Source organism: Streptomyces candidus, assembly GCF_014207445.1.
Lineage (GTDB): Bacteria > Actinomycetota > Actinomycetes > Streptomycetales > Streptomycetaceae > Streptomyces > Streptomyces candidus.
In genome coordinates, this window is record NZ_JACHEM010000002.1 from 173015 (window position 1) to 288357 (window position 115343).

Consider the following 115343-nt stretch of genomic DNA (forward strand, 5'->3'; position numbering starts at 1 on the left):
CGGTCGGATTCCGGCACCCCCAGCAGCTCGCAGACCACGGTGACCGGCAGGGGTACCGCGAGTTCCGCGACCAGGTCGACGTCCGCGCCCGGCCGCCACGCGGCCACGAGGTCCTCGACGACCCGGGTGATGTACGGGCGCAGAGCCCGGACGCGGCCGGTGGTGAACAGCGGCGTCGCCACCCGCCTGTGGCGGGAGTGCGCGGGAGGATCGCTGGCCAGCATGTTGCGGGAGATCGCCGGGTGCAGGTCGCGGTTCGAGGGACGATCAGCGAAGAAGCGGGCCGTGTCCTTGGAGAGGCGGGGATCGGTGAACGCCTCGCGGGCCTCCGGGTGGCCGGTGATCAGGTACGCCTGGTGGCCGCCCGAGCCGGTGGGGATCCGCCGGACCGGGCAGCTTTCGCGCAGCCGGTCGTAGGTGGGGTAGGGGTCGGCGAAGAAGCGCGGGTCGCGCAGTGGGTCCTGCTGGGGGGCGGTCACGGGGCCACTCCGGTGTTCGCGGGCGCCGACTGCCGTGCGTAGGCGTCCGCCACGAGCAGCAGCCACGCGGTCTCCGCCGGGAGGTCGCCCCTGCGGGAGGCGGTGCCGGTGGCGGGTGGGGCCTCGTCGCCTTCGGAGGCGGCTCCGGCGTGCTTCGCGGCGACGGACGCGGCGATGACCGCCGCCTCCACCTCGGCGTCGCCCTCGGGAGTACCGGCAGTGCCGCGGCGGGCGACCTCGGCGGCTGCGGCGTCGCGTACCGACGTGGGACGGTACCGGCGCAGGGCCAGCACGCAGTCGTTGATCTCTATGACCCGGCGGTGCAGGTGGAAGTCGAGGTCGCGGGCGTCGGCCCCGGTGTTCCCCGGGTCGAGCACGACCTCGGGGACCGCCGCGGTGACCTCCCGCCACAGGGGTTCCAGCGCGGTGAACGAGTCCCGTTCCCAGCGGCGTCGGCGCAGTTGGCTGAGCGGCCACAGCAGGGCGGGGAGGGTGAGCCCGACGGTGATGAGGAGGACGGCGACGGCGGGCGCGGTCACGCTGAACGCACAGCGGAAGGGGGTCAGCGGGGTCGAGCAGCGGGCACCGTCGGGCACGAGCCCCAGGCCGAGGCCGATGGAGACCAGGGCGAAGAGCTTGTACGCGGCGTAGACGAGAGCGAAGCCGCAGCCCACCGAGGTCGTGCGCAGGCCCCAGCGCTGACTGCGCCGGGTCGAGCGCTTGGACTGCGCCCAGGTCTGCAGCAGGAAGTCCTTGGCCGTGTAACCCAAGTAGGAGATGTAGATGAGCACGTAGCACGCGTACAACACCGGGTGCCGTCCGGTGAGTTGTTCGGCGACGAAGAAGGCCGTCATGCCGGCGACGGAGAGGACGAGGGCGAGGACGCGCAGGCGGATCTGCCGGCGGGCCCGTTCGCGGTCCAGATTGAGCTGGAAGAGGAAGGCGAGGACCGAGGTGGCCGCCGTCAGGGTGAAGGTGTTGCTGAGGAGCCGGGCGACGTGGGGGACCACGGATTCGACCGCGCGCTCGACGGCGGGGGCGTAGGAGGCGAAGGCGAGGGCGAACGAGGTCAGCAACGCCGCCATCGCCCAGGTACCCGTGGGGCGGTGTCCGCCGCGTCCGCGCACCCAGTAGGCGGCGAAGCACAGCAGTACGACGGCGGTGCCCGTGAAGAGAATATTGATCATTTCCGGTGGCGTTTCTTCCTGTGCGGCTCGGCGAACAGCGCGTCCCAGCTCTCGGAGCCGCTGGCGGGCCGGCTCGACGGGCCTTCGCGTCCCCGGTACATGAGTTGTCGGATCACGCTGGCCATCACCTCGGCCTCGCGTTCGTCCTCGCTGGTGTAGCTGGTCCGGCCGGACATGCGCTGCACGAGGGCGGGGTTGAACCCGATCGCGCGCAGGTTGTCCTGGTCCAGTTCCAGGCTGCCGGGGTGGTCGCAGATGATGTGGCTGATCTCGTGGGCGAGGATGTGGTTCTGGTGGAGGGGGGAGGTGGCTTCCTCGTAGAACAACAGGTCGGCGTCCGCGGTCTCCAGGCGGATGCCGCACGGGGCGTCCATGGCGCCCAAGGTGCTCAGGGGGCGCAGGATGATGGGGCGTCCGCGCTGCTCTGCCACGGCGTCGCGGAGGTCGCGGGTGCTGAAGCGGTGCGGAAGCCGGAGCGCCTCCACGCGTGCCTCGCACGCGGCGCGGAGCTGCTCAAAGTCCATGTCCTCACTCCGGTGCCGCCGGTCGCGGGTCGTCGGCCGTCGCGAGCCTCTCCCTGGAGGGCCCGGTGTGCGCGCCCATGCTGACATGTTCGCGACTCCGCGGTACGGGCGGGGGTGTTGCCGCGGAGGTGCCTCGCGGCCCGGGATGCCGGGCCTGTCCCGGACATGGCGGACGCCCCCTGTCGATGGCCGGCCACCGGGGTCGCCCGGGCGGGATCGCGCGTGCGCCGCCCGGTGTGCGGCTCAGTCGTCCAGGTTGAGGTCCTGCGCGGGGTCGTCCGTGCTGAGCCCTTCGAGTTTCCGGGCCTGCTCGATGACGGTGGACAGCATCTTCAAGCTGTCGACGCTCAGGCCGTTGGCGCGCAGGGCCACCTTGCGGACGTCCTGATCGCGCATGGCGGCGAGGAGGCCGATCTCCGCCTTGGTGCGTTCGGCCGCCGCGCTGTCGACGAAGTAGCCCGCCGGTACGCCGAAGAAGTCGGCCAGGGCCTTGATGGTGTGTCGCGTCGGGTTCCGCTTGGCGCCGGTGCGCAGTTGCTGAATGGCGCTCGCCGTCACCCCGCGCCCCTCACCGGTCGCGGCCTTGCGGATTCCCTCGGCGACCTCCGCGTAGGTGTAGGGCCCCCGGGACGGGGGGTGTACCTCGCGGAAGAGGTGGTCCAGGAGTTGGGCGAAGGTGAGCGACCGGTCATCCTCCACGTACACGACCTCCTTGACGTGATGTCGAGCCTTCGCCCACCACAGTGTTTTTCGAAGCCCCTCGGGCCGGGTCCCGGCGACACTTTGGTTGACGCCGGGCAGTCACTCTGGTGTACGTTACCAATGCTTCGTCGCCACTGCAGTGTCGAGGGGGTGGCGGCGTCGACCGGGTCGGGGTCGAGCTTCACGGGGGTGAGCTCGGCCAACGGCCCGGGAGCGTCGCGGCCGCGGCGGACGGGCTCGCGCCGGTCGGCGCGCGGGACGTCATCAGCATCTGACGCGCGCAGGGCAGCCCTTGCACCCCGTCCGCCCACCGAGCGTCCGGAGCGCCTCGTTGTGGGCGGGCCCGTGTGCGGTGGACGCCGCAAGGTACGCGTCATGAACACCGTGGCGAAACGAGCTCCGCGATCCCGGGCCGGGGCCAGGGGTCCTGCATGGCTCACACCCCCCGTGCAGACTTCAGCAGGCGGCGCGCGATCAGGCCGGCAGGTCCATCAGGAGCAGGGGGTCGGAGGTGGGTTGTGCGGACCCTGCTGCGGGTTCGAGGGTGAGGCCGATCGCGGTGGCGTCGGAGGGGTCGCCGTCGAGGAGAACTGTGCCGTCCGTGCGGATGAATCCGGCAGGGCGCATCGTGCCCTTGTGGTCCAGCCACAGTTGGTATGTCTTGCCCGGCGCAGGGTCGGGCAGGCCGGTGGCGGTAAAGACGGCCTTGTGCTGACGGTCGGACGTGACGACGCTGGTCAGGGCGCCGTTGGCGGTCCGCCCGTGCGCGGTGCGGGAGTCCGGAGCGGCCAGTACTGCGCCGACGGCGTCGAGTTGCTGCCGGACCTGTAGGGCCCGCTGCTGCGAGTCCGCGTTCTGCTGGTGCTGCCAGGCGGCGAGGCCGCCCAACGACGCGGCCGCGGCCAAACAGGCGGCGAGCGCGAGGGACCCTGTCCTGCGTCGCGGGCTTCCGGTGAGGCTCGTCGCCGGCGTGGGGACAGGCACGCGTGGGGGCAGTTGACGCACGCCGTCGATTGCGCTGATCGTCCGCTGCTTCACGGGGGGCGGAGGGTCCTGGGCCACAGCGCGGGCAAGCCGCGCGGCGGTCGCCCCGAACTCCGCCACTTCCGTCCGGCAGTCGTCACAGCGCCGGAGGTGGTCGCCGAAAGCGTCCCGCTCGGCAGGGTCAAGGGCGTTGAGGGCGTAGGCGGCCGCGAGGGCGTGGATGTCGGACTGGTGCTGTTTCACAAGGACACCCCCATGCAGCCGCGGAGCCGGATCAGCCCGTCGCGCATGCGTGTCTTGACGGTGGGAAGCGGAGTGCGCAGGGACTCCACGACCTCACGGTAGGTCAGCCCTTGGTAGTAGGCCAGGGTCACCGCTTGACGCTGTAGTTCGGTCAGACCACGCAGACAGCGGCGGACCTGCTCACTTTCCCACCGGGTCTGTACCTGTTCGGCGACCTCGTCGTACCCGGGGGACCGCTCGCGAGCGGCTTGGGCACGTTCGCGGTCGGCCGAGGCCTGGGCGGAGCGGACGCGGTCCACGGCACGCCGGTGGGCGATCGTGGCGGCCCAGGTGATGACGCTGCCTGCTTCGGGCCGGTAGCGGGCGGCCTGCCGCCAAAGACCGATCATCACTTCCTGCGTGACCTCCTCCGACTGTGCCCGGTTGCGGACGATCCTGGTCGTGATCCCGAACACCAGGGGTGCGAGCGTGCCGTAGAGGGTGGAGAAAGCCTGCTTGTCGCCGCGGGCGACCTGCTGGATGACCTCGGTGAGATCACTGCGCCCGGACCGGTCACGAGGGCCGAAGGGGGGCGCCTGGTTCACCGGCCGCCCTTCGGCTGTGGCGACCGGACGAAGTGACCGGCGGCCGGCCGGTGGGTGCGTGTTCATCGCATATGCGTCCTTGGTCGTAGAAGGGACCGGCTGTCACACCGGCAGCCTGGCCATAGAGCGCGGGGGTCTTTGCACAGTCTTCGTAGCGGACGGATGTGCGGATGGGCGGGTGTTTTGTCAGCAGGGGAACAGTCGGTTCACCGGTGCGGGTGAACGCGGTGGTCGCGGCCCAGCCAACGGTCGAAGGGCACCGAAGAAGCGGGTGAGAGCCGGGAGCGTTCACCGGCTCTCGACCGGCCGCATGGGACATCCGTGCGGCGGGCACGAACCCTTTCCTTGGGAGGCATTGCAATGGTTGGTATCTGCAAGAGTCTGGCGGTCGCGGTGGCGGCCGGTGCCGTGGTGCTCGGCGGAGCGTCGCTGGCCGCGGCCGACTCCGGGGCGCAGGGCGTCGCCGCCTACTCGCCGGGTGTCGGCTCCGGCAACCTGATCCAGGTGCCGATCCACGTCCCGGTCAACGCGTGCGGGAACACGGTCAGCGTCATCGGCCTGCTCAACCCGGCCTTCGGCAACACCTGCGGCAACGGCTGATCTCAACAGGCCGTCAGGTTCCGGTCCAGCGCCGCGTCCGGGGTGGGGGCGCGGACCGGTGACCAGCCCGCGGTCGCGGCCGGGAGACGTATCCGGCGCCTCGTGCAGCGGAACCGCGACTACGGGCTGGTCGGCTGCGGGCGTTGCCGGCCCGGTCGCCCGCAGCTCCGCCTCCGCTCGCTCCGGGTGCGCACGCCGATGGTCTGGCCAGCACAGGGACCCGCGGTCAGGGGGCGTCACTGAGGCCGACGACACCAACCCCCGTCAGGACCGGCGCGGACCGGTGACCGGAAGAGGGACACCCACGCGATGGCTCCGCGTGCTCAGCACGGCCGGTGTTCCTTCGCCGCCCCAGGGTGTGGCGCCCCCGACGAAGCCGCTGCGCAGGCAGGGTCGGCGCGTGGGAACTGAACCTCTCTGAACCGGCGTCGCGAATTCGTCGGGCAGATGACCAATCCGCCGGGCGAGTGCCACCGAATGGCCTGTGTGAGCACCTTCCGCAACACCCTCACCCGGTCCTCTCTCGGGGCACTGGCCGGCCTGCTGGCCGGGTTCACCGCGCTGGCCGTGGCCGAGCTGACCGCATCCCTCGTACGCCCCGAGGCGGGGCCCGTGACGGTGGTGGGCGGCGCGGTCATCGACCGGACTCCCGCGCCGGTCAAGGACTTCGCGATCCGGACGTTCGGCGAGAACGACAAGATCGTCCTGCAACTCGGCATCCTGGTCCTCCTCGGCCTGTTCGCGATCGCCCTGGGCATCCTGGCGCTGCGGCACCGGCGGGTGGGGGCGGCCGGAGTTCTGCTCTTCGGGATCGTCGGCTCGGCCGCCGCCCTCAGCAGGCCGGACACCGCGGGCGTCGGAGACGCCCTGCCGTCCATGGCCGGCGCGGTGGCGGGGGCGGTCGTGCTGTACCTCCTGGCGGGCAAAGCCGCTCCCGCGGGCTCCTCGCCCCGTGACGAGGGCGCCGGGGGCGGATGGAGCCGGCGGGGGTTCCTGACCACCGCGGCCGTGACCGCTGCCGCCGCCACCGGAGCGGGGGTACTGGGCCGGGTGCTGTCCCAGCAGCGTGGGCAGGGAGCGGTCACCTCCCGCAACGATCTCGTCCTGCCCCCGCCTGCGTCTCCGGCCCCTCCGGTACCGGCCGGAGCACAGCTCAAGGTCCCCGGGATCAGTGCCTTCACCACCCCGAACCGGAACTTCTACCGCGTCGACACCGCCCTCGTCGTGCCGAAGGTCGACGCGGACACGTGGCGGCTGAAGATCCATGGCAAGGGCGTCACGCGTTCCCGCACGTACACGCTCGACGACCTCCTCGCCCGACCGGCGATCGAACGGGACATCACGCTCACCTGCGTCTCGAACGAGGTCGGGGGGCCGTACGTCGGCAACGCCCGCTGGCTCGGTGTACGCCTGTCCGACCTGCTCGCGGAATGCGGCGTGCAGCCTCCCTCGCGGGGCGGCAAGGCCGATCAGCTGGTGGCCCGTTCGGTGGACGGCATGACGCTCGGCTCCCCGGTCGAGGACGTGATGGACGGGCGGGACGCGATGCTGGCCTTCGGCATGAACGGCGAGCCCCTGCCGTTCGACCACGGCTTCCCCGTCCGCATGCTCGTCCCCGGCCTCTACGGGTACGTCTCCGCCTGCAAGTGGATCGAGGACATCGAGCTCACCACCTTCGACACCTACGACCCCTACTGGGTGAAGCGGAAGTGGGCGCGCAAGGCCCCGATCAAGACCCAGGCGCGCATCGACACCCCCAAGCCCTTCGCCCGGCCCGCAGCCGGCAGCGTGACCGTCGCAGGCGTCGCCTGGGCCCAGCACCGCGGCATCACCCGTGTCCAGGTGCGAGTCGACGACGGCCCCTGGCAGGACGCCGACCTCGCCGTCCAGGACACCGTCGACACCTGGCGCCAGTGGTCCTACCGCTGGCAGGCCGCCCCCGGCGGGCACACCCTCACCGTCCGCGCCACCGACAGCACCGGCCAGGTCCAGACCGAACAGCGGGCGCGGACCGTTCCCGACGGGGCGAGCGGCTGGCACAGCGTCTTCGTCACCGTCACCTAGACCACCTGGACCACCTAGACCACCGGGCCCCCGGGCCCGTAAAGACCCCATCGCCATCCCGATACAGAGCAATCAACTCTTCATAGGAGCAACAGAGATGAACTCCCTGCGCATGCGCCGCGGCGCGATCGCCGTCGCCGCCGCCGTCGTCCTCCCCCTCTCGCTCGTGGCCTGCTCGGACTCCGGTGGCAGCACCGACGCCGCCGCGCCCAGCACGGCCCCCGCCGATCCGGCCACGGCGAGCGAGGCCCCCACCGAGGACGCGAAGCCGATGGACGGACCCTTCGGCCCGGCGTGTTCCGGCGTGCCCCAGGACGGCGCGGGTTCGTTCGACGGCATGGCCAAGGACCCGGTCGCCACCGCGGCCTCGAACAACCCGGCCCTGTCCACCCTGGTCACCGCGGTGAAGAAGGCCGGTCTGGTCGACACCCTCAACAACGCCGAGAACATCACGGTGTTCGCGCCGACCAACGACGCCTTCGCCAAGATTCCGAAGGCCGACCTGGACAAGGTCCTTGCCGACAAGGCCACGCTCACCAAGATCCTCACGTACCACGTCGTGGGCCAGAAGCTGGCCCCGAAGCAGTTGGAGAGCGGCTCCTTCGAGACCCTTCAGAAGGGCATGATCACCACCGTCGGCTCGGCCGAGGCCTACACCGTCAACGACACCTCCAAGGTCGTCTGCGGCAACGTCAAGACCGCCAACGCCAACGTCTACATCGTCGACACCGTCCTGATGCCCAAGTAGCCGACGAGGCGCAGCGGCGCCCTCCGGAGCATGCAGCGGCCGGTGGTCGGGCACCCCTCACTGCGAGGGATGCGCGACCACCGGCTTTGCTCACTTCTGGTTGACGGGCAGGGCGAGGTCGGTGACCTGGTGCTTCTTGGGGAAGGCGCCCTTGTGGGTGGCCCTGCCGGAGAGGAGGTCGACGCCGTACAGCCGGTAGCCGTTGCCCCCGTCGACGGCGGCGAAGCCGTGGTTCATGCCGGTGGACGGCCAGGTGTAGATGTCGAAGCCGGCGTCCGGGCCCGCGTTCGGACCGAGGTTTCCGACGGGGGCGAGGGTGCCCGCGTTGGCCGGGGACTGCAGGGAGATCCGGTCGGTCATGGTGTCGAGGTCGAACAGGGTCGTCGCTGTCGCGGAGTTCAGGTCGTTGTTGGTGTAGGCGGCGCCGGTCACCCCTCGCGCGGTGGACGGCGGGGTGGACGGATTGGTGAGCGTGCCGTCCACGGTCGTCGACAGGGGCGCGGAGGCGTCGTCGATGTTGTGCCGGAGGTTCTGCCCGGTACTGGAGATGACCCGGAGCCGGTTCGCGGCAGGGTTGAAGTCGACGCCGAAGGCGGTGCCGGTCAGCCGGACGCTCAGCTGGGACACCTTGTCGGCGCGTGCGTTCGTCGTGTTGAGCGTGTAGATGCCCCCCTTGTCGCCGACGCCGTACAGCTTCTCGTCCTGCACACGGAAGTCGATTCCGACGAGCCCGGTGTCGCCGATGAGGCCCGTCACCTTGCCCAGCGGCCAGGCCTTCGACGGCTTGTGCACGTCGAATTCGACCAGGCGTTGGCCGGCGGTCAGGCCGATCGCGGTCAGCCCCTTGTGGTCCGTGGCAGACACGGTCGGCGGCGCGGTACGGTCTGCGGCGATCGCGGGCACGGCGCACAGGGCGGCGAGTACGACAGCGGTGGCGGCAGCAGCGGTGCGGTGTCGCAAGTGCACTCCCAGAGGTGAGGCCCCGGCCCGGTCGGCCGAGGGCACATGGTGTATTCGCCACCGCAGGCGCTTTGGACGGGTCGAGAAGTCAGAGATGGCCAGTGACGACCAGGTTGGCGCGGTACCGCTGCTGGGAGTCGTCCCAGTCGGCGCAGGTGATCAGGGTCAACTGGGGTTGTGACGTGGGGGCGTAGACGCTCCGGGAGGGGAAGTCCCCTTTGGGGTGGACGGCCATGCGGGTCACTGTGAAGCCGACTCTGGTCCCGTCCTGGCGCGTCAGACTGATGCGATCGCCCTTGCGCAGGGCGCCCAGGCGGTAGAAGGCGGCGGGGCCGTTGGCCGAGTCGAGGTGCCCGACCACGAGCGTGTTGCCGTATTCCCCCGGTGTCGGGGAGCCGTTGTACCACCCGGCCCGGTCCGCGTCCTTCGGCATGGCGATGGCGCCGTCCGCGGTCGTGCCGACGGGCACGATCTTCGCGCTCAGGCCGACCTCGGGGATGTCGATGTGTTCGGGGCGGGATGCGGGCAGGGGTTGCGCACTTCCCTGCGGAGGCTCGCGGGAGGGATCGGACCGCCCTGCGAGGACGGACTCGGGCGGAGCGGGGGGTGCCGAGGGAGAGAGCGCGACCTCGGCCAGTAGGGCGAGCGCGGTCGTGGTGAAGGCGATGGCCGTCGCAGTGTGAACACTGCGACGGCCACGGGGGCGAAAGCCATTCATACGGGTCAGTTCTGGCGGATGCCGCGGCGACGCAGGTACATCACACCGCCGGCCGCGACCAGCAGACCGCCGGCGGCGGTGAGTGCCATGGTGTCACCGTCCTGGGTGCCGCCCATGCCTCCGGCGACCGCTCCGGCCGGCGCCGTCTTCAGCGGTCCGCACAGGGCCGGGTTGGTGGCCTCCGAGGGCAGCGTGGCGTCGAGGTCGCTGGGACCGAGGTTGTTGTCGTACTTGCCGTTGCCGTTGTAGTCGATGCCGTGGACGACGACGACGGCGTTGTCGGAGCGCAGACTCGTCGCGGTCTCCTCGTCGACCGTGAGGGTGCGGTGGTAGGTGTAGGAGGCGCCCTTGGGGAAGCGGTCGACCGCGAGGGCGGCGTGGGAGGCGCTGGTGTCGCCGGTGGTGGTGAGGGAGGCGCCGATCTTGCCGTAGAACGGCAGTCCGTCGGTCGTGTTCATGCTCAGCGAGCCATTGTGCTTCTTGGCCGCCGACGCGGGCGGGCACTGGCCCTTGGCGCCGATGTGGAAGTGCTGGGCGTGCGGCGCGTCGGCGAGCAGGCCCTGCGTCTTGATGGTGATGGTGGCCTCGTGCCCCTGCAGATGGACCGTGGCCGTGCCTGAGCCGGTCACCTTGTTGGTGGGGACGGGGGAGAGGGTCGCGTGGAGGCTGTTGCCCCCTGTCTCGTCGGCGGCGAGAGCCGCCGGGGCGAGGGCTGTGCCGCCGGCTATGACGGTGAGGACGGCGATCGCGGCGGGGGTGGCCTTCTGCACGGGTACTCCTCGAATGGGAACCGATGACAACTCTGTGTCGCTGTAGGAGCGCACAGAGTCATCTTTGGTCGCTTTCGTCCGTTTCGCCATCCCAGTCGGAGCTCTCGGGTGGGACCATCCCCGAGGCAGAGGCCGCCACGGCGTCACCGCTGCGGGGCGTCCCCCGGCACGACCTGCCGTCGGCGAAACCTGCGGAGGGAGCGGGCCGTGCTTTCGTCCCCGCCCGGCTACTCGCCGCCGACACCCTGCTTCTCCAGTTCCCTGCGCAGCGCCCGCACGGCGTAGAAGGCGCGGCTCTTGACGGTGCCGGGCGGGATGCCGAGGTGCTCGGCCGCCTGGGCGACGCTGCACTCCAGGTAGTACATGAGACGGATGACGGTTCTCTGCTGCTCGGTCAGCTCCCGCAGGGCCCTCAGCAGCGCGTGGGCGGTGAGCGCGGATTCCGTGGTGTCCCAGGAAGCGTCCAGGTCCTCGACCGGCATGAGTTCCAGCGGTCTGATCTGCCGGGTCCTGTGGTGGTCGATGACCAGGTTCCGGGCCACCGTGTACAGCCACGGCCGTATCTGTTCGCCGCGCGGGCGCAGGTACCGGGCGTTCTTCCAGGCGCGGGCTGCGGTCTCCTGGAGAATGTCCTCCGCCTTGTGCCAGTCGCCGTCCAGCAACCGTGTGGCGTACCGGAGGAGCAGAGGCCCGTACTGCTCGTAGATGTCCCGGATGAAGGCGTCGCCGTCGCTGTCCGGTGCGACGTGGCGGGCGTGCGCCCGGGTGGGAGCGAGGAGGGTGGTCCCCGCTGCGGTGATCGCGCTCATGGGTGGTGCCCGTTCCTGTTCAAGTGTCTGCGGCGCGCTCGCCCGCCTGCGCGGGGGAGCGGTCCCACACTCGAAGAAGGCCCTTGCCCGGACCTTGTCGCTTCCTTGTCGGGGCCGGAGGGCAGCTGTGGCGATCCACCCGGAGAAGAAACGTCCGTCGTCAGCGGCGCAGGGTGAACCCTCGCACCGTTCCGAGCGTTCAGCGGGAGAGGGACGCACCCGCGGAGGGGGAGGCGCACGGGTCGGCGACCGCGGCTTCCGGGGGAAGCGTGGGGATACCCTTGTCCGCCTGCCCCCGGCGAATGGGTGGAACGTGGCCGCACGCCGCCGCGGCCCGGCCGTGGCCTATGGGGCGGGATCAGCGGTCCGCGGCACCGGCAGCTCGTGGTTCCCGGCCGCCCTCTCGGGCACGGCGGGCGTGGGGTCCGTGTCCATGTCCAGGGCGGTCAGCCGGTCGCGGGCCTGCTGGGCGGTGTGGGGCATCGCCCGTGCCTCGGCGTTTTCGAGGGAGTGCAGCCAGTCCGCTCGGGCGCCTTCCCGGTCGCCCTGGGCCAGCCGGGTGTCGCCCAGCCGCATTGTCGTCCCGATGGCGTTCCGGTGGTCGCCCAGTTCCTCGAACGCCCGCGTCGCCCGCTGGTAGGTGGCCACCGATTCCTGGTAACGGCCGAGCATGCGGAGGGTGTGGCCCAGAATGTCCCAGGCCTGGGCCAGCTGCCACGGCGCGTTCAGGCGCTGGAACAGGTCGATGCCCTCCTCGCTGTACCGGAGGGCCTTGCCGAGGTTTCCCAGGTTGGCGTGGAACCAGGAGAGTTCGACGAGGCACTCGGCCAGCCACAGCTCCTCACCCATCTGCCGGGACAGTTCCAGTCCCCGCTCGGAGCCCGCCACGGCCTCCTGGATCCGGCCGAACAGGAACAGCGCACACGCCATGAGGTAGTGGGCCCTGGCCTGTTCACCGACCTCGTCGAGTTCTTCGAAGATCGTGACGGCGCGTCGCAGGTGGTCGAGGGCCTGCTCCCGGTGGTCGAGGTACCCGTGGATGCTGCCGAGGTGGCGCAGGCAACGGCCCTCTTCGAGGCGGTCGTCGCGGCGTCGGGCCACGTCAAGAGCGGGGGACAGTGCGGCGATGGCCTCGGGCCAGAACTCCTGGCGGTTGAGGTGTTCGCTGAGAGCCCAGGAGAGTCCGGTGGTGTGGTGGTCCAGCTGCCGGCCGACGGCGGTGTGGAGCAGGCCGGACAGTACCCCTTGTTCGGCGGTGAGCCAGTCGGTCGCCTGCTTGACGGTGGTGAGTTTTTCCGGGGTGACATCCGCGTGGGGTGCGCCGAGGTCGAGGTCGCGCGACCTGTCCTGTTTGAGCAGTTGGTTGGCCTCGTAGGCGGTGAACAGGTAGTGGTCCAGCACCCGGAGAGTTGCTCGATGGCGTTCCCCGGCGGTGTCGTGGGAGCCGTTGAGTTCGTCCGCGTAGCCGCGCAGCAGGTCGTGCAGGCTGTAGCGGCCGGGCGACGGTTGCTCCACGAGACAGGAACCGACCAGTTCGGCGAGGGCTCGGCGGGTAAGGGGGAGGGGCATGCCGACAAGACTGGCGGCGGCCGGGACGGTGATGTGCGGACCGGGATGCAGGGCCAGGAAACGGAAGAGCCGGGCGGCGGACTCCTCCAGGGCCCGGTACGACCAGGAGAAGACGGCGCGTACGTCGGTGGTGGTGTCGGAGCCGGTGAACGCGTCGAGACCGCCCTGGGCCTGTCGCAGGTCGTCGGCGATGGCGTGCAGGAGGAAGGACGGATCGAGCTCCGCGCGGGCGGCGACCACGGCCATGGCCAGGGGAAGCCGTCCGCACAGGCGGATGATGTCGGCCGTCGCGGTGGGTTCGGCGTCCAGCCGTTCCGCTCCCAGTCGTCGCTCCAGGGCCTGGCGGGCCTCCGTCTGCGAGGGCAGCGGGAGGGAGAGGGGCTTGGCGCCGTCGCTGGTGATCAGGCCGGGGAGACGGTTGCGGCTGGTGATCAGCGTGAGGCAGCCCGCTCCCCCGGGAAGCAGGGGGCGGACCTGCTGCTCGTCGCGGGCATTGTCCAGGACGAGGAGGATCCGCCGGTCGGCGAGCAGGCTGCGGAAGAGCGTGCTGCGGCCGTGAGTGTCTTCCGGGATGCGCTGCGCGGGCACGCCGAGGGCGGTGAGGAATCCGTGCAGGGCGTTGCCCGGCGGCACTGCGGGCGCGTGCGGGTGGACACCGCACAGGTTGACGAAGAGCTGTCCGTCGGGGAAGGAGGAGGTGATGCGGTGGGCGTGGTGGACGGCGAAGGTGGTCTTGCCGACGCCGGGAGTACCGCTGATGACGACGACGGGAGCCTCGGCCGGCGCGGGCCGGCCCGGTGCCCCGCTCACGGCCGACAGCCACGCGCTTTCGGCCGCCCGGCCCGCGAACACCGGGAGACCGCGGGGCAGTTGTGCGGGACGCGCCAGGGCAGGTGGCGGGGCTCCCTTCTGCTCCGTGGCAGCACCGGCAGTTGGACCGGACAGGCCGTCCGCGCCGGGGCCGACGGCTGGGGCTGCCTCGGCCTCGCCGGATGCTCCGGCCCCGGCGGTGGCGAACGGGCCGTGGCTGTGCGCGGTGTCGCCGCCGCCGGGGACGCTCGCCGCGCCGTACCCGTTCGGTGCGGAGGCCGGGTGAAGGGGCGGCAGGTCGTGATGGAGGATGCCGTGGTGCAGGGCGCGCAACGAGGGGCCCGGTTCGAGTCCGAGTTCGTCGGCGAGAAGCCGGCGCAGGTCGGCGTAGCGCTGCAGGGCTTCCGGGTACCGGCCGGCGAGGTACAGGGCGCGCAGCAGCAGCGCCCAACCGGTCTCCCGCAGGGGGTGCTCGGTGGTCATCTCCTGCGCCGCGTCCAGGGCGTCGGTGATCCGTCCTTGCAGGAGCAGGGCGGTGGTGCGGATCTCGCGGGTCGTCTGCCGCAGCTCTTCCAGGCGGGCCGTCTCGTGGGTGGCGAACAGGTGGTGCGCCGCATCGGCGAAGGCGCTGCCGCGCCACATCTCCAGGGCTCTGCGGGCCTCCTCCACCGCCTGTTCGGGCCGGCCTCGTTCCATGGACCGTTGTGCCTGGGCGAGGGCCCGCTCGAAACGTACGGTGTCACGGCTGCCGGGCGGCACCCGCAGGGCGTAGCCCAGGGGTTCTGTGACCAGCACCTCGAAGGTGCCTCGCCGGCGCAGGTGCTGGGGTTCCAGGACCGCGCGGACCTTGCTGATGTGGGCGTGCAGGGAGCCCAGCGCCCCGCGGGGGGCTCGTCCCGGCTGCTGCGGCCACAGTTCCTCGCACAGCGTTTGCGGAGAGACCGCCCTGCCGTCGGCGAGCAGGAGGCGGATCAGCAGCAGCCGTTGTCTGCGCCGGCCCGGATCGATGTCCGTGCCCGCCCGGCGTACCACCAGCGGCCCCAGCACTCCGAAATCGAGTCCCTGCCCCACAGCTGTCACCGCGCCCACCCGGAATCCGGCTCGGCGGTGCCGCCATCGGGGGCACACGCATGATCATGTCCTGCGGACATGTGTGCGGCCCGCTCCCGCGGTGACGAAAGCCGGCTGCCGGTCCACATGGCATCCGCTCGTTCCTCGTCGCGATGACCTCCCCGCCGGGTCGAGGGGCCGACGCGGGTGATCGGAGCGGTGAGCACCCCGTCGTCCGCCTCCCCAGTCCCGGACATGACATTAGCAGGACGCCACCTGGCGTGTCGGCGCCGTCGATCTTCGGACCTCACGCCGACGGACGCCGTTCACCTGGGGCGATGCGTGAACCGCAGCGGCGTTCACTCCGTTGGGTGAGCGAACGGTCGTCGTCCGGAGTGAGGGAAAGTCATGGTCAACGTCGAAGGAAAGAGCACCGCGCGGTTCGAACCGGTCCGCGCAGCGCTGGCGGCGCACCTCGCGTCGGGGGAGGAGTTGGGGGCGTCGGTCGCCGTCGATGTCGACGGGGTCATGGAGGTCGACCTGTGGGGCGGTCACGCCGACGAGGCGCGGACCGTTCCGTGGGAGCAGGACACATTGGTCAGCCTGTGGTCGACGACCAAGACCCTCACCAGTCTGGCGGCCCTCGTCCTCGTCGACCGGGGGGCACTGGACCTGGACCGTCCGGTCGCGTACTACTGGCCCGAGTTCGCCGCCCGGGGCAAGCAGGACATCGAGGTGAGGCACGTCCTGGCGCACACCTCGGGGCTGTCCGGCTGGCAGCAGCCCTTCACCATGGACGATCTGTACGACCGGCCGGCCGCGAGCGCCCGGCTGGCCGCGCAGGCACCCTGGTGGGAGCCGGGCACTGCCTCCGGCTATCACGTGCAGACGCAGGGACAGCTGGTGGGAGAACTCGTCCGGCGGGTCAGAGGCCGCACCCTGACCGAGTTCGTCGACACCGAGATCGCCAAGCCGTCACGGGCCGACGTCCAGATCGGTGCGCGACAGGCGGACTGGCCGCGCATCGCCCCGTTGGTGGCCCCGGCGCCGCTCGCCGGGATACCCGAGGGCCTCGATCCCGAGGGGCTCTTCGTCAAGACGCTGCTCGGAAGCCCCGCGCGGGACGAGCACGTCGACACCCCGCGGTGGCGTCGTGCGGAACTGGGAGCCGTCAACGGACACGGCAACGCTCGTGGACTGGCCCGTGCCCTCTCCGTGATCTCACGGCGCGGCGAGGTGAACGGCGTCCGCCTCCTCTCCGAGGAGACCGTGGACAAGGTCCTCGACGTGCAGGCCGACGGGGTCGACCTGTTCCTGGGCGTTCCTGTGCGCTGGGGCGTCGGCTTCGCGCTGGCCGATGCGAGGACGATGCCGCACATGCCGACCGGAAGGGTCTGCTTCTGGGTCGGCCGGGGCGGCTCGATCGTCATGATGGACCTCGACCGGCGCGTCACGTTCTCGTACACGATGAACCGGCTGGGCGACGGAATCCTCGGCTCCGAGCGCACCCACAGCTACCTCAAGCACGTCTACGAGGTACTGGACTCCACACGCTGAGGCCCGCCCGCTCCACCCCGGTGACCGGGACCCGGAGTTCCGTGGTTGTTGCGGCCCGCCCCGCGTGCCCCAACGGCCGCGTGCGGCACCCGCGAACAGGACCCGCGAACGGAGAGCCCGCGGTCGTGGTGAACCGAACCCGCCCTCCGCTCGTAGGACAGGACGCGGGACGTTCCGCCCCGGCAGCCGGGCCGGGTGGCGCGCCCCGGGGCCAGGAGCGCCGTCGCCACCCTCAGCCGCTGCGGCGCACCGCCCACCCAAAGCCCCGTCCGGGTGTCACTCACCCAACGGTCCGACAGGGACCGCCCCTCAAGCCGACCTATCAAGGCCGACCTCCAAGGAAAATGGACACACGCATGCGTATCCCCCGCCTGGCCCGTCCGAGCCGCAGATCCACCCTGCTGGCAGTCGCAGCGACCCTGGGGCTGTCCGCGACCGCCGTCGCCCTCCCCGCCGTAGCCGGTGCGGCGTCCCACCACCCGATACGTCCGACGATCGTGCTGGAGCACGGGGCGTTCGCCGACGCCGCGAGCTGGGACGGCGTGGTCAAGCGGCTCCAGCGCGCGGGCTACCGCGTGGTGTCCGCCGCCAACCCGCTGCGCGGTCCTGCGACCGACGCCGCCTACCTGCGCAGCGTCGTCGATCACATCGACGGGCCCGTGGTCCTGGTCGGCCACTCCTACGGCGGAACCGTCATCAGCCAGGCCGCCGCGGGCCTGGAGGGCAAGGTGAAGGCGCTGGTCTACATCGCCGCGTTCCTGCCCGAGACGGGCGAAAGCTCGCTCGGACTGACGAACAAGTTCCCCGGGAGCACCCTCGGCCAGGCGATCGAGTCCGTCAACTACACGCTGCCCGACGGCGGTCGGGGAGCAGACGTGTACATCAAGCCGGAGAAGTTCCGCGGCCAGTTCGCCGCCGACGTGCCGGCCGACAAGGCCGGACTGATGGCGGCGGGACAGCGTCCGATCGCCGCCGCCGCGCTGGAGGAGAAGTCCACGAAGGCCGCCTGGAAGACGATCCCCAGCTGGTCGCTGGTCACCACCGAGGACCTCAACATCCCGGTGGCCGCCCAGCGTTACATGTCGGCCCGGGCCGGGGCCCGCACCACGACCGTCGACGCCTCCCACGCGGTGACCGTGTCCCGCCCCGAGGTCGTCACCCGCGTCGTGGAGCAGGCGGCCCGCACCGTCCGCTGACCGACAGCACCGTTCCTGCGCGTCGTCGCACACCCCGACGCCCACGCCCCCGCGGGCACCGCACCACCCGGCACCTCCCTCATCGAAAGGCAGTGACCACCATGGCGTTCATCACCGTTGGCCAGGAGAACTCGACCAGCATCGAGCTGTACTACGAGGACCACGGCACCGGGCAGCCGGTCGTGCTCATCCACGGCTACCCGCTCGACGGCCACTCGTGGGAGAAGCAGTCCGCCGCGCTGCTGACGGCCGGCTACCGCGTGATCACGTACGACCGGCGCGGATTCGGCCGCTCCAGCAAGCCCACCACCGGGTACGACTACGACACGTTCGCCGCCGACCTGAACACGGTCCTGGAGACCCTCGACCTCAACGACGCGGTCCTGGTCGGCTTCTCCATGGGTACCGGCGAGGTCGGCCGCTACCTGGGTACGTACGGCTCCGCCCGGATCGCCAAGGCCGCGTTCCTCGCCTCCCTCGAACCCTTCCTCCTCAAGACCGACGACAACCCCGGCGGCGTGGACGGCGGCATCTTCAAGGACATCGAGGCGGCCGTCACCGCCGACCGGTACGCCTACTTCACCGCGTTCTACGAGAACTTCTACAACCTCGACGAGAACCTCGGCGCCCGCATCAGCGAAGAGGCCGTCCGCAACAGCTGGAACGTGGCCGCCGGGGCCTCCTCGTACGCCTCGCTGGCCTGCGTGGCGACCTGGTCCACCGACTTCCGTGCCGACCTCCCCAAGATCGACGTCCCGGCACTGATCCTGCACGGCACCGCCGACCGGATCCTGCCCATCGAGTCCACCGGCGAGCTCTTCCACCAGGCGCTCCCGGAGGCCGACTACGTGGTCATCGACGGCGCGCCCCACGGGCTGCTGTGGACCCACGCCGAGGAGGTCACCGAGGCACTGCTCGCCTTCCTCGCCAAGTGACCGACCACGCACGGCCGGCCGCTCCCGCGCCGGCGGCCGGCCCGCCGTACGGGGGGCCTGCTCGTCGGTTCCCGGACGGCTCGTCGGCAGGACGCTGAACCGGGTGCACCCCCGTCGTGACGGCGACGGGGGTGCACGCTCCTGCCGGGCCGTGTCGTGCCCCGGTTTCAGTTCCGGCGGCGCAGCCGTGCTGCCGCGACGATGCCCAGAACGACACCGACGGCCAGTACCAGCAGCCCCCGGAACCAGACGTCGCGTTCGATCTGGGTGGCCAGCAGGATGCAGGAGAGCGCGCCGAGGACCGGCAGGACCGTCGGCGCCCGGAAGTGGTCGTGCTCCACCTCGTCGCGGCGCAGCACCAGGAGCGACGTGTTGACGAGGAAGAAGACCACCAGCAGGAGCAGCACCAGGGTGGAGGCGAGGGTGGCCACGTCACCGGTCAGGGCGAGGAGCAGCGAGAGCGCGCCGGTCGCGGCGATCGCGGCCCACGGGGTGCGCCGGCCGGGCAGGACCTTCGTCAGGAAGCCCGGCAGCAGACCGTCCTGGGCCATGCCGTAGGCCAGTCGTGACGACATGATGCCGGTGAGCAGCGCGCCGTTGGCGACCGCCACCAGCGCCACCGCGCTGAAGAGTTCCGGGGGGACACCGCCGGCCGCCCGGACCACTTCCAGCAGCGGACCGCTGGATTCGACCAGCTTCGCGGTCGGTACGGCCGCCGCCGCGGCGGCGCCGACCAGTGCGTACACCGCGCCCGCGGTGATCAGGGCACCGAAGAGCGCCCGGGGATACGAACGCCGCGGGTCCTTGGTCTCCTCGGCGACGTTGACGGACGTCTCGAAACCGACGAACGAGTAGTACGCGAGCACGGCCCCGCTCAGCAGCGCGGCCAGCGGGCCCTTCTCGGCGGTCCCCAGGTCGGTCAGCCTGCCCATGTCCCCGTCGCCGCGCAGCACGATCCAGACGCCCAGGCCGATCACCAGCAGCAGCCCGCCGACCTCGATGACCGTGGCGACGACGTTGGCCCGCGTCGACTCACTGATGCCCCGCGCGTTCAGCAGCGCCAGCGCGGTCAGGAACACGATCGTCACCAGGACCAGGGGCAGGGTGAAGAACTCGGTCAGGTAGTCGCCGCCGAAACCGCGGGCGAGCGCCGCCACCGAGACGATGCCGGCGGCGAGCATGCAGTACCCCGCGAGAAAACCGGTGAACGGCCCGTACGCCCGGGTCGCGTAGTGGGAGGAACCTCCCGCGCGCGGGTACTTGGTGACCAGCTCGGCGTACGAGGCGGCGGTCAGCAGTGCCAGGCACAGGGCGGCGAGAAGCGGGGCCCACACCGCGCCCCCCGAGTCGGCCGCGACCTGGCCCACCAGGACGTAGACGCCGGCGCCGAGGACGTCGCCGAGGATGAAGAAGTAGAGCAGTGACGTGGTCAGGGTCTTCTTGAGCGGCGTTCCCGCGGCAGCCGCCGGAGAAGGGGAAGCCGTCGCGGAGCCCGACGTTTCGGGCTGGTCGGATGGATTTTTCACGTGGTGCCGTATACCCCGTGCGGCGTCCGGCAGACGGCAAGTCCCCCGGACGCCCGAGTGGGCAGGCGTCGCGGGGGCCCGTGGTCCGCTGGTCGGCGCCGGGGCGTCCTTCGGCCGGTGATCGCGTCGCGGCGCCGCGACGACACCTTTCCACCGGTACGGCACGATTGGTGCGACACCATGTTTCCCCGGCCGCACCGGCCGTCGGCACGCGGAGAGGACAGCACGTGGAACCCACGCCGCGAGAGCCCGCCCCGTACGAACCCGGGCAGCGGCCCCCGGGCCCGGCCGCTCCGCCCGAGCAGCCCGCGCTGTTCGGCTGGCCGGACGACGACCCCGTCCCCTCCGTGCCGCAGCCGTTCCGGGACAGCCCCCGGGCACGTCGGATGCTGGACGTCCAGGAGGTCTACGCGGAGCGCGCCGCACTCGACTCCCCGCGGGGCCGGCAGATCATGGCCCGGCTGCCGGGAGTGCGGGTGACCGAGGTGGAGAGCCACTGGCGCATCCCCTCCCTCCACGGCAACGACGGCAACGTCTCGCGGTGGGTGCGCGTGAAGACCGAGACCCTCGTCCTCGGGGTCAAGCACTCCCTCGTGACCCGCCCCAACGGCAGATCGGCCGACTGGATCGCCCCGGGCCCCTCCAACGGCTGTGCGATGGCCTGCGCGTACTGCTACGTCCCCCGCCGCAAGGGCTACGCCAACCCCATCACGCTGTTCACCAACATCGAAGCGATCGTGAGCCACGTCCGCCGCCACGTCCGGGCCCAGGGGCCCAAGACGACGCCCAACCAGTGCGATGCCCACTCCTGGGTCTACGACATCGGCGAGAACGGCGACTGTTCCGTCGACGCCCTGGTCTGCGACAACACGGCGGACCTCGTCGCCGCGTTCCGCGCTCTGCCGACGGCGAAGGCCTCCTTCGCGACCAAGTTCGTCAACCCCGACCTGCTCCGCCTCGACCCCCAGGGACGCACCCGCGTGCGGTTCTCCCTCATGCCTCCCGACGACGCCCGTCTGCTGGACATCCGCACCAGCCCCGTCGCCGAACGGATATCGGCGGCAGCCGACTTCCTCGACGCGGGTTACGAGGTCCACTTCAACCTCTCGCCCGTCGTGCTGCGCCCGGGATGGCAGCGGGACTGGGCGGAGCTTCTCGTGCACCTGGACGACGTCCTGCCCGAACGGGTGAAGGAGCAGGCGGCGGCGGAAATCATCATGCTCACCCACAACGAGGCCCTGCACGAGGTCAACCTGGGCTGGCACCCACGTGCCGAAGAGGTGCTGTGGCAGCCCGCGGCCCAGGAGACCAAACGCTCGCAGAACGGGGCTCTCAACGTGCGCTACACGCCGCAGGTCAAACAGCAGTCGCTGGCGAGGCTGCGGCAGCTGCTCACCGCGCACGCGCCGTGGCTGCGGATCAGGTACGCCTTCTGACACACGCCGGACAGCGCGCCCGCGTCACCCGGCACCACCGCTTCGGTGGCCCACGGCATCCGCCGCGGCCACAATGGCGGGGTACCCGCACGGGCGGCCGTACGGGTCCGGCCCGGCGACGGTCCCGTGCCGCGAACCGCAAGGGGAACGACATGCGGCTACGGACGAGCGACCTCACGGCCCCCGGCTACCGGCGGCGCCGCCACGGACACGGGTTCAGCTACCTCGGCCTCCGGGGCGAGCGCCTCACCGACGCCCGCGAGCTCCAGCGGGTGCGCGCCCTCGTGATCCCGCCCGCCTGGCGGGACGTCTGGATCTCCCCGCATCCCAACGGTCACATCCAGGCCGTGGGCACCGACGAGGCCGGCCGCCGCCAGTACCTCTACCACCCTCTCTTCCGTGAGCAGCAGGAAGCCGCCAAGCACGCACGGGTCCTGGAGCTGGGTGCCGTGCTGCCCGAAGTGAGGCGCGAGGTCGCCACGGGCCTCGGCGGCCCCGGCCTGAGCCGCGAGAGGGTGCTCTCGCTCGGTATCCGCCTCCTCGACGTCGGCTTCTTCCGCGTCGGGGACGAACGGTACGTGCGGTCCCACGACTCCTACGGCCTGACCACCGTGCGGCGCGACCAGATCACCGGCCGCCGCGGAGGCGTCGTCTTCACCTACGCGGCGAAGAGCGGCACCCGCTACTGCCGCGCCATCGACGACGCCGAGGCATGCGCCGCCCTGCGGGCCCTGCTGCGCCGTCGCGGCGGCGACGAACGGCTCTTCGCGTACTGGGAGTCGCGTCGCTGGCACCCGGTCAACGCCGGAGACCTGAACGAGCACCTCCGTGGCCTGGCGGGTCTGGACGTGACCTGCAAGGACTTCCGCACCTGGCACGCGACCGTGCTGGCCGCCGTGGCGCTCGCCGTCTCCGCCCCGGTGGCCGGCGCCTCCCAGGCCGCCAGGAAACGCGCCTGCGCGCGGGCGGTCCGCGAGGTCGCCGGCTACCTCGGCAACACCCCGGCCGTCTGCCGCTCCTCCTACATCAACCCGCGCCTGTTCGAACTCTTCGACGAGGGAAGGACCATCGCCCCGTCCCTCGCCTCCCTCGGCTCGGCCTCCCGGACGGGCACCCTCGCCACCCACGGCCCGGCGGAGGCTGCCGTCCTGCGCCTGCTGGGGTCATAACCTCCACAGAGGGGGCAACTGGCAGCTCCCGCCGCGATACAGGGACTCCTACGGTTTCGGTACCCCACACCGAGAACGAGGAGATTCCCCCCATGCTCCACCGACACGTCAGGGCGACCTGTGCCGCGTTCGTCGCGGTAGGCGCCCTCGTACTGGCCGGGTTCCCCGGCTCCGCCGCCGCCGAATCCGCCGCGCCCGCCGTCCCCTCCGCCGCCGAGACCCAAGCCGTCGACAACGCGTCACCCGAACTGCTGCGCGCCATGCAGCGCGACTTCGGCGTCACCCGGGGGCAGGCCCTCGCACGGCTGTCGAACGAGGCGAAGGCGGGCGCCGTCGCCGGTGCGTTGCGCAACGCACTCGGGAAGGACTTCGCCGGGGCGTGGGTGCACGGCAAGGACTCCGCGGCGCTGAGCGTGGCCACCGTGGACGCGGCCGATGTGGCGGCCATCGAGCGCAAGGGCGCCCGGGCCGTCGTCGTCCAGCACACGCTGCAGCAGCTGGACAGTGCTCTCGCCAAGCTCGACAGGGCGGCGGCCGGAGCCACGGGTGCGGCCGTGCCCGTCCGCTACGTGGACGTCAGGACGAACGCGGTGACGCTGGAGGCGGCCGGGACCGACGCGGCGGACAAGCTCGTCTCCGCCGCGGGAGTCGACTCCGCGCTCGTACGGACAGTTTCCTCGGCGGAGCAGCCGCGGCCGCTGTACGACATACGGGGCGGCGACGCGTACTACATGAACAACAGCGGACGCTGTTCGGTCGGATTCGCGATCACCAAGGGGACGCAGCAGGGCTTCGCCACCGCCGGGCACTGCGGGCGTCCCGGCACCACGACCACCGGCTACAACCGGGTGGCGCAGGGCTCCTTCCAGGCCTCCACGTTCCCCGGACGCGACATGGCCTGGGTGGCCACCAACTCCAACTGGACGGCCACGCCGTACGTGAAGAGCGGCAGCGGAAACGTTCAGGTGGCCGGGTCGACGCAGGCCGCCGTCGGAGCCTCGGTCTGCCGCTCCGGGTCCACCACCGGCTGGCACTGCGGCACCATCCAGCAGCACAACACCAGCGTGACCTACCCCGAGGGGACCATCTCCGGCGTGACACGCACGACGGTCTGCGCCGAACCGGGCGACTCCGGAGGCTCGTACATCTCCGGCAGCCAGGCACAGGGCGTCACCTCCGGCGGCTCCGGCAACTGCCGTACCGGCGGGACCACCTACTACCAGCCGATCAACCCGCTCCTCCAGAGCTACGGGCTGACGCTCAAGACCACGTCCGGTGACCCCGGCCCCGGACCGGGCGAGCCCGGCGGGACCTGGTCCGCGGGCACCGTCTACGCGGCCGGTGCCCAGGTCACGTACGGCGGCGCCACCTACCGCTGCCTCCAGGGACACCAGGCCCAGCCGGGCTGGGAGCCCTCGAACGCCCCCGCCCTGTGGCAGCGCGTGTGACCACCTCGCGCCCTGCCCCGTAGGAGCTGTCCACAGAGGCCGCACTACTGCGTCCGATGCGTCCGGTGCCGCCCCGCGCGGTGCCGGGCGCACTGCTGCCTGCAGAATGGAAGGCCTTCGCCCCGTGTCGCTGGTAGGCCGTACGGGTGAGGGACGTCAGAATTGCCGGATGCAGATACAGCACGTGGGTGGGGTGGTCCGGTGAGCAGGTATGACGTCACCGACGAGCAGTGGGAAGGGCTCGCCCAGGTCGTACCGCTGCGCAGCCGCAACGAATGGCCGTCCAGGGCCGATCACCGCACGATGCCGCAGGAGTACGAAGCGGCGGAGCAGCGGCGCATGGTGGTCCTGCGGGTGCAGGTCTTCTCGGACGCGAGAGAGGTCGCGGAGTACCTGATCGCGCAGATCCCGGTACTCCTGGACCTGACCAGCGCGGAAGGCGACGTCGCCAAGCGGATCCTGGACTTCAGCAGCGGGGTGGTCTTCGGACTCGGCAGCGGCATGCACCGGGTGGACCGCAACGTGTTCCTGCTGGCGCCGGTCGGCATGGAGGTCGAGGGGGCCGAGGCGGCGGTCGTCCCCCGATCGTAGGAAGCTTTGCAGGCGTAACGGTTCGTCTGCCGGACCAGTGCATAACGTCCGCAGCATGACTGCGACTTCCACCGCCCGCCCGGCAGCCCCCGTCCGCCCGCACCGCCCGGCGGCCACCGAACTGCGGCTCTCCGCCTTCGGCCCGCACCGCGGCGCGGCCTTTCCGCTCGGCCCGCTGACGTTCTTCGCGGGACCGAGCGGGAGCGGTAAATCGACGGTGCTGAGGGCGTACGAGGCACTGGCACGGCTGGCCTCCGGCGAGGAACTCGCGGAGGTCTTCGCGGATCCGGCGGCCTGCGTTCCGGAAGGGGCGGTCGCCGACGGGCAGGGGCGACGCGGGTTCCGCATCGGCTGCACGGTCGACGGACCGCTCGGCCCCGTACACCTCGATCTCGCCGTCCAGGCGGAGCCGGACCTGCGGATCGTCAGCGAACGGCTGACGTACGAGGGCCAGGAACTCCTGACCACCACGCTGCGCGATCCGCGGCAGCCCAAGGTCCAGGCCGCCTGGTACACCGCGGGCGCGGTACCGGTGACGCGTGCCCCGCTGCCGGACGACCGGCTGGCCACGGCTCTGCTGCCGCTGCGGGTGGCCGGCCGCACCGAGGGGGAACTCCTGGTGCTGGCCGCGGCGGAACAGGTGCTCGTCGCGCTGCGGTCGGTGTTCGTCTGCGATCCGCAGCCGCAGCGCATGCGGGCTCCCGCAGCGGCCCGGGAAGTGCTGTTGCGGCGTGGCTGCGACAACCTCGCCGCCGTGCTGCGGCGCACCGGAGGCGAATGCGCGAACCGCCACCATGCCCTGGTCAAGGCACTCGGGGCGGGATGCGCGGGCCCGGTCACGGACCTGACGGCGGAGGACCTTCCGGACGGTTCGGTACGGGCGCTGATCGGGCGTGGAACGAGGGGCGTGACACCGGTCGGACGGCTCGGCGAGGGCGAGTTGCGGTATCTGGCGCTCGCGCTGGTGCTGCTGACCGGGCCCCGGGTGGTGGACGTGGAGCAGGAGGTCGGGATGCCCGACGCGCACCGGGCGCTCACCGTGCTCGCCGACGGCTTCGACCGTGCGATGGACGCCCGGCAGGTGCGGGCGCTGACAGAACTGGCCGGGGAGGTGTGCCGTCGGGGGCACCTGAGACTCACCGGGACGGTCGCGGACGCTTCGCCGGTACGCGGGGGGAGTGGCGTGACGGTGGTAGACCTGGTGCCATGACGAACGATCCGGCGGCGACAGGTGTGACAGGCGTGGGCGGGGCGGCGGGCGAGGACGGCGCGCGAGACGCTCACGGGGGCGGCGTGCACGGGGACGGCGCGCGGGGTACGGGCGACGTGCACCGGGGTGGCGCGGGCGGCGTGCCCGGTGCGGGAGCCGGGGGACGCGGGGACCAGCGGGGCGCGGGTCCCGGTGTGGCGGCGCTCCAGCAGCGGTTGGCGGCCTTCGCCGCCGCGCGGAACTGGGAGCAGTACCACACGCCCAAGAACCTCGCGGCCGCGCTGAGCGTGGAGGCGTCCGAACTGGTCGAGATCTTCCAGTGGTTGACTCCGGAGCAGTCCGCCCGGGTGATGGAGGAACCGGACTCCGCGCACCGGGTCGCGGACGAGGTCGCCGACGTGCTCGCCTACCTGCTCCAGTTCTGCGAAGTGCTCGGAATCGACCCTCTGGCCGCCCTGTCCGCGAAGATCGAACGCAACGAACGGCGCTTCCCCGCCGAGGGAGTCTGACGCTCGGACCAACCCGGATGTCCCGCCCATCGTCACTCTTCGGAGTGATGGCAATATCCACAACGGCTTTGGTATGCACAGATTTCCGCATAGCACTGGCTTTTGCGACTCCCCGCCCTCACTCTGGGTAGTGAACAGGTAACGGGATACCGAGCGAGCGGGACGGCGACGGGGGTGGCTGGTGGACGCGAAGAGACTCATCAGGGCCTGCAGGCACGCGCTGCTGCACAGCGGAGCATCACTGCACGTGCTGGCGGAGGCGTGGCAGGCCCAGGCGCTGACCCAGGCCATCGGCGGAATGCTGGCGATGAAGGGCCCGCCGGAACTGCGCGGCGAGGCGCAAGGGCTCTGCGAGGCGGGGGGCCGGGGGTGCGGCCCGCTCGACTGGGCGGCGCTGTCCGCGGCCGGTCCCGAACTGCCGGGGTTCCTCGCGGGGCAGCCGCCCGACCTCATGCCGAGAGCGGCGCAGCTCACCGAGGTGGCGGACGCACGGGGCGCGCTGGTGGAACTGAGCGAACTTCTGGGAGAGGTGGGAATGGCCCTCGTCGCGGTGTCCTGCGCCACGGACGAGGACGGCTTCTACTGGCAGAGCATCGAGGCGATCGACGCCGCCGACGAGTCGAACGACCGGGTGCGCGGGCTGCTCCGCCGGCTCACGGTGTGGGAGCACAACAGATTGCAGGCTGTTGCCGACTCGGCGGCGGGGTCGTCATGACCCGGTTCCGGTCAGTGGGAGCGGTCGTGGTCACCGTCGTAGCGGTACTCCGGCCGACCGGGCCGGTAGCCCGCGCGCCACTCCTCCCGAGGCTCGCAGGCACCCGTGGCAGACGGGGGCGCAACGGCCTGCGAGCGGTCGCCGGTGGTCTGGAGATCGGCGTCGAGCTGCGAAAGATCGGCGGTCAGCGCCGCCATCAGTTCCTCCATCTGCTGCAACAGCCCCCTCGGGGCGACCTGCTGACCCGGCACGGACTGCGCTGCCGGATCCGCGCACGGAACGGTCTGTTCGGGAACGGCTTCCTGGGACATGACGGCCTCCTCGGCCCAGCCTCTCCCGGCGGGGGAGGTCGGTGTCGCTGTCAACGCCCCGGCAGCGGTCGTCGGTGCGCGGGCCGGGCAGTCCGGCTCCGCCCGAGCAAACGAGTGCTGGGGGCACCGGTCACTGACACGCCCGGGCGAGGACCCCCACGGCGCAGGAATTTCACTCGACAGGGCAGACGGAGACAGCCGAGCCCAACAGGGTTGACGACAGTTCGAACGTGCAGGATGGAGGCATGGATCTTCGAATCTTCACCGAGCCCCAGCAAGGGGCCGACTACGAGAAGCTGCTGACCGTCGCCAAGGCCACCGAGGACCTCGGGTTCGATGCCTTCTTCCGCTCGGACCACTATCTGAGCATGGGCTCCGCCGACGGGCTTCCAGGGCCGACCGACGCCTGGATCACCCTGGCCGGGCTCGCCAGGGAGACCAAGCGGATCCGGCTCGGGACCTTGATGACCGCGGGCACCTTCCGGCTTCCGGGAGTACTGGCCATCCAGGTCGCGCAGGTCGACCGGATGTCGGGTGGCCGGGTCGAACTCGGTCTGGGAGCCGGGTGGTTCGAGGAGGAGCACAAGGCGTACGGCATCCCCTTCCCCAAGGAGAAGTTCGCCAGGCTGGAGGAACAGCTGGCGATCGTCACCGGGTTGTGGGCAACCGAGGTCGGCGACACCTTCAGCTACGACGGCACCCACTACCAACTGACGGACTCGCCGGCGCTCCCCAAGCCCGCCCAGGCCAAGGTGCCGGTGCTGATCGGCGGACACGGCGCGGTCCGCACACCGAGGCTCGCGGCACAGTACGCCGACGAGTTCAACATCCCGTTCGCGTCGCTGGACGACACCGCGCGGCAGTTCGGCCGGGTCAGGGCGGCGGCGGAACAGGCCGGGCGGAAGCCGGGCGACCTGGTGTACTCCAACGCGCTGGTGGCGTGCGTGGGCAGGGACGACAGGGAGGTGGCGCGCCGGGCGGCGGCCATCGGACGCGAGGTGGACGAACTGAAGGCGAACGGGCTCGCGGGCTCCCCCGCCGAGGTGGTGGACCGGATCGGGAAGTTCGCCGAGATCGGCTCGACCCGGGTGTACCTCCAGATGCTGGACCTGGACGACCTCGACCACCTGGATCTGATCTCCTCGCAGGTGTTGTCCCAGCTCGGCCGGACCCGTTGACTCCCGCGTGGCCCAGCCCCCGGCCGAGCCACGCCGTACAGGAGAAGCCGTGAAGCCCACCCGCTCGCTCGCCGCCGCACTCGCCGAGGGGACCGTCGTCCTCGACGGCGGGTTGTCCAACCAACTCCGGTCGCAAGGGTGCGACTTGTCCGACGTGCTCTGGTCGGCGAGGCTGCTCGCCGAGGACGTGGGGCAGATCAGGGAGGCGCACGCGGCGTACGTGCGGGCGGGGGCCCAGGTGCTCATCACCTCCAGCTACCAGGCCACCTACGAGGGGTTCGCGCAGCGGGGCGTGGGACGCGACGAGGTGGGCGTGCTGCTTGCCCGCAGCGTGGAGCTGGCACGGGAGGCCGCCGGGCCGGCCGAGCGGAGCGTGTGGGTGGCGGCCTCGGTCGGGCCGTACGGGGCGATGCTCGCTGACGGCAGCGAGTACCGGGGGAGGTACGGGCTTTCGGTGCGGGAACTGGAGCGCTTCCACCGGCCGCGGATCGAGGCGCTGGCAGCGGCGGAGCCGGACGTGCTGGCGCTGGAGACTGTGTCCGACGTCGACGAGGCCGAGGCGCTGCTGCGCGCGGTCGGGGGAGCCGGGACGCCGGTCTGGCTGACGTACAGCATCGCCGGGGAGAGGACGCGGGCGGGGCAACCGCTGGCCGAGGCCTTCGCGGTCGCGGCGGGCAACGACCAGGTGCTCGCTGTGGGAGTGAACTGCTGCGAACCCGGGGACGTCGACCGGGCGGTGGCGATCGCCGCGGAGGCGACAGGGAAGCCGGTCGTGGCATACCCGAACAGCGGCGAGCGGTGGGATGCCGAAAAGCGCGACTGGACGGGGACCGGGACGTTCGACACGGGCCGGGTGCGGGGATGGCAGGAGGCCGGCGCACGTCTGGTCGGGGGCTGCTGCCGGGTCGGGCCGGACCGGATTGCCGCGCTGGCCGCGGACCTGGACGGCCGGGCGGGCGCCCAGGGCTGAGGCCCGAGCGCGCACGGGCCGGGGACAGGCGGGTGTCCCGCTCCGGAGCCGGGCTCGGCCCCCGGCCGGGTATGCACCTCGGTCACGTCCGGCAGACGCGTTGCAGCCGGGCTCGGCCCCCGGTCGGGTATGCACCTCGGTCACGTCCGGCAGACGCGGGCGCTCGTGCGGCGGGGCCAGGGAAAGGGGCGGGGCGTCGGCGACCTCGTGGACCGCGGCCCGGACAGCCCTGGCCGACCGAGGGCCTGGAAGGGGTGCGGCTCGCACCGTTCCAGGTGCTCGCGGCACAGGGGCGCTCGCTCGCCGCGGTCCCGCACGACCGGCAACTCGCCTGGGTGGACCGGCTGGTGGAGCACGACCCGACCAGCCTGCTGCAGACCACCCGCCGCCTGGCCGTCGACACGGGCGACGAGTCGTCCGTGCAGGCCGGCGTCGACTGGTGGCTGGAGATGACCGGGCGGGGCGGCGAGGGCATGGTCGTCAAGCTGGTGGACGCGCTGGTACGGGACGGCAGGGGGCGGCTCGTCCAGCCGGGTGTGAAGGTGCGCGGGCGGGAGTACCTGCGGATCGTCTACGGTCCCGAGTACACCCGGCCCGAGCAGTTGGAGCGGCTGCGGCAGCGCTTCCTCGGACACAAGAGGTCCCTCGCCCTGCGGGAGTACGCGCTGGGCCTCGAAGCGCTGGAACGGCTGGCTCGGGGCGAGCCGCTGTGGCGGGTGCACGAGGCGGTGTTCGCGGTGCTGGCACTGGAGTCGGAACCGGTGGACCCGCGGCTCTGAGGCACACCGGGGCGCCGGGGCCGCATGTGCAGGGCTGCGGCCCCGGCCGTGCCGCACACGGGCGTCGACCCCCTGGCACGGACGTCGAGTCCCTCTTGGCACGCGCGCGTCGTGCTGTGCGGGTACGGGCTGTGCCGGCACGCGCGCCCGGCCGACCCGGCGCGGACATCCAGGCGGGTGGGCGCCGGTGCTGGGGGGACGGGTCGGACACGGGCGTGGCAGCGGGGGCGGGGGTGCTGCCGGGTGTGCGGCCGGGGCCGGACCGGGAGTGGCCGCGACGTCCGTGTTCATCGGCAGGGCGCGAGCCGCCCGTCTCGGCCAGGATGGAGCCATGGGATTCCATGTCGACTCCGAGACCGGGCGGCTGCGCCGCGTCATCCTCCACCGTCCCGACCTGGAGCTGAAGCGGCTCACGCCCAGCAACAAGGACGCGCTCCTGTTCGACGACGTGCTCTGGGTGCGCCGCGCGCGCCAGGAGCACGACGGGTTCGCGGACGTCCTGCGCGACCGGGGCGTGGAGGTGCACCTCTTCGGCGACCTCCTCGCCGAGGCCCTCGAACTCCCGGACGCCAGACGCCTCGTACTGGACCGGGTCTTCGACGAGAAGGAGTACGGGCCGCTCGCCACCGACCACCTGCGCGCCGCCTTCGACGAACTTCCCGCCGCCGAACTCTGCGAGGCGCTCGTCGGCGGCATGACCAAGCGCGAGTACCTGGAACGGCACTCCGAGCCGATCTCGGTCCGCTTCCACGTCATGGAGCCCGACGACTTCCTCCTCGGACCGCTTCCCAACCACCTCTTCACCCGCGACACCTCGGCCTGGATCTACGACGGGGTGTCCATCAACGCGATGCGCTGGCCCGCCCGGCAGCGCGAGACCGTGCACTTCGAGGCGATCTACAAGCACCATCCGCTCTTCACCGGCCCCGAGGCCGGCTCCTTCCACACCTGGTCGGAGGGGCAGAGCGACTACCCGTCGACCATCGAGGGCGGTGACGTGCTGGTCATCGGCAACGGGGCCGTGCTGATCGGGATGAGTGAACGGACGACTCCGCAGGCGGTGGAGATGCTGGCCAGGGGGATGTTCGCGGCCGGTTCGGCGAAGACGATCGTCGCGCTGGACATGCCCAAGCGGCGGGCCTTCATGCACCTCGACACGGTGATGACCATGGTCGACGGCGACACCTTCACCCAGTACGCGGGCCTCGGCATGCTTCGCTCGTACACGATCGAACCCGGTGCCGGCGACAACGAACTCAAGGTCACCGACCACCCGCCGGAGCACATGCACCGCGCCATCGCCGCCGAGCTGGGCCTGGACTCCGTGCGCGTGCTGACCGCGACGCAGGATGTGCATGCGGCGGAGCGGGAGCAGTGGGACGACGGCTGCAACGTCCTCGCTGTCGAGCCGGGGGTGGTAGTGGCGTACGAACGCAACGCGACGACAAACACGCACCTGCGCAAACAGGGCATCGAAGTGATCGAGATCCGGGGCAGCGAACTGGGCAGGGGGCGTGGCGGGCCGCGCTGCATGAGCTGCCCGATCGAACGTGAGGCCGTATAGGTTCCCGTTGATCTGTATAGTGATGCGCCTCGTACTCCGTAGTCGTCACCTGGAGCCGTCACCATGACGTCGTCGTTTCTCGAAGGCCGCCACTTCCTCAAGGAGGCGGATCTCACCGCAGAGGAGTTCCGCGGACTGATCGACCTGGCCGCCGGGCTGAAGGCGGCCAAGAAGTCCGGCACCGAGGTCCAGCGGCTGCGCGGCAGAAACATCGCGCTGATCTTCGAGAAGACGTCCACCCGCACCCGCTGCGCCTTCGAGGTCGCCGCCGCCGATCAGGGCGCCTCGACGACGTACCTCGACCCGGCAGGTTCGCAGATCGGCCACAAGGAGTCCCCGAAGGACACCGCGCGGGTGCTCGGCCGGATGTTCGACGGCATCCAGTACCGGGGCGACGCGCAGGCGACGGTCGAGGAGCTGGCCCGGTACGCCGGAGTACCGGTCTTCAACGGGCTCACCGACGACTGGCACCCCACTCAGATGCTCGCCGACGTGCTGACGATGGTCGAGCATCGCCCGGGGCAGCCGCTGGGAACGACCGCCTTCGCCTACCTCGGCGACGCCCGCTTCAACATGGGCAACTCGTACCTCATGACGGGCGCCCTGCTCGGCATGGACGTGCGGATCGTCGCGCCCCGCGCCTACTGGCCCGCCAAGGAGATCGTCGCGCAGGCCCGTGCGCTGGCGGAGGGAAGCGGTGCGCGGATCACGCTCACCGAGGAGGTAGAGCAGGGCGTTCGGGGCGCGCATTTCGTCGCGACCGACGTGTGGGTGTCGATGGGGGAGCCCAAGGAGGTCTGGGCGGAGCGGATCGAGGCCCTCGCCCCGTACGCCGTGACGATGGACGTGCTGCGCGCCACCGGAAACCCGGACGTAAAGTTCCTGCACTGCCTGCCTGCCTTCCACGACCTCGGCACGAAAATCGGGCGCGAGATCCACGAGCAGTACGGGCTGTCCTCGCTGGAGGTCACCGACGAGGTCTTCGAGTCGGCGCACTCCGTCGTCTTCGACGAGGCGGAGAACCGGCTGCACACGATCAAGGCGGTTCTGGTGGCGACGATGGCCTCCGCGAAGGACCTCGAATAGCGATACGCCCGATTGGGTGAACATGCGGTGCGGTGCTTACGATGTCATCGCTTCATGGGGTTCGGGCACATGTGCTCGGACCCCATTCGCTTGCTCAGACCGTGCACCAGAGATGAGAACCGCCCCATGTCCCCCCTGCAACGCATCAAGTCGCCCGATCTCCTCGTCGCCGAGTCCGGCGCGGACCTCGAAGGCCACGGCCTGAAGCGGACCATGGGGCTCTTCCAGCTCGTCTGCTTCGGCGTCGGCGCGATCGTCGGCACCGGCATCTTCGTCGGACTCTCCGACAGCGTCGCCGAGGCCGGCCCCGCCGTCGTGATCTCCTTCGTCCTGGCGGCGATCACCTGCATCTTCACCGCGTTCTCCTTCGCGGAGCTGGGCGGCGCGATCCCCGTCTCGGGCAGTTCCTACTCCTTCGCGTACGCCACCCTCGGCGAACGCGTCGCGTTCCTCGTCGGCTGGTGCCTGCTCCTGGAGTACGGCGTGTCGGTGTCGGCCGTCGCCGTCGGCTGGGGCCAGTACCTCAACGAACTGCTGCACAGCCTGGTCGGCTGGCAACTGCCCGCCGCGCTCTCCAACCCGCCCGGCGACGGCGGAGTCGTCAATATCCCGGCCGTCGTCGTGATCGCCCTCGCCGCACTGCTCCTGGTGCGGGGCATCCGTGAGAGCGCCCGGGCCACCGCCGTGATGGCTGTGATCAAGATCGGCGTACTGCTGCTGTTCTGCGCGATCGCCTTCACCGCTTTCCGCTCCGACAACCTTTCGCCGTTCGCCGAGCACGGGATGGCGGGCGTGACCGCCGGAGCCTCGCTGGCGTTCTTCTCGTACATCGGCTTCGACGCGATCACGACGGCCGGTGAAGAGGTCAAGAACCCGCGCAAGAACATCCCCATCGCGATCATGATCTGCATCGGTGTGGTCACGCTGCTCTACTGCCTGGTCGCGGTGGCCGCCATCGGCGCGATGTCCGCAGACGACGTCGCGTCCAAGCCCGCCGCGCTCTCGCTGATCGTCAACCAGGTCACCGACTCCACCCTCGGCGGCGGAATCATCGCCTTCGGCGCGGTCGTCGCCATCGCGTCCGTGGTGCTCGCCGTGATGTACGGGCAGACCCGCATCCTCATGTCGATGTCCCGCGACGGCCTCGTCCCGCGCGTCTTCGAACGGGTCTCGCCCAAGACCTCGACGCCGGTCGCCAACACCTGGATCGTGGCGGGCGTCTTCGCTGTCCCGGCAGCCGTCGTGCCGCTGGACGTCGTCATGAACCTCACGACCATCGGCACCCTCGCCGTCATGGCCGTGGTGAACATCGCGGTGATCGCGCTGCGCCGGCGCAATCCGGACCTGCCGCGGTCCTTCCGGGTGCCGTTCTTCCCGGTGCTGCCGGTAGCGGGCGTGCTCTTCTGTCTGTACCTGATCTACGGGACCGGCTGGCTGACATGGCTCCAGTTCGGCGCGTTCCTGATCCTTGGAGCGTTGGTGTACACGCTCTACGGCCGCCGGAACTCGCGGCTGGGCAAGGCCGCGGACATCGCACCGGAGGTCACCGCGCGGCCGGAAGCCTGAACCAGACCGCCTTGCCCGAGTCGGTGCGGCGGTGCCCGCAGTCGGAGCTGAGCGTCCGTATCAGCAGCAGACCGCGGCCGTGCTCCTGCCACGGATCGGGGCACGCGTCGTCCGACGAGCGGTCCAGGTTCCCCGGCGGCTCGGGGTCGCCGTCGTGCACTTCCACCTGGCAGCCCGCCGGCAGCAGCTCCACCACCAGCTCGATGGGGGTGGAGCTGCTGGTGTGTTCCACGGCGTTCGCGACGAGTTCGGCGGTGAGCAGTTCGGCCGTGTCGCAGTCCGTCACCGGAGTTCCCAGATCCGCCAGCGCCGTACGCACCAGGGCGCGGGCCAGCGGCACCGCGGAGGCGGAGTGCGGCAGTTCGATGCGCCAGAAGGAAGGGCCGGAGGCAGAGAGCAAGGCGGGATCCGATCGAGGAGCGGGGTCTCCCTTCCACCGTACGAAGCGAACGGCCGTTCCCCTAGGGTCGCTCGCCGGAACCGTGCGGGACCTGCGCCACAGCGGCACCGGACCAACGGCGGGTGGACCCTACGATATCGCGCACTCGTGACGGGAGTCACGGGCCGGTGATAGCTTCGAGGGACCGCCACCAGCCAGCACCGGCAACCGGGAGGCCGCATCCCATGAGCCCGTTCCTCAGTTCCGCGCCGCGCACCGAGAAGTGGCAGCACCTGCGGCTGACCCTGGACGAAGGCGTCGCCACCGTCACCCTCGCCCGGCCCGAGAAGCTCAACGCCCTCACCTTCGGGGCGTACGCGGACCTGCGCGACCTCCTCGCCGAACTCGCCAGGGAACGCTCCGTGCGCGCCCTGGTGCTGGCCGGGGAGGGGCGTGGGTTCTGCTCGGGCGGCGACGTGGACGACATCATCGGCGCGACCCTCGGCATGGACACCGCCCAGCTCCTCGACTTCAACCGGATGACCGGCCAGGTCGTACGGGCACTGCGCGAGGCACCGTTTCCGGTGATCGCAGCCCTGCACGGTGTCGCCGCCGGAGCGGGCGCGGTCCTCGCGCTCGCCGCGGACTTCCGCATCGCGGACCCCTCGGTCAAGTTCTCCTTCCTCTTCACCAAGGTGGGCCTGTCGGGCGGCGACATGGGAGCGGCCTACCTGTTGCCCCGGGTCGTCGGGCTCGGCCACGCCACCCGGCTGCTGATGCTGGGCGAACCGGTCCGCGCCCCGGAGGCCGAACGGATCGGCCTGCTCAGCGAGCTGACCGCGGAGGGCGAGGCCGGCACCCGCGCCGCAGCCCTCGCGCGCCGTCTCGCCGACGGCCCCGCCCTGGCGCACGCCCAGACCAAGGCCCTCCTCACCGCCGAACTCGACATGCCGCTGGCCGCCTCCGTCGAACTCGACGCCGCCACCCAGGCCCTGCTCATGAACGGCGAGGACTACGCCGAGTTCCACGCCGCCTTCACCGAGAAGCGCCCCCCGAAGTGGCAGGGCCGCTAGCCATGACCACCAATCCCGCCGCCCCGGGGCCCCCCTCCCCCCGCCCCACCCCTCCCGCCCCCACCACGTCCGAACCCACCCCTCCCCGCCCCGCCCCCGCGCACCCCGGTCCGCAGGGCACCGGCCGCCCACTGCGCATCGCCGTGGTCGGCGGCGGCCCCGGCGGGCTGTACGCAGCCGCCCTGCTCAAGCGGCTCGACCCCACCCGCGAGGTCACCGTCTGGGAACGCGGCGCCCCCGACGACACCTTCGGCTTCGGGGTCGTCCTCTCCGACGAGACCCTCGGCGGCATCGAGCACGCCGACCCCGAGGTCTACCGGGCACTGACCGCCGAATTCGTGCGCTGGGACGACATCGACGTCGTCCACCGGGGCAGGCGCCTCACCTCCGGCGGCCACGGCTTCGCCGCCCTCGGCCGACGCAGGCTCCTGGAGATCCTGCACGCCCGCTGCCGCGAGCTGGGCGTTGTCCTGCGCATCCGTACCGAGGCCCCGCCCGCCTCCGACCTCGCCCGCTCTCACGACCTGGTGGTCGCCGCCGACGGTGTGCACAGCCTCACCCGCCAGGCGCACGCCGACGTCTTCCGCCCCCGCCTCACCTCCCACCGCTGCCGGTACATCTGGCTCGCCGCCGACTTCGCCTTCGACGCGTTCCGGTTCGAGATCGCCGAGACCGAACACGGCGCCATGCAACTGCACGGCTACCCCTACGCGAAGGACTCCTCGACGGTCATCGTGGAGATGCGAGAGGAGGTCTGGCGCGCGGCCGGACTCGATACCTGCGACGAGGCCGAGTCCGTCGCACGCTGCGCCAAGATCTTTTCCGAAGCCCTTGGCGGCCGCCCCCTGAGGGGCAACAACTCCTCCTGGACCGCCTTCCGCACCGTCGTCAAGGACCGCTGGTCCCACGGCAACACGGTCCTCCTCGGCGACGCCGCCCACACCGCGCACTTCTCCATCGGCTCCGGCACCAAGCTCGCCGTCGAGGACGCACTTGCCCTGGCCGCCTGCATCGAGGAACAACCCGATCTGCCGACCGCCCTCGCCGCCTACGAAGAAGAACGCCGCCCCGTCGTCGAGTCCACGCAGCGCGCCGCAGCCGCCAGCCTCCGCTGGTTCGAGGACCTGGCCACCTACCTGGACCAGCCGCCCCGCCAGTTCGCGTTCAACCTCCTCACCCGCAGCCGCCGCGTCACCCACGACAACCTCCTGTTGCGCGACAGCGCCTTCACCCAAGCCGTCGAGCGGGACTTCGGCTGCACTCCCGGCACGCCCCCGATGTTCACCCCCTTCCGGCTGCGCGGCCTCGAACTGCGCAACCGGGTCGTCGTGTCACCCATGGACATGTACTCCGCCGAGAACGGTGTCCCCGGCGACTTCCACCTCGTCCACCTCGGCGCCCGCGCACTCGGTGGAGCGGGCCTGGTCATGACCGAGATGGTCTGCGTCAGCCCCGAGGGCCGCATCACCCCCGGCTGCGCCGGCCTCTACGCCCCCGAACAGGCCGCCGCTTGGCGGCGCATCACCGAATTCGTCCACCGGCAGTCCCCGGGGACCGCCATCGGCGTGCAGTTGGGCCACTCCGGTCGCAAGGGCTCCACCAGGCTCATGTGGGACGGCATCGACCAGCCGCTCCCCACAGATGACGACAACTGGCCCCTCGTCGCCCCCTCCCCGCTGCCCTACCGGACGGGCGTCAACCAGGTACCCGCCCAGCTCGACCGCTCCGGCCTGATCGACGTCCGCGAACAGTTCGCCGCCTCCGCCTGGCGGGCCGCCCGCTGCGGCTTCGACCTCCTCGAACTGCACTGTGCCCACGGTTACTTGTTGTCCAGCTTCCTCTCCCCTCTCACCAACCGGCGCACCGATGCCTACGGCGGGAGCCTCGCCCGCCGCCTCCGCTTCCCACTGGAAGTCTTCGACGCCGTCCGCGGCATCTGGCCCGACGACAAGCCCATGACCGTCCGCATCTCCGCCACCGACTGGGCCGCGGGCGGCACCACGGAGGAGGAGGCGGTCGAGATCGCCCGCGCCTTCGTCGCTCACGGCGCCGACGCCATCGACGTCTCCACCGGCCAGGTCGTCCCCGACGAGGCCCCCGAGTTCGGCCGTTCCTACCAGACCCCCTTCGCCGACCGGATCCGCAACATCCTCGGCGTTCCGGTCATCGCCGTCGGAGCCATCTCCTCCTGGGACGACGTCAACTCCCTCCTCCTCGCCGGCCGCGCCGATCTCTGTGCACTCGCCCGCCCCCACCTCTACGACCCCCACTGGACCCTGCACGCCGCCGCCGAACAGGACTACTCCGGCCCCGGCGCCCCCTGGCCCCTCCCGTACCGGGCCGGCAGCCGCCGCCCCCCGACCGGTCGCACCGACGGCCCCAAGCCCCGACTCAGCCTGCGCAGTCCATGACGGGCCCGCCGCCCCGCCGCACTCCGGGCGCGCGCTTCCTGCCCCTTGAACGCTCCGGTCACCTCACCCCTTTCGTTCGATCACCACCCTGTCCGTCACCGGCCGGTAGCCGAGCCGCTGGTAGAGCCCGTTGCTGGTCGGGTTGGCCAGGTCGGTGAAGAGCAGCACCTCCGAGGCCCCGGCGGCCCGCGCGGACGAGCTCAGCGCCGCCGTCACCGCCGCTCCGAATCCCCGGCCGCGCCGCTCGGGCGGCGTGTAGACCGGGGCCAGGCGCACGGCGCCCTCGGCCGGGCGGCTCACCCCGGCCACGGACACCGGAGCGCCGTCGTGCTCCCAGACCATCAGCCCGCCGTACGACAACCGCTCGGCCACCGCAGCCTCCACCCCCGCCGCCGGCAGCCCGGTGTCCCGGCCGAAAGCACGGAACCAGTCGGCCAGCAGAGCCCGATCGGCGCCGGTCGCGGTGCGTGCCCGTCCCGAAGGAACGGGCGACGGAGGTATCAGCTCGCCCAGCCGGTAGAGGCGGTGCTCCCGCACGCTCCGGCATCCCGGCCACTGTCCGGCCAGTGCCGCCGCGAGGCGCCGCTCGGCGTCGACCGCCGACGCGCCGTGCTGCTCGCAGGCGCGGGCCAGCGGGTCCACCGCCTCCACCGGAACGGCACTCACCACCAGCGGATGCGGCGGCGTCCACAGTGCCGCCGCGTCCACCTCACCGCCCGCCCCGCGCCACCAGCCGAAGAGCGGCGCGGCCTCACCGAAGGCGGCCAAGCCGCGACGCTGCAACGCGGCCGCACAGGTCAGCAGCACGGTGTTCTCCACCGGCCGGGCGGCCACCGCGGCACCGGCAGCGCTCAGATACGCGTCGAGGTCCTCGCTGAATGTCCAGGTCATGCCCCATGATGCGCACCCGGCCGCAGACCGTGCGCCGCATTTTCCACAGCGCCGGGCCTACGGTCGTACAAGTGCGTCCGGGCGTACGAACGCCGCTCCCGCATCGCGCAGCCGGGCGTGCAACTCCGCGAAGACCTCGGCCGACCGGCCGCCCGGCCAGTCCTCGGGCAGGAGCGCGACCGGCAGACCGGGGTCCGCGTACGGCAGCCGCCGCCACGAGTCCAGGGCCAGGAGGTAGTCGCGGTAGGCACGCTCCGCGTCCCACGGCGGCTCGGCGCCGGGCCCGGTCGACGCCGGGGCGCCGTGCGGCCTGGACTGCCACTCCCGCAGCACCGGTTCGTGCCGCTCCAGGAACTCCTCGTGCAACCGGGCGATCGCCCCCAGGTCCCACCACCGCGCCACCGCCTCCCGCGTCGCCGCGAACCCCAGGTGCTCACCCCTGAACAGGTCCACGTACGCGTCGAGCTGCAGTCGCTGCAGAGTGTGCCGGGTCTCGTCGTAGAGGCCGCCGGGAGCGATCCACACCCCCGGCGCCGCCGTCCCGAAGCCGAGCCGGGCGAGCCGGGAGCGCAGCACGTGCCGTTTGGCGCGCTCGGCCTCCGGGACGGAGAACACCGCGAGCACCCAGCCGTCCGACGCGCGGGGTTCCGTACGGGAATAGATGCGTTGGTCGCCGTCGTCGAGGAGCTGGCGGGCGTCGCCGGACAGGGCGTATCCGGCCGCGCCCCCGGCCGTACGCCCCGGCACCAGCAGCCCGCGTCTCTTCAGACGGGAGACCGCCGAGCGGACGGACGGCGCGTCCACGCCGACGGCCGCGAGCAGCCGGATGAGCGAGGCGACGGGCACCGGCTCCTCACCGTCCGCACCGGTCTCGGCGCCCGCGCCGCGCCCGTAGGCGCCGTACAGCGTGATGATCAGGGAACGGGGAGTGTGCAGGTCAGCCACGTGATCACTGTACGTTCCCGGGGGCTGCGGGAGACCTCGGGCCGTCGGTTGCCGCCGCCTGCCGTGCACCCGGCCGCCGCAACCGGAACCGCTGCAGCTTTCCCGTGGGCGTGCGCGGCAGCGCGTCCAGGAACTCGATCTCACGCGGACACTTGTACGGGACCAGCTCCGCCTTCACGAAGTCTCGCAGCAGCGCCGCCGTTTCCTCGCTGCGCGGCACTCCCTCCCGTACCACCACGTAGGCGGCCACGACCTGTCCGCGCACGGCGTCCTCGCGGCCGACCACCGCGGCCTCCAGCACGTCGGGGTGGCGCAGCAGCGCGTCCTCCACCTCCGGGCCCGCGATGTTGTACCCGGCGGAGATGATCATGTCGTCCGCTCGTGCCACATAGCGGAAACAGCCGTCCGCGTCGCGCACGTAGGTGTCACCGGTGAGGTTCCAGCCGTCGCGCACGTACACCTGTTGCCGTTCGTCCGACAGGTACCGGCAGCCGACGGGTCCCCGTACGGCCAGCAGCCCCGGCACCCCGTCGGCGACTTCGTTGCCCGCCGCGTCCACCACGCGCGCCTGCCAGCCGGGAACCGGGCGGCCGGTGGTCCCGGGCCGGATCTCCTCGTCGGCGGCAGAGATGAAGATGTGCAGCAGCTCGGTCGCGCCGATACCGTTGATGATCCGCACGCCCGTGCGCTCGAACCAGTCCCGCCAGGTGGATTCCGGAAGGTTCTCGCCCGCCGAGACGCAGCGGCGCAGAGCGCTCAGGTCGTACGCGGAGGGGGAGGTGACCTCGTCCAGCATCAGCCGGTAGGCAGTCGGGGCGGTGAACAGCACCGACACCCGGTGCTCCGCCAGCGCCGGCAACAACTGCCGGGGGCCTGCCTGCTCCAGCAGCAGGGCGGACGCACCGACCCGCATCGGGAAGACCACCAGACCGCCGAGTCCGAAGGTGAAGCCGAGCGGCGGGCTGCCCGTGAACACGTCGTCGGGCTCCGGCTTCAGCACGTGCTGGGAGAAGGTGTCCGCGATGGCCAGCACGTCCCGGTGGAAGTGCATGCACCCCTTGGGGCGTCCGGTCGTCCCCGAGGTGAAGGCGATCAGCGCGACGTCGTCGGACGAGGTCCGGACCGCCTCGAACCGCGTCGGCTTGATCGCCGCCTGCCGCACCAGGTCGTCCGGCGCGTCCCCGCCGAACGAGGTGATGCGCAGTCCGGGCACCTCCGCCTTCACCAGGTCGTCCACGGTTCTCACGTCGCACAGCGCGTGGCCGACCTGCGCGATGTCGCAGATCGCGGCCAGTTCGGACGCCCGCTGCTGAGCCAGCACGGTCACGGCGACCGCGCCCGCCTTCAGCACGGCCAGCCAGCAGGCCACCAGCCAGGGCGTGGTGAGCCCCCGCAGCAGGACGCGGTTTCCGGCAACCACGCCCAGATCCTGTGTCAGGACGTACGCGATCTGGTCGGTGTGGTCGCGCAGTTCCCCGTACGACCACACCTCGCCGGAGAGCGTGCGCAGGGCGGGCCGGTCGGCGCGGAACTGCTCAAGGGTGCGGTCCAGGAGCTCGACGGCGCAGTTGAGGCCGGCGGGGTAGTGGAGTTCCGGCAGTTCGAAGAGGAGTTCGGGCCACTGCTCGGCGGGCGGCAGGTGGTCGCGCGGAAAGGTGTCGGCGTGGGCCGAGGGGTGCAGCTCCATGGCCATGGCGGGTTGGCCCCCTTGCAGCGAGCGGTCCGGGTTGCGGCTGACGGGTCCGGCGACGACCGACGGCCCGGTGGCGGCCGGCGGGCGGGGCGGGCGAGTGGTCCGGCAGAGCTGTGTTGTCGGCGCTGTAGTGCTGGCACCGACGAGCGTATCGTGATGGTGACGACAGTCAACGGTCCGCGATAACACGCGAGATGAGAGGGGCCGCAGATGCCCGAATTCGCGCTGGAGCCGGAGCAGGAAGAGTGGTGCGAGGAGTTGCGCGCGCTGGCTGCGGAGCGCCTGCGCCCCCTGGCGGAGAAGAGGGAGCCCGGCCTGCTCAACCGTCCACTCGTCACCGCACTGGGCGAACTCGGCCTGCTGGACCGCCTGTTCACCGCCGGAGCACTCGACCTGTGCCTGATGCGGGAGTCCCTCGCGCACGGCTGCACGGAGGCCGAGACGGCCCTGGCGCTCCAGGGGCTGGGCGCCTCGCCGGTGGCCCGCGCCGGCAGCGACGAGCAGCGCGCCCGCTGGCTGCCGGGGGTACGGGCCGGGCGTACCGTCGCCGCGTTCGCGCTGAGCGAGCCGGGGGCCGGGTCGGACGCGGCGTCGCTCGCACTCCGGGCGGAACCCGTGACCGGCACCGCCGGAGGCGGAGGATCCGCAGCGGGCGGGGGAGGCGGCTGGCGGCTCAGCGGTGAGAAGTGCTGGATCTCCAACGCGCCGTACGCCGACTTCTACACCGTCTTCGCCCGTACCACCCCGGGCGGCGGCGCGCGCGGCGTCACCGCGTTCCTCGTTCCCGCGGACCGCCCGGGACTGACCGGTGCCGCGCTCGACATGCTGTCCCCGCACCCCATCGGCAGCCTGGCCTTCGACGCCGTCCACGTCACCGAAGCCGATGTCATCGGCACACCGGACAGGGGCTTCCGCGTCGCCATGGACACCCTCAACCTCTTCCGGCCGAGCGTCGGCGCCTTCGCGGTCGGCATGGCACGGGCCGCACTCGACGCGACGCTCGCCCACACCGCCGGACGCACCGCGTTCGGCGGACCGTTGAAGGACCTCCAGTCCGTGGCACACCGGGTCGCCGAGATGGCCACCCGTACGGAAGCGGCGCGGCTGCTCGTCTACGCGGCGGCGGCCGCGTACGACAGGAACGAACCGCAGGTGCCGAAGAGTTCCGCCATGGCGAAGCTCTTCGCCACCGAGACCGCACAGTTCGTCGTGGACGCGGCCGTGCAACTGCACGGCGCCCGCGCCCTCCAGCGCGGCCACCTCCTCGAACACCTCTACCGGGAGGTGCGCGCCCCCCGCATCTACGAGGGCGCGACCGAGGTCCAGCGCACCATCATCGCGAAGGAGCTGTACGCCCGATGACCTCCCTCAAGCGCCACAACCCCGCCGAACTCGCCCCGCCCACCGGCTTCTCGCACGCCGTCAGCGTGGCGGCGAGCGGGTCCCGGCTGGTCTTCCTGGCTGGCCAGACCGCGCTCGACGGGGCGGGAAAGGTGGTCGGCGCGACGCTGCCGGAGCAGTTCGAGACGGCACTCGGCAATCTGCTGGGCGCGCTCGCCGCGGCCGGCGGCGCTCCCGGCGACCTGGCCCGGGTGACCGTCTACGCGACGGACGTCGCCGACTACCGCGAGCACGCGGCCGAACTGGGCCGCATCTGGCGTCGGTTGGCGGGCCGGGACTACCCGGCGATGGCGGTGGTGGGCGTGGTCCGGCTGTGGGACGAGCAGGCGCTCGTGGAACTCGACGGCATCGCCGTGCTGTGACGACGCCAAGACGACCGGATCGCCGTGCTGTGACGACGCCTGGTCTCGTGCCGACGGGGCGACTCGAGCACGTCGTCGCCGTCCCCGTAGACGGACGGCGATGCCCCTGCCGTGCCCGGAACGCACGTGCGGCGAGGGGAGTTGGGGGTCCCTTGGCAGGTGCGGTGTCGTGTGACATATTACTGCCGTGTTCACGAGGCGCACCTTCGATGTTGTCGTCGTCGGGGCCGGCGTGGTCGGCGCGGCCTGCGCCTTCTACACCTCCCGGTCCGGGCTCTGCGTCGCCGTGGTCGACCGGGGCCCGGTCGCGGGCGGCACCACCGGCGCCGGTGAGGGCAACCTGCTCGTCTCCGACAAGCAGCCGGGCCCCGAACTCGACCTCGCGCTGCTGTCCACGAGACTGTGGCGCGAACTCGCGGAGGAGTTCCCGGCCACCTTCGAGTACGAGGCGAAGGGCGGCCTCGTGGTCGCGGCGCAGCAGGACGGGCTCGCAGCGCTCCGTACCTTCGCCGCCACGCAGGCCGCGGCGGGCGTGCAGTGCGAGGACGTCCCGCACCTCGCCGACGTGGAACCGCACCTCGCCCCCGGGCTCGCGGGCGGGGTCCGCTACCCGCAGGACGCCCAGGTCCAGCCCGCCTTGGCCGCCGCCCACCTCCTGAGGGCATCCGGGGCCCGACTGCTGCTGGGCGAAGAGGTCATCGGCGTACTGCGCACCACGGACGGCGCGGTGCGCGGAGTGCGCACGCCGCGCGGCGACCTCCTGGCGCCCGCGGTCGTCAACGCCGCCGGTACGTGGGGCGGGCAGGTCGCCGAACTCGCCGGGACGTCGCTGCCCGTGCTGCCCCGGCGCGGATTCGTGCTCGTCACCGAGCCGCTGCCCCGGGTCGTACGGCACAAGGTGTACGCGGCGGACTATGTGGCCGACGTGGCGAGCGGGTCCGCGGCACTCCAGACGTCGGCGGTGGTCGAAGGGACGGCGGCCGGGCCGGTGCTGATCGGGGCGAGCCGGGAGCGGGTCGGGTTCGACAGGTCGCTCTCGACGGAAGTGCTGGGGAAGCTGGCGCGCCAGGCCCAGGAACTGTTCCCGGTGTTGCGGGGGGTGCGGGTGATGCGCACCTACCACGGGTTCCGGCCGTACCTGCCCGACCACCATCCGGCGATCGGCGCGGACGGGCGGGTACCGGGGCTGTGGCACGCGTGCGGGCACGAGGGGGCGGGCGTGGGGCTGGCTCCGGCGACGGGGGCGTTGATCGCCGACGGGCTGGCCGGGAGTGGCGGGAGACTCGATCGAAGGGCGGTGGACGTCCGGGCGTTCCGTCCCGGGAGGTTCGGATCAGGGCCGCCGCAACCAGGCCGGGCGGACGCCGGAGCGTGGCCGTCCGCACCCGGCCCGACCGACCGGCCCCCGGCATGAATCCACCGGGCGGGAAGCACTGCGGAGCCGCCGCACGAGCCCCCTGTTCGCTCGCCCCGCGCGAGCCCTCCGTGTCGGTTCTCCGCATGAGCCCGACGGATGAAGGAGTCCGACCGTGTTCCGTTCTCGTCGCAGTCCCCTCGGGCTCGCCCGCGCCACCCCCGGGGCCCCGTTCGACATCACCCTCGACGGGCGTCCGGTACCCGCGTTCGACGGGCAGAGCGTGGCCGCCGCGCTGTGGGCGGACGGGGTGCTCTCCTGGCGGACCACGCGCGGTTCCGGGAAGCCACGCGGGGCGTTCTGCGCCATCGGATCCTGCTACGACTGCCTCGCGACCATCAACTCCCGCCCCAACCAGCGCGCTTGTCTCGTTCCGGCCCGGCCGGGCGACGCCGTGACCACCCAGAAAGGACACGGACGTGCCGACCTCGCCGTCTGAGGAGCAGGGGCCGTACGACCTCGCCGTTGTCGGCGCGGGGCCCGCCGGGCTCGCCGCCGCCGTCACCGCCGCCCGGCTCGGGCTGCACGTCGCCCTCGTGGACGCGGCCTCCCGCGTCGGCGGCCAGTTCTACCGGCAGCCGGCGGCCGGGCTGCACGCCCGGCGGCCCGAGGCGCTGCACCACTCCTGGTCCGCCTTCGCCCGCCGTGCCGCGCAACTGGACGTGCACACGGCCGCCGGACGGATCCGGCATCTCGCCGAGCACCATGTCTGGGCCGTCACCGGCGAGGCGGGACAGTGGGCCGTGCACGCGGCGCGCGGGCCGGACGGGAGCGGCGAGACGGTCGTCGTCCGGGCCCGCAAGGTGCTGCTCGCCACCGGCGCCTATGAACGCCAACTCCCGTTCCCGGGCTGGACGCTGCCCGGGGTTGTCGGCGCCGACGGTGCGCAGGCGCTGCTCAAGGGCGCTCTGGTGCTGCCGGGCCGCCGGGTCGTCGTCGCGGGGAGCGGACCGCTGCTTCTCGCCGTCGCGGGCTCGCTCGCCGCCGCGGGCGCCACCGTGCCGGTCGTCGTCGAGGCGAGCGGCTACGGAGGGTACGCCCGGCGTCCGGGCGTGCTCGCCGCCAACCCGGGCAAGCTCGCGGAGGGCGCGGTGCATGCGGCAGCCCTCGTCCGGCACGGGATACGGGTACGCAACCGAAGTGCCGTGACCGACGTGCACGGCACCACGCGCGTCGAGGCGGTGACCGTCACGCGGCTTGACGAGGAGTGGCGGGCGGTGCCCGGGACCGGGGTGCGGATCCCGTGCGACGTACTGGCCGTCGGGCACGGGCTGCTCCCGCAGGTGGAGTTGGCGACCGGCGTGGGCTGCGCCACCCGCCGCACCCCGGACGGCGCGCACGCCCTGGTCGTCGACGCCAGGCAGCGCACCACCGTCCCCGGGCTCTGGTCCGCCGGGGAGACCGGGGGAGTGGGAGGCGCTGCACTCGCGTTTCTGGAGGGTGAGTTGGCGGCCCGCGACATTGGCCGAAGTGGCGAGGGGGCGGCTTCCCTGGCGCGCCGTCGTGACCGGCTCCGCCATTTCGGTGAAGCCATGGCCGCCGCTCACGCTCCCGGGCCGGCCTGGCCGGAGTGGTTGCGGGACGACACCGAAGTCTGCCGGTGCGAAGAGGTCACGGCGAGCCGGGTACGGGAGGCCGTGAACGACCTCGGGGCACGGGACGCCCGTACGGTGAAGCTCCTCACCCGCGCCGGCATGGGCTGGTGTCAGGGCCGGATGTGCGGTCCTGCGGTCGCCTGCCTGGCCGGTGCGACCGCGTCCCCCGACCGGCGTCCCCTCGCCTGCCCGGTCGCCCTTGGCGCTCTGGCGGAACTCTCCGACGGTTGAGGGGAGTTCGGCTGCCGTGCCCTTGCGGGATTCGTCCGCCCTTCAGTAAAATGTCACACACCACATGAGGGAGTGCGCACATGAACACGACACCTGGTGCCGACGACCGCCTCCGGCCCTGGCGCGGCCTCATGGTCGCCACCACCCTGCCCTTCCGTGCCGACCTCACCGTCGATCACGACGCGTACGCCGCCCAGGTCTCCCGCCTTCTCGCGGCGGGCTGCGACGGAGTCGTGCCCAACGGCTCCCTCGGTGAGTACCAGACGCTCACCGACGACGAGCGCGCCCAGGTCGTCCGTACCGCCGTCGACGTCGCGGGCGGTGACCGGGTGATGCCGGGAGTCGCCGCGTACGGCAGCGCCGAATCGCGACGCTGGGCCGAGCAGGCGGCCGACGCCGGTGCCGGGTCCGTCCTCCTCCTGCCGCCCAACGCCTTCAGAGCGGACGCCGGTGCGGTACGCGCGCACTACGCCGAGGTCGCCCGCGTCGGCGTCCCCGTCGTCGCGTACAACAACCCCTTCGACACCAAGGTCGACCTGACGCCCGAGCTTTTGGCCGCCCTCCATGCCGACGGCAGCATCGTGGCCGTGAAGGAGTTCAGCGGCGACGTCCGCCGCGCCTACGAGATCGCCGAACTCGCGCCCCATCTCGACCTGTTGACAGGCGCCGACGACGTCCTGCTCGAACTCGCCCTCGCCGGGGCGGTCGGCTGGATCGCCGGTTGCCCCAACGCGCTGCCCGCGTCCTCCGTCGCCCTCTACCGGGCCGCCGTCTCCGGTGACCTCGACACCGCGCTGCCCCTCTACCGTGCCCTGCACCCGCTCCTGCGCTGGGACTCCAAACCCGAGTTCGTGCAGGCGATCAAGCTCTCCATGGATCTCGTGGGGCAGCACGGCGGCCCCACCCGCCCCCCGCGTTTCCCGCTCCCCGCCGGGCAGGAGGCCGCGGTCCGCGCGGTCACCGAGAAGCTCCTCGCCGACGGTCACCGCTGACCGACCGCGCCAACCCGCGCCCCCGGAGGCCGACTTGCGCACCCGTCATGTCTTCCACGCCGTCGACTCCCACACCGAGGGCATGCCGACCCGTGTCATCACCGGTGGTGTCGGCCCCATACCCGGCGCCACCATGGCCGAGCGCCGACTCCACTTCGCCGAGCACCGCGACGCCGTCCGCACCCTCCTGATGTACGAGCCGCGCGGCCACGCCTCGATGAGCGGCGCGATACTCCAGCCGCCGACCCGCCCGGACGCCGACTACGGAGTCCTGTTCATCGAGGTGTCCGGCTCCCTCCCCATGTGCGGCCACGGCACCATCGGCGTCGCCACCGTCCTCGTCGAGACCGGCATGGTCGAGATCCACGAGCCCGTCACCACCGTCCGTCTCGACACCCCCGCGGGGCTCGTCTCCGTCGGCGTCCAGGTCACGGACGGGGCCGCCACCGCCGTCACCCTCACCAATGTCCCCGCCTTCAGCGTCGCCCTCGACCGCAAGATCGACGTCCCCGGACTGGGCACGCTCACCTACGACGTGGCCTACGGCGGCAACTTCTACGCCTTCGTACCCCTGGAGACCGTCGGCCCGGACGGCATCGCCTTCGACCGCACCCGCAAGGACGACATCCTCGCCGCGGGACTCGCCCTGATGGACGCCGTCAACGCCTCCGCCGGCCACCGCCCCGTACACCCCGAGGACGAACGCATCGGCGGCCTCAAGCACGTCTACTTCGCCGCCCCCGGCTCGGACGCCGTCCACTCCCGGCACGCGATGGCCATCCACCCCGGCTGGTTCGACCGCTCGCCGTGCGGCACCGGCACCTCGGCCCGCATGGCACAGCTGCACGCGCGCGGCGAACTGCCCCTGCACCGCGACTTCGTCAACGAGTCCTTCATCGGAACACAGTTCACCGGCCGCCTCGTCGACACCACAACCGTCGGCGAACTCCCCGCAGTCGTCCCCACCGTCACCGGCCGCGCCTGGATCACCGGCACCGCCCAGTACTTCCTCGACCCCACCGACCCCTTCCCCGGAGGATTCCTGCTGTGACCGGCACCCCGACGGCAGCCTCCCGGGTCGTCCCCCGCAGTCCCGACGAACCCGGCGACGTCGGCTGCGACGTCCCCGCCACCGGTGCCTGGGCGACGGCGGAGGCCGCCGACCGGGGCCACGACCCCCACGGGCGACCCCGGTGGCCGATCCGTCCCGGCCGACCACCGTACGCGGCCCGATGATCTCCGAGAACGCCCGCGAGAAGGTGCTGACCGCCGCGCGTGACCTCCCCCCCCGCTGGGCGGCAGGCGCGGGGCCGGGCCGGGCTCGTACGCCGAACCGGGCCCCGTCGAGCGGGTGCCGTCCGGGCACCCGCTCCTGCGCGAGGAGGTCTTCGTGACCGGCCGTGTCAACGCCCCCTCCACCGGCGCCGACTTCCACCTTCCGTTCGGCGGCACGAAGTCCTCGCGTCACGGCCCGCGCGAACAGGGCCGCGGCGCACTCGACTTCCGCACGTCCACCCGGACCTACGCACTCCACCGGGCGACCGTCAGCGCAACGTGACATTGTACGCTGGGCAGTCCGTAGCAACCCGGAGGGCCGCCATGGGCGAACTCACGCGACAACGTCACCTCGTCACCGCCCAGGAGCGGCTGCGCGACCAGGTCGCGAACGCTCTGCGCGCGGCACTCATCGCGGGCGAACTCCGACCGGGCTCGGTCTACTCGGCACCCGGTCTCGCGGCCGATTTCGGCGTCTCCGCGACGCCCGTGCGCGAGGCGATGCTCGACCTGGCCAGGGAGGGCCTGGTCGAGCCCGTGCGGAACAAAGGCTTCCGGATCACCGAGGTCAGCGAACGCGACCTCGACCAGTACGCGGAGATCCGCGCCCTCATCGAGGTGCCCGTCGTCGGCCGGGTGACCCGGTCCGCCACGCGCGAGCAGCTGGAGGCGCTGCGCCCGGACGCCGAACAGATCGTCGCTGCCGCGCGCGAGCACGACCTCATCGGCTACCTGGAGGCCGACCGCCGCTTTCACCTCACCCTGCTCGGCCTCGCCGGCAACGAACGGCTGGTGGAAACCGTCGGTGACCTGCGCAAACGCTCCCGCCTCTACGGCCTGACCCGGCTCGACGAGCGCAACGAGCTGCTGCCGTCCGCCGAGGAGCACATCGAGCTGCTCGACCTCATGCTGACCGGGGACGTGGCGGCGGCGGAGGCGTGCATGGCCCGCCATCTGGGGCACGTGCGGTCACTGTGGGCACAGGCCCGCGACGAGCCGGTGGAACCGAGCCGGCCGACCGCCCGGAAGCTGGGCGTCCGCTAGCGGGGGACGCACCGGCGCACCAGGATGGGGACGTCCGAGTCAGCACCCGGCAGTGCCGGGCAACGGAGGGCCATCCATGGAGTACACGCTCGAAGTCGTCATCGTCCCGGTGAGTGATCTGGACCGCGCGAAGGACTTCTACGCAGAGAAGTGCGGGTTCACGGCCGACGTCGACATGCAGATGGGGCAGTCGGCGCGGGTCGTCCAGCTCACCCCGCCCGGGTCGCGGTGCTCGATCGCGCTGACGCAGGGCATGGCACCGCCCGCCCAATGGGTCACTCCGACGGAGCCGGGAGCGCTGCAGGGGCTCCAGCTCTGCGTGGTCGACGTGGAGGCCGCGCGGGAGGAGCTGGCGGGGCGGGGTGTGGAGGTGAGCCCGGTGATGCATCTGGGGGAGAAGGGATGGACGGAGGGGAAGGGCGACACCTGGAACTCGTGGGCCTACTTCAAGGACCCGGACGGGAACGGCTGGGTGCTGCAGGAGGTCCCGGCCCCGCTCGCGGAGCGGTAACCACGGCGCCGGTGCCGCCGACGGCATTGCTTGGCTGCTGCGAACGACGCGGCTGACGCAGCACAGATATGGAGCAACTCCCCCTCATGTCAATGCAGTTATCGGGTACGCGTGAGACTTCTACCCGTCTGCGGAATGTGCGGAGAGTCCGATGCGCCAGGCCACCGAGTGGCTCGACCGTCACCTGTGGGTGTACGCCCTGCTGAGCTGGCTGTCCGCCACCGGGGTGCTGGTCCTGCTCAGTCCTGACCGGTCGCTCCTGAGCGCCGCGCTGCGGGCGGCCGGCATGACGGCGATCGCGATGGGCATCCTGACCTACCGCCGACGCAAGGACTGCGAGGCGATGGGTGCCGGGGAGGACCGGTTGGTCTCCCGGGACCGGCAGCTCCAGCGGGGCGAGGTGCCGAAGGACGAGGCCGGGCGCGAGGAGATGCGGCGGCTCGTGGCGAAGCGCCGGCACACCTCGCGGCACTTGAAGTGGCTGCTGCCCCTGTGGTGTCTGATGATGGGCGGCATCGCGCTGCTCATGCTGGTGGGACCGCTGGGCCCCCGGTATGTGTGGGCGGGCGCGGGCGTCGTCGTCTTCATCGCCTGGTTCGTCTGGGTCGCCCGGCGTACCCGGACCAGGCTGACCGCCATGGAGAGGGCGCTGGGCACAGCCTCGTCCGCCGAAGAACCCGAGCGTGCGGGGCGACGCTAGATGCCGGACGCCTCCTCCCGCGCCCCGAGCGCGTTGCGGCGCGCGACCGCGTGGCTGAACGACCGTCCGTGGCTGTACCTGGTGCCGGTCTGGATCGTCGTGCTGCTGGTGTACGGGTCGGTCGAGTGGGGGTCGCCCTGGGCGCGAAGCGCCCTCCTGGGTGGCCTGATCGGCCTGACGTCGGCGGGTGTGAGCAGCTGCCGGAGCCGTTCCGAAGCGAGGGCGAGCGGAGTCTCCCTGCCCGAACTTGCCGTCTTTGAGACGCAGTTGAGGCGCGGCGAAGTGCCCGACCGAGCACAGGACCGGGAGGCCATGCGTGCCCTGGTCACCAGGCGCCGCAGCCGTATGCGCAACCGGAAACGGGTGGTTGCGGTCTTCTTCGTTCTCCTGGCCGGTATCGGTGTCGCGTCCCTGTGGGGGATGGAGCTGCCGTACTCCGTGCTCGCCCTTCTGCTCTGGTGCGTGCTCGCCGTCCTTTTCGTCACGGAGAACCGGCGCCTGCGGGCCCGGCTGGACCGCATGCACCGGGCCCTGGCGGCCGACCCGCCCCGTGCGCCGCGCACCTAGCGCCGGCATCAAGATGCCGACGGCGCCCGCCCCGGGGCAGGCGAAGGCACGACGGCGCTGCGGCGGAACGAAGCACTACGAGTCCGCCCGTGGTGCCTTGACGCAGGTGGGATCCTGCCGCGGCAGTTCGCCGGTGGCCAGGTACCGGTTGACCTCGTCGTCCACGCACGTGCTGCCGTAACGCCCGTAGAGTCCGTGCCGGTTGGCGCCCTTCAGGGTGAGGAGTGCGGAGCCCGGCAGCTGGTCGTGCAGGGCGACGCTGCTCCGGTACGTGGTGCGCGGGTCGCCGGTGGCGGCCACGATCAGCGCCTTGGCGTCGCGCTGCACCCGGGTGGGCTCCTCACGCGGCCGGTCCCAGAAGGCGCACGGGCCGATGTTGTGGGTGAGTGGACCTAACAACGGGTGGGCCGCACGGCTGCGTTCGACGTCCCGCCAGTAGGTGCGGGGCGCGCGTGGGGCGGCCACGTCCCCGCAGAGGACGGCGTGCTGCACGCCCGAGGGCTCGCCCCCACCGTGCAGCACGTAGCGCAGAGCCGCGGCGAACTCCGGTGACAGCGCCACCGGTGCCGCTCCGGCGGCCGCCCCGGCCAGTACGGACATCTGCTCGCTGAAGGCGGCGCGCGCAGGGTCGGTGTCGTCCGCCGTGGCCGAGTAGAGGAGCGCGGGCACCTGGGTGTCGTCGAGCCGGAAGGCGTCGGCGCCGGTGCCGATCTGCAACGGTTCGCGCGCGGACGCCGCGACGACGCGCTCGACGGTGGCGAGCACCGCCGCCCGGCTACGCCCCAGGCCGTAGGTGTTGTGGCGTCCCGCCGCCCACCCGGCCCAGTCGGCGAGCGCCTTCTCGTTCTCGCGCTCGGAGCCCTTGAGCATCCGCGGTCCGTAGTCGGCCGGGGCGAACGCGCCGTCGAGCACCACCCGGTCGTAGCGGCCGGGGAACATTTGCGTGTAGACCGTGCCCAGGTAGGTGCCGTACGAGTAGCCCAGGTAGGAGATCTTCCGCTCGCCGAGCGCGCCGCGGATCACGTCCATGTCGCGGGCCGTGTTGCGAGTGGTGACGTGCGGAAGCACCGAGGCCGGCAGTGTTGTGCCGACGCGGGGGAGTACGGAGGTGCCCGCGGAACGGCACTTGGCCGCCAGGTTCTTCTGCAGAGCGACCTGGCGGTCGAAGCCGGCCCGGCCCGCACCGGCCGAGAACCAGGCCGTCCCGACGGGCCAGCCGCAGTCCAGCGGCGTACTGCGTCCGACGAAGCGCGGGTCGAAGCCGACGATGTCGTAGCGCGGACCGACGTCCTTCATCGCCTTGCGGATGACCGGCGGGGCCTGGAGAGCGGGCCCGCCGGGGCCGCCGATGTTGAGGAGGATCGCGCCGATGCGGTGTCGGGTGCCGGTGGCCTTGAGCCGGGAAACCGCCAGGGTGATCGTGCGTCCCCCGGGGTCGGCGTAGTCCAACGGCACGCTCAGGGCGGCGCATTGCAGTCCGGTGCCGTCCATGGCACGGCCCGCCGCGTCCTGGGTGCTCCGGGCGCAGCTGCCCCAGTCGGGGCGTTGCCGGTAGTAGCGGTCGAGCGATGACCAGGAGCCGTTTCCGGTGGGAGCATGGGACGCCTGACCTGTCGAAGCCCTGAATCCGGGGCCGGCAGCCGTCCCGGCGTCGGAGGCCAGGGAGGGGGACGTGCTCAGACAGGCGGCGAGGGCCAGCCCGGCGGCGGAGGCGCGGCGCGCGGCGGGGTGCAGAGGGGACATGGGTCTCCGTACGTCGTGGGTTGCCTCGACGTTAGGAATCCGACCCGGTGCGGCACATCGCCCCCGGGCACGAGGACCTGGGTCCCGTCCGCGCCCCGACCCGGGACCAGCGGCCCGGTGGGCCTCCTCCTGAGGGAGGAGGCCCACCGATACCCCTGCGTACCGGCTTTCGTCAGATGTCCCGGAAGATCTCGATCTGCGCGCCCACCGAGTTCAGCCGCTCCGCCAGGTCCTCGTAACCCCGGTTGATCACGTACACGTTGCGCAGTACGGACGTGCCCTCGGCGGCCATCATGGCGAGGAGGACGACCACGGCCGGGCGCAGGGCCGGGGGGCACATCATCTCGGCGGCGCGCCAGCGGGTCGGGCCCTCGACCAGTACCCGGTGCGGGTCCAGGAGCTGGAGGCGGCCGCCGAGGCGGTTGAGGTCGGTCAGGTAGATCGCGCGGTTGTCGTAGACCCAGTCGTGGATGAGGGTCTGGCCCTGTGCGGTCGCCGCGATGGCCGCGAAGAAGGGCACGTTGTCGATGTTGAGGCCGGGGAACGGCATGGGGTGGATCTTGTCGATGGGCGCTTCGAGCTTCGACGGGCGCACCGTCAGGTCCACCAGGCGCGTACGCCCGTTGTCGGCCTGGTACTCGGCCGAGCGGTCGTGGTCGAGGCCCATCTCCTCCAGCACCGCGAGTTCGATCTCCAGGAACTCGATCGGCACCCGGCGGATGGTCAGCTCGGACTCGGTGACGACGGCCGCGGCCAGCAGACTCATCGCCTCGACCGGGTCCTCGGAGGGGGAGTAGTCCACGTCCACGTCGATCTCCGGCACGCCGTGCACGGTAAGCGTCGTCGTGCCGACGCCCTCGACCTTGACGCCGAGCGCCTCCAGGAAGAAGCACAGGTCCTGGACCATGTAGTTGGAGGACGCGTTGCGGATGACGGTCGTGCCGTCGTGCCGGGCGGCGGCCAGCAGGGCGTTCTCGGTCACCGTGTCGCCGCGCTCGGTCAGGACGATCGGCCGGTCGGGGCCGGTCGACCTCTCGACCTCCGCGTGGTAAATGCCCTCGGTCGCGGTGATGTCCAGGCCGAAGCGGCGCAGCGCGATCATGTGCGGCTCGATCGTGCGCGTGCCGAGGTCGCAGCCGCCCGCGTACGGCAGTTTGAACCGGTCCATGCGGTGCAGCAGCGGGCCGAGGAACATGATGATGGAGCGGGTCCGGCGGGCCGCGTCGGCGTCCATCGCCGCCATGTCCAGTTCGGCGGGCGGGACGATCTCCAGGTCCTTGCCGTCGTTGACCCAGCGCGTGCGGACGCCGATCGAGCTGAGTACCTCCAGAAGGCGGTACACCTCCTCGATGCGTGCCACCTTGCGCAGCACCGTGCGGCCCTTGTTGAGGAGGGTCGCGCACAGCAGCGCCACGCACGCGTTCTTGCTGGTCTTGACGTCGATCGCGCCGGACAGGCGACGACCCCCCACCACGCGCAGATGCATCGGACCCGAGTACCCGAGCGACACGATCTCGCTGTCGAGGGCTTCACCGATTCGGGCGATCATCTCAAGGCTGATGTTCTGGTTGCCGCGCTCGATCCGGTTCACCGCGCTCTGGCTGGTGCCGAGTGCGTCCGCGAGCTGCGTCTGGGTCCAGCCACGGTGCTGACGCGCGTCACGGATGAGCTTGCCGATGCGTACGAGGTAGTCGTCTGCCATGGGGGGAAGGCTATCTCAGATATGAGATGACAACTCACTCGACTGGGCCAAGGGGGTGACGGGCCTGGCGATCCGTCAGCCGCGTTCAGCGCTCCGAGGGGGCGATGTTGCGGTTGTAACGGAAGAGGTTGTCGGGGTCCAGGTGCCGCTTGAGCTGCCGCAACCGCAAGTAATCGGAGGGAGAGAATCCGCCTCGGGTCTGCTCCTGCGAAGCCCGCTCCCCGTCCCCGAACTCGAAGAGCAGCGCGCTGCCCGTCGTCCACGGCGCGAGCGCCGCCCTCACCTCCCGCTGCACGTCACGGGAGAGGCCGAGGTCCGCCGCTCCGTCGATCGGTGTGAGGAGTTGTACGAGGTACTGCGCGTCCCGGTGTCCCACCGCGCCGCCGCCGCCTTCCGGCGTCCGCGCCAGCGCCCCGCCGAGGTGCCGCACTCCGAGTACGCACATGATCCCGGCGGACGGGCCCGTCGCCTTGAGCACCCCGTCGAGCGTGCTCCCGTCCGGGAGGGCGCGGAGCAGCACACCCGTACCCGCGTACGCGTGCGGGAAGGGCGGCTCACGGTAGATGTGGCCGCTCTCCGTGTACGGCATGTCGCGGAGGTCGTCCGCCAGCCGGGGCGCGACCGCCCGCAGCGGGGCGACGAGCCGCTCCCCCTCCTCGGCGGGCCCGTTGAACACGACGCGGACGTGCGCCACGTACCGTCCGCGCAGGTCGTCGGGGAGCATCGGCAGGTCGGGGTAGGGGACGAACCCGATCGACGAGGTCAGCGTCCCGGGCACGGTCGCCGTCCACTCCCCGTACACCCGCATCAGTTCGTGCGCGTGCTCCCCGTCGAAGAGCAGCCCGCCGCCGTAGACCCGTCGCACCGGGACCAGGCCCACCTCCATCGCGGTCACGACCCCGAAGTTGTGCCCGGCGCCGCGCAGCGCCCAGAACAGTTCCGGGTCGCTCGTCGCGTCGACCGTCCGCGCCTGTCCGTCGGCGGTGACCACTTCGACGGTACGGACGTGGTCCGACGCGTACCCGAACTCCCGCGCCAGCAGGCCGATTCCGCCGCCCAGCAGGTACGACACCGCGCCCACCCCGGGGAACGATCCGCTCAGCGGCGCCAGCCCGTGCCCGGCCGCCTCCTCGACGACCCGCTCCCACCGCGCGCCCGCCCCGATCCACGCCGTGCCCGCCTCGGCGTCGACGCGCACGCCGTCCAGCGCGCGGGTGGCGACCAGCACCCCGCCGTCCGCGGCGACCGACAGCCCGTGCCCGGTGGCCTGCACCGCGACGGGCAGCTTGCGCCCCGCCGCGTACGCCACGGCGATCCGTACGTCCTCGGCGCTCCCCGCGACGACGACCACGTCGGGCCGGTGGGTGTACGCCGTCTGGAATCCGGCGAGTTCCGCCTCGTACCCCTCGTCACCGGGAAAGTGCACCGACCCCTCGACGCGGGGGAAGTCCCCGAACTCTTCCGTATGCACCACTGCCATGCTCCTCACCTCGCCACCGCCCGTGCGGTGTCGTCCTGTGCGGAACAGCCTCTCCGGCAAACAGGCCACCCTTTGGCCTGTTTGCCGGAGAGGTCGGGAGGTGCGGAGAAGGCGCGTCAGGCGATCCCGACCCGGGCCAGCGACCCCGTCTCCATCGCCACCCACAACGCCCCGTCGGCGCCCAGCGCGATGGCGTGCGGCTCGGAGGCGGGGGAGGGGACGGCGTACTCGTCGATCCGGCTGCCGTCGGCGGTGATGCGGCCGACCCGGTTGGCGCCCCACATGGTGAACCACAGCGCGCCGTCGCCGCCGGTCACCAGGGCGTGCGGGCGCGAGGTCCGGTCGGGCAGTGGAAACTCGCGGATCCTGCCGGCGGCGTCGATCCGGCCGATCTGTCCCGCCCCGATCTCGACGAACCACATGGCCCCGTCGGGTCCCGCCGTGATGCCGACCGGGCCGGCCTCGGGGGTGGGCAGCGGGTGGATCTCGATGCCGCTTCCGTCGGTACGGATCGAGCCGACCGCGTTGGCCAGGTTCAGCGTGAACCACATCCGCTCCCCGTCCGGACCCGCGGCGATGGCGGACGGATAACCCCCGGCGACGGTTCGGGGCAGCACGAACTCGCTCACCTCGCCGTCGGTGGTGATCCGGCCGATCCGGTCGGTGTTCATCTCGGTGAACCACACCGCGCCGTCCCCGCCCGCCGCGATCCCGTACGGCCCGCACTCCGGGGTCGGCAGCGCGAACGAGTCGACCGTGCCGTCCGCGGCTATCCGGCCGATCCGGTGCCCCTTGTACTCGGTGAACCACAGTGCCCCGTCGCCGGGTCCCGCGGCGATCACGGTGGGCCCGCTGTCCGCGGAGGAGAGCGGGTACGACGACACTCCGCCGCGGGGCGAGACCCGGCCGACGCTGCCCTCGTGCACCTTGGTGAACCACAGCGCGCCGTCCGGACCGGTGGCGATGCCGTACGGTCCCGCCTCGCCGTCGGACACCGGGACACCGGTGATGGTGACGCGCGGACCAGAGGAGGACTGGGGGTGTGGCATGCGGGGGAACTCCTTCACGGAACTGCCGGGGGTGGGGGGCTGGGCGCGCGCGAGGAGCGCCCGGGCCTGAACGGGCCCTGCGATCATGCTAGTTGCCGGCCGTGCGATCGGTCTGTCGCCTCCCCGTCCGCTGCCGCGCAATCCTTCCGCGGCCGTTCTGCCCCCTGCCGGTTCGCCGTCCGCCCAGCCGTGCGCGGTCGTCGTCGTGCACCGTTCAGCCGAGCCAGTGACCGTCCCGCATGAGGTCGCGCCCCCGCAGCTCGTTGGCCTCCCGCCAGGCCTGCACGCGCCGCGGCCGGACCAGGAAGTACTGGTACGTCGAGGCGAGCTCGCGCGGGTCGAAACCGGTCTTGGCGGCGAACGCCCCGCCCGTCCTCGGATCGAGGTCGGCGAGGTCCACCGGCTCCGCGACGCCGTCGACGAGGACGACGTCACGGGTGGGACCCAGACTCAGCCGCACCCGCCCGTCCGCCAGGAGGTTGCGCCCGGTGACCGACGCGCGGGGCGTGGAGAGCAGGAACGCGGACCCGTCCCAGAGGAAGGAGAGCGGAACGAGGTGGACGCCGCCGGGGGAGCCGTCCGCCGAGCCCGCCGTCGCCACCCACAGGTCGATGTCGTTCTCCAGCCTCGCCCGGGTGTCCCGAAGCCGCTCCGCGAGTCCGCGAGGTGGTGCGTCCGTCATGCTTGCTCCCGTTCGCCCGTGGCACCGACGGGCGCCAGAGTGGAGGACGCGAGCGACGACGCCCCGGTTGCTTCCCACACGAACCCGTCCGGGCCGGCACGACACCGCCGTACCGTCCTGACCGGTACGGCTGCCGTCAGCGCAGTTCCTGGATGCGGATCAGGTTGCCCGCCGGGTCGCGGAAGGCGCAGTCGCGTATCCCGTACGGCTGCTCGGTCGGCTCCTGCACGATGTCGGCGCCGTTCGCGCTGACCCTCTCGAAGGTGGCGTCGAGATCATGTGTCGCCAGCAGGATCCAGCCGTACGTCCCCTTGGCCATCATCTCGGCGATCGTGCGGCGCTCGTCCTCGGTGATCCCGGGGTCGGCGCCCGACGGCGCGAGCAGGAGCGCGGTATCGGGCCGCCCCGCCGGGCCGACCGTGATCCAGCGTATTTTTCCCTGGCCGACATCGCTGCGCACCTCGAAGCCGAGGACATCGCGGTAGAAGACCAGCGAGGCGTCCGGGTCGTCGTGCGGAAGGGAGCTGGTGTGCAGGGAGACGTCCATGGCCCGATGCTAGGTACCGCCCGGCGCTCGTGCTCCTCGAATGCGATCCTGCCCGCACCTTTCCCTTCCGGCCCCGGCCGGGCATGACCGAACAGCGGCCATGTACTAGAGTTATCTCGACATCGAGATATCTGCCCAGCGCGCCGCAGTCGCCACTTCTGGTAAGGGTCACCTAACTAAGCCTTACCTTAGCGGGTCGGCCCGGAGTCGTGGCGGCAGGATTGCTGTATTGCGGTAGAACGCGCACTTTTTTGACTGAAGGAGACTGTCGTGTCGGCGAACAGCTTCGACGCCCGCAGCACGCTGCGCGTGGGCGACGAGTCGTACGAGATCTTCAAGCTGGACAAGGTCGAGGGCTCCGCGCGCCTCCCTTACAGCCTGAAGGTGCTGCTGGAGAACCTGCTCCGCACGGAGGACGGCGCGAACATCACCGCCGACCACATCCGGGCGATCGGCAACTGGGACTCCCAGGCCCAGCCCAGCCAGGAGATCCAGTTCACGCCGGCCCGCGTGATCATGCAGGACTTCACCGGCGTGCCCTGTGTCGTGGACCTCGCCACCATGCGTGAGGCCGTGAAGGAGCTGGGCGGCGACCCGGCGAAGATCAACCCGCTGGCCCCGGCCGAGCTGGTCATCGACCACTCCGTCATCGCCGACAAGTTCGGCACGGCCAACGCCTTCCAGCAGAACGTGGAGCTGGAGTACGGCCGCAACAAGGAGCGCTACCAGTTCCTGCGCTGGGGCCAGACCGCCTTCGACGAGTTCAAGGTCGTCCCCCCGGGCACCGGCATCGTCCACCAGGTCAACATCGAGCACCTGGCCCGTACGGTCATGGTCCGAGGTGGCCAGGCGTACCCCGACACCCTCGTCGGCACCGACTCGCACACCACCATGGTCAACGGCCTGGGCGTGCTGGGCTGGGGCGTCGGCGGCATCGAGGCCGAGGCCGCGATGCTCGGCCAGCCGGTCTCCATGCTCATCCCGCGCGTCGTCGGCTTCAAGCTGACCGGTGAGCTCCCGGCCGGCACCACCGCCACCGACCTGGTCCTCACGATCACCGAGATGCTGCGCAAGCACGGCGTCGTCGGCAAGTTCGTCGAGTTCTACGGCGAGGGCGTCGCCGCCACCTCGCTCGCCAACCGCGCCACCATCGGCAACATGTCGCCGGAGTTCGGCTCCACCGCCGCGATCTTCCCGATCGACGACGAGACGCTGAAGTACCTGCGTCTGACCGGCCGCGACAAGCAGCAGGTCGCGCTCGTCGAGGCGTACGCCAAGGAGCAGGGCCTGTGGCTGGACCCGGCCGCCGAGCCGGACTTCTCCGAGAAGCTGGAGCTCGACCTCTCCACGGTCGTCCCCTCCATCGCCGGCCCGAAGCGCCCGCAGGACCGCATCGTCCTCGCCAACGCCGCCGAGCAGTTCGCCGTGGACGTCCTCAACTACGTCGACGCGCCCGTCCCGCAGCCGGCCAAGGCGCAGGGCTCCCCGGTCGACGAGGCCAGCGACGAGTCCTTCCCGGCCAGTGACGCCCCGGCCTACGGCAGCGACGACAACGGCGCCGGCGCGCCCGAGCACGCCTCCTCCACCGGTGCCGCCGTACCGTCGAACCCGGTCACCGTGACCGCCGCCGACGGCTCCACGTACGAGCTGGACCACGGTGCGGTGACGGTCGCGGCCATCACCTCCTGCACCAACACGTCCAACCCGTACGTGATGGTCGCCGCCGCGCTCGTCGCGAAGAAGGCCGTCGAGAAGGGCCTGACCCGCAAGCCGTGGGTCAAGACCACCCTCGCCCCGGGCTCCAAGGTCGTCACCGACTACTTCGACAAGGCCGGGCTCACCCCGTACCTCGACAAGGTCGGCTTCAACCTGGTCGGTTACGGCTGCACCACCTGCATCGGCAACTCGGGCCCGCTGCCCGAGGAGGTCTCCAAGGCCGTCAACGACAACGACCTCGCGGTCACGTCGGTCCTCTCCGGCAACCGGAACTTCGAGGGCCGCATCAACCCCGACGTCAAGATGAACTACCTGGCCTCCCCGCCGCTGGTCGTCGCGTACGCCATCGCCGGTTCGATGAAGGTCGACATCACCACGGAGGCCCTCGGCACCGACCAGAACGGCAAGCCGGTCTACCTGGCCGACATCTGGCCGACCGAGGCCGAGGTGAACGACGTCGTCGCCAACTCCATCGGCGAGGACATGTTCAACAAGTCCTACCAGGACGTCTTCGCGGGCGACGCCCAGTGGCAGGCCCTGTCGATCCCCACCGGCAACACCTTCGAGTGGGACAACGAGTCCACCTACGTGCGCAAGCCCCCGTACTTCGAGGGCATGACGATGGAGACGACCCCGGTCGAGGACATCGCGGGCGCCCGCGTCCTGGCCAAGCTGGGCGACTCGGTCACCACCGACCACATCTCCCCGGCCGGTGCGATCAAGGCCGACACCCCGGCCGGTCAGTACCTCACGGAGCACGGCGTCGAGCGTCGCGAGTTCAACTCGTACGGCTCGCGCCGAGGCAACCACGAGGTCATGATCCGCGGCACGTTCGCCAACATCCGCCTGCGCAACCAGATCGCGCCGGGCACCGAGGGCGGCTTCACCCGCGACTTCACCCAGCCCGACGCACCGGTCTCCTACATCTACGACGCGTCGCAGAACTACCAGGCCGCCGGCACCCCGCTGGTCATCCTGGCGGGCAAGGAGTACGGCTCGGGCTCGTCCCGCGACTGGGCAGCCAAGGGCACCGCGCTCCTCGGCGTCAAGGCCGTCATCGCCGAGTCGTACGAGCGCATCCACCGCTCGAACCTCATCGGCATGGGCGTCCTCCCGCTCCAGTACCCGGAGGGCGCCTCGGCCGAGTCCCTGGGCCTGACCGGCGAGGAGACCTTCTCCATCACGGGCGTCACCGGTCTCAACGACGGCGGCATCCCGGACACGCTGAAGGTCACGGCAGCCCGCGGCGCAGCCGCTGATGGTGACAGTGTCGAGTTCGACGCCAAGCTGCGCATCGACACCCCCGGCGAGGCGGACTACTACCGCAACGGCGGCATCCTCCAGTACGTGCTGCGCAGCCTGATCCGCAGCTGACCGCGACCGGAGTACGTTGACGGGCCGCACCCTCTCGGGGTGCGGCCCGTCGTCGTCGGTGCTGCCTGCGATCGCGTCACGCTCCGGGCGGGAGCCGTGCGCTCACGACAGGAGTTCCACCTCCGACACCGTCGCGGGGCCTGTCGTCACGAGGCGGTAGTGCCCGTACGTTCCGGGTTGGCCGACCGTGAAGACCCGGGTCTGCCGGTCCCAGGTGAAGGACTCGTTCCGGCGCTCGTCCAGAACTTCCCACGTCGTGCCGTCCCGGGAGCCCTGGAGGACCCATCCGGCCGGGGCGGTGGAGCGGTCGGCCGAGGTGAGCGTGTACTGGAGGGCGCGCGTCGGGGCGGCCACCGGGAGGCCCGTGGGCGTCGCCAGCCGGGCCGCCGTGGCGGAGGTGTTGTCGAAGAGAGGGCCGGTCCCGGTGAGGGCGTCCCGGCGCGGGTCCGGCACCTCGTCGTCCTGGGTGACGGAGACCGGGGCGGCGTCCGTGCCCGAGCCCCAGGCGGACGGGGCGGCGCCCATCTCGAAGTCGAGGGTGCCGCCACGGGCGAGCAGAGCGTGGGGGAGCGCGGTGGAGTCCCACCGCTTGCCGTTCACCTTGAGGCCCTGGACGTAGACGTTCCGCGCGCTGTTCTCCGGGGCGCGGACGGTCAGCGTCCGGCCGTTCTCCATACGGACGGTGGCCTTGGTGAACAGCGGGGACCCCACCGCGTACTCGCCGCTGCCCATCACCAGCGGGTAGAAGCCGAGCGCCGAGAAGAGGTACCAGGCGGACTGCTCACCGTTGTCCTCGTCACCGTGGTAGCCCTGGCCGATCTCGCTGCCGGTGTAGAGGCGGGACAGCACCTCGCGGACCTTGGCCTGGGTCTTCCAGGGCTGGGCGGCCGCGTTGTACATGTACGTGGCGTGGTGGGCGACCTGGTTGGAGTGGCCGTACATGCCCATCCGTACGTCCCGGGCCTCCGTCATCTCATGGATGACGCTGCCGTACGAACCGGTGAACTCGGGCGAGGCGGTCTCCGGGGTGGCGAAGTAGGTGTCCAGCTTCTTGCCGAGACCGGGGCGTCCTCCGTACAGGTTGGCGAGGCCGCGGCTGTCCTGCGGAGCGGTGAACGCGTAGCCCCAGCCGTTGGTCTCGGTGTAGTCGTGGCCCCAGATGCGCGGGTCGTACTTCTCCGAGGGGACGCGCCAGTCGCCCTTGAGGTCCCGGCCCTGGAAGAAGCCCGCCTTCGCGTCGAACAACTGCACGTAGTTGCGCGCCCGGTTGAGGAAGTACGCGGACTCCTCCCGGTAGCGGGCCTTCCTCGTCTTCTTGAAGAGCGCCTCGCCCATCTTCGCCAGGCCGTAGTCGTTCAGGTAGCCCTCCAAAGACCAGGACAGGCCCTCGTGGGTCTTCGTGGAGGCGTACCCCAGGAAGGGGGAGGTGTCCATGCCCTTGCGGCCGACGCCGGAGAAGGGCGGCAGGACGGTGGCGTTCTTGAGCGCGGCCTCGTACGCGGCCGACGCGTCGAAGTCGACGCCCTTGACGTACGCGTCGGCGAACGCGACGTCCGAGGAGGTGCCCGTCATCAGGTCCGCGTAACCGGGGGAGGACCAGCGGGAGATCCATCCGCCGTCCTTGTACTGCTGCACGAACCCGTCGACCAGCTTCCCCGCCTTCTTCGGAGTGAGGAAGGAGTACGCGGGCCACGTCGTCCGGTAGGTGTCCCAGAACCCGTTGTTGACGTAGACCTCTCCGTCGACGACCTTCGCGCCGGTGTGGGTGGGGGTGTCCGGGCCGGTCTGCGGGGAGAAGGGACTGGCGTACCGGGTCTTCGACCCGACCTTCTCATGACCGGAGTTCGGGTACAGGTACAGCCGGTAGAGGCTGGAGTACAGGGTGGTGAGCTGGTCGTGGCTCGCGCCCTCGACCTGCACCCGGCCCAGGATGTCGTCCCAGGCGTCCTGCGCGCGGTCCCGGACGCGCTCGAAACGCGAGCCGGCCGGGATCTCGTCGGCCAGGTTCCGCTTGGCCTGGTCCACGCTGATGAGGGACGTGGCGAGGCGGAGCGTCACCTGCTTCCGCGCGGAGGGCTCGAAGCGGAGGTACCCCGTCACGTCGTCGCCCCCGCCGCCGCTCAGCTTTCCGCTCGCGGTCACCGGCGCGTCGAAGACGCCGTACACGAAGAGCCTGGTCGCGCCGGTGGACAGGCCGCTCTTGACGTCGGAGAAGCCGGTGAAGGAGCTGGTGCCCGGATCGAGGGTGAGGCCGCCGTCGTTGGAGACGTTGTCGAAGACGATGCTCGCGTCCTTCCCCGGATAGGTGAAGCGCATCATCGCCGCGTGGTCGGTCGGCGTCATCTCGGTGCGCAGACCGTTCTCGAAGGTCACCCCGTAGTAGTGCGGTTTCGCGGTCTCGTTCTCGTGCCGGAAGGGCAGTGCGCGGGCCGTGCGGGAGGCGTCCGGGGTGCCGGCCGCGGCCGACGGCATCACCTGGAAGGTCTGCCGGTCGCCCATCCAAGGGCTCGGTTCGTGGCTCGCGCTGAACGCCTGCAGGGTGGGCAGGTTGTCGGCGTTGTTCCCGCGCGCGTAGTCGTAGAGCCAGCTCGTGGACCCCGCGTTGGTCACCGGCGTCCAGAAGTTGAAGCCGTGCGGCACGGCGGTCGCCGGGATGTTGTTGCCGCGCGAGTACGAGCCGCTGGAGTTCGTGCCGCGCGTCGTGTCCGCGTAGTCGGACAGCCGTGCGTGCCGCTTCTCCGGCGGCTTCCGCTCGATCCGTACGTCGTCGATCCAGCCGCGGAACTTCGCGGGGCCCCTCGGGTTGTCGTACGCCACCAGGATCCGGTCCACGGTCCTGCCGGCGGCCACCGCGCCGATCCGCGAGGCCTTGTGGTTCCACTGGTTCACGTACAGCGTCTTGGACGCGCCCTGACCCTGCGGCGACACCACCGCGCCGTGCTGGTCGAGGGCGCGCAGGTCACTCAGATAGGTGCCGTCCGTGAAGGCCAGGTCCACCGACACGTGCGTGGCCGGGTAGTTGAGGTCCGCGCCCTTCTCGTCCGTCGGCAGCGACGGGAAGACCCGGTAGGACAGTTCGGTGTCCCGGCCGACGCGCGTGTTGACGTCGAAGACCTTGTTGTACGAGTACGTCCGGCCGTCCGCCTTGTGGGTGCCCGCGTACCGCAGCGCCCGCTTCCCCGTGAAGCCCGCGCCCGACTTGGCGGTGGGGGAGCCGGAGGGCCCCCGGTCGACCTGGCTGCGCATCTGCGCGGGGACCGGGGTGGAGGTGTCGCCGTTCGAGAACTGGACGTCGGCGAGCTGGAGCAGCGGTGCGCCGGCGTTGCGGGTGATCTCCAGGCGGTAGTGCCGGTACGCGGTGTCGTTCGTGAAGCCGTACGTCTTCGTCTGGAAGCGGGAGCTGAAGGCCTCGTCCTTGCGGGTGTCGAGGGTCTTCCACGTGGTGCCGTCCGCGGACCCCAGGAGGGTCCAGTCCTTCGGGTCGCGTTCGGCGGCGTCGTTGGCCGAAGTCAGCGCGTAGCTTACGACCTTGACCGGCTCCTCCAGGTCGAACTCGACCCAGCCCACCGGCAGGAAGGTCAGCCACTTGCTGCCCGGCGTGATGTCGACCAGGTTCTCCTTGACCTCACCGCCCGCCGGGTTCTCGGCGCTGGCGCGCAGCGCGGTGACGCGGTCGGTGACGTTGCCGGGGATGCCCTCCGTGTCGCCGCCGTCGACGCCGGAGGTCTTCGGCCGCCCCTGTGCGTCCGCTTCCACGGTGTTGCGCCAGGCGGGGGCGGGATCGTTCGCTTCGAAGGAGGAGCTGAACCCCCGTTCCGCCGGGTCGGGTTGGAGTGGCCGGCTTGGCTGGGCGGCGGCGGACGGGGCCAGCAGGGCGACCGCGAGGGCGGCGGCCAGGAGGCCCGCGAAGGTCGCCGAAGCGCCCCCGGCACGTCTGGATGTGGACTGCATCCCGGGTGGTTCCTCTCCCTGGACAACGTTGTCAGAGGCGTACGTACCACCAGTAGGGAGCCAAGTGGCCAGCGCTGTCAAGGAGGTGGCAGGGGCGTCGGTGGGACAAATGAACGCGCGGCGCTCCCCGAGGTCTCAACTAGGGAAAGAAGGCACCTCAACCTGCCGTCGATCTTGCCGAGTTGACGGGAAGTGGACTATACCTATCGGCGTCCGCACCGCCCGGGAAACCGGTTCCGGACCAGGGGAGACGGAGGCGCCGGGGGCATGTCGACACGCCCCTTCGCGCATCCCGCACATCCGGCCGGAGCAACGAAGATTCGAGTCATCCGATCGCGGTGACGGGGTCCTTGTTCCGAGTCGCATTCGGTCGAGGTGACACCGGCACACCGCCTGAGTCCTGGAGAGGGCGAGGACTTGAGCATGGGACCCACCCACGTCAACCGTCGTGACGTACTGAAGAGGACGGCCGCGGCAGGACTGTTCGCACTGCCCGCGGTCGGCGCCCTGAGCTCCTGCGCCAGCGGTGGCGGCGGCGAGAAGAAGGCCGAGAAGGGCACCAAGTCCGACAAGAACCCGCTCGGGGTGAAGGAGGACGCCGCGCTGTCGGTGTACATCTTCAACGGCGGCTACAAGGACCGGTACGCCCAGTTCGTCACCGACATGTACGGCAAGGCCTACCCCAAGGCCGAGGTCGACCAGAAGGCCACGGAGAAGATCGCCACCCAGCTCCAGCCGAAGATCGTCCGCGGCAGGCCCTCGGCGGACGTCGTCAACAACTCCGGCGCCGACCAGATGAACATCGGCAAGCTGGTCGCCAACAAGCAGGTCGCCGACTTCACCGAGATGCTCGACGCGCCCTCCTGGGACGACCCCGCGGTCAAGGTCCGCGACAGCCTCTACCCGGCGATGCAGCCGATGGGCGCCTTCGGCACCGACGGCTGCTACCAGCTCAACATCGCCATGACGGTGTACGGCAACTGGTACTCGCAGCGGATGCTCAAGGAGACCCTGGAGGCCGAGTACCCGAAGACCTGGGACGAGATGCTCGCCGTCTGCAAGAAGGCGAAGGACAAGGGCATCCACGGCTGGAGCTACCCCGGCGGACACCCCCGCTACATGCTGTTCTCCATGTACGCGATGTTCGCCCAGGCAGGCGGCCGCGAGGTCGTCGAGGCGATGGACTACCTGGAGCCGAACGCCTGGAAGCACGACGCCGTGAAGTCCGTCTTCGAGGCCTTCGAGGAACTCGTCGCCAAGAAGTACGTCCTGACCGGCTTCGACGGCCCGCAGGGGCACACCGAGATGCAGACCGCCTGGACCAAGGGCAAGTGCGTCTTCGTGCCCAACGGGTCCTGGGTCGAGAACGAGGCCAAGGACACCACCCCCAAGGGCTTCGGCATGACGGTCGGCGCCACTCCCTCGCTCTCGTCGGGGGACAAGCTGCCCTTCGGCACGCTGTACTCGCCGCCCGGCGAGCCCTTCATCGTCCCTGCCCAGGCCGCCAACGTACGGGGCGGGCTGGAGTGGATGCGGATGATGTACAGCAAGGAAGCGTCCGTGAACCTCTTCAAGGAGACCGGCGGCATCCCCGCGCTCAAGGGCGCGATCGACGGAATGCAGCTGCCGCCCGGCACGGACAGCGCGCAGAAGGCCATCACGGCGGCCGGCGACAACATCGTCATCCCCTTCTTCAAGGAGTGGTACGGCGAGCTGTTCACCGAGGACTACAACAAGGTGATGGGCCGCTTCATGACCGGCGACATGTCGACCAAGGAGGCCCTCGACACCATGCAGAAGGCCGCGGACCGGGTGGCGAAGGACCCCGACATCACCAAGATCAAGAAGGTCTGAGACAAGGCGAGTACCGGCGTGCGACGCGCCCCCTCGTGAGCGCGGGGCGCGCGTCCTCGTACGTGTGGGAACGGGCGGAATCGGAGCGGCGTGAGTACTGACGTGAGTACGGACAAGCGGCCGGCCAGGCCACCCCACCTGCTGTTGTTCCTCGCGGCGGCTGTCCTGCCGCCCCGGTTCACCCCCGAGAGCGTGCGCTACGACCGCAGGTACCGCACGCTCGACAAGTACCGTTTCATCGCGGGATTCCTCGCGATCCCGCTGGCCTTCTACGCGGTGTTCGTCGTCTCCCCGTTCCTGCAGGCGATCTACTACGCGTTCACCGACTGGTCGGGCGGGCCGGTGGCCAACTTCATCGGCTTCGACAACTTCGTCAAGATGTGGAACGACGAGCGGTTCTGGGACTCCACGGTCACCAGCCTGACCCTGCTGGTGGTGGCCCCGGTCGTCACCCTCGTACTCGGCATGTTCTTCGCGTACATGATCACCGCGGGCGGCAGGCACCGAAGGGGCCAGGCCATCGCGGGCGTCGCGGGCTCCTCGCTGTACAAGGTCGTCTACTTCTTCCCGCAGGTCCTCTCCGTCGCCATCGTCGCCGTGGTGTGGGGCCGCGTCTTCAACACCAACGCCGGTCTGATCAACGGCGGTTTGAACTCCCTGGGCATCAAGGGCCCCGCCTGGCTCGGCGGCGAGTACGGTCTCGCCCTGATCGCCACGCTCACCGTCATCTGCTGGAGCTTCGTCGGCTTCTACGTGGTGCTCTTCTCGGCCGCGATGGGCGCGATCCCCAAGGACATCCACGAGGCGGCGCTGCTCGACGGGGCGGGACGCGGAACCACGTTCTTCCGGGTCACCCTCCCGCTGATCCGGGACACCGTGCGCACCGGCTGGATCTACATGGGCATCCAGGCCCTGGACTCCTTCGCGATCGTGCTGGTGATGATGCCCCCGCACGCCATGAAGGTGACCCCGGTCTTCCTCTACGAGCGCTTCCGGGAGGGGCAGTTCGGCTACGCCACCGCCATCGGCGTCGTGCTCCTCCTGCTCAGCGTGGTGTTCTCCCTGATCGTCATGCGGGTCGGGGACCGCGACCGGATCGAATACTGAGAGCGTGGGAGAGACGCACGATGAGCACACGCAGCAAGGCCGGGCGCACCGGGGCTCGTGGGCGCCGGGGCGGCGCGGACCGGGTCAGGGAGGGCGGCGCCGCTCTCAACGTCTTCTCGCACGCCTTCCTCGTCCTGTGGGCCGTGATGGCGGCCGCGCCGCTGATCTGGGTCGCGATCACCGCCCTGCGCACCTCCGGGGACATCCTCGGCGACCCCATGGGGCTGCCCTCCTCGCCGCACTGGCAGAACTTCGCCAATGCCTGGACCGAGGCGCACATCGGGCAGTATGCCGTCAACTCGCTGATCGTCCTCGCGGGTTCACTTACCGGCACGATGCTGCTCGGGTCGATGGCCGCGTACGTGATAGCCCGCTTCACCTTTCCCGGCAACAGGTTCGTCTTCCTGCTGTTCGCCGGCGGCATGATGTTCCCCGTCATCCTCGCGCTCGTCCCGCTGTTCGCGGTGATGGAGAACTTCGGGCTGCTGGACACCCGGGCGGGACTGATCGTCGCGTACATCGCCTACTCGCTGCCGTTCACCACCTTCTTCCTGACCTCCTTCTTCCGTACGCTGCCCACCGGCGTCCAGGAGGCCGCCATGGTGGACGGCGCGTCGCACACCCGTACGTTCTTCCAGATCATGCTGCCGATGGCCAAGCCCGGCCTGGTCAGCATCGGCATCTTCAACTTCCTGGGGCAGTGGAACCAGTACCTGCTGCCGCTGCTGCTCAACAACGAGAACGAGACCAGTTACGTGCTTCCCCAGGGCCTCGCCTCGCTCGCCGTCGCGCAGGGCTACCGCGGCGACTGGGGCGCGCTCTTCGCGGGGCTGACCATCGCGATGGTTCCGGTGCTCGTCGTGTACGCGGTCTTCCAGCGCCAGGTGCAGGCGGGACTCACCGCGGGCGCGCTCAAGTAGCACGCCCGGCAGGCGGACGCGGCGGCATCCGCGCACGGCGCCCCGGTGTCGCCCAAGTGACTTGCGAAGGAACCTTTTTGAAGCCTCATTTCGGCTTGGACACGAAAGTGGTCTAGGCCTGTTGCGCCGTCGCGCAGCGTGAGTAGTGTCTGCGCCACGGCGCTGTGGGGAGATCATCACCCGGCCGGCGGGTCCGGGGCCGACCCCGGGAAGAAACTGCAAGTCGACGCTCATGTCGAAGGGTTGGACAGTATGAGGAATCGCGTAGTAGCCACCGGAGCGGCAACGCTGGTGATGGCACTGGGACTCAGCGCCTGCGGCGGTGGCGACGAGGGTGGCGGCGAAGGCAAGAGCAAGACGATCAAGGTCGTCGCCGCCGACTACGGCGACAAGGCCTCCAACGCCTCGAAGATCTTCTGGGAGAAGGTCGCCAAGGACTTCGAGGCCGCCAACTCCGGTTACAAGGTCGATCTCCAGATCATCAACTGGAACGACATCGACAAGTCCGTCAAGAACATGATCCAGACGGACAACTACCCCGACGTCCTCCAGACCGGCGGCTACGCGGACAAGGTCGCCGACGACCTGCTCTACAAGGTCGACGACGTGCTGTCGCCCGCCACCAAGGCCAACATCGTCCCCGCCTTCGCCAAGGCGGGCGAGGCCAAGGGCGCCGCGTACGGCATCCCGTGGGTGTCCTCCAGTCGAGTGCTCTTCTACAACAAGAAGGTCTTCTCGGCCGCCGGGGTCGCCAAGCCGCCGACCACCTGGGCCGAGGTCGCCGACGCCGCCAAGAAGATCTCCGAGAAGAAGGCCGCGGACACCCCCTACGCGCTCCCGCTCGGCCCCGAGGAGGCCCAGGGCGAGACCCTGATGTGGGAGATGGGCAACGGCGGCGGCTACACCGACGCCGCCGGAAAGTACACGCTCAACAGCGCCCCGAACGTCGAGACCTTCAAGTGGCTCCAGGACAACCTGGTCAAGCCCGGCCTCACCTACCCCAACCCCGCCTCCACCGACCGCAAGACGGCCTTCGCCGACTTCGCCGCCGGGAAGGTCGGCATGATGAACGGCCACCCGAGCGTCGTCAAGATGGCCGAGGACGGCAAGGTCGAGTACGGCGTCGCCAAGATCCCCGGCAGGACGGGCCCGCTGGAGAGCACCCTCGGCGTGGCCGACTGGACGATGGCCTTCAAGGACGGCAAGGCCGACAAGGACGCCGTGAAGAAGTTCCTCGACTTCACGTACACCAAGAAGAACCTGGTGGCGTTCGCCGAGATGTACAACTTCATGCCCGTCACCACGGACGCCGTCGCGGAGATGGAGGCCAACCCCAAGCACGCCTCGCTGAAGCCCTTCTTCGAGGCGCTGCCCACCGCGAAGTTCTACCCGGTCAACGACACCGCCTGGGACGTCATCTCCGCCGAGATCAAGAAGTCCGGAGGCAAGGCGGCGAGCAAGGACGAGGACCCGAAGGCAGTCCTGGACGACCTCCAGAAGAAGGCCGAGGACGCGGCCGCCGCCGAGTAACGCGCTTTCCGAGCCCGTTCACCTCGTACCCGCCCAGGAGAAACCGTGTCACTCAAGGCCCCTCCGTCCCCCGCCGAGACCGGTGGGGGACGGGGCGGGCGCGCCCCCAGGCCGGTGAGCCGCCGCAGCGGACTGGCCAGGCTCGGCCCGCTGCCCTGGATCGCGCCCGTCATCCTCCTCATCCTCTTCGTGGTCGTCTGGCCGGTCGTCGAGCTGATCCGCACCTCGTTCCTCAGAGTCTCCAGCTCCGGCAAGGTGCGCGGCAGCGCCGGGACGGACAAGTACACCAAGCTCTTCGGGGAGACCGACCTGGCCTCCGTCCTGATGTGGACGGTGATCTGGACGGTCGTCGTCGTGGTCTGCACGATGCTGATCTCGCTGGCCCTCGCCCAGCTGTTCAACCAGAGGTTCCCCGGCCGCACCGTCACCCGCTGGGCGCTCATCGCCCCCTGGGCCGCATCCGTGCTGATGACCGCCATCGGCTTCAAGTGGATGCTCAACCAGACGGCCGGCGTCCTCAACACCCTGATGCTTGACCTCGGACTGATCGACAAGTCCGAGGACTGGCTGGGACGTTCGGAAACCGCCTGGCCGTGGATGATGGCGGTCGCCGTCTTCGTGTCACTGCCCTTCACCACGTACACCCTGCTGGCCGGCCTCCAGACCATCCCGGGCGAGGTGTACGAGGCGTCGCGCATCGACGGCGCGGGGACCTGGCAGACGTACCGGCACATCACCCTGCCGATGCTGCGCCCGGCGTTCCTGATCGGCCTCGTGATCAACCTCATCAACGTCTTCAACTCCTTCCCGATCATCTACGCGATGACCAAGGGCGGGCCGGGCAACGACACCTCCACGTCGATGGTGTTCATGTACACGCTGAAGGAGACCGACATCGGCGAGTCGGCGGCCATGTCGGTCGTCAACTTCGTGCTGGTCGTGGTGCTCGTCCTGATCTTCCTGAAGGTCAGCCGCTGGAACGAGGAGGACTGATGGCCACCGCTACGGCCGCCCGGCCGAGGACGACGGGGCCCTCACCCAGGTCCCCCAAGCGCGCCTTCCGCCCGCGCACCCTGCTGATCGCGGCCCTGGCGTGGGGACTCGCCGCGCTCTTCCTCGCCCCGTACCTCGAAATGGTCATCACCGCGCTGCGGCCCAGGGAGGAGCTGCGCGACCGCACCTACCTGCCGAGCAGCTTCGAGTGGTCGAACTTCATCGAGGTGTGGAAGGAGTCCACGCTCGGGCAGAACCTCCAGGTGTCCCTGCTGGTGGCCGGCGGGTCGACGCTGCTGGTCCTGCTGGTGGCGCTGCCCGCCGCCTACTACACGGCCCGGATGAAGTACCGCGGACGGAAGCTCTTCCTGCTGCTGGTTCTGGTCACCCAGATGTTCCAGCCGACCGCGCTGCTCGTCGGCCTGTACCGCGAGTTCTACCAGCTCGGCATGCTCAACTCGATCTGGACGCTGATCATCACGAACGCGGCGTTCAACCTCGCGTTCGCGGTGTGGATCCTGACCGCGTACATCGGTTCCATCCCGGCGGAGCTGGAGGAGGCGGCGATGGTGGACGGCACCAGCCGGTTCGGCGCGATGATCCGGGTCACACTGCCGCTGGCGCTGCCGGGCGTGGTGACCGCCCTGATCTTCACCTTCATCACGTCCTGGAACGAGTTCGCGATGGGGCTGACCCTCACCACCCAGCCGGAGAGCCAGCCGCTGACGGTCGGCATCAACAACTTCGTCGGTGCGTACACGGTCCAGTGGAACTACATCTTCGCCGCCTCCGTGGTGGCGATCGTGCCGGTGGTCATCCTGTTCGCGTTCATCGAGCGGCACGTGGTGTCCGGTCTGACGGCCGGCTCCGTCAAGTAACGGCTGAGCCGCGAGTCTTCCCGCGGTACGAAGCGCCCGTCGGCCATGGTCGGCGGGCGCTTCGGCGCGTTCCCGTGCCTCTACGCTCAAGGCCTTGACGGAAGCAGGGCACAAAGACTCTGCTTAGGGTTCACATGTTGGAAGAACGGCGGGGCCGCGCGGTCGGGGCCCCGGAGCGGACGGCCGTCGTGCCGTACGCCGGTAACGGGAGTGGATGAGTCGATGGAGACTCCGGGTTCGCAGACGTCTTTGCACCGGGCCAATCTTGAGCGGGTCGTGCGCGCGGTGCGCATGGCCGGCTCGCTGACCCAGGCCGAGATCGCCAGAAGCACCGGGCTCTCCGCCGCCACGGTCTCCAACATCGTGCGCGAACTGAAGGACGGCGGAACCGTCGAGGTCACCCCCACCTCGGCGGGCGGCCGACGGGCCCGCAGCGTCTCGCTCAGCGGCGACGCGGGCGTGGTCATCGGCGTCGATTTCGGCCATACGCACCTGCGCGTCGCCGTGGGCAACCTGGCCCACCAGGTCCTCGCCGAGGAATCCGAGCCGCTGGACGTGGACGCCTCCGCCGCCCAGGGCTTCGACCGCGCGGAACAACTGGTGAAACGCCTGGTGGAGGCCACCGGCATCAGCCAGGACAAGGTCATCGGCGTCGGGCTCGGCGTTCCCGGTCCCATCGACGTCGAATCCGGCCGTCTCGGCTCCACGGCCATCCTTCCTGGCTGGCAGGGCATCAACCCGAGCGAGGAGCTGTCCGGGCGCCTCGGGGTCCCGGTGTACGTCGACAACGACGCCAACCTCGGGGCGCTCGGCGAACTGGTCTGGGGCGCCGGACGCGGGGTGCGCGACCTCGCGTACATCAAGGTCGCCAGCGGCGTCGGCGCCGGTCTCGTCATCGACGGCCGCGTCTACCGGGGGCCCGGCGGCACGGCCGGCGAGATCGGCCACATCACGCTCGACGAATCGGGTCCGGTCTGCCGCTGCGGCAACCGGGGCTGCCTGGAGACCTTCGCTGCGGCCCGCTACGTACTGCCCCTCCTGGTGCCCTCGCACGGCCCCGACCTCACCATGGAGCGCGTCGTGCGGCTCGCCCGCGAGGGCGACCCCGGCTGCCGCCGGGTGATCTCCGACGTGGGGCGCCACGTCGGCAGCGGTGTAGCGAACCTGTGCAACCTCCTCAACCCCAGTCGGGTCGTCCTCGGCGGCGACCTCGCCGAGGCGGGCGAACTCGTCCTCGGCCCGATCCGCGACTCGGTCTCCCGCTATGCCATCCCCAGCGCGGCCCGTCAGCTGAAGGTGCTGCCCGGAGCGCTGGGCGGCCGCGCGGAGGTGCTGGGCGCACTCGCCCTCGCGCTGAGTGAAATGGGCGATTCGACCGTGTTGGGCACCGCGATGTCGGTCAACTCCTTCGGTGCGGACCAGCATTCCGCGCCTGCCTTCACTTAGATAACGAATGGCACCGTTGTCATCTCGTTAAGTGTTTACTCCTTGACGCCTCGGGGGCGCGCGAGTTGACTTCCAGACACCTCGGCCGCAACGACGCGGCCTCGTCAGGGAGGCACACCACATGAACGCAATGACGCGTCGCGTCGTCATAGCCACGGCCGCGATCTCGATGGCCGTCTCGCTCTCCGCCTGCGGCAAGGCCGGCGAAGGCGACAAGGGTGAGGGCGCAGGCAAGGACGGCGGTCTCGGCAAGACCATCGGTCTGCTGCTGCCCGAGAACAAGACCACGCGCTACGAGACCTTCGACCGCCCGATCATCGAAAAGAAGATCAAGGCGCTCTGCTCGGACTGCGAGGTCAAGTACAACAACGCCGCGCAGGACATCGAGACCCAGAAGAAGCAGTTCGATGCGCTCGTCACGCAGGGCGTCAAGGTGATCATCCTGGACGCGGTGGACTTCAACGCCACCAAGTCCTGGATCACCACCGCCGCCAAGCAGGGCGTGAAGGTCGTGGCGTACGACCGTCTGGCCGAGGGCCCGATCTCCGCGTACGTCAGCTACGACAACGAGAAGATCGGCAACCTGCAGGGCGAGGCCCTGGTCAAGGCCCTGGGCGACAAGGCCAAGGACGCCAACGTCGTCATGATCAACGGCTCGCCGACCGACCCGAACGCCGGCTTCTTCAAGAAGGGCGCCGAAGACGTCCTGAAGAAGGAGACGAAGAAGATCGTCTACACCCAGGACATCCCGGACTGGTCCCCGGACGAGGCGAACAAGAAGATGGGCGCCGCCATCGACTCCCTCGGCAAGGACGGCTTCCAGGGCGTCTACTCGGCCAACGACGGCATGGCAGGCGGCATCATCACCGCCCTGAAGAAGCAGAACATCAAGGTCCCGGTCGGCGGTCAGGACGCCGAGCTCGCCGGTCTCCAGCGCGTCCTCTCGGGCGACCAGGCCTTCTCGATCTACAAGCAGATCAAGCCGGAGGCCGAGACCACCGCCGAGATCGCGGTGCGCATCCTCAAGGGCGAGAAGTTCGACGACCTTGCGCCGACCAAGGTCGACAGCATCAGCGGCGAGTTCAAGGCCACGCCGTCCAAGCTGTACGACGCGCAGGTCGTCACCAAGGACAACATCGCGAGCACCGTCATCAAGGACGAGGTCTACAAGGCGTCCGAGATCTGCACGGCCGACTTCAAGAAGGCCTGTGAAGCGGCGGGAATCAAGTAGCTCGCCCCTCCGGTACGGACGCCGACGGGCCCCGCGGCCGGGCCTCCCGTACCCAGCCGACGCCGGTCTCCCGCCCCCGCACGGGCGGGACACCGGCGGCGCCCCCTCCTCGCAAGTCCTTGTGCACCATGCACCACCATCCCCGCCGGTCAGGCGGCGAAGGAGATGATTCACGTGTCCGCTACGCCCGTGCTGGCGTTGCGCGGAGTCTCCAAGCGGTTCGGCGCCGTCCAGGCGCTGACCGATGTAGACCTGGAGATCCAGCCCGGCGAGGTGGTCGCCCTCGTCGGCGACAACGGCGCCGGCAAGTCCACCCTCGTCAAGACGATCTCGGGCGTCCACCCGATCGACGAGGGCGCCATCGAGTGGGACGGGAAGCCGGTGCACGTCAACCGGCCGCAGGACGCCCAGAACCTCGGCATCGCCACCGTCTACCAGGACCTGGCGCTCTGCGACAACCTCGACGTGGTCGCCAACCTCTTCCTCGGCAGCGAGATCCGCCGGGGCACGATCCTCGACGAGATCGCGATGGAGAAGCGCGCCAAGGAACTGCTGGACACCCTGTCCATCCGCATTCCGAGCGTCCGCATCCCGGTCGCTTCGCTCTCCGGCGGTCAGCGCCAGGTCGTCGCCATCGCGCGCGCCCTGGTCGGCGACCCCAAGGTGGTCATCCTCGACGAGCCGACCGCCGCCCTCGGCGTCGAGCAGACCGCTCAGGTCCTCGACCTGGTCGAGCGGCTGCGCGAGCGCGGCCACGGTGTCATCCTCATCAGCCACAACATGGAGGACGTGCGCGCCGTCGCGGACAAGGTGGCGGTCCTGCGCCTCGGCCGCAACAACGGCGTCTTCGACGTGAAGACGACCTCCCACGAAGTGATCATCTCCGCCATCACCGGCGCCACGGACAACGCCGTGACCCGCCGCAAGGCGCGTACCGCCACGGCTTCGGTCACGGCCACGGCAGCGAAGGAGGACGCGAAGTGAGCGACCTCGCCAAGACCCCCGAAAAGTCCGAGGCCCCCGAGGCGGACGCCGCAGCAGCCCCGGCGGCACCCGCCGTCGACCCCCGTCTGCTGGTCCGCGAAGAGGGCTTCAAGGGCTACCTGACGGAGTTCACCCGCAAGGTGCGCGGTGGCGAGCTCGGTTCGCTGCCCGTCGTGCTGGGCCTGATAGTCATCGCGATCGTCTTCCAGACCCAGAACAGCAGCTTCCTCTCCGCCAGTTCCCTCGCCAACATCGCCGTCTACAGCTCCGGCATGGGCATCATGGCGGTGGGCATCGTCTTCGTCCTGCTGCTCGGCGAGATCGACCTCTCGGTCGGCTCCATCGCGGGCGTCGGCGCAGCGATCTGGGCGGTTCTCCAGGTCTCCAACGGCTGGAACGGCTGGGTCGCCATCGCCGTGGCGCTGCTCGCCGGTCTCGCCCTCGGTCTGCTGAACGGCTTCTTCTTCGCCAAGATCGGCGTCCCGGCCTTCGTCGTCACCCTGGCCGGCTTCCTCGGCTGGAGCGGCTTCCAGATCTGGCTGATGGGCAAGGAAGGCTCGATCAACACCCCGTCCGGCAGCTTCGTCGAGAACCTGACGAGCTACTACTTCGAGGACAAGATCGCCGCGTACGGCCTGGCGATCGCCGCGATCTTGCTCTACGGCCTCTCGCAGTTCCTGGACAGCAAGCGTCGCCGGGCAGCAGCCCTGCCCGCCCGCCCGACCAGCGAGATCGCCCTTCGCACCGGCGTCGTCGCGGTGCTGTGCCTGGTCGTCGCGTACGTCCTGAACGAGCCGCAGGGCGCCCGCGGCCTGCCGCTCGCCCTGGTGCTCTTCCTCGCGGTGCTGCTGATCGCGGACTTCGTGGCCCGCCGCACCACCTTCGGCCGTCAGGTCTTCGCGGTCGGCGGCAACGCCGAGGCCGCCCGCCGTGCGGGCATCAGCGTCGACCGGATCCGGATCACCGTCTTCGGCCTGTCCGGGCTGCTCGCCGCCTTCGGAGGGCTCTTCCTCGCCAGCCTTTCGGGCGGCGCCACGAAGAGCGTCGGTGCGAACAACACCCTGATGCTCGTCATCGCCGCAGCTGTCATCGGCGGCACCAGCCTCTTCGGCGGGCGGGGCAAGGTCTGGTCCGCACTGCTCGGCATGATCGTCATCCAGGCGATCCAGCAGGGCCTGAACATGCTCGGCATGGCCAGCGAGATCCAGTACATGATCACCGGGGCGGTGCTGCTCGCCGCCGTCGTGATCGACTCGCTGTCCCGCAAGACCCAGAAAACAGCAGGTCGCGCCTAGCGCCCTGACGTGGTCGCATAGCAGTCAAACCTGAATGTGCCCGGCACCGACACCCAGGTGCCGGGCACATTCGTGCGTACATGGGTCCGTACGAGTGACACAGTTCGCACATCCCGCCGACCGCCGCCGCGCGCGGAACATTAGACTCGGCAGATCGGCACGACCGTCCACGCACTTGATGTGCACGTAAGCCAGTTCAACCGCTAGGAGGCACGGGTGGCGCTGCTGACCCGCATCAAGGGACCGCGCGATCTGGACCGGCTGACCCCGGAGGAGCTCGACCAGCTCGCTTCGGAGATCAGGACCTTCCTCGTCGACGAGGTGTCCAAGACCGGCGGCCACCTGGGCCCGAACCTGGGCGTGGTCGAACTGACCATCGCCCTGCACCGTGTCTTCGAGTCGCCGAAGGACAAGGTCCTCTGGGACACCGGCCACCAGAGCTACGTGCACAAGCTCCTCACCGGCCGTCAGGACTTCACCCGGCTCAAGATGAAGGGCGGCCTCTCCGGCTACCCGGCGCGCGCCGAGTCCGAGCACGACATCATCGAGAACAGCCACGCCTCGACCGTCCTGGGCTGGGCCGACGGCCTGGCCAAGGCCAACCAGGTGCTCGGTAAGGACGACGCGGTCGTCGCCGTCATCGGTGACGGCGCGCTGACCGGCGGCATGGCCTGGGAGGCGCTGAACAACATCGCCGTCGCCAAGGACCGCCCGCTGGTCATCGTCGTCAACGACAACGAGCGCTCCTACGCGCCCACCATCGGCGGCCTCGCCAACCACCTGGCGACCCTGCGCACCACCGACGGTTACGAGCGCTTCCTCGCCAAGGGCAAGGACCTGCTGGAGCGCACCCCGGTCGTCGGCCGCCCGCTGTACGACACGCTGCACGGCGCGAAGAAGGGCCTGAAGGACTTCATCGCCCCGCAGGGCATGTTCGAGGACCTCGGCATCAAGTACGTCGGCCCGATCGACGGCCACGACATCGAAGCACTCGAATCCGCCCTGCAGCGCGCCAAGCGCTTCGGCGGCCCGGTCATCGTGCACTGCCTCACCGAGAAGGGCCGCGGCTACCAGCCCGCCCTCGCCGACGAGGCGGACCGCTTCCACGCCGTCGGGAAAATCCACCCGGACACCGGCCTGCCGATCGCCTCCTCCGGCGTCGACTGGACCTCGGTCTTCGGCGAGGAGATGGTCAAGCTCGGCAAGGAGCGCAAGGACATCGTCGCGATCACCGCGGCCATGCTGCAGCCGGTCGGCCTGGACAGGTTCGCCAAGGCGTTCCCTGACCGGGTGTACGACGTGGGCATCGCCGAGCAGCACGGTGCCGTCTCCGCGGCGGGTCTCGCCACGGGCGGCCTGCACCCCGTCTTCGCCGTGTATGCGACATTCCTCAATCGTGCCTTCGACCAGGTCCTCATGGACGTGGCCCTCCACAAGTGCGGTGTGACCTTCGTACTGGACCGGGCCGGCGTCACCGGCACCGACGGCGCCTCGCACAACGGCATGTGGGACATGTCGATCCTCCAGGTCGTCCCGACCCTGCGGATCGCCGCCCCGCGCGACGCCGACCAGGTCCGCGCCCAGCTCCGCGAGGCCGTCCAGGTCGAGGACGCCCCGACCGTCGTCCGCTTCTCCAAGGGCGCGGTCGGTCCGGCCGTCAAGGCCGTCGGCAAGGTCGGCGGCATGGACGTCCTGCGCAGGCCCACCGCCGACGCGGCCCGCCCCGACGTCCTCCTCGTGTCGATCGGCGCCCTGGCCCCCATGTGCCTGGAGATCGCCGACCTGCTGGACGCACAGGGCATCTCCTCCACCGTCGTCGACCCCCGCTGGGTCAAGCCGGTCGACGAGGCGATGGCCCCGCTCGCCGAGCAGCACCGGGTCGTCGTCACCGTCGAGGACAACTCCCGCGCCGGAGGCGTCGGCTCCGCCGTCGCGCAGGCCCTGCGCGACGCGGGCGTGGACGTCCCGCTGCGCGACTTCGGCATCCCGCCGGTCTTCCTGGACCACGCCTCCCGCAAGGAGGTCATGGCCGAGATCGGGCTGACCGCCCCGGACATCGCCCGCCAGGTCACCGGCCTGGTCGCGAAGCTCGACGGCCGCCTGGAGAGCGCGACGGCAGAGGTCGCGCGCGACTGACGCACCGACGCGGTCACCTGTGTCCGGGCCGGAGGGAAACCCTCCGGCCCGGACTTCTCCGCACCTTCGCCCCATCGGGTGAAAACATGTTCGCGCAGTCGCGGACCCGCACGAATGATCACGATGATTGCGGGTGACCCTCCACACAGAGGTGGGGACGACCCGACCGGCGGAGGTGCTGCGGTGAGCACGGAACACCAAGGATCCAGGGACCACCAGGGAGCAGCGGGCGCCAGGCAGAACGGCGTCTTCCGCACCAAGACCGTCGAACAGTCGATCCAGGACACCGAAGAGCCGGAGCACGCGCTCAAGAAGTCCCTCTCCGCCTTCGACCTCACGGTCTTCGGTGTCGGTGTCATCATCGGCACCGGCATCTTCGTCCTCACCGGCAAGATCGCCAAGGAGACCGCGGGCCCTTCCGTCGCCCTCGCCTTCGTCGTCGCGGGTGTCGTCTGCGGTCTGGCGGCCCTCTGCTACGCCGAGTTCGCCTCGACCGTCCCGGTCGCGGGATCCGCGTACACGTTCTCGTACGCCTCCCTCGGTGAGCTGCCGGCCTGGATCATCGGCTGGGACCTCGTCCTGGAGCTGGCGCTCGGCTGCGCGGTCGTCGCGGTCGGCTGGTCGGGCTACATGCGCTCGCTCCTCGACACGGCCGGCATCCACCTCCCCGACGTCCTCTCCGGCACCCACGACGGACAGTTCGGCTTCGACCTGCTGGCCTGCGTCCTGGTCCTCCTCCTCACCGCGATCCTGGTCGCCGGCATGAAGCTCTCCTCGCGTGTGACCAGCATCGTCGTCGGCATCAAGGTGACCGTCGTGCTGCTGGTCATCATCGTCGGCGCCTTCTTCATCACCGGCTCGAACTACACGCCCTTCGTCCCGCCCGCCCAGGACGCCGAGGGCGGCAGCGGTCTGACCGCCCCCCTCGTCCAGAGCCTCTTCGGCTTCACCCCGACCAGCTTCGGCGTGATGGGCGTCTTCACCGCGGCGGCCGTCGTCTTCTTCGCGTTCATCGGCTTCGACATCGTCGCCACCGCCGCCGAGGAGACCCGCAACCCGCAGCGCGACGTGCCGCGCGGCATCCTCGGCTCCCTCATCATCTGCACGCTGCTGTACGTGGCGGTCTCGGTTGTCGTCACCGGCATGCAGAAGTACAGCGAACTGTCGACGAACGCCCCGCTCGCCGACGCGTTCAAATCGGTCGGCCACCCCTTCTGGGCGGGCCTGATCAGCTTCGGTGCGGCCGTCGGCCTCACCTCGGTCTGCATGATCCTGCTGCTGGGCCAGTCCCGCGTCTTCTTCGCGATGAGCCGCGACGGCCTCCTTCCGAAGACCTTCTCGCACGTCCACCCGCGCTTCGGCACCCCGTACCGCTCGACGATCCTCCTCGGCGGCCTCGTCGCGGTCGTCGCCGGCTTCACCTCCATCGACGAACTCGCAGAACTCGTCAACATCGGCACGCTCTTCGCCTTCGTCGTGGTCGCGATCGGCGTCGTCATCCTGCGCCGCAAACGCCCCGACCTGCCGCGCTCCTTCCGCACCCCGCTGGTCCCGCTGATCCCCGCCCTCTCCGTCCTCGCCTCCCTCTGGCTGATGCTGAACCTGCCGGGCGAGACGTGGCTGCGGTTCGGGGTGTGGATGCTGGTCGGTGTGGTGCTGTACTTCGTCTACGGCAAACGCCACAGCAAGCTCGACCGAGCCACCCGAAGCGCCCTTTAGCCCCCACGCGGTCGTCCCCTCGGACTGCGGGGGCCGCGGGGCCGCCGCCGTGGGCGCGGGGGTCCCCTGGCGAAGCCGAGTGCCTGGGGAGGGCGGGCCAGGGGGCGGCCCTCCACCGGGCGGCGCCCCCACCTCATGCACGGCTCCCGTAGCCACGAGCCCGCACCGCCCACGCCCCCCACACGAAGCGCCCCGCACCCGTCCGATAACTTTGCCCCCATGCCCGCCGAGCAGCCCGATCCCACCCGCACGCCTTCACGCACGCCCCCGCATACCCCAGCACCCCCCACCACCCCCGGGCCCTACTGGCGGCGCCTGCTCCCCACCCTCCTCGTCCTGGCAACCCTCACCCGACTCCCCTCCTTCCTCCACCCCCTGTGGAACCCGGACGAAGGCTTCCTCGCGACCCAGGCCCGCCGGCTCGCCGCCGGGGGAGTGCTCTACGACACGGTCGTCGACCGCAAGCCCCCCTTCCTGCCCTGGCTGTACGAAGCGGCGTTCGTCCTCTTCGGGGACGCCACCCTCGTCCCGCTCAAGGTCCTCGCGGTCCTCGCCGTCTTCGCCACGGCCGCCCTCCTCGCCTCCCTCGCCCGCCGCCGCTGGGGCGACCGGGCCGGGGCAGTGGCCGGCGTCGGCTTCGTACTCCTGTCGGTCGGCATGCCTCCGGAGGACACCCAGGCGGCGGCCTTCGGGCTCTTCATGCTGCCGTTCACCGCGCTGGCGATGTGGTGCGCCGACCGCGGGTACTGGGTCGCGGCCGGGGCGGCAGTCGCCGCCGCCCTCCTGACCAAGCAGACCGGCGGCGCGGTCCTCGTTCCCGTCCTGTGGCTGCTCCGGTCCACGGCCGACGGGGCCCGGGGCCGGGCCCTGCTCCGTACCCTCGCCGGATTCGCGGTCCCGGTGGCCGCGGTGGCCCTGGCCACCGGGCCCTCCCGCTTCCTGTTCTGGGTGGTCACCGGCTCGGGCTCGTACGCCGACCTCTCCGGCTCCGGGCTGCACGCCCTGGGCCGGGGGCTCGGCAACGCGGCGATCCTGGCGGGCGCGGGCCTCGGCCTCCTGCTTCCCCTCCTGCGCCGCCCGAAGGCCCCCACCGCCGACCTGTGGCTCTGGTTCGCCGCGTCCGCGGTCGCCGTCATGACCGGCTTCCACTTCTTCGGGCACTACTATCTCCAACTCATGCCGCCCCTGGTCCTGCTGGGTACCGCCGCCCTGCAAGCCCTGCCGCGCCGCTGGACGACCACCGCCCTCACCCTCACGGCCCTCGCCTGCGCGGTCTTCGTGACCTGGGGCTTCCTGGCTCCCCGGCCCGAACTCGCGCACGCCCGACGCCTCGCGGACACCATCCGTGCGCGCACGGACCCGGGCGACCGCGTCCTGATCTGGGGCATGCACCCGGAGACGTACTGGCTCGCCGACCGCACCCCCGCGAGCCGCTACCTGACCGCGGGCCTGCTCACCAACTTCAGTGGCGGACGCGGCACCGGTTCCCTGGTCGGCGAGGAGTACGGAGTCGAAGGCAGCTGGCCGACCCTCCGCGCGGAACTCGCCGCGCACCCCCCGGCGCTCGTCGTCGACGACTCCCGGGGCAAGCCGTACTCCCCGGAACGGCTGCCGACGCTGCGGCGCATCCTGCAGGAGTCGTACGTACGGGCCGGAACGCTCGACGGCGCGGTCATCTACGTACGCGCGCACACACCCTGACAGGCGGAGCGGCTCCGGACAGCGGCCCTCACGTACGCGCGAACGCGGCCCGACGGGCGGGCGCCGTACCGCGCAGGGCCGCGGGGGCCGCTACCCGCGTACCGTCCGCGGGCCCACGCACCGCGCCCCGTGGGCCTCCACCCGACGCCTCAGCTCACGGTCCGCCGTGACGACGACGCAGTCCTGCGCCGGATCGCGCCCCGCGACGACCTCCACGATCCGGTCGTCCCCGCTCCCGGATGCCGCCACGACCCGCACGCCCGGCACGGACTCCACGCCCCGGGCCGCGCCCTCCACCACCAGCACGATCTCGACGGGTCCCGGCCACCCGGCGACCCCGTCCGCGGCGTACGCGGGCAGCCGGTCCCGCAGCCGCTCGGCCGCACCGCGCCGGTCCTTCCACCAGCCGTCGGGCACCGACCCGACGACGTTGGCGGCATCGACGACGACGAGGGTCTGCGCAGGCTGGACAGCTGTCATGGGCCCAGCCTCGCACGCCCCGAACCCGCGCCGTACGACGAAGGGGCCGCACCGGATGTCACCGGTGCGGCCCCTTCCTCGCGAACGCTACGCGGGCACGCTCGCCACGCCCTGCGCCAGGAACTTCCTGCCGGTGGCGCGCTCCGAGTAGCCCTCACGGTCCAGGTACGGCGTGATGCCGCCCAGGTGGAAGGGCCAGCCCGCGCCGGTGATCAGGCACAGGTCGATGTCCTGGGGCTCGGCCACGACGCCCTCGTCGAGCATCAGGCGGATCTCCTGCGCGACCGCGTCCATGACCCGGGTGCGGACCTGCTCCTCGGTCAGGACGGAGTCGCCCTGCTTGAGGAGCGCGGCGACCTCGGGGTCAAGCTCGGGCTTGCCCGAGTCGTAGACGTAGAAGCCGCGCTTGCCGGCCTTGACCACGGCGGCCAGGTTCGGCGAGACCGTGAAGCGGTCCGGGAAGGCCCGGTTCAGGGTCTCGGAGACGTGCAGGCCGATGGCCGGGCCGACCAGCTCCAGGAGGACCAGCGGCGACATCGGGAGACCGAGGGGCTCGACGGCCTTCTCGGCGACGGCGACCGGGGTGCCCTCGTCGATGACGTTCTGGATCTCGCCCATGAAGCGGGTCAGGATGCGGTTGACCACGAACGCCGGGGCGTCCTTGACCAGGACGGCCGACTTCTTCAGCTTGCGCGCGACACCGAAGGCGGTGGCCAGCGACGCGTCGTCCGTCTTCTCGCCCCGGACGATCTCCAGCAGCGGGAGGACCGCGACCGGGTTGAAGAAGTGGAAGCCGACGACCCGCTCGGGGTGCTGGAGCTTCGACGCCATCTCGGTGATGGAGAGGGAGGAGGTGTTCGTGGCGAGGATCGCGTGGGCGGGGGCGACCGCCTCGACCTCCGCGAACACCTGCTGCTTGACCGACATCTCCTCGAAGACCGCTTCGATGACGAAGTCGGCGTCGGCGAAGCCCTCGGCCTTGTCCAGGACACCGGTGACCAGGGCCTTGAGGCGGTTGGCCTTGTCCTGGTTGATCCGGCCCTTGCCGCGGAGCTTCTCGATCTCCGTGTGGACGTAGCCCACGCCCTTGTCGATGCGCTCCTGGTCGATGTCGGTCAGGACGACCGGCACCTCCAGGCGGCGCAGGAACAGGAGGGCGAGCTGCGAGGCCATCAGGCCCGCACCGACGACGCCGACCTTGGTGACCGGGCGCGCCAGGGACTTGTCCGGGGCACCGGCCGGGCGCTTGGCGCGCTTCTGGACCAGGTTGAACGCGTAGATGCCGGAGCGGAGTTCGCCGCCCATGATCAGGTCGGCGAGGGCCTGGTCCTCGGCGTCGAAGCCGGCGGCCAGGTCACCGGACTTGGCGGCCTCGATGATGTCCAGCGCGCGGTAGGCGGCCGGGGCCGCGCCGTGCACCTTGGAGTCGGCGACGAAGCGGCCACGGGCCACGGCCGCGTCCCACGCCTCGCCGCGGTCGATCTCCGGGCGCTGCACCTGGAGTTCGCCGCGCAGGACCGCGGAGGTCCAGATGAGCGACTGCTCCAGGAAGTCGGCGCCCTCGAAGATCGCGTCGGCGATGCCCAGCTCGTAGACCTGTCCGGCCTTGAGCTGGCGGTTCTGGTTCAGCGAGTTCTCGATGATGACCGAGACGGCCTTGTCCGCGCCGATCAGGTTGGGCAGAAGGGCGCAGCCGCCCCAGCCCGGGACCAGACCGAGGAAGACCTCGGGCAGCGAGAACGCCGCGATCGAGGAGGAGACGGTGCGGTACGAGCAGTGCAGGCCGACCTCGACGCCGCCGCCCATCGCCGCGCCGTTGTAGTACGCGAAGGTGGGGACCGCGAGGTGCGAGAGGCGGCGGAAGACGTCGTGGCCGCCCTTGCCGATGGCGAGCGCGTCCTCGTGGCGCTTCAGCAGTTCCACGCCCTTGAGGTCGGCGCCGACCGCGAAGATGAACGGCTTGCCGGTGATGCCGATGCCGACGATGGTGCCCTCGGCGGCCTCCTTCTCGACCTGGTCGACGGCGGCGTCGAGGTTCGCCAGCGACTGGGGGCCGAAGGTGGTCGGCTTGGTGTGGTCCAGCCCGTTGTCCAGGGTGATGAGGGCGAAGTTGCCCCCGCCGCCCGGGAGTTCCAGGTGGCGTACGTGCGCCTGGGTGACGACCTCGTCCGGGAACAGCTCGGCCGCGCCCTTCAAGAGCTCAGAGGTAGGGGTGCTCACTTGTTGCCTCCGTCGAAGTGCGGGTTCTCCCAGATGACCGTTCCGCCCATGCCGAAGCCGACGCACATGCTCGTCAGGCCGTAGCGGACGTGCGGCTGGTCCTCGAACTGCCGGGCCAGCTGCGTCATCAGACGTACGCCGGAGGAGGCGAGGGGGTGGCCGAAGGCGATGGCGCCGCCGTACTGGTTCACCCGCGCGTCGTCCTCGGGGATGCCGAAGTGGTCGAGCATGGCCAGCACCTGCACGGCGAAGGCCTCGTTGATCTCGAACAGGCCGATGTCGCCGATCGTCAGGCCCGCCTTGGCGAGGGCCTTCTCGGTCGCCGGGACCGGGCCGATGCCCATGACCTCGGGCTCGACGCCCGCGAAGGCGTACGAGACCAGGCGCATCTTGACCGGGAGGCCGAGCTCGCGCGCGACGTCCTCGGCGGCGATCAGGGACGCGGTGGCGCCGTCGTTCAGACCGGCGGCGTTACCGGCGGTGACGCGGCCGTGCGGGCGGAACGGCGTCTTGAGGCCCGCGAGGGACTCCAGGGTCGTACCCGGGCGCATCGGCTCGTCGGCGGTGGCCAGGCCCCAGCCGGTCTCGCCTGCCTCGGCGTTCGTGCGGCGCACGGCCACCGGCACCAGGTCGGCCTGGATCTTGCCGTCCGCGTACGCCTTGGCGGCCTTCTCCTGCGAGCGCACCGCGTACTCGTCGGCGCGCTGCTTGGAGATGCCGGGGTAGCGGTCGTGCAGGTTCTCTGCGGTCATGCCCATGAAGAGGGCCGACTCGTCGACGAGCTTGTCGGAGACGAAGCGCGGGTTGGGGTCGACGCCCTCACCCATGGGGTGGCGGCCCATGTGCTCGACACCACCGGCGACGGCGATGTCGTACGCACCGAGGGACACGCCGCCCGCGACGGCCGTCACGGCGGTCATCGCGCCGGCGCACATGCGGTCGATCGAGTAGCCGGGGACGCTCGTCGGCAGGCCGGCGAGGATGCCCGCGGTGCGGCCCAGGGTGAGGCCCTGGTCGCCGATCTGCGTGGTCGCGGCGAGGGCGACCTCGTCGATGCGTGCGGGGTCGAGGTCCGGGTTGCGGCGCAGCAGCTCCCGGATCGCCTTCACGACGAGATCGTCGGCCCGGGTCTCGTGGTAGATGCCCTTCGGGCCCGCCTTGCCGAACGGGGTGCGGACGCCGTCGACGAAGACGACGTCCCTGACGGTACGAGGCACGATTGGCTCTCCTCCGGGGTGCGGGGTGTGCTGCTGCCGGTGTACGGATACGCCGAGGTGGACGCGTCCGCACACCCATCATGCTACTTACGAGTAACCAAGCTGCCCAGTCCCCACGGCCGGAGCGGTGAAGGTCACACTCCGGACGCGGCATTCGGACGCCGTTGCCCGCCCCGTTGCGCACGGCAGCCCCCGGCCGTGGTGACGGCCGGGGGCTGCGGAGTGCGGGGTACGGAGGTCAGGACTCCTCCACCGGAGCGGGCGCGGTGGCGGCGAGGGCCTTCGCGAGGAGTGGGGCGACCAGCTCGATCTGCCACTGCCTCGCCCCGTACGACGCCAGCGCCTCGGCCACCTTCTCCTCCGTCGCGGGCTTCGGCGGTTCCCAGCAGACCCGGCGCACGGTGTCCGGGGTGACCAGGTTCTCCTGCGGCATGTTGATCTCCTCGGCCTGCGCCGAGACCGCCGCCCGTGCTGCCGAGAGCCGGGCCGCCGCGGCAGGGTCCTTGTCGGCCCAGGAGCGGGGCGGCGGGGGGCCCGCCACCGCCTGTCCCGGCTGAGGGAGCTCGATGTCGGGCAGGGCCTTGGCGCGGTCGATCGCCGCCTGCCACTGCTCGAGCTGGCGCCGGCTCATCCGGTTGCCGAAGCCCGGCAGGGCGGCGAGCGCGTTGGCGTTGAGGGGTACGGCCAGCGAGGCCTCGACGATCGCCGAGTCGCTCAGCACCTTGCCGGGCGACACGTCGCGCCGCTGCGCGATCGCGTCGCGGGCGGGCCACAGCTCCCGGACGACCGCCAGCCGACGACGGCCGCGGACCTTGTGCATCCCCGAGGTGCGGCGCCACGGGTCCTTGCGCGGCGGCGCGGGCGGCGCCTCGGCGATCGCCCGGAACTCCTGCAGGGCCCAGTCCAGCTTGCCCTGGCGGTCCAGCTCCTTCTCCAGGGCGTCGCGCAGGTCGACGAGGAGCTCCACGTCGAGGGCGGCGTAGCGCAGCCACGGTTCGGGGAGCGGGCGGGTGGACCAGTCGACGGCGGAGTGGCCCTTCTCCAGGGCGTACCCGAGGAGATTTTCGACGATCGCGCCGAGGCCGACGCGCGGAACGCCCGCAAGGCGGCCCGCCAGCTCGGTGTCGAAGATGCGGGTGGGGATCATGCCTATTTCGCGCAGGCACGGGAGGTCCTGGGTCGCCGCGTGCAGCACCCACTCCGCGTCGGCGATGGCGTCGCCCAGGGCGGTGAGGTCGGGACAGCCGACCGGGTCGATCAGCGCGCTGCCCGCACCCTCGCGGCGCAGCTGCACGAGGTAGGCCCGCTGCCCGTACCGGTAGCCGGACGCGCGTTCGGCGTCCACGGCCACGGGGCCGGTTCCGGCCGCGAAGGCGGCGATGACTTCGTCGAGGGCCTCCTGCGTCGCCACCACGGGGGGAACGCCCTCGCGTGGTGCCAGCAACGGGATCGGCGCCGGTTCGACGTCGTCCGGGGGAGCGCCCCCGGTGGTTCGCAGGTCTGCTTCTGCTGCGGTCTCTTGGGCGTCGGTCACTTGCCCAGGGTATCTGTGTATGACAGAAGCCCGGCGACGGAACGTTCCGTCGCCGGGCTCGGGGTGTCGGGGGACACCTGTCATACGGTCGGGCGGTGCCCGTCCGGGTGCCTGGAGGTTCACCCGGCCAAGGCGCCCGGGGGGTCAGTGGATGATGCCGGTGCGCAGTGCGACGGCGACCATGCCGGCCCGGTCGCCCGTGCCGAGCTTGCGGGCGATGCGTGCCAGGTGGCTCTTGACGGTCAGGGCGGACAGGCCCATCGAGACGCCGATGGCCTTGTTGGACTGGCCCTCCGCGACGAGGCGCAGTACTTCGACCTCGCGGCCGGAGAGCTCGCGGTAGCCGCCCGGGTGGTTGGGGGAGCCCGGCGGACGGCGGTGCATGCGGGCGGCCGCGGCACCGATGGGGGCGGCGCCGGGGCGGCCGGGGTGGTGGCCGATGGCGTTGCGGGTGCCGGTGACGACATAGCCCTTCACACCGCCGGCGAGGGCGTTGCGCACGGCGCCGATGTCGTCGGCCGCGGACAGGGCCAGCCCGTTGGGCCAGCCCGCCGCTCTGGTCTCTGACAGCAGGGTGAGGCCGGAACCGTCGGGGAGGTGGACGTCGGCGACGCAGATGTCACGGGGGTGGCCGATGCGGGGGCGGGCCTCGGCGATGGAGGACGCTTCGATGACGTCACGGACTCCGAGGGCCCACAGGTGGCGGGTGACGGTGGAGCGGACGCGCGGGTCGGCCACGACGACCATGGCGGTCGGCTTGGTCGGCCGGTAGGCGCCAAGGCTTGCGGGCTGCTCAAGGAGAACGGACACCAGGCCTCCGGGGGGAGTGGCGGGAAGGCTCCGGCTTGAGAGGGTCAAGCCGGGGCGAACCGTGCTGGAAGGGTCAATGACCTCTTCGGCAGCAATCCCGCCCGGCTTTAGGGAAAGATCACAAATTGATGAGTAACAATTCGGGCAATTAGGACGGGCGATCGAGGGGGTCCCTGACCCGGGCGGTCGGTGGAGAGGCCGTCAGGGCGTCTGCGGACCGCGCCGCTGCGGGAGCGACACCACGCCCGGCACATTCTGCAGCCCCTGCTCGGGCCCGGCCGCCGGGGCCGGGGGCAGACCCGCGACCTGGCACAGCAGGTCGCACCACGCGGCGAGGTGGGACGCCGTGTCCGGCACGCCGCCGAGCCCCTCGCGCGGCGTCCAGGACGCCCGGATCTCGATCTGGGTCGCGGGCCTGCGGCCGGACAGGCCCCCGAAGTAGTGCGAACCCGCCCGGGTGACCGTGCCGCTCGCCTCCCCGTACGACAGACCCCGCGCCTCCATCGCGCCGGTCAGCCACGACCAGCACACCTCGGGCAGCAGCGGATCGGCTGCCATCTCCGGTTCCAGCTCCGCCCGTACGAGCGTCACCAGGCGGAAGGTGCCCTGCCAGGCGTCGTGTCCTGCCGGGTCGTGCAGCAGGATCAGACGGCCGTCGGCCAGGTCCTCGTCGCCGTCTACGACGGCCGACTCCAGCGCGTACGCGTACGGGGCGAGCCGCTTGGGTGGCTTGGTCGGGTCGATCTCCACCTCGGGACGCAGCCGGGCGGCGCGCAGCGCGTCCACCGCCTGACGGAACGGGAGCGGGGCGGTGTTGTCCTCCATGTCTTCCCTGCTGTTGCTGCCGTGCGAGTGACCGTGCGCGTCATCTGAAAATCGTCCCTGAGCCGGAGCCATGCGGGGAAGGGTAGGCGGAAGGGGGACCCGACAGCGGGAGAGACACCCGGCCCGGGGCGAGTGCTTCTCGGCGCGTGCGAAGATTCTGGGCGTGAGTGCCAACCAAAGCCCCACGGGCCGACCGCAGAGCAAGACGTACGACTCCGCCTTCATGAAGGCGTGCAGGCGCGAGGCGGTGCCGCACACGCCGGTGTGGTTCATGCGGCAGGCGGGGCGCTCGCTGCCCGAGTACCTGAAGGTGCGCGAGGGAGTCCCGATGCTGGAGTCGTGCATGCGGCCCGAGCTGGTCAAGGAGATCACCCTCCAGCCGGTGCGCCGCCACAAGGTCGACGCGGCCATCTACTTCAGCGACATCGTCGTCCCGCTCAAGGCGATCGGCGTCGACCTCGACATCAAGCCGGGCGTCGGACCGGTGGTCGCCGAGCCCATCCGCACCCGCGCCGACCTGGACCGCCTCCGTGACCTGACCCCCGACGACGTCTGGTACGTCCGTGAGGCGATCGGGATGCTGGTGGAGGAACTGGGCGAGACCCCGCTGATCGGCTTCGCGGGCGCGCCCTTCACCCTGGCCAGTTACCTCGTGGAGGGCGGCCCGTCCCGCAACCACGAGAACACCAAGGCCATGATGTACGGCGACCCGCAGCTGTGGGCCGACCTCGTGGACCGGCTGGCGGACATCACCGGCGCGTTCCTGAAGGTGCAGATCGAGGCGGGCGCCTCGGCCGTCCAGCTCTTCGACTCCTGGGTGGGGGCGCTGGCCCCCGCCGACTACGTGCGGTCCGTGCTGCCCGCCTCCGCGAAGGTCTTCGACGCGGTCGCCCCGTACGACGTGCCGCGCATCCACTTCGGCGTGGGCACCGGCGAGCTGCTCGGCCTGATGGGCGAGGCCGGCGCGGACGTCGTCGGCGTCGACTGGCGGGTGCCGCTGGACGAGGCGGCCCGCCGGGTCGGCCCGGGCAAGGCGCTCCAGGGGAACCTGGACCCCGCCGTCCTCTTCGCCGGCCCGCAGGCCGTGCAGGCGAAGACGGACGAGGTGCTGGCCGCGGCGAAGGACCTGGAGGGCCACGTCTTCAACCTCGGCCACGGGGTGCTGCCGTCGATGGACCCGGACGCGCTCTCGCGGCTCGTGGAGTACGTCCACACGCGGACCGCTCGCTGACGGAGGCCGACGGAGCACGGGGGCCTCGCCCCGGCGTGGCCCCGCCTCCGCCGGAGCGACGCTCTCGTACAGCCCTCTGCAACTCCCCGTCGCACGACGGCAGCTGACGGTCGGTCAGCCGCCGGCCTGCCGTACCGCCGCGACTGCCTTGCGGGCGGCGACCAGGACCGGGTCCCAGACCGGGGAGAACGGCGGGGCGTATCCCAGGTCCAGGGCGGTCATCTGATCGACCGTCATGCCCGCGGTCAGCGCCACGGCCGCGACGTCCACGCGTTTGCCCGCGCCCTCGCGGCCCACGATCTGGACGCCGAGGAGCCGGCCGGTGCGCCGCTCGGCGATCATCTTGACGGTCATGAGGGAGGCGCCGGGGTAGTAGCCGGCCCGGCTCGTCGACTCGACGCGGACGGTGACGAACTGCAGGCCCTCCGCCCTGGCGTCCTTCTCGCGCAGGCCGGTACGGGCGATCTCCAGGTCGCAGACCTTGCTGACGGCGGTGCCCACGACGCCCGGGAAGGTGGCGTAACCGCCGCCGGCGTTGGAGCCGATGACCTGGCCGTGCTTGTTGGCGTGCGTGCCCAGGGCGATGTGCCGCAGCTGGCCCGACACCAGGTCCAGGACCTCGACGCAGTCGCCGCCCGCCCAGATGTTCTCGGAACCGCGCACCCGCATGGACAGATCGGTGAGCAGGCCGCCGGACGGACCGAGCGGGAGTCCCGCCTTCTCGGCGAGCGTGGTCTCCGGCTCCACGCCGATGCCGAGTACGACGACGTCCGCCGGGTATTCGGCGTCCTCGGTGGCGACTCCGCTGACCCGGCCGTCGTCGCCGGTGAGGATCTTGCTGACCTCGGCGCCGGACACGGTGGTGATGCCCATGCCGTTCATCGCCTCGTGGACCAGGGCGCCCATGTCCGCGTCGAGGGTGGCCATCGGCTGTTCGCCCCGGTTGAGGACGGTGACCTCGTAGCCGCGGTGCAGGAGTGCCTCGGCCATCTCGACGCCGATGTAACCGGCGCCCACGACCACCGCGCGACGGCCCTCGGTCTTCTCCAGGGTGTGGATCAGGGACTGGCCGTCCTCCAGGTTCTGCACCCCGTGCACACCGGGCGCGTCGATGCCGGGGATCGGCGGACGGACCGGGCGGGCGCCCGTGGCGATGACGAGCTTGTCGTAAGCGGTCCAGACGTCGTTGCCGGTCTTGAGGTTGCGGGACCTGACGCGGTGGTTCGCCGGGTCGATCGCGGTGACCTCGGTCTGCATGCGCAGGTCGATGTCCCGCGCGCGGTGCTCCTCGGGCGTACGGGCGATCAGGTCGTCCACGGACGACACCTCACCGCCCACCCAGTACGGAATGCCGCAGGCGGAGTACGAGGTGAAATGGCCGCGCTCGAACGCGATGATCTTGAGGGCGTCCGGTCCCTTGAGGCGGCGGGCCTGGGAGGCGGCGGACATGCCGGTGGCGTCGCCGCCGATGACGAGGAGGGTCTCGGGCGAGGTGGTGGTCATGGCCACACGGTAGGGGCTGGCAGGGATGGGCGGGTGCCGGGGTACGGGAGCGGCGGGGAAGGGTGCGGAGGGGGCGGCTCCGCCGGGGAGCCGCCGGATCAGGAGCGGGGCCGGGCAAGCAGGCGCGGCCCCGCCGGGAGCGGCCGGGTCAGGAGCGGGGCGGGGTCTCGCCGTCCGTGGTCCGGGGGTCCGCGGTCCGCGGTTCCGCAGTTCCGGGGGCCGAATCGGCGGGGCGGTCCTGCCGGGGAAGGCCGGGGGCGGCCGGGTAGGAGGGAAAGGCCGAAGCGGTACGGGTCCGCTTCGCGGGCAGGCGCGGGGCGACGACCTTGCGCCACAGCAGGTAGAGAAGACCGAGGGTCACCGCGAAGGGCGCCACCGCCCCCACCACCATCGAGATCCACCGCACCGTCGTCACGAACGCCTCCCAGCCGCCGCCCAGTGCGTCGACGAAGCCCGGTTCGTCGTCCTTCTCCGGCGGAGCGGGCTTCTTCTTCGGTGGGACCTCGGAGAGTACGAGCGTGATGGTCGCCATGCCCGTACGGTCCTTCAGCGAGGCCTGTTGGGCGATCAGTGACTCCAACGTGGCCTGCCGGCTGGAGAGTTCGGCCTCCATCGCGACCACGTCGCTGAGCTTCGTCGCCCGGTCCATGAACTCCTGGACCCGCGCCACGCTCACCCGCTGCGACTTGATCCTGCTGTCGATGTCCACCACCTCGTCGGTGACGTCCTTGGCCTCCGCCTTACGGGCCAGCAGCTTGCCGCCGCTGTTCTCCAGAAAGGTCAGCGTCTCGGAGTACTTGTCCTGCGGCACGCGCAGCGAGACGCGGGAGTAGACGTAGCCGGACGCGTCCCGTTCGGTGGACTCGTTGCCGACGAAACCGCCGGCCGCCTCCGTGGCCGTCCGGGCCCTGGCCAGCGACTCGGTCACGCGGGACACCTGGAGGTGGAGCTCGGCGGTGCGGATCACGTGGAGGGGCGCGGCGGCCTTGGGCGCCCGCGCGACGCCGGGCGCACCGGGCGCGTTCGGCTTCCCCGCACCGGGGTTCGCCCGGTCGCCCGCCCCCACTCCCGGCTTCTGCGGCGCGGGCGCAGCCGCTTCCTTCCTGGCGCTGTCACCGCTCTCGGTGTTCCCGCCCGCCGCGCACCCGCCGACGGCGAGCGTGGCCGCGACCACCGCCGCACCCGCGCGGTACATCCGCCGCCGTCCCGCCGTACGCACTGCTGCCTGCATTCCGGTCCCCCGAACGTAGTGATCCGTGTTGCCGGTTCGACGTACCGGGGAGGGGCGCGGGTTGCCCTTTTCCGGTTCCGAAGCGGCTCCGAACGGGTCACGGACGGGACTCGGCGGAACAGGGCGGAACGTTTGAGACAGTGGAGGCATGAACGGTACGGACACAGGGACCCGCAGCGCGCCGCACGTCGTCGTCGTCGGCGGCGGGATCTCCGGCCTCGCCGCCGCCCACCGGCTGCTCGCCCGCGGCACGCGGGTGACCGTCCTGGAGGCGACGGAACGGCTCGGCGGCAAGCTGCTCGCCGGACGGATCGCGGGCGCCCCCGTCGACTTGGGCGCCGAGTCGATGCTGGCGCGGCGGCCCGAAGCCGTGGACCTCGCCCGCGCGGTCGGGCTGGGCGACCGCCTCCAGCCGCCGTCCACCGCCACCGCGTCCCTCTGGAACCGGGGCGTGCTGACCCCGATGCCCAAGGGCCACGTGATGGGGGTCCCGGGCGACCCCTCCGTGCTGAGCGGCGTGCTCTCCGCCGAGGGCCTCGCCCGCATCGAGCAGGACCGGACGCTGCCGCGCACCGAGGTCGGCGACGACATGGCGATCGGGGAGTACGTCGCCGCGCGCCTCGGCCGTGAGGTCGTGGACCGGCTGGTGGAGCCGCTGCTGGGCGGGGTGTACGCGGGCGACGTGTACCGCACGTCGCTGCGGGCCGCCGTGCCGACCCTGTACGACGCGGCCGCCTCGTACGACTCACTGCTCGACGGCGTGCGCGAACTGCAGCGCCGCGCCGGCGCCCAGCAGCGGACGGGGCCCGTCTTCATGGGCATCGACGGCGGGATCGGCACCCTGCCGGACGCCGTCGCGGACGCGGTACGGGCCCAGGGCGGGCGGATCCGCACCGGGACGCCCGTGCGGGGCCTGGCCCGGCGCGAGGGCCGGTGGTTCGTCCGTACCGACGCGGCGACGTACGAGGCGGACGGCGTCGTCCTCGCCGCCCCCGCCGGACCCGCCTCCCGGCTCCTGGTCGGCGAGTCGCCGTCGGCGGCCGCCGAACTGGCCGGTGTCGAGTACGCGTCGATGGCGCTGGTGACGATGGCCTTCGCCGGTGCGGACGTGGCAGACGTGCTGCCGCGGGGATCGGGCTTCCTCGTGCCGCCGGTCGACGGGCACACCATCAAGGCGTCGACGTTCTCCTCCCGCAAGTGGGGCTGGGTGAACGAGCACGCCCCGGACCTGTTCGTACTGCGCACCTCCGTCGGGCGGTACGGCGAGGAGGAGCACCTGCACCGGGACGACGCCGACCTGGTGGACGTGTCGCTGCGCGACCTGGGGGCCGCGACCGGACTCGCCGCCCGGCCCGTGGAGACGCGGGTGACCCGCTGGACCGGCGGGCTGCCGCAGTACCCCGTCGGCCACCTCGACCGGGTCGCCCGGATCCGCGAGGCCGTCGCGAAGCTGCCCGGACTGCGGGTCTGCGGAGCCGCGTACGACGGCGTCGGCATCCCCGCCTGCGTCGGCAGCGGATGGCGCGCGGCGGCGGAGATCACCGAAGAGATCTTGGCCACGCCCACCCTGGTGGAGGGCACGGCGGAAGGCACGGGACAATAGCCACATGACTGCTCAGGAGAACGCCGCGAACGAGGGCGCCGCCACCGGGGGCGCCGCCGCCGTCGGCAAGGCCCCGAACGCGGGCAAGAAGGCCAAGGACCTCAACGAGGTCATCCGCTACACCCTGTGGTCCGTCTTCAAGCTGCGCGACGTGCTGCCCGAGGACCGCGACGGCTGGGCCGACGAGGTCCAGGCGCTCTTCGACAAGCTCGCCGCCGAGGACGTCACCGTGCGCGGCACGTACGACGTCTCCGGGCTGCGCGCGGACGCCGACGTCATGATCTGGTGGCACGCCGAGACCGCGGACGAGCTCCAGAGCGCGTACAACCTCTTCCGCCGCACCAGGCTGGGCCGCGCTCTTGAGCCGGTGTGGTCGAACATGGCGCTGCACCGCCCCGCCGAGTTCAACAAGTCGCACATCCCGGCCTTCCTGGCCGACGAGAACCCCCGCGACTACGTCTCGGTCTACCCCTTCGTGCGGTCCTACGACTGGTACCTGCTGCCCGACGAGGACCGTCGCCGCATGCTCGCCGACCACGGCAAGATGGCGCGCGGCTACCCCGACGTGCGCGCCAACACGGTCGCCTCGTTCTCGCTCGGCGACTACGAGTGGCTGCTGGCCTTCGAGGCCGACGAGCTGTACCGCATCGTCGACCTGATGCGCCACCTGCGCGCCTCCGAGGCCCGTATGCACGTCCGCGAGGAGGTGCCCTTCTACACCGGGCGACGCAGGAGCGTCGCCGACCTGGTGGCGGGACTCGCGTAACGTCCTCGCGAAGCACATGACTTGGTGACGGACCGGACGACTATGGGTGCGTAGTCGGCCGGGCCGTCACCCCAGCCCGGAAGATCAGACGACGGCCGGAATCCCCGAGGGGAGGGCCCGCTCGTCCAGCGACACCGGGTTCGGCTCCCGGTGCGGCGCGCACACAGCGCGCCGCACCGGTGTTTCACCGGTCAGCAGGTACGTGTCCAGGTGCTTGTTGACGCAGGCGTTGGACCCGCCGCCGATGCCGTGGGTGCCGGCGTCCTTCTCGGTGACCAGGGCGGCGCCCGGCAGCCGCTTCTGGAGTTCCAGCGCTCCCTTGTACGGGGTCGCCGCGTCGCGTTCCGCGGCCAGGATCAGCGTCGGGGGCAGCGCGCCCTCCGCGGTCCGCACGTCCACCGGCTGCTGCCGGGGCGTGGACCAGTACGCGCACGGCAGATTCATCCACGCGTTGTCCCACGTCTCGAACGGGGCGCGTTCCGCGAGCTGTGTGTTGTCGCGGTCCCAGGTCGCGAAGTGGGTGGGCCAGGGGGCGTCGTTGCACTCGACGGCCGTGTAGACGGCATTGCCGTTCTCGTCGTCCCGGGCGGTCTCGGGGCGGGGCGAGGCCTGGTCGATCAGCGGCTGCGGGTTGCCCTTCAGGTACTCGGACAGGGCGGTGGCGCGCATCGGCCACACGTCGTCGTAGTAGCCCGCCTGGAGGAACGTCGAGTGGAGCTGGCCGGGGCCGACCACCTTGCCGGCCGGCTTGTGGGCCAGCTCGGCGCGCACCCGGGCGTAACTGTGCTGGACCGCGCGGGGGGTGGCGCCGAGCCCGTACACCTTGTGGTGCTTGGCGACCCAGGTGCGGAAGTCCGCCCAGCGCTGCTCGAACGCGGCGGACTGGTCGAGGTTGTTGCGGTACCAGATTTGCTCCGGGTCGGGGTTTACCGCCGAGTCGAAGACCATGCGGCGCACGTGCGAGGGGTAGAGCGTCGCGTAGAGCGCGCCGAAGTAGGTGCCGTACGAGGCGCCCATGAAGTTGAGCTTCGGCTCACCGAGGGCGGCGCGCAGCACTTCGAGGTCACGGGCGTTGTTGAGCGAGTGGTAGTGCCGCAGCGCGTCACCGGCCTTGCGGGCGCAGCCCCGCGCGTACGTCTTCGCGCGGGCGATCCGTTCCTTCTTGTACGACTCGGAGGGGTGCACCGGCGACTGGGTGGGTGCCTGGGCGAAGTCCTTGGGGTGCACACAGCTCAGCGGGGCGCTGCGGGCGACTCCGCGTGGGGAGTAGCCGACCAGGTCGTACGCCCCCGCGATCTTCTTCCACTCGGGCAGCCCGGCGGCCAGGGGGAAGTACATGCTGGACGCGCCGGGGCCGCCCGGGTTGTAGACGAGGGCGCCTTGGCGGGGGACGGGCCTGGTGGTCGTCCCGCCCTTCCCGTTCTTCGTGCCCGGCACGGTCTCCTTGCCCCTGGCCCTGAGGCGGCTGACGGTCAGTTCGATCTGCTTGCCGTGCGGCTTCGCGTAGTCGAGGGGGACCTTGACCGTGCCGCACCGGACGGAGTCGGGGAGGGACTCGGAGGCCGGGCAGCGGCCGAATGCGATGCCCGAGGCCAGGGCGCGCTCGGCGGCGAGCGCGGTGCCGTGCGCCTCGGGGGACGCGGGCGGGCCGACGGGTGCTGGGGCGGCGGCGCCGCCCGCCGGGGCCGCGGTGAGGGCGGTCAGGACCAGGGAGCCCAGAGTGGTGGCGGCTCCGTACAGCGCTAGTGCTCTCATCGCGATCCCTTGTTCCGACCATGGTGGACAAAAGGGATAATCAGTAAAGTAGTTGACGATGTAAAGCACCCGGGTGCGGTGTCGGACTCATTGATCCGAACGAATGACACGCTGCTGTGTCGGTCCCGTGCGCAGCCGCGGCCCGAGTCCACGCTCATGCGCGAGTCGCCGTTTGCGGGGGCACGGCGCGGCCCGTCGTCCCGGCCCCGCCGGGCAGGGGGCGGACGCGGGCCGACGCCGAGCGCAGGAACCGGGTGACGCGGGACGGCGGGCGGGCCGCGACCCGGTCCTGCCACCAGTGGGTGAGGGCGCGCCTGGCGGCCGGGTCGAGGGTGCCGTGCACAAGGGTGTGCTCGGCGAAGTCCAGGGCGTCACGGCGGTAACCGGCGCTCATGGGGCGGGTCCTGGCGTACGCGGAGAAGGCAGGGCGGAACCCGGACCCGGGGCGGGACCCGAGGATCTCCGGCAGCTCCGGGGCGACCTTGGCGACGATGTCGGCGCGCTTGGCGGTGAGGGCGCGCGACTGGACGCGCAGCCGCGGGCCGTCGAAACCCTCGGGGACGGGGGCGCCGGTGAGGAGGGCGCTCAGCAGGGCCGCCTGAGCGAGGGCGACGCGCTGGCGGGCGGGGTCCGGTGCGGCGGCGGCAACCGGCGCGCCGGGGTTCGGGACGGGCAGGGGGCGGCCGGCGGGCACGGGAACGCCGGGGCTCGCGAAGGGTACGGATCGGTCGGCGGGCGTGGACGTACCGGGGTCCAGGAGGGGTGCGCGGTGGCCGACGGGCGTGGGCGCTTCGGGGTTCGCGGCGCGTGCGAGGCTGTCGGTGGGCGCCGGGGTTCGTGGCAGGGGGCGGACGGGCCCGGTACCGACTGTGGCGAGCCCCGGTGCGGCCGGAGCGAGCCGGACGGTGTCGCGGATCAGGTCCAGTTCGGCGGCCAGGGCGGCCGGGGCCGGGAAGTCCTCGTCGCGTTCCAGCAGGACGCCCGGCGGGGCGACGCGGGAGCGCAGTTCCGCGAGGACGTCCAGGACGGGACGGGTCACCGGGTGCGCGTGCGTGTCGTGCCAGACGCCGTCGCGTTCGACGCCGCCCGCCACGTGGACGTACGCGATGGCCTCGACCGGCAGCTCGTCCAGGGCCTTCGCCGGGTCCTCGCCCCGGTTGACGTGGTTCGTGTGGAGGTTGGCCACGTCGACGAGCAGGCCAACGCCGGTGCGGTCGACGAGTTCGGCGAGGAACTGGCCCTCGGTGAGCTGCTCGCCGGGCCAGGAGATCAGGGCGGCGATGTTCTCCAGCGCGAGCGGGACGGGGAGCTGGTCCTGCGCGATGCGGACGTTCTCGCACAGGACGCGCAGGGCGTCCCAGGTCCGCGGGACCGGCAGCAGATGGCCGGCCTCCAGGACCGGGGAGGCCGTCCGGTGACCGCCCGCCCGGACGAAGGCGACGTGCTCGGTGACCAGCGGGGCGCCGAGGGCCTCCGCGCGGGCGGCCAGATCGGCGAGCCGGCCCGCGTCCGGGCGGTCGGCGCCGCCGATGCCCAGCGAGACGCCGTGCGGGATCACCTTCGTACCCCTGGCGCGGAGGCGGAAGAGGGAGTCGGGGAGGTGGCCGGGGCAGATGTTCTCCGCGACCACCTCCACCCAGTCGATGCCGGGCAGGGCCTCGATCGTGCCGGCGATCTCCGGGCGCCAACCGATGCCGATGCCCAGAGGTACTGCTCCGTGTGCCATGACGTCCCCCGTCGTCCGATCCGTGTCGTTCGCAGGGGTGATGGCCCCGGCGGGCGCCGGCGAACCCACCCGGGGGGAGGTTCAGAGCTTGATTTGAGGTTCCCGGCCCTCACCTCACGGCCGGGCTGCCGATCTCGCCGACCGGCGGTGCGGAGGGCAGCGAGGTGAAGCTCCGGGTGCCGGTGGGGGCCGCGGGGACGGGGGCCGGGAGCGGAGCGCCGGGAACCGGCGGGGGCGGGCCGACGGGGCTGGCGGTCGCGCCGTCCGCCGCCTCGTTGGCGAGCGCGTCGAAGTCGACCAGGCCGGTGCCCTCCAGCATGGTGATGTGGTCGAGGACGGTCTGGTTCGAGGCGTCCGCGAGCTGGCGGATCAGGGCGTTGCGGGTGCTGTGGCGGACCTGCGCGATGACGCCGAAGACCTTCCCGTGCGCACGGCGGAGCAGGTTCGCGAAGAGGCGTTCGTAGGTGGGTCCGGTCGCGGCCGTCAGCTCCCGCAGCCAGCCCTGCTGCTCCTCGGTCGGCTGGTTGGGCAGTTCCACGCCGAGCCGGGACGCCACGGAGCGGGCCCGCGCGTCGAGGTCCGTATGGCCGACGACGAGATGGTCACCGGCCGCCTTGACCGACTGGCTCGGCGCCCGCTCGATGGCCTGCTGCCCGGCCGGCAGCTCCCACAGCCCCGCGAGCCGCACCTTGACCAGCAGGTCCCGGTCGGCGGCCGACAGCGGACCCCACTTGGTGCCGACCGTGGAGGCGGCCAGGTTCGCCTGGCCGGTGCCCGAGCGGTCGGCGTACGACCAGAGGGGAAACGCGAGCGCCGCGAGGGTGGCGAGCAGGGCGGTGACGATGAGGGCGGTGCCGTTGACGCGGCGTAACAGACCGTGGGTGGAGGGCAAGGTGACTCCCAGGGCGCTGAGCGTGCTGCCTTACGTGGCGCTTCGCGTGGTGGGCTGCGAGACGTACGGGTGCGGCGACAGGTGCGGGTACTGCGGTACGACGTCGAATCAACCGCCAAGCTCCTTGATCCTTCAGGAACTTGACGGCATTCACGGGTACGTGTGAGGCACGCGACGCGTTCAGCCGTGCCGAAAGGGCCCGGGAATCCGATGGCTCAGAGGGGACGGGTGAGGCGACGCAGTGCCGGGTGATCGGCGACCACCGTGCAGGAGCCCGGCGCGATCTCCGTGAAGCCCGCGTCACGGACGACCGGCAGCCCGGACGTGGTCAGCTCGCGCCACCGGGCCGCCGGAGCTGTCCGTACGGACAGGGGGAAACCGGCCTCCCGCCACGCGTCCCGGTCCTCCTCCGAGAGGTCCCACCAGGCGAGCTGCGCGCCGTGCCCGGCCTGCGCCATCGCCTTGCCCGCCGACATGTCCAGGCCGGGGCTCATCCACAGCACGGGCCCGGACGGGTCGGGTGCGCCGGGCTCCTGGGGGTCGTCCAGCTCCGTCCCCGACACCTGGAGCTTCGCCAGTTCCTTGGGCCAGCCGTCGAGCGGGACGGGCGGGAAGACCCGTACCTCCGCAGCGTTCGGCGCATCCGGGCGGCAGGTCACCGTGATCCCCGGCAGGCCCGACGCCTTGCGCCACTCCGCGCCGCGTGCCCGCCGCACCACCTTGCGGATCCGGGCGTCCTGCCAGTCCCGCACCGCCTGCGCCCATTCGCCCTCGCCCTGCGCCCGCGCGTCGGACAGCATCACCAGCACGGCGCGCGCCGCCGTCTCCAGTGCGTCGGTACGGGCCGGCGGGTCGGCCTTCTCGATGCGTACGACCAGCGGCAGTACGTACTGGGGCGCGGCGTCGCGCAGATCGGCGGGGGCGGGGCTGTCCTGGCTGCTCATCCGGCCAAGTCTGCCAGGGTCGGGACGCGAACCCGCCCGGGAACTCCTTGTCGGACCGATCCCCGGCACGCCAGGATGTCCCGCATGAAGAGCGATCTTTTTGCCGCAGAGAACGTGGCGCAGCCGGCGCAGGCCCCCGGCATGACCCTCCAGAACTCCAAATCGGTGAAGTACGCCGTCAACGGCGAGATGCACGCCCGGCAGGGCGCGATGATCGCCTACCGGGGCAACCTGCAGTTCGAGCGCAAGGGCCAGGGCGTGGGCGGCATGCTCAAGCGCGCCGTCACCGGCGAAGGCCTCCCGCTGATGGCCGTGCGCGGCCAGGGCGAGGCGTGGTTCGCCCACGAGGCGCAGAACTGCTTCATCGTCGACCTCGAGCAGGGCGACGCCCTCACCGTCAACGGCCGCAACGTGCTGTGCTTCGACGCCACGCTCTCCTACGAGATCAAGATGGTGAAGGGCGCCGGCATGACCGGCGGCGGCCTGTTCAACAGCCTCTTCACCGGCTTCGGCAAGCTCGCCGTCGTCTGCGACGGCAGCCCCCTGGTCATCCCCGTCACCCCGCAGATGCCCGTGTACGTCGACACCGACGCCGTGGTCGGCTGGAGCGCCCAGCTCAACACCTCCCTGCACCGCTCGCAGTCGATCGGCTCGATGATCCGCGGCGGCTCCGGCGAGGCGGTCCAACTCGTGCTCCAGGGCGAGGGATTCGTCATCGTGCGGCCCAGTGAACTCACCCCGCAGAAGGCGACGGCGCACTGAAACTGACCGGTGTCGGCCGACGGTACGGACTGCGCGGGGCGTGGGTGCTGCGCGGGATCGACGTGGAGCTGCGCCGCGGCACCCTGGTGCGCTTCCACGGCTCCAACGGCACCGGGAAGTCGACCCTGTTGAGGATGCTCGCCGGGACGGACTCCCCGAGCGAGGGGCGGGTGGAGGGACGTCCGCGGCGGGTCGCGTACGTTCCCGAGCGCTTCCCCGGCGCGCTGCCCCTCACCGCTCTCGGCTATGTGACGCACCTCGGCCGCATCCACGGGTTGCGGCGGGGCGAGGCGAAGGCGCGGGCGGGGGAGTGGCTGGAGCGGTTGGGGGCGGCGGAGCACGCCCGCACCCCGGTCTCCGAGCTGTCGAAGGGCACCGCGCAGAAGGTCGCCGTCGCCCAGGCCCTCGTCGCCGCACCGCAGTTGCTCGTTCTCGACGAGGCGTGGACCGGGCTCGACGCCGCCGCCCGGGACGAGCTGGACCGGTCCGTCGCCGAGCGCGTAGCGGCGGGCGCGACGGTGGCGTTCGTGGACCACGACCCGCAACGGCTCGTGCGGGCGGTGGACGTGGCGTACCGGCTGGAGGCGCACGGCCTCGTCCCCGCCGAACCCCCCTCCCTCGAGGCGGGTTCGGAGTCGTGGGTGCGCATCGTGGCGGTCGGCCCGGTCGGGGCGATCGCCCCCGCCGGACTCCCCGGGGCACCGTCCGTGACCGCGGGGCCGGACGGAACCACGGAGCTGACAGTGGCGTCGGTGCACTCGGACGGCGTGCTGCGCGCCCTCCTCGGCGCCCGGCCCGCCTGGCACGTACGGGCGGTGTCGCCGACGCCCGACCAGGTGCAGCGGCCGACACCGGTACGGGAACGGAACCAGCCGTGACGGCCCTCCTCGGCTACCAACTCTCCCTGCTCGCCCGGTCGCAGAGGTGGATCGCCCCCGGGATCCTGTACGTCGCCGTCCTCGCCGTCGGCGTCCAGAGCGGCCAGCCCGTCCTCGATTCGCTCGGCTACGGATCCGCCGCCCTGCTGCCGGCCGCCGCCTGGCTCGTGCGGGTCTGTGTCACCAACGAGCCGCCGGCCGCCCGGCACTGCGCGTCGGCCGCCGTCGGCCCCCGCCGCGTCCACCTCGCCGCCCTGCTCACCGCCTTCGGGTGCACGGCGCTGGTGGGGACGGCCGGCACGGTGTTCATCGTGCTGATCAGCAGAGGGACCAGCACCAGCGGCGCGGTGGTGGTCCCTCCGCTCGCCGCCGCAGCCGCCGGCCTGCTCGCCGTGCTCGCCTGCACGCTCGTCGGCACGGCCGTCGGCGCGCTCTGCAACCGGCCGCTGCTGCGCGGCACCGGCTGGGCCGTCGCGCTCACCGCACTCGGTGCGCTGCTCGCTCTGGTCACGGCCGGCTCACCCGCCCGCAGCGCCGTGACGGGGCTGGTCAGCGGCTCGGACAGCGGGACGGTGGCTTTCGCGCTCGTGCCGACGGCCGCGGCCCTGCTGCTCGCGGGGACCGCCGCCGCGGTGGCCTGCGCGCTGGCCGCCCGGCGGGACTGAGACGGGCCGGAGCGGTCGGCGGACCTGCGGGGGGCGGAGGATGCGGCTGGCCGGCGGGGGCGGTCACTCCCGCCGGGGCTTGGCATGGTCGGGTCGACCGGCCCCCGCCCCGTCTACCGCTGCCCGATGAGCTCGGACACCTTCACGAACCGGTAGCCCTTCTTGCGCAGCTCCGGCACGATCCGCCGGATCGCCTGCTCCGTCACCGGGGCCGCGCTGCGCGTGCAGTGCATGACCACCAGCGACCCGGGCCGTACCCCCGCCAGCACCTGCCCCGCCACCGCGTCGGCGTCCGTGGCGAAGGCGTCCCCGCTGACCACGTCCCACTGGACCGCCGTCACCTTCGCGGGCCCCAGGTTCCGCAGCGCACGGTCGTCGTAACAGCCGCCGGGGAAGCGGAAATACGGGACCACGTTCCGTGCCCCCGCTGTGCGGAACGCGGCGAACGCCCGTTCCACGTCCGCGCGCATCGCGTCCGGAGCGACGGTCGGCAGGCCGTAGCAGGGGGACTTGAAGGCGTGGTGGCTGTAGGAGTGGTTCGCGATCTCGAAGAGCGGGTCCGTACCGATCGCACGCGCCTGGTCCGGGTACTCCTCGGCCCACCGGCCGGTCATGAAGATCGTCGACGGCACCTTGAGCGTGCGCAGCGCGGCGATGAGCCGGGGGTTGTCGAAGCGTTCGCCGCGTGCCGCGCGCGGGCCCTGGTCGGCGGTCATGTCCGCGTCGAAGGTGAGCGCGACGACCTTCTCGGCGTTCCCCTTGCGGGCCCGCTCGAAGACCGGCGTCAGCCCTTCGGGTCCGGCGGCGACGGTGGGCGGGGCCGGGGCGGCGGGTGACCGCGGGGGTGCGGCGGACTCCGGCGGCGCGGGGGCGGCCGGTGCACGGCGGGCTTCCGCACCGCCTCCGCCGCCGTTCGACGCCCCGCTCCCGCACCCCGTGAGGGCCGCTCCCAGCACCGCCGTCGCGATCATTCTTCGTACAAAAGTGGTCACTCACGGAACGTATCCGATGAGATGCGAAGCGCTGGAGAGCGGCACGGCCTCCCTGGGATGAGCCATACTCACTCGGTGAACGCACCCCTCGCACGCGCCCCCGACATCGCCGTGCGCCGTGCCACCGCCCGCGACGCCAAGCGCCTCACCCGCCTCGTCCGTACCTCCCGTGCCTACGAGGGTCCGTACGCGCCGATGGTCGACGGTTACCGGGTCGGCCCGGACTACATCGAGACGCACGAGGTGTACGCGGCGGTGTCGGCCGACGACGACCGGGTGCTCGGCTTCTACGCGCTGATCCTCGATCCGCCCGAGCTGGACCTGATGTTCGTCGCGGACGGGGCCCAGGGCCTGGGCATCGGCCGCCGGCTGGCCACGCACCTCACGGACCGCGCGCGGGCGGCCGGCCTGACCGAGGTGCGCGTCGTCTCGCACCCGCCGTCGGAGGGGTTCTACCGCAGCGTCGGCGCCGAGCCCCTCGGCACGGTCCCCGCGAACCCGCCCGCCGTGTGCTGGGACCGGCCGGAACTGGTCCTCACGGTGCGCTGAGGCGCCCGGGACGTGCTCGCCGGGTGGACCGGCAGTACGTCTGAGCGGGTCGCCCCGGCGCGGGCGGAGCCTTTAGGCTGAATGGGCCGGGCGCTCGCGCGGTACGACGGGGCGACGAGAGGCGGCACTGTGGGGCATCCGGTGGACGCGCAGATCGACCTGGACCGCGATGTGTTCCTGAGGACACTCGTGCGGGAGCTGGCGACCTCGCTGGAGGCGGTCGTCGGCATGGAGGAGGCATCCGGTTACATCAGCCTGGTGGGGCAGGCGGTGGGAAACCAGATCGACGACATGTACCTCGAAGCGCTCGGCGTCGACCGGCTGACCGCGGAGCACGTCGCGGAGGCGCTGGTGGACCTCAAGCGGCGGATCAACGGCGACTTCCACGTCATCGAGCAGGACGACACGAAAATCGTCCTCGGCAACCGGGCCTGCCCGTTCGCCGAGAAGGTCCTGGGCCGCGAGTCGATGTGCATGATGACGTCGAACGTGTTCGGAACGATCGCCGCCCGCAACCTCGGCTACGCCCGCGTCGAACTGCGGGAGACCATCGCCCGCGGCGACGCCGGCTGCCGGGTCGTCGTGCACCTGACTCCGGGCAGCGGACCGGCGGACGGACGCGAGTACTTCGGCGACGCGGACCTGCCGTCCGCCCCTCCTGCCGATGTGGTGCCTGCATGAGCCCTGGCCTTTTCGAGGCCATCACCAGAACCCTGCCCCACCCCGTCGCCCTGTGCGCGGCAGACGGCACGATCCTGGCCGCGAACCCGGCCGCCACCGCCGCGGTCCCCGAACTGCACGCCGGGGCGAACCTCTACCGCCTCGCCCAGGACGACGCCGGAGTCCTGACGGGCCACCTGCGCAACTGGCTGCGCAGCGGCAGCCCGCTGCCGGGCGCCCTCACCCTGAAGGGCAGCGACGGCAGCCCGGCCAGGTTCCGGTGCCACGGCGTCCGCGCCACCTGGTGGCAGGGGGCCGGCCCGGTGGTGCAGCTGACCCTGCGACGCCTCGACCAGGACGACCGCTTCGCCGTCCTCAGCGAGCAGGTCAGCGCCCTCAACCGGGAGATCGCCGTCCGGCGCACGGCGGAAACCCAGCGAGAGGGGCTGCTGCTCGCCGAGCAGGCCGCGCGCGTGCGGCTCCAGCGTCTGTACCGGTTGACCGAGGCGCTGGCGTCGTCCGCGACCCTGGCCGAGGTCGCGGAGGCCGTCGCGAGGACCGCCGCGCGCGCGTTGGACGTCGCCGGCGTGAGCCTGGAACTGCACTCGCAGCACCTGGTGCCCGCCCTGGCACCCGGCGAGGACCGGGGTGCTCTCACCGGACGCGCCTGGAGCGACCTCGATCACCCCGTCGACGGCACACCGGCCGTAGCCGCTTCCGCGGCACGGATCGTCCTGCAGGCCGACGGCGTCGTGCTGGGCGCCCTGAACGTCCACCCCGGGACGAGCGGGATCCCCGAGCCGGAACATCTCACGGCCGTTACCCAGCAGATCGCGCAGGCGGTCCACCGCGCGGGGCTGTACGAGCACGAGCACCGCGTCGCCGAACGCCTCCAGCTCAGCCTCCTGCCGCAACTGCCGGAGGTCCCCGGCCTGGAGGTGGCCACCGCCTACGCGGCGGCCAGCGACATGGTGCGCGTCGGCGGCGACTGGTACGACGTCTACCACCTCGACGAGGACCACATCGGCCTCTCGATCGGCGACGTCGCCGGCCACGGCCTGCCCCAGGCCGCCGTCATGGCGCAGATCATCGCCGTGCTGCGCGGACTCGTCCTGCGCTGCGGCACCCGCCCGGAAGAGGTCCTCACCGAACTGAGCGAGTACCTGCACCTCTATCACCGCGGCCAGATGGCCACCGCCGCCTACCTGCTCTACCACCGGCCGTCCCGGACGCTCACCTACGTCAAGGCCGGCCACCCTCCGCCGCTCGTCCTCGCCGCCGACGGCTCCAGCCGCTTCCTCGACGGCCCGATCTCCCCGCCCCTGGGACCCGTCCCGGACGCCCGCTACCGCCAGGGCTCGACCGTCCTCGGCGCGCACGAGACCGTCCTGCTCTACACGGACGGTCTCATCGAGCGCCGGGGAGAGAGCCTGGACGTGGGTCTGGACCGGCTGACCCGGGCCGCCCGCGACGGCACCGGTCTGAACGTGCACGACCTGTGCCGGCTGTTCCTCGACCACCGGCCCGGCGACGACTACCCCGACGACCGCGCCCTGCTCGTGGTCCGGCCGACCCCGTAGAGAACCCGTCGCAGGGACTCTCCGCGCAGGTCAGGGGCTTTCCAGCAGCCGCCGCCTGCACTCCGCCACGTCGAAGTCTGCCTTCGGGTACTGCGGGTCCAGCCCCTCCAGATGTTCGAGCAGGAGGTTGCTGACCGCCCAGTTGCGGTACCACTTGCGGTCGGCGGGGACCAGGTACCAGGGTGCGGCGGGCGAGGAACAGCGCTCGAGTGCGCTCTCGTACGCCTCCTGGTACGCCGGCCACAGGGCGCGGTCCTCGATGTCGCCGGGAGCGAACTTCCAGTGCTTCTGCGGGTTGTCGAGACGCTCCAGCAGTCGGCGCTTCTGCCGGTCGTGACTGATGTGCAGGAATACCTTGACGACGGTGACGCCGCTCTCGGTCAGCGACTGCTCGAAGTTGTTGATGTGGTCGTAGCGGCGCTCGATCTCCTCCGGTGCAGCGAGCCCGCGCACCCGGCCGATCAGGACGTCCTCGTAGTGCGAACGGTCGAAGATGCCGATCTCGCCCGCCTCGGGAAGTGCCTTGGCGATGCGCCAGAGGAAGGAGTGCGCGCGTTCCTCCTCGGTGGGGGCCTTGAAGGCACGAATGCGGCAACCGGACGGGTTGAACAGCCCGATCACGTGCTTGACCGTGCCGCCCTTGCCGCTGGTGTCCATGCCCTGGAGCACCAGCAGCAGCCGCCGGGGGTCACCGGCGGTGCTGGCGGCGTACAGCCGTTCCTGCAGTTCGCCCAGGCGCGGGGCGAGTGCGGCGGTGGCGGCCACACCGGCGGACTTCTCCCGGGGGCCGACCGGGCGGGCATCGGCGGCGTACGAGGCGAGGGAGACGGGTGAGGAGACCGGGACACGGAGGGCGTCGCTCACCGACGCGGGCGCGACCGTGGGCTCCACCGGGCGGGGCTCCTGGTTCTGCTCGTACTCCTGGGGCACTGCGCACCTCTTCTCGTATCGCATCGGTCCCGTACGCGGCCGGTCCCTCCCGTGGTCGTGCGCCGACCCGGAAGGGAACGCGAACGGGCGGGGCGGGGCGGACGCCGCGGCACCCCCGTCGCACACCGGCCGCTCCGCCGCCCCGCCCCGGGGGCCCTCAGTCCGCCCAGGGCCCCCGCACCGCGAACGTCGTTCCCGGCGTGTAGCAGTTCACGTACATCGTCGACTCGTCCGGTGAGAACGTGACGCCCGCGAACTCACCCCACTCCGGCGCCTCGGGCGTCCCGATGTTCTGCCGGTTGCGGGCCATCGCGTACACCTGACCACGCCTGGTCAGGCCGTACACGTGCTGTACCCCGTCCCCGTCCTCGCACACCATCAGCCCGCCGCTCGGCGCCAGGCAGATGTTGTCGGGGGACTCGCCCGGCAGCTGGATGCCGGTGGCCGGACCGAAGACGACGACCAGCGTGAGACGCCGGCGGTGCGGTTCGTACTTCCACACCTGGCCGAAGTGGTCGCGCGCCGAGCCCTCCTTGGAGCGGGCGAAGCTGGAGACGAAGTAGACCGCGCCGTCGCCCCAGTAGCAGCCCTCCAGCTTCTGGGCGTGCGTGATGCCCTTCGGCCCGAAGTCCTGGTGCCGGATGGGAGTCCGGGCCGCGAGCGGATCCGGCACCGGCACCCACTCGACGCCGCGGAAGCTGCGCCCGGTCTCGTGGACGGCCGACAGGTCCGGTACGCCCGGCACCCGCATGGCCTCCAGCGTGCCCCCGGCGCGCAGCGAACCGACCCCGCCCAGCGGCTTATTGGGCAGGAAGCGGTAGAAGAGGCCGAAGGGGCGCGCGAACGCGTCCTCCGTCTCGTACACGATCCCGCTCCGCGGATCGACGGCGATCGCCTCGTGCTGGAAGCGGCCCATCGCGGTCAGCGGGACCGCGCCGGTGCGGTGCGGGTCGGCGGGGTCGACCTCGAAGATGAAGCCGTGGTCCTTGGTGTAGCCGGCGGTACCGGCCTTGTCCTCGTTCTCCTCGCAGGTGAGCCAGGTGTTCCACGGGGTGGGTCCGCCCGCGCAGTTGACGGCCGTACCGGCGAGGCCGACGCGTTCGTCCAGGACGTTGTCACGGCCGTCGAGGGTGAGGGTGGTGCAGCCGCCCTTGGCCGCCGGGTCGTAGGTGAGGCCCTTGGCCGTGGGGACGCCGAACGCGGCGGACATCCGGTTCTCGTGGTTGCGGACCAGGTGGACGCGCCCGCGACGGCCGCGCAGGGCGGTCATCCCGTCGTGGTTGCTGGGCACGGGACCCTCGCCGGAGCGCAGCGGTTCGCCCTCGCGGGAGAGCACCCGGTGGCGGAAGCCCCTCGGGAGGTCGAGCAGTCCCTTCGGGTCGGGCACGAGCGGGCCGTATCCGGCGCGTCTGCGACCGCCGCCCCGCGGTGCGGCCAGCGCCGTTCCCGCGAAGACTTCGGAGAGGGCGCCGGTGAACGCGATCCCGGCACCCAAGGCACCTGTGCGGGACAGGACCTGACGGCGCGTCGAGTCGGGAGAGAGGTTGGGAGAGGATCCGGACGCGGTCTCGGGCGACGGTCCGGTCGGTATCTCGGACGAGGTCGAGGACATGAGGCAACTCCCTGCTGGCGGACAGGAATGTGACCCGCACGTGTGTACCACGCAACTGGTGTCACGTGAACAGTGCGGGCCACAACAGCCCCAGGGGTTCGCCCCTACGGACGCCCGGAGGATCCGCTGCTACCTCAGGCGAGCGACGCGCTCAGCGTGATCGTCGTACCCGAAAGGGCCTGGCTGACCGGGCAGTTGGCCTTCGCGTCCTCGGCCGCCTTGACGAAGCCGGCCTCGTCGAGTCCGGGCACCTCGCCCTGCACGGTGAGGTGGATGCCGGTGATGCCGGTGCCGGGCTGGAAGGTCACCTCGGCGGAGGTCTCGATCCGCTCCGGCGGGGTGCCCGCACCGGCCAGGCCGTGGGAGAGCGCCATCGAGAAGCAGGAGGAGTGCGCGGCGGCGATCAGCTCCTCGGGGCTGGTCTTGCCGTTCGCCTCCTCGGCGCGCGACGGCCAGGACACGGGGTAGCTGCCGACCTTGGAGGAGTCGAGGGAGACGGTGCCCTCGCCCTCCATGAGGCTGCCGGTCCAGACGGTGTGCGCGTTACGGGTGGTGGCCATGGTGAATCCCTTCGGAAACCGGAAAATGCACTGCGCCACCGAACTTACTGCGCCGCCGGGCCCGACGCGCCGTGGACCTGCTGTGCCACGAGCCCCTTTGCGTCCCGCGCGAGTGCCGTCAACCGGGAGATCGCCCGGAAGTACTTCTTCCGGTAGCCGCCGTTCAGCATCTCGTCACTGAAGAGCTGGTCGAACGGCAGCCCGGACGCGAGCACCGGCACCTCGCGGTCGTACAGCCGGTCGGCGAGGACGACGAGCCGCAGCGCCGTCGACTGGTCCGGGACGGGCGTGACCCCCGTCAGGCAGACCGCGGTCAGACCGTCGGTCAGCGCGCCGTACCGGCTCGGATGCACCTGCGCCAGGTGGTCGAGCAGCGCCGGGAAGGCGTCCAGGCTGGCGCCCTGGGCCGCGTGCGCGGCCTCGGTGACCTGCGCGTCGGTGTACGGCGGCGGCGCCTGCGGAAGACCCCGGTGCCGGTAGTCCTCGCCGTCGATGCGCAGCGGCCGGAAGTGCGCGGAGAGCCCCTGGATCTCGCGCAGGAAGTCCGCGGCGGCGAACCGGCCCTCGCCGAGCTTGCCGGGCAGCGTGTTGGAGGTCGCGGCGAGCGCCACCCCCGCCTCCACCAGCCTGCTGAGCAGGGAGGACACCAGCACCGTGTCACCCGGATCGTCCAGCTCGAACTCGTCGATGCACAAGAGCCGGTGACCGCTGAGCGTGGCGACGGTCTGCTGGAAGCCGAGTGCGCCGACCAGGTTGGTCAGTTCCACGAACGTGCCGAAGGCCTTCAGCGACGGCTCGGCGGGCGTCGCGTGCCAGAGCGAGGCGAGGAGGTGGGTCTTGCCGACGCCGTACCCGCCGTCCAGGTACACCCCGCGCGGCCCGGCCGGCCTCGCGGGCGCCTTCTTCGCGAACCAGCGCCGCTTCCCGGCGTCCGGGGCGGCCCCGAGCCCGGCGGCGAAGTCGCTCAGCACCCGCACCGCCTCGGTCTGGCTGGGCTGCTTCGGGTCGGGTACGTACGTGTCGAACCGTACGGAGTCGAAGCGCGGCGGCGGCACCATCTCGGCGACGAGCCGGTCGGCGGGGACGCGCGGCTCGCGGGCGCACAGCGAGAGCGGGGCTGCCCCCGCTCTCGCGCCCGAGCCCGCGTCGGCGGACCCGGAAGCGGCGGGCCCGGAAGCGGGGGACCGGGGCGCGGCGGACCCGGACGCGGCAGCGGGATCCGGCGCGCCGAGCCGGGACGCGGCGGCGGGATCCGAGGCGCTCTGCTGGGGGGAGGCGGCGGACTTCGGTGCGGGCGGCAGTGAGGAGGACGACACAACCGTCCACCCTAAGCTCCGTGCCACACTGCCCTCCATGCGACGCCTGTTCCCTGTGACCGACGAAACACGCCCCTCCCCGGTGGGGGAGTGGAATCTCGACGAGCTGGCCGACGCCTACGCGTATCCCCCGGACCGCGAAGTGTGGCTGCGGGCCAACATGGTCTCCACGCTCGACGGAGCGGCTCAGCACGACGGCCGCTCCCAGCCGATCTCCTCCGACAGCGACATGCGCGTCTTCGGCACCCTGCGCGGCCTGGCGGACGTGATCGTGGTGGGTGCGGAAACGGTACGCCAGGAGGGCTACCGGCCCGCCCGCGCGCGCGAGGCGTTCGCCGCCCGGCGCACGGCGGCCGGGCAGGGACCGGCCGCCGCGATCGCCGTCGTCACCGCGAGCTGCGACCTGGACTTCTCGCTTCCGCTTTTCTCCTCGCCGCTCGTGCCGACGCTGCTGCTGACCGGCGCCACCGCGCCCCCGGACCGCGTCGAGGCCGCCCGGGAGGCCGGTGCCGAAGTGCTGGTCTGCGGCGACGGCGCCCGGGTGGAGTCGGACCGGGCGGTGCGGGCCATGGCGGAGCGCGGGCTGACCCGCCAGCTCACCGAGGGCGGACCGCGCCTGCTCGCCCAATTCATCGCGGACGGCGTGCTCGACGAGCTGTGCCTGACGGTGTCGCCGATGCTCACGGCGGGCCGCGCCCAACGGATCGCGGACGGGCCGGGGCTCACCGTTCCCGACCGGTTCGCGCTGTCGTCCGTACTGGAGGAGGCCGGGTTCCTGTTCACCCAGTACCGTCGGGATTGATGCCGTGGGTGATCACTGGGACGGTGCTCCATCCGGGGTCGACAAACAGCGGAATTTGTCGTTCCGGTTAGCTCTCGGTGGGCACACTTACCTCGCGGTCCTCGCCAGGGCACGGGGAAGGGTGCTTGCCGCAAGGAACCGCAGCAGCTGGTGCGCACAGGCGTACGGGTCGGAGAAGGAGAAAGGGCGCCGGAGATGTTCACGAGCGTATTGATGATCGAGAAGCTCCTCACCGCGACCGACGTGGAGTTCGTCACGACCCTGCACGGCGAGGAGGCGGTCTCGTTCCTGGTGCTGATGCAACCGCGTGGCGACCAGGCCGACGTACTGCTGAGAGCCATCGACGACGTCGCACTCGGCGAACTCGAAGAGGCGGTCAAGGAGGGCGACGAACCCGAGGGAATCCACGCCAGGCTGCCCGCCCAGGCCGCCCTGGACGCCTCGCTGGAAGCCCTGCGCGCAGCGGGCAGCGAAGCGGTCGGCAGGCTCGTCGAGGAGCACCCCCTGGACGTGCTCAGGTCGGTGGTGGACGAGACCGGGGCGGACGAGGTCATCGTCCTGACGGCGCCGCACTACGTGGAGGAGTTCTTCCACCGCGACTGGGCGTCCAGGGCGCGCCACAAGGTCGGCGTACCGGTGCTCAAGCTCTTCTCGCACAGCGAATAGGCTGGGCCTCCCGCCAAGAAGCTAGATCCTGGAGAACGCATGGCACCCGGCATCCCCACCGCCCTGGACCGACCGCACTTCATCGGCATCGGCGGCGCCGGAATGTCGGGCATCGCGAAGATCCTCGCCCAGCGCGGTGCGAAGGTGGCGGGCAGCGACGCCAAGGAGTCCGCCACCGCCCAGTCCCTGCGCGAGCTGGGCGTCACCGTCCACATCGGGCACGCGGCGGGCAACCTCGCGGACGACGCCACCAGTGTCGTGGTGTCGTCCGCGATCCGCGACGACAACCCCGAACTCGTCCGCGCCGCCGAGCTGGACATCCCCGTCGTGCACCGCTCCGACGCGCTGGCCTCCCTCATGGACGGCACGCGCGCCATCGCCGTCGCCGGCACCCACGGCAAGACCACCACCACCTCCATGCTCGCCGTCGCGCTCACCGAGATGGGCCTGGACCCCTCGTACGCCATCGGCGGCGACCTCGCGGGCCCCGGCACCAACGCGCTGCACGGCGGGGGCGACATCTTCGTGGCGGAGGCGGACGAGAGCGACCGCAGCTTCCAGAAGT

At 71.3% G+C, this 115343-nt stretch carries 100 protein-coding genes and 1 pseudogene (2 of these 101 running past the window's edge); 60 read left to right on the forward strand and 41 right to left on the reverse strand.

What is annotated here, in order from left to right; translation table 11 throughout:
- The 6 genes from HNQ79_RS03775 to sigK form a co-directional block, all read right to left on the reverse strand.
- Positions 1–479, reverse strand: partial view of a cytochrome P450 family protein gene (locus tag HNQ79_RS03775; protein WP_185026853.1) — the start only. 712 nt of this gene lie to the left of the window's left edge; only the first 479 of its 1191 coding nucleotides appear in the window; its start codon is at positions 477–479; its stop codon lies off the left edge, out of view.
- Positions 476–1666 (reverse strand): MAB_1171c family putative transporter, encoded by a 1191-nt coding sequence (locus tag HNQ79_RS03780; RefSeq protein ID WP_185026855.1) that lies wholly within the window; start codon positions 1664–1666, stop codon positions 476–478. The genes HNQ79_RS03775 and HNQ79_RS03780 overlap by 4 nt, the downstream gene beginning before the upstream one ends.
- Entirely contained in the window at positions 1663–2190 is a 528-nt protein-coding gene (locus HNQ79_RS03785) for a M48 family metalloprotease (protein ID WP_185026857.1), read from the reverse strand. The genes HNQ79_RS03780 and HNQ79_RS03785 overlap by 4 nt, the downstream gene beginning before the upstream one ends.
- A 243-nt stretch (positions 2191–2433) precedes the next feature.
- Positions 2434–2889 (reverse strand): helix-turn-helix domain-containing protein, encoded by a 456-nt coding sequence (locus tag HNQ79_RS03790; protein ID WP_185027604.1) that lies wholly within the window; start codon positions 2887–2889, stop codon positions 2434–2436.
- Between the two features lie 477 nt (positions 2890–3366).
- Positions 3367–4119, reverse strand: a complete 753-nt coding sequence (locus HNQ79_RS03795) for an anti-sigma factor (RefSeq protein ID WP_185026859.1) — start codon at positions 4117–4119, stop codon at positions 3367–3369.
- Positions 4116–4703: an ECF RNA polymerase sigma factor SigK gene (gene sigK, locus HNQ79_RS03800; RefSeq protein WP_229923213.1), complete on the reverse strand. Its 588-nt coding sequence runs from the start codon at positions 4701–4703 to the stop codon at positions 4116–4118. Before sigK ends, HNQ79_RS03795 begins: the two co-directional genes overlap by 4 nt.
- Before the next feature lie 360 nt (positions 4704–5063).
- On the opposite strand from sigK, the gene HNQ79_RS03805 reads away from it, so the two are divergent.
- From HNQ79_RS03805 to HNQ79_RS03815, 3 genes are all read left to right on the forward strand, one after another.
- Complete coding sequence (locus HNQ79_RS03805) at positions 5064–5303, forward strand: chaplin (RefSeq protein ID WP_185026863.1); 240 nt, start codon at positions 5064–5066, stop codon at positions 5301–5303.
- 477 nt (positions 5304–5780) lie between these two features.
- Positions 5781–7367 carry a sulfite oxidase gene (locus HNQ79_RS03810; RefSeq protein WP_185027606.1) on the forward strand — a complete coding sequence of 529 codons (1587 nt, stop codon included), beginning with the start codon at positions 5781–5783 and terminating at the stop codon, positions 7365–7367.
- 97 nt (positions 7368–7464) lie between these two features.
- Positions 7465–8115 carry a fasciclin domain-containing protein gene (locus HNQ79_RS03815; protein WP_185026865.1) on the forward strand — a complete coding sequence of 217 codons (651 nt, stop codon included), beginning with the start codon at positions 7465–7467 and terminating at the stop codon, positions 8113–8115.
- Positions 8116–8205: 90 nt separating this feature from the next.
- On the opposite strand, the gene HNQ79_RS03820 is transcribed toward HNQ79_RS03815, so the two are convergent.
- From HNQ79_RS03820 to HNQ79_RS03840, 5 genes are all read right to left on the reverse strand, one after another.
- Positions 8206–9075 carry a DUF4394 domain-containing protein gene (locus tag HNQ79_RS03820; protein ID WP_185026867.1) on the reverse strand — a complete coding sequence of 290 codons (870 nt, stop codon included), beginning with the start codon at positions 9073–9075 and terminating at the stop codon, positions 8206–8208.
- 88 nt (positions 9076–9163) lie between these two features.
- On the reverse strand, positions 9164–9793 hold the full coding sequence (locus tag HNQ79_RS03825; RefSeq protein ID WP_185026869.1) for a class F sortase: 630 nt from the start codon (positions 9791–9793) through the stop codon (positions 9164–9166).
- Between the two features lie 5 nt (positions 9794–9798).
- Positions 9799–10563, reverse strand: a complete 765-nt coding sequence (locus HNQ79_RS03830) for a hypothetical protein (protein ID WP_185026872.1) — start codon at positions 10561–10563, stop codon at positions 9799–9801.
- A 227-nt stretch (positions 10564–10790) separates the two neighbouring features.
- The gene (locus tag HNQ79_RS03835) at positions 10791–11372 is read right to left on the reverse strand and encodes a sigma-70 family RNA polymerase sigma factor (RefSeq protein WP_185026874.1); all 582 of its coding nucleotides are present in this window, start codon (positions 11370–11372) and stop codon (positions 10791–10793) included.
- A gap of 345 nt (positions 11373–11717) precedes the next feature.
- The gene (locus HNQ79_RS03840; RefSeq protein WP_229923212.1) at positions 11718–14831 is read right to left on the reverse strand and encodes an AfsR/SARP family transcriptional regulator; all 3114 of its coding nucleotides are present in this window, start codon (positions 14829–14831) and stop codon (positions 11718–11720) included.
- A 378-nt stretch (positions 14832–15209) separates the two neighbouring features.
- Here HNQ79_RS03840 and HNQ79_RS03845 point away from each other — a divergent pair, with 378 nt between their 5' ends.
- The 3 genes from HNQ79_RS03845 to HNQ79_RS03855 all read left to right on the forward strand — a co-directional run bounded on the left by HNQ79_RS03845 (position 15210) and on the right by HNQ79_RS03855 (position 18489).
- Complete coding sequence (locus HNQ79_RS03845; RefSeq protein ID WP_185026876.1) at positions 15210–16358, forward strand: serine hydrolase domain-containing protein; 1149 nt, start codon at positions 15210–15212, stop codon at positions 16356–16358.
- Between the two features lie 356 nt (positions 16359–16714).
- Positions 16715–17554, forward strand: a complete 840-nt coding sequence (locus HNQ79_RS03850; protein ID WP_185026878.1) for an alpha/beta fold hydrolase — start codon at positions 16715–16717, stop codon at positions 17552–17554.
- Between the two features lie 101 nt (positions 17555–17655).
- Positions 17656–18489, forward strand: coding sequence for an alpha/beta fold hydrolase (locus tag HNQ79_RS03855; protein ID WP_185027610.1), 834 nt, complete (start codon positions 17656–17658; stop codon positions 18487–18489).
- A 167-nt stretch (positions 18490–18656) separates the two neighbouring features.
- Here the strand turns inward: HNQ79_RS03855 and HNQ79_RS03860 are convergent, their stop codons facing one another.
- The gene (locus HNQ79_RS03860; RefSeq protein WP_260421508.1) at positions 18657–19922 is read right to left on the reverse strand and encodes an APC family permease; all 1266 of its coding nucleotides are present in this window, start codon (positions 19920–19922) and stop codon (positions 18657–18659) included.
- A 404-nt stretch (positions 19923–20326) separates the two neighbouring features.
- Between HNQ79_RS03860 and HNQ79_RS03865 the strand changes: the two genes are divergently transcribed.
- The 7 genes from HNQ79_RS03865 (at position 20327) to HNQ79_RS03895 (ending at position 27093) form a co-directional block, all read left to right on the forward strand.
- Positions 20327–21451 carry a spore photoproduct lyase family protein gene (locus HNQ79_RS03865; protein WP_373312476.1) on the forward strand — a complete coding sequence of 375 codons (1125 nt, stop codon included), beginning with the start codon at positions 20327–20329 and terminating at the stop codon, positions 21449–21451.
- 152 nt (positions 21452–21603) lie between these two features.
- Complete coding sequence (locus HNQ79_RS03870) at positions 21604–22620, forward strand: DNA topoisomerase IB (protein ID WP_185026882.1); 1017 nt, start codon at positions 21604–21606, stop codon at positions 22618–22620.
- 92 nt (positions 22621–22712) lie between these two features.
- Positions 22713–24068, forward strand: a complete 1356-nt coding sequence (locus tag HNQ79_RS03875) for a carbohydrate-binding protein (protein WP_185026884.1) — start codon at positions 22713–22715, stop codon at positions 24066–24068.
- A gap of 201 nt (positions 24069–24269) precedes the next feature.
- Positions 24270–24659, forward strand: a complete 390-nt coding sequence (locus HNQ79_RS03880) for a cell division protein SepF (RefSeq protein ID WP_185026886.1) — start codon at positions 24270–24272, stop codon at positions 24657–24659.
- Positions 24660–24714: 55 nt separating this feature from the next.
- Positions 24715–25869, forward strand: coding sequence for an AAA family ATPase (locus tag HNQ79_RS03885; RefSeq protein WP_221507322.1), 1155 nt, complete (start codon positions 24715–24717; stop codon positions 25867–25869).
- Between the two features lie 194 nt (positions 25870–26063).
- Positions 26064–26378 carry a nucleotide pyrophosphohydrolase gene (locus HNQ79_RS03890; protein WP_185027615.1) on the forward strand — a complete coding sequence of 105 codons (315 nt, stop codon included), beginning with the start codon at positions 26064–26066 and terminating at the stop codon, positions 26376–26378.
- Positions 26379–26559: 181 nt separating this feature from the next.
- Positions 26560–27093 (forward strand): DUF6099 family protein, encoded by a 534-nt coding sequence (locus tag HNQ79_RS03895; protein ID WP_185026890.1) that lies wholly within the window; start codon positions 26560–26562, stop codon positions 27091–27093.
- Positions 27094–27104: 11 nt separating this feature from the next.
- On the opposite strand, the gene HNQ79_RS03900 is transcribed toward HNQ79_RS03895, so the two are convergent.
- Positions 27105–27404 carry a hypothetical protein gene (locus tag HNQ79_RS03900; protein ID WP_185027727.1) on the reverse strand — a complete coding sequence of 100 codons (300 nt, stop codon included), beginning with the start codon at positions 27402–27404 and terminating at the stop codon, positions 27105–27107.
- A gap of 245 nt (positions 27405–27649) precedes the next feature.
- Between HNQ79_RS03900 and HNQ79_RS03905 the strand changes: the two genes are divergently transcribed.
- The 6 genes and pseudogenes from HNQ79_RS03905 to HNQ79_RS03930 all read left to right on the forward strand — a co-directional run bounded on the left by HNQ79_RS03905 (position 27650) and on the right by HNQ79_RS03930 (position 34547).
- The gene (locus tag HNQ79_RS03905) at positions 27650–28582 is read left to right on the forward strand and encodes an LLM class F420-dependent oxidoreductase (RefSeq protein ID WP_185026892.1); all 933 of its coding nucleotides are present in this window, start codon (positions 27650–27652) and stop codon (positions 28580–28582) included.
- A 49-nt stretch (positions 28583–28631) separates the two neighbouring features.
- Positions 28632–29552, forward strand: a complete 921-nt coding sequence (gene mmuM / locus HNQ79_RS03910) for a homocysteine S-methyltransferase (protein WP_185026894.1) — start codon at positions 28632–28634, stop codon at positions 29550–29552.
- A 230-nt stretch (positions 29553–29782) separates the two neighbouring features.
- Positions 29783–30331, forward strand: a pseudogene (locus HNQ79_RS03915) (polynucleotide kinase-phosphatase); the annotation flags it as partial.
- Between the two features lie 331 nt (positions 30332–30662).
- Positions 30663–31895 (forward strand): arginine deiminase, encoded by a 1233-nt coding sequence (locus HNQ79_RS03920; protein WP_185026896.1) that lies wholly within the window; start codon positions 30663–30665, stop codon positions 31893–31895.
- Between the two features lie 63 nt (positions 31896–31958).
- The gene (argF, locus tag HNQ79_RS03925) at positions 31959–32981 is read left to right on the forward strand and encodes an ornithine carbamoyltransferase (protein WP_185026898.1); all 1023 of its coding nucleotides are present in this window, start codon (positions 31959–31961) and stop codon (positions 32979–32981) included.
- Positions 32982–33107: 126 nt separating this feature from the next.
- Positions 33108–34547 carry an amino acid permease gene (locus HNQ79_RS03930; protein ID WP_185026900.1) on the forward strand — a complete coding sequence of 480 codons (1440 nt, stop codon included), beginning with the start codon at positions 33108–33110 and terminating at the stop codon, positions 34545–34547.
- Here the strand turns inward: HNQ79_RS03930 and HNQ79_RS03935 are convergent.
- Complete coding sequence (locus tag HNQ79_RS03935; protein ID WP_185026902.1) at positions 34525–34947, reverse strand: ATP-binding protein; 423 nt, start codon at positions 34945–34947, stop codon at positions 34525–34527. The two genes, HNQ79_RS03930 and HNQ79_RS03935, sit on opposite strands and share 23 nt — an antisense overlap.
- A gap of 224 nt (positions 34948–35171) precedes the next feature.
- Between HNQ79_RS03935 and HNQ79_RS03940 the strand changes: the two genes are divergently transcribed.
- The gene (locus HNQ79_RS03940; protein ID WP_185026904.1) at positions 35172–35999 is read left to right on the forward strand and encodes an enoyl-CoA hydratase family protein; all 828 of its coding nucleotides are present in this window, start codon (positions 35172–35174) and stop codon (positions 35997–35999) included.
- A 2-nt stretch (positions 36000–36001) separates the two neighbouring features.
- Positions 36002–38410 carry a bifunctional salicylyl-CoA 5-hydroxylase/oxidoreductase gene (locus HNQ79_RS03945; RefSeq protein ID WP_185026906.1) on the forward strand — a complete coding sequence of 803 codons (2409 nt, stop codon included), beginning with the start codon at positions 36002–36004 and terminating at the stop codon, positions 38408–38410.
- Positions 38411–38473: 63 nt separating this feature from the next.
- On the opposite strand, the gene HNQ79_RS03950 is transcribed toward HNQ79_RS03945, so the two are convergent.
- From HNQ79_RS03950 to HNQ79_RS03960, 3 genes are read right to left on the reverse strand one after another with little or no spacing between them, the layout of a single operon-like run.
- A complete protein-coding gene (locus tag HNQ79_RS03950; protein WP_185026908.1) occupies positions 38474–39301 on the reverse strand; it encodes a GNAT family N-acetyltransferase in 828 nt (275 codons plus the stop codon).
- 57 nt (positions 39302–39358) lie between these two features.
- On the reverse strand, positions 39359–40246 hold the full coding sequence (locus tag HNQ79_RS03955) for a PaaX family transcriptional regulator (RefSeq protein WP_185026910.1): 888 nt from the start codon (positions 40244–40246) through the stop codon (positions 39359–39361).
- A 4-nt stretch (positions 40247–40250) separates the two neighbouring features.
- Positions 40251–41933: an AMP-binding protein gene (locus HNQ79_RS03960; protein ID WP_185027617.1), complete on the reverse strand. Its 1683-nt coding sequence runs from the start codon at positions 41931–41933 to the stop codon at positions 40251–40253.
- A 216-nt stretch (positions 41934–42149) separates the two neighbouring features.
- On the opposite strand from HNQ79_RS03960, the gene HNQ79_RS03965 reads away from it, so the two are divergent.
- From HNQ79_RS03965 to HNQ79_RS04025, 13 genes are all read left to right on the forward strand, one after another.
- Positions 42150–43301 carry an acyl-CoA dehydrogenase family protein gene (locus HNQ79_RS03965; RefSeq protein WP_185026911.1) on the forward strand — a complete coding sequence of 384 codons (1152 nt, stop codon included), beginning with the start codon at positions 42150–42152 and terminating at the stop codon, positions 43299–43301.
- On the forward strand, positions 43298–43702 hold the full coding sequence (locus HNQ79_RS03970) for a RidA family protein (protein WP_185026913.1): 405 nt from the start codon (positions 43298–43300) through the stop codon (positions 43700–43702). The genes HNQ79_RS03965 and HNQ79_RS03970 overlap by 4 nt, the downstream gene beginning before the upstream one ends.
- A 187-nt stretch (positions 43703–43889) precedes the next feature.
- Positions 43890–45116, forward strand: coding sequence for an NAD(P)/FAD-dependent oxidoreductase (locus tag HNQ79_RS03975; RefSeq protein WP_185026915.1), 1227 nt, complete (start codon positions 43890–43892; stop codon positions 45114–45116).
- Positions 45117–45231: 115 nt separating this feature from the next.
- Positions 45232–45555 carry a (2Fe-2S)-binding protein gene (locus tag HNQ79_RS03980; RefSeq protein WP_185026917.1) on the forward strand — a complete coding sequence of 108 codons (324 nt, stop codon included), beginning with the start codon at positions 45232–45234 and terminating at the stop codon, positions 45553–45555.
- Positions 45536–46942: an FAD/NAD(P)-dependent oxidoreductase gene (locus HNQ79_RS03985; RefSeq protein ID WP_185026919.1), complete on the forward strand. Its 1407-nt coding sequence runs from the start codon at positions 45536–45538 to the stop codon at positions 46940–46942. Before HNQ79_RS03980 ends, HNQ79_RS03985 begins: the two co-directional genes overlap by 20 nt.
- Before the next feature lie 80 nt (positions 46943–47022).
- Positions 47023–47934, forward strand: a complete 912-nt coding sequence (locus HNQ79_RS03990; RefSeq protein ID WP_185026921.1) for a dihydrodipicolinate synthase family protein — start codon at positions 47023–47025, stop codon at positions 47932–47934.
- Positions 47935–47968: 34 nt separating this feature from the next.
- The gene (locus tag HNQ79_RS03995) at positions 47969–48985 is read left to right on the forward strand and encodes a proline racemase family protein (RefSeq protein WP_185026923.1); all 1017 of its coding nucleotides are present in this window, start codon (positions 47969–47971) and stop codon (positions 48983–48985) included.
- On the forward strand, positions 48982–49170 hold the full coding sequence (locus HNQ79_RS04000) for a hypothetical protein (protein WP_185026925.1): 189 nt from the start codon (positions 48982–48984) through the stop codon (positions 49168–49170). The genes HNQ79_RS03995 and HNQ79_RS04000 overlap by 4 nt, the downstream gene beginning before the upstream one ends.
- A 154-nt stretch (positions 49171–49324) precedes the next feature.
- On the forward strand, positions 49325–49492 hold the full coding sequence (locus HNQ79_RS04005; RefSeq protein ID WP_185026927.1) for a hypothetical protein: 168 nt from the start codon (positions 49325–49327) through the stop codon (positions 49490–49492).
- Between the two features lie 41 nt (positions 49493–49533).
- Complete coding sequence (locus tag HNQ79_RS04010; RefSeq protein WP_185026929.1) at positions 49534–50253, forward strand: GntR family transcriptional regulator; 720 nt, start codon at positions 49534–49536, stop codon at positions 50251–50253.
- Positions 50254–50329: 76 nt separating this feature from the next.
- The gene (locus tag HNQ79_RS04015) at positions 50330–50764 is read left to right on the forward strand and encodes a VOC family protein (protein WP_185026931.1); all 435 of its coding nucleotides are present in this window, start codon (positions 50330–50332) and stop codon (positions 50762–50764) included.
- Between the two features lie 151 nt (positions 50765–50915).
- Entirely contained in the window at positions 50916–51464 is a 549-nt protein-coding gene (locus HNQ79_RS04020; protein WP_185026933.1) for a hypothetical protein, read from the forward strand.
- Complete coding sequence (locus HNQ79_RS04025) at positions 51465–52031, forward strand: hypothetical protein (RefSeq protein WP_185026936.1); 567 nt, start codon at positions 51465–51467, stop codon at positions 52029–52031.
- Positions 52032–52106: 75 nt separating this feature from the next.
- Here HNQ79_RS04025 and HNQ79_RS04030 read toward each other — a convergent pair whose 3' ends face one another.
- The 6 genes from HNQ79_RS04030 to HNQ79_RS04055 all read right to left on the reverse strand — a co-directional run bounded on the left by HNQ79_RS04030 (position 52107) and on the right by HNQ79_RS04055 (position 59234).
- A complete protein-coding gene (locus HNQ79_RS04030; protein ID WP_185026938.1) occupies positions 52107–53774 on the reverse strand; it encodes an alpha/beta hydrolase in 1668 nt (555 codons plus the stop codon).
- A 172-nt stretch (positions 53775–53946) separates the two neighbouring features.
- Complete coding sequence (locus HNQ79_RS04035) at positions 53947–55476, reverse strand: helix-turn-helix domain-containing protein (protein WP_185026940.1); 1530 nt, start codon at positions 55474–55476, stop codon at positions 53947–53949.
- Positions 55477–55561: 85 nt separating this feature from the next.
- Complete coding sequence (locus HNQ79_RS04040) at positions 55562–56956, reverse strand: FAD-binding oxidoreductase (protein WP_185026942.1); 1395 nt, start codon at positions 56954–56956, stop codon at positions 55562–55564.
- A gap of 116 nt (positions 56957–57072) precedes the next feature.
- Positions 57073–58005 carry a Vgb family protein gene (locus HNQ79_RS04045; protein WP_185026944.1) on the reverse strand — a complete coding sequence of 311 codons (933 nt, stop codon included), beginning with the start codon at positions 58003–58005 and terminating at the stop codon, positions 57073–57075.
- Positions 58006–58219: 214 nt separating this feature from the next.
- Positions 58220–58687, reverse strand: coding sequence for a pyridoxamine 5'-phosphate oxidase family protein (locus tag HNQ79_RS04050; RefSeq protein ID WP_185026946.1), 468 nt, complete (start codon positions 58685–58687; stop codon positions 58220–58222).
- Positions 58688–58823: 136 nt separating this feature from the next.
- A complete protein-coding gene (locus HNQ79_RS04055; RefSeq protein ID WP_185026948.1) occupies positions 58824–59234 on the reverse strand; it encodes a VOC family protein in 411 nt (136 codons plus the stop codon).
- Positions 59235–59504: 270 nt separating this feature from the next.
- On the opposite strand from HNQ79_RS04055, the gene HNQ79_RS04060 reads away from it, so the two are divergent.
- Positions 59505–62324, forward strand: a complete 2820-nt coding sequence (locus tag HNQ79_RS04060; RefSeq protein ID WP_185026950.1) for an aconitate hydratase — start codon at positions 59505–59507, stop codon at positions 62322–62324.
- A 102-nt stretch (positions 62325–62426) separates the two neighbouring features.
- Here the strand turns inward: HNQ79_RS04060 and HNQ79_RS04065 are convergent, their stop codons facing one another.
- Positions 62427–66275 (reverse strand): GH92 family glycosyl hydrolase, encoded by a 3849-nt coding sequence (locus HNQ79_RS04065; RefSeq protein ID WP_185026952.1) that lies wholly within the window; start codon positions 66273–66275, stop codon positions 62427–62429.
- Between the two features lie 423 nt (positions 66276–66698).
- Between HNQ79_RS04065 and ngcE the strand changes: the two genes are divergently transcribed.
- From ngcE to HNQ79_RS04130, 13 genes are all read left to right on the forward strand, one after another.
- On the forward strand, positions 66699–68129 hold the full coding sequence (gene ngcE / locus HNQ79_RS04070) for an N-acetylglucosamine/diacetylchitobiose ABC transporter substrate-binding protein (protein ID WP_185026954.1): 1431 nt from the start codon (positions 66699–66701) through the stop codon (positions 68127–68129).
- Positions 68130–68321: 192 nt separating this feature from the next.
- Entirely contained in the window at positions 68322–69236 is a 915-nt protein-coding gene (locus tag HNQ79_RS04075; protein WP_229923237.1) for a carbohydrate ABC transporter permease, read from the forward strand.
- 20 nt (positions 69237–69256) lie between these two features.
- Entirely contained in the window at positions 69257–70156 is a 900-nt protein-coding gene (locus HNQ79_RS04080) for a carbohydrate ABC transporter permease (RefSeq protein ID WP_185026956.1), read from the forward strand.
- A 252-nt stretch (positions 70157–70408) separates the two neighbouring features.
- Complete coding sequence (locus tag HNQ79_RS04085; RefSeq protein ID WP_229923211.1) at positions 70409–71686, forward strand: extracellular solute-binding protein; 1278 nt, start codon at positions 70409–70411, stop codon at positions 71684–71686.
- A 45-nt stretch (positions 71687–71731) separates the two neighbouring features.
- Positions 71732–72679, forward strand: coding sequence for a carbohydrate ABC transporter permease (locus HNQ79_RS04090; protein ID WP_185026958.1), 948 nt, complete (start codon positions 71732–71734; stop codon positions 72677–72679).
- The gene (locus HNQ79_RS04095; protein ID WP_185026960.1) at positions 72679–73557 is read left to right on the forward strand and encodes a carbohydrate ABC transporter permease; all 879 of its coding nucleotides are present in this window, start codon (positions 72679–72681) and stop codon (positions 73555–73557) included. Before HNQ79_RS04090 ends, HNQ79_RS04095 begins: the two co-directional genes overlap by 1 nt.
- A 222-nt stretch (positions 73558–73779) precedes the next feature.
- Positions 73780–75003 (forward strand): ROK family transcriptional regulator, encoded by a 1224-nt coding sequence (rok7B7, locus tag HNQ79_RS04100; RefSeq protein ID WP_185026961.1) that lies wholly within the window; start codon positions 73780–73782, stop codon positions 75001–75003.
- 121 nt (positions 75004–75124) lie between these two features.
- Complete coding sequence (locus HNQ79_RS04105; protein WP_229923210.1) at positions 75125–76234, forward strand: substrate-binding domain-containing protein; 1110 nt, start codon at positions 75125–75127, stop codon at positions 76232–76234.
- Positions 76235–76399: 165 nt separating this feature from the next.
- A complete protein-coding gene (locus HNQ79_RS04110; RefSeq protein ID WP_185026963.1) occupies positions 76400–77218 on the forward strand; it encodes an ATP-binding cassette domain-containing protein in 819 nt (272 codons plus the stop codon).
- Positions 77215–78513: a sugar ABC transporter permease gene (locus tag HNQ79_RS04115; RefSeq protein ID WP_185026964.1), complete on the forward strand. Its 1299-nt coding sequence runs from the start codon at positions 77215–77217 to the stop codon at positions 78511–78513. The genes HNQ79_RS04110 and HNQ79_RS04115 overlap by 4 nt, the downstream gene beginning before the upstream one ends.
- 216 nt (positions 78514–78729) lie before the next feature.
- Entirely contained in the window at positions 78730–80649 is a 1920-nt protein-coding gene (gene dxs, locus HNQ79_RS04120; RefSeq protein WP_185026966.1) for a 1-deoxy-D-xylulose-5-phosphate synthase, read from the forward strand.
- Between the two features lie 183 nt (positions 80650–80832).
- Positions 80833–82368 (forward strand): amino acid permease, encoded by a 1536-nt coding sequence (locus HNQ79_RS04125; RefSeq protein ID WP_373312468.1) that lies wholly within the window; start codon positions 80833–80835, stop codon positions 82366–82368.
- Positions 82369–82587: 219 nt separating this feature from the next.
- Positions 82588–84069 carry a glycosyltransferase family 39 protein gene (locus tag HNQ79_RS04130; protein ID WP_185026968.1) on the forward strand — a complete coding sequence of 494 codons (1482 nt, stop codon included), beginning with the start codon at positions 82588–82590 and terminating at the stop codon, positions 84067–84069.
- 90 nt (positions 84070–84159) lie between these two features.
- Here HNQ79_RS04130 and HNQ79_RS04135 read toward each other — a convergent pair whose 3' ends face one another.
- The 6 genes from HNQ79_RS04135 to HNQ79_RS04160 all read right to left on the reverse strand — a co-directional run bounded on the left by HNQ79_RS04135 (position 84160) and on the right by HNQ79_RS04160 (position 91227).
- On the reverse strand, positions 84160–84549 hold the full coding sequence (locus HNQ79_RS04135; protein ID WP_185026970.1) for a PIN domain-containing protein: 390 nt from the start codon (positions 84547–84549) through the stop codon (positions 84160–84162).
- Between the two features lie 87 nt (positions 84550–84636).
- Entirely contained in the window at positions 84637–86769 is a 2133-nt protein-coding gene (locus HNQ79_RS04140) for a 3-hydroxyacyl-CoA dehydrogenase NAD-binding domain-containing protein (RefSeq protein ID WP_185026972.1), read from the reverse strand.
- Positions 86766–87986: a thiolase family protein gene (locus HNQ79_RS04145; RefSeq protein ID WP_185026993.1), complete on the reverse strand. Its 1221-nt coding sequence runs from the start codon at positions 87984–87986 to the stop codon at positions 86766–86768. Before HNQ79_RS04145 ends, HNQ79_RS04140 begins: the two co-directional genes overlap by 4 nt.
- 238 nt (positions 87987–88224) lie before the next feature.
- Positions 88225–89520, reverse strand: coding sequence for a ribonuclease D (locus tag HNQ79_RS04150; protein WP_185026995.1), 1296 nt, complete (start codon positions 89518–89520; stop codon positions 88225–88227).
- A 144-nt stretch (positions 89521–89664) separates the two neighbouring features.
- Entirely contained in the window at positions 89665–90330 is a 666-nt protein-coding gene (locus HNQ79_RS04155) for a response regulator transcription factor (protein WP_185026997.1), read from the reverse strand.
- A 201-nt stretch (positions 90331–90531) separates the two neighbouring features.
- A complete protein-coding gene (locus tag HNQ79_RS04160) occupies positions 90532–91227 on the reverse strand; it encodes a DUF3000 domain-containing protein (protein WP_185027000.1) in 696 nt (231 codons plus the stop codon).
- A 91-nt stretch (positions 91228–91318) separates the two neighbouring features.
- On the opposite strand from HNQ79_RS04160, the gene hemE reads away from it, so the two are divergent.
- Complete coding sequence (gene hemE / locus HNQ79_RS04165; protein ID WP_185027002.1) at positions 91319–92386, forward strand: uroporphyrinogen decarboxylase; 1068 nt, start codon at positions 91319–91321, stop codon at positions 92384–92386.
- Between the two features lie 114 nt (positions 92387–92500).
- Here the strand turns inward: hemE and HNQ79_RS04170 are convergent, their stop codons facing one another.
- Together HNQ79_RS04170 and HNQ79_RS04175 are read right to left on the reverse strand one after the other, a co-directional pair.
- Positions 92501–93889, reverse strand: coding sequence for an FAD-dependent oxidoreductase (locus tag HNQ79_RS04170; protein ID WP_185027003.1), 1389 nt, complete (start codon positions 93887–93889; stop codon positions 92501–92503).
- 148 nt (positions 93890–94037) lie between these two features.
- The gene (locus HNQ79_RS04175; RefSeq protein ID WP_268253540.1) at positions 94038–95120 is read right to left on the reverse strand and encodes a DUF4349 domain-containing protein; all 1083 of its coding nucleotides are present in this window, start codon (positions 95118–95120) and stop codon (positions 94038–94040) included.
- A 148-nt stretch (positions 95121–95268) separates the two neighbouring features.
- Here HNQ79_RS04175 and hemG point away from each other — a divergent pair, with 148 nt between their 5' ends.
- Both hemG and hemQ read left to right on the forward strand, forming a co-directional pair.
- Positions 95269–96723 (forward strand): protoporphyrinogen oxidase, encoded by a 1455-nt coding sequence (hemG, locus tag HNQ79_RS04180; protein WP_185027007.1) that lies wholly within the window; start codon positions 95269–95271, stop codon positions 96721–96723.
- A gap of 4 nt (positions 96724–96727) precedes the next feature.
- Complete coding sequence (hemQ, locus tag HNQ79_RS04185; RefSeq protein ID WP_221507324.1) at positions 96728–97489, forward strand: hydrogen peroxide-dependent heme synthase; 762 nt, start codon at positions 96728–96730, stop codon at positions 97487–97489.
- Between the two features lie 84 nt (positions 97490–97573).
- Here hemQ and HNQ79_RS04190 read toward each other — a convergent pair whose 3' ends face one another.
- The 4 genes from HNQ79_RS04190 to HNQ79_RS04205 all read right to left on the reverse strand — a co-directional run bounded on the left by HNQ79_RS04190 (position 97574) and on the right by HNQ79_RS04205 (position 102806).
- Positions 97574–99244: an alpha/beta hydrolase gene (locus HNQ79_RS04190; RefSeq protein WP_185027008.1), complete on the reverse strand. Its 1671-nt coding sequence runs from the start codon at positions 99242–99244 to the stop codon at positions 97574–97576.
- A 154-nt stretch (positions 99245–99398) separates the two neighbouring features.
- On the reverse strand, positions 99399–100970 hold the full coding sequence (locus HNQ79_RS04195) for a multinuclear nonheme iron-dependent oxidase (protein WP_185027010.1): 1572 nt from the start codon (positions 100968–100970) through the stop codon (positions 99399–99401).
- 109 nt (positions 100971–101079) lie between these two features.
- Positions 101080–101844: a DUF4142 domain-containing protein gene (locus HNQ79_RS04200; protein ID WP_185027631.1), complete on the reverse strand. Its 765-nt coding sequence runs from the start codon at positions 101842–101844 to the stop codon at positions 101080–101082.
- 233 nt (positions 101845–102077) lie between these two features.
- Complete coding sequence (locus HNQ79_RS04205; RefSeq protein WP_185027012.1) at positions 102078–102806, reverse strand: peptidyl-tRNA hydrolase; 729 nt, start codon at positions 102804–102806, stop codon at positions 102078–102080.
- Positions 102807–102890: 84 nt separating this feature from the next.
- On the opposite strand from HNQ79_RS04205, the gene HNQ79_RS04210 reads away from it, so the two are divergent.
- Genes HNQ79_RS04210 through HNQ79_RS04220 form a run of 3 tightly spaced genes read left to right on the forward strand, consistent with a single transcriptional unit; the run spans position 102891 to position 105111 of the window.
- Positions 102891–103568 (forward strand): AIM24 family protein, encoded by a 678-nt coding sequence (locus tag HNQ79_RS04210; protein ID WP_185027015.1) that lies wholly within the window; start codon positions 102891–102893, stop codon positions 103566–103568.
- A 44-nt stretch (positions 103569–103612) separates the two neighbouring features.
- A complete protein-coding gene (locus tag HNQ79_RS04215; protein ID WP_229923209.1) occupies positions 103613–104446 on the forward strand; it encodes an ATP-binding cassette domain-containing protein in 834 nt (277 codons plus the stop codon).
- Positions 104443–105111 (forward strand): ABC transporter, encoded by a 669-nt coding sequence (locus tag HNQ79_RS04220; protein WP_185027017.1) that lies wholly within the window; start codon positions 104443–104445, stop codon positions 105109–105111. The genes HNQ79_RS04215 and HNQ79_RS04220 overlap by 4 nt, the downstream gene beginning before the upstream one ends.
- 113 nt (positions 105112–105224) lie before the next feature.
- Here HNQ79_RS04220 and HNQ79_RS04225 read toward each other — a convergent pair whose 3' ends face one another.
- Positions 105225–106082 (reverse strand): polysaccharide deacetylase family protein, encoded by an 858-nt coding sequence (locus HNQ79_RS04225; protein WP_185027635.1) that lies wholly within the window; start codon positions 106080–106082, stop codon positions 105225–105227.
- Positions 106083–106160: 78 nt separating this feature from the next.
- Between HNQ79_RS04225 and HNQ79_RS04230 the strand changes: the two genes are divergently transcribed.
- From HNQ79_RS04230 to HNQ79_RS04240, 3 genes are all read left to right on the forward strand, one after another.
- Positions 106161–106652, forward strand: coding sequence for a GNAT family N-acetyltransferase (locus tag HNQ79_RS04230; RefSeq protein ID WP_185027019.1), 492 nt, complete (start codon positions 106161–106163; stop codon positions 106650–106652).
- 141 nt (positions 106653–106793) lie between these two features.
- Positions 106794–107333, forward strand: a complete 540-nt coding sequence (locus tag HNQ79_RS04235; protein ID WP_221507325.1) for a methanogen output domain 1-containing protein — start codon at positions 106794–106796, stop codon at positions 107331–107333.
- Positions 107330–108892 carry a PP2C family protein-serine/threonine phosphatase gene (locus tag HNQ79_RS04240; RefSeq protein WP_185027023.1) on the forward strand — a complete coding sequence of 521 codons (1563 nt, stop codon included), beginning with the start codon at positions 107330–107332 and terminating at the stop codon, positions 108890–108892. Before HNQ79_RS04235 ends, HNQ79_RS04240 begins: the two co-directional genes overlap by 4 nt.
- A gap of 30 nt (positions 108893–108922) precedes the next feature.
- On the opposite strand, the gene HNQ79_RS04245 is transcribed toward HNQ79_RS04240, so the two are convergent.
- From HNQ79_RS04245 to zapE, 4 genes are all read right to left on the reverse strand, one after another.
- Positions 108923–109783, reverse strand: a complete 861-nt coding sequence (locus HNQ79_RS04245) for a PPK2 family polyphosphate kinase (RefSeq protein WP_229923235.1) — start codon at positions 109781–109783, stop codon at positions 108923–108925.
- A 196-nt stretch (positions 109784–109979) separates the two neighbouring features.
- Positions 109980–111434, reverse strand: a complete 1455-nt coding sequence (locus HNQ79_RS04250) for an alkaline phosphatase PhoX (protein ID WP_185027027.1) — start codon at positions 111432–111434, stop codon at positions 109980–109982.
- A 134-nt stretch (positions 111435–111568) separates the two neighbouring features.
- A complete protein-coding gene (locus HNQ79_RS04255) occupies positions 111569–111994 on the reverse strand; it encodes an OsmC family protein (protein ID WP_185027029.1) in 426 nt (141 codons plus the stop codon).
- Positions 111995–112038: 44 nt separating this feature from the next.
- Positions 112039–113100: a cell division protein ZapE gene (gene zapE / locus HNQ79_RS04260; protein WP_185027638.1), complete on the reverse strand. Its 1062-nt coding sequence runs from the start codon at positions 113098–113100 to the stop codon at positions 112039–112041.
- Between the two features lie 247 nt (positions 113101–113347).
- On the opposite strand from zapE, the gene HNQ79_RS04265 reads away from it, so the two are divergent.
- The 3 genes from HNQ79_RS04265 to murC form a co-directional block, all read left to right on the forward strand.
- Entirely contained in the window at positions 113348–114112 is a 765-nt protein-coding gene (locus tag HNQ79_RS04265) for a pyrimidine reductase family protein (protein ID WP_185027031.1), read from the forward strand.
- A 195-nt stretch (positions 114113–114307) separates the two neighbouring features.
- Positions 114308–114778 carry an indole-3-glycerol phosphate synthase gene (locus tag HNQ79_RS04270; RefSeq protein WP_185027033.1) on the forward strand — a complete coding sequence of 157 codons (471 nt, stop codon included), beginning with the start codon at positions 114308–114310 and terminating at the stop codon, positions 114776–114778.
- A gap of 39 nt (positions 114779–114817) precedes the next feature.
- Positions 114818–115343: the 5' portion of a UDP-N-acetylmuramate--L-alanine ligase gene (murC, locus tag HNQ79_RS04275; protein WP_185027035.1), read on the forward strand. It continues 884 nt past the right edge of the window; only the first 526 of its 1410 coding nucleotides appear in the window; it begins with the start codon at positions 114818–114820; its stop codon lies beyond the right edge, outside the window.

What these genes read in the sequence shown, in the direction of transcription:
- HNQ79_RS03780 (WP_185026855.1), bottom strand. Translation starts at nt 1,666, where the DNA reads ATGATCAATATTCTCTTCACGGGCACCGCCGTCGTACTGCTGTGCTTC.
- HNQ79_RS03785 (WP_185026857.1), bottom strand. Translation starts at nt 2,190, where the DNA reads ATGGACTTTGAGCAGCTCCGCGCCGCGTGCGAGGCACGCGTGGAGGCG.
- HNQ79_RS03805 (WP_185026863.1), top strand. Translation starts at nt 5,064, where the DNA reads ATGGTTGGTATCTGCAAGAGTCTGGCGGTCGCGGTGGCGGCCGGTGCC.
- HNQ79_RS03810 (WP_185027606.1), top strand. Translation starts at nt 5,781, where the DNA reads ATGGCCTGTGTGAGCACCTTCCGCAACACCCTCACCCGGTCCTCTCTC.
- HNQ79_RS03815 (WP_185026865.1), top strand. Translation starts at nt 7,465, where the DNA reads ATGAACTCCCTGCGCATGCGCCGCGGCGCGATCGCCGTCGCCGCCGCC.
- HNQ79_RS03825 (WP_185026869.1), bottom strand. Translation starts at nt 9,793, where the DNA reads ATGAATGGCTTTCGCCCCCGTGGCCGTCGCAGTGTTCACACTGCGACG.
- HNQ79_RS03835 (WP_185026874.1), bottom strand. Translation starts at nt 11,372, where the DNA reads ATGAGCGCGATCACCGCAGCGGGGACCACCCTCCTCGCTCCCACCCGG.
- HNQ79_RS03845 (WP_185026876.1), top strand. Translation starts at nt 15,210, where the DNA reads ATGGTCAACGTCGAAGGAAAGAGCACCGCGCGGTTCGAACCGGTCCGC.
- HNQ79_RS03850 (WP_185026878.1), top strand. Translation starts at nt 16,715, where the DNA reads ATGCGTATCCCCCGCCTGGCCCGTCCGAGCCGCAGATCCACCCTGCTG.
- HNQ79_RS03855 (WP_185027610.1), top strand. Translation starts at nt 17,656, where the DNA reads ATGGCGTTCATCACCGTTGGCCAGGAGAACTCGACCAGCATCGAGCTG.
- HNQ79_RS03870 (WP_185026882.1), top strand. Translation starts at nt 21,604, where the DNA reads ATGCGGCTACGGACGAGCGACCTCACGGCCCCCGGCTACCGGCGGCGC.
- HNQ79_RS03875 (WP_185026884.1), top strand. Translation starts at nt 22,713, where the DNA reads ATGCTCCACCGACACGTCAGGGCGACCTGTGCCGCGTTCGTCGCGGTA.
- HNQ79_RS03885 (WP_221507322.1), top strand. Translation starts at nt 24,715, where the DNA reads ATGACTGCGACTTCCACCGCCCGCCCGGCAGCCCCCGTCCGCCCGCAC.
- HNQ79_RS03900 (WP_185027727.1), bottom strand. Translation starts at nt 27,404, where the DNA reads ATGTCCCAGGAAGCCGTTCCCGAACAGACCGTTCCGTGCGCGGATCCG.
- HNQ79_RS03905 (WP_185026892.1), top strand. Translation starts at nt 27,650, where the DNA reads ATGGATCTTCGAATCTTCACCGAGCCCCAGCAAGGGGCCGACTACGAG.
- HNQ79_RS03920 (WP_185026896.1), top strand. Translation starts at nt 30,663, where the DNA reads ATGGGATTCCATGTCGACTCCGAGACCGGGCGGCTGCGCCGCGTCATC.
- argF (WP_185026898.1), top strand. Translation starts at nt 31,959, where the DNA reads ATGACGTCGTCGTTTCTCGAAGGCCGCCACTTCCTCAAGGAGGCGGAT.
- HNQ79_RS03930 (WP_185026900.1), top strand. Translation starts at nt 33,108, where the DNA reads ATGTCCCCCCTGCAACGCATCAAGTCGCCCGATCTCCTCGTCGCCGAG.
- HNQ79_RS03940 (WP_185026904.1), top strand. Translation starts at nt 35,172, where the DNA reads ATGAGCCCGTTCCTCAGTTCCGCGCCGCGCACCGAGAAGTGGCAGCAC.
- HNQ79_RS03945 (WP_185026906.1), top strand. Translation starts at nt 36,002, where the DNA reads ATGACCACCAATCCCGCCGCCCCGGGGCCCCCCTCCCCCCGCCCCACC.
- HNQ79_RS03950 (WP_185026908.1), bottom strand. Translation starts at nt 39,301, where the DNA reads ATGACCTGGACATTCAGCGAGGACCTCGACGCGTATCTGAGCGCTGCC.
- HNQ79_RS03960 (WP_185027617.1), bottom strand. Translation starts at nt 41,933, where the DNA reads ATGGAGCTGCACCCCTCGGCCCACGCCGACACCTTTCCGCGCGACCAC.
- HNQ79_RS03965 (WP_185026911.1), top strand. Translation starts at nt 42,150, where the DNA reads ATGCCCGAATTCGCGCTGGAGCCGGAGCAGGAAGAGTGGTGCGAGGAG.
- HNQ79_RS03970 (WP_185026913.1), top strand. Translation starts at nt 43,298, where the DNA reads ATGACCTCCCTCAAGCGCCACAACCCCGCCGAACTCGCCCCGCCCACC.
- HNQ79_RS03990 (WP_185026921.1), top strand. Translation starts at nt 47,023, where the DNA reads ATGAACACGACACCTGGTGCCGACGACCGCCTCCGGCCCTGGCGCGGC.
- HNQ79_RS04010 (WP_185026929.1), top strand. Translation starts at nt 49,534, where the DNA reads ATGGGCGAACTCACGCGACAACGTCACCTCGTCACCGCCCAGGAGCGG.
- HNQ79_RS04015 (WP_185026931.1), top strand. Translation starts at nt 50,330, where the DNA reads ATGGAGTACACGCTCGAAGTCGTCATCGTCCCGGTGAGTGATCTGGAC.
- HNQ79_RS04020 (WP_185026933.1), top strand. Translation starts at nt 50,916, where the DNA reads ATGCGCCAGGCCACCGAGTGGCTCGACCGTCACCTGTGGGTGTACGCC.
- HNQ79_RS04025 (WP_185026936.1), top strand. Translation starts at nt 51,465, where the DNA reads ATGCCGGACGCCTCCTCCCGCGCCCCGAGCGCGTTGCGGCGCGCGACC.
- HNQ79_RS04030 (WP_185026938.1), bottom strand. Translation starts at nt 53,774, where the DNA reads ATGTCCCCTCTGCACCCCGCCGCGCGCCGCGCCTCCGCCGCCGGGCTG.
- HNQ79_RS04035 (WP_185026940.1), bottom strand. Translation starts at nt 55,476, where the DNA reads ATGGCAGACGACTACCTCGTACGCATCGGCAAGCTCATCCGTGACGCG.
- HNQ79_RS04040 (WP_185026942.1), bottom strand. Translation starts at nt 56,956, where the DNA reads ATGGCAGTGGTGCATACGGAAGAGTTCGGGGACTTCCCCCGCGTCGAG.
- HNQ79_RS04045 (WP_185026944.1), bottom strand. Translation starts at nt 58,005, where the DNA reads ATGCCACACCCCCAGTCCTCCTCTGGTCCGCGCGTCACCATCACCGGT.
- HNQ79_RS04050 (WP_185026946.1), bottom strand. Translation starts at nt 58,687, where the DNA reads ATGACGGACGCACCACCTCGCGGACTCGCGGAGCGGCTTCGGGACACC.
- HNQ79_RS04055 (WP_185026948.1), bottom strand. Translation starts at nt 59,234, where the DNA reads ATGGACGTCTCCCTGCACACCAGCTCCCTTCCGCACGACGACCCGGAC.
- HNQ79_RS04065 (WP_185026952.1), bottom strand. Translation starts at nt 66,275, where the DNA reads ATGCAGTCCACATCCAGACGTGCCGGGGGCGCTTCGGCGACCTTCGCG.
- ngcE (WP_185026954.1), top strand. Translation starts at nt 66,699, where the DNA reads ATGGGACCCACCCACGTCAACCGTCGTGACGTACTGAAGAGGACGGCC.
- HNQ79_RS04080 (WP_185026956.1), top strand. Translation starts at nt 69,257, where the DNA reads ATGAGCACACGCAGCAAGGCCGGGCGCACCGGGGCTCGTGGGCGCCGG.
- HNQ79_RS04085 (WP_229923211.1), top strand. Translation starts at nt 70,409, where the DNA reads ATGAGGAATCGCGTAGTAGCCACCGGAGCGGCAACGCTGGTGATGGCA.
- HNQ79_RS04095 (WP_185026960.1), top strand. Translation starts at nt 72,679, where the DNA reads ATGGCCACCGCTACGGCCGCCCGGCCGAGGACGACGGGGCCCTCACCC.
- rok7B7 (WP_185026961.1), top strand. Translation starts at nt 73,780, where the DNA reads ATGGAGACTCCGGGTTCGCAGACGTCTTTGCACCGGGCCAATCTTGAG.
- HNQ79_RS04105 (WP_229923210.1), top strand. Translation starts at nt 75,125, where the DNA reads ATGAACGCAATGACGCGTCGCGTCGTCATAGCCACGGCCGCGATCTCG.
- HNQ79_RS04110 (WP_185026963.1), top strand. Translation starts at nt 76,400, where the DNA reads ATGATTCACGTGTCCGCTACGCCCGTGCTGGCGTTGCGCGGAGTCTCC.
- HNQ79_RS04130 (WP_185026968.1), top strand. Translation starts at nt 82,588, where the DNA reads ATGCCCGCCGAGCAGCCCGATCCCACCCGCACGCCTTCACGCACGCCC.
- HNQ79_RS04135 (WP_185026970.1), bottom strand. Translation starts at nt 84,549, where the DNA reads ATGACAGCTGTCCAGCCTGCGCAGACCCTCGTCGTCGTCGATGCCGCC.
- HNQ79_RS04160 (WP_185027000.1), bottom strand. Translation starts at nt 91,227, where the DNA reads ATGGCTCCGGCTCAGGGACGATTTTCAGATGACGCGCACGGTCACTCG.
- HNQ79_RS04170 (WP_185027003.1), bottom strand. Translation starts at nt 93,889, where the DNA reads ATGACCACCACCTCGCCCGAGACCCTCCTCGTCATCGGCGGCGACGCC.
- HNQ79_RS04175 (WP_268253540.1), bottom strand. Translation starts at nt 95,120, where the DNA reads ATGCAGGCAGCAGTGCGTACGGCGGGACGGCGGCGGATGTACCGCGCG.
- hemG (WP_185027007.1), top strand. Translation starts at nt 95,269, where the DNA reads ATGAACGGTACGGACACAGGGACCCGCAGCGCGCCGCACGTCGTCGTC.
- hemQ (WP_221507324.1), top strand. Translation starts at nt 96,728, where the DNA reads ATGACTGCTCAGGAGAACGCCGCGAACGAGGGCGCCGCCACCGGGGGC.
- HNQ79_RS04190 (WP_185027008.1), bottom strand. Translation starts at nt 99,244, where the DNA reads ATGAGAGCACTAGCGCTGTACGGAGCCGCCACCACTCTGGGCTCCCTG.
- HNQ79_RS04195 (WP_185027010.1), bottom strand. Translation starts at nt 100,970, where the DNA reads ATGGCACACGGAGCAGTACCTCTGGGCATCGGCATCGGTTGGCGCCCG.
- HNQ79_RS04205 (WP_185027012.1), bottom strand. Translation starts at nt 102,806, where the DNA reads ATGAGCAGCCAGGACAGCCCCGCCCCCGCCGATCTGCGCGACGCCGCG.
- HNQ79_RS04210 (WP_185027015.1), top strand. Translation starts at nt 102,891, where the DNA reads ATGAAGAGCGATCTTTTTGCCGCAGAGAACGTGGCGCAGCCGGCGCAG.
- HNQ79_RS04225 (WP_185027635.1), bottom strand. Translation starts at nt 106,082, where the DNA reads ATGATCGCGACGGCGGTGCTGGGAGCGGCCCTCACGGGGTGCGGGAGC.
- HNQ79_RS04230 (WP_185027019.1), top strand. Translation starts at nt 106,161, where the DNA reads ATGAGCCATACTCACTCGGTGAACGCACCCCTCGCACGCGCCCCCGAC.
- HNQ79_RS04240 (WP_185027023.1), top strand. Translation starts at nt 107,330, where the DNA reads ATGAGCCCTGGCCTTTTCGAGGCCATCACCAGAACCCTGCCCCACCCC.
- HNQ79_RS04250 (WP_185027027.1), bottom strand. Translation starts at nt 111,434, where the DNA reads ATGTCCTCGACCTCGTCCGAGATACCGACCGGACCGTCGCCCGAGACC.
- HNQ79_RS04255 (WP_185027029.1), bottom strand. Translation starts at nt 111,994, where the DNA reads ATGGCCACCACCCGTAACGCGCACACCGTCTGGACCGGCAGCCTCATG.
- HNQ79_RS04265 (WP_185027031.1), top strand. Translation starts at nt 113,348, where the DNA reads ATGCGACGCCTGTTCCCTGTGACCGACGAAACACGCCCCTCCCCGGTG.
- HNQ79_RS04270 (WP_185027033.1), top strand. Translation starts at nt 114,308, where the DNA reads ATGTTCACGAGCGTATTGATGATCGAGAAGCTCCTCACCGCGACCGAC.